The sequence below is a fragment of the Streptomyces sp. NPDC005141 genome, from assembly GCF_053599975.1.
In genome coordinates, this window is record NZ_JBSFYW010000022.1 from 1 (window position 1) to 115343 (window position 115343).

95 protein-coding genes, 3 tRNA genes and 5 pseudogenes are annotated in these 115343 nt (G+C 71.2%); 33 read left to right on the forward strand and 70 right to left on the reverse strand.

The features are described from left to right. Positions 1-102 precede the first annotated feature (102 nt). Complete coding sequence (locus ACWD68_RS19070) at positions 103-813, reverse strand: hypothetical protein (protein WP_451807588.1); 711 nt, start codon at positions 811-813, stop codon at positions 103-105. A 297-nt stretch (positions 814-1110) separates the two neighbouring features. Further along, complete coding sequence (locus ACWD68_RS19075; RefSeq protein WP_451807589.1) at positions 1111-1875, reverse strand: AraC family transcriptional regulator; 765 nt, start codon at positions 1873-1875, stop codon at positions 1111-1113. 55 nt (positions 1876-1930) lie between these two features. Here ACWD68_RS19075 and ACWD68_RS19080 point away from each other — a divergent pair, with 55 nt between their 5' ends. Continuing rightward, the gene (locus ACWD68_RS19080) at positions 1931-2518 is read left to right on the forward strand and encodes a class I SAM-dependent methyltransferase (protein WP_451807590.1); all 588 of its coding nucleotides are present in this window, start codon (positions 1931-1933) and stop codon (positions 2516-2518) included. Positions 2519-2524: 6 nt separating this feature from the next. Here the strand turns inward: ACWD68_RS19080 and ACWD68_RS19085 are convergent, their stop codons facing one another. Further along, positions 2525-3004 carry a protein-tyrosine phosphatase family protein gene (locus tag ACWD68_RS19085; RefSeq protein ID WP_451807591.1) on the reverse strand — a complete coding sequence of 160 codons (480 nt, stop codon included), beginning with the start codon at positions 3002-3004 and terminating at the stop codon, positions 2525-2527. A gap of 206 nt (positions 3005-3210) precedes the next feature. Next, positions 3211-3951, reverse strand: a complete 741-nt coding sequence (locus ACWD68_RS19090; RefSeq protein ID WP_451807680.1) for a FadR/GntR family transcriptional regulator — start codon at positions 3949-3951, stop codon at positions 3211-3213. A 260-nt stretch (positions 3952-4211) separates the two neighbouring features. Between ACWD68_RS19090 and ACWD68_RS19095 the strand changes: the two genes are divergently transcribed. Genes ACWD68_RS19095 through ACWD68_RS19115 form a run of 5 tightly spaced genes read left to right on the forward strand, consistent with a single transcriptional unit; the run spans position 4212 to position 10862 of the window. Beyond that, a complete protein-coding gene (locus ACWD68_RS19095) occupies positions 4212-5840 on the forward strand; it encodes an ABC transporter substrate-binding protein (RefSeq protein WP_451807592.1) in 1629 nt (542 codons plus the stop codon). 19 nt (positions 5841-5859) lie between these two features. Next, positions 5860-6819 (forward strand): ABC transporter permease, encoded by a 960-nt coding sequence (locus tag ACWD68_RS19100; RefSeq protein WP_451807593.1) that lies wholly within the window; start codon positions 5860-5862, stop codon positions 6817-6819. Beyond that, entirely contained in the window at positions 6819-8795 is a 1977-nt protein-coding gene (locus ACWD68_RS19105) for a dipeptide/oligopeptide/nickel ABC transporter permease/ATP-binding protein (RefSeq protein ID WP_451807594.1), read from the forward strand. Before ACWD68_RS19100 ends, ACWD68_RS19105 begins: the two co-directional genes overlap by 1 nt. 31 nt (positions 8796-8826) lie before the next feature. After that, complete coding sequence (locus tag ACWD68_RS19110) at positions 8827-9930, forward strand: oligopeptide/dipeptide ABC transporter ATP-binding protein (RefSeq protein ID WP_451807595.1); 1104 nt, start codon at positions 8827-8829, stop codon at positions 9928-9930. Next, positions 9927-10862, forward strand: coding sequence for a dihydrodipicolinate synthase family protein (locus ACWD68_RS19115; protein ID WP_451807596.1), 936 nt, complete (start codon positions 9927-9929; stop codon positions 10860-10862). The genes ACWD68_RS19110 and ACWD68_RS19115 overlap by 4 nt, the downstream gene beginning before the upstream one ends. 55 nt (positions 10863-10917) lie before the next feature. Here the strand turns inward: ACWD68_RS19115 and ACWD68_RS19120 are convergent, their stop codons facing one another. From ACWD68_RS19120 to leuA, 6 genes are all read right to left on the reverse strand, one after another. After that, positions 10918-12129 (reverse strand): sialidase family protein, encoded by a 1212-nt coding sequence (locus tag ACWD68_RS19120; RefSeq protein ID WP_451807597.1) that lies wholly within the window; start codon positions 12127-12129, stop codon positions 10918-10920. 179 nt (positions 12130-12308) lie between these two features. After that, entirely contained in the window at positions 12309-12986 is a 678-nt protein-coding gene (locus ACWD68_RS19125) for a response regulator (protein ID WP_451807598.1), read from the reverse strand. Next, a complete protein-coding gene (locus ACWD68_RS19130) occupies positions 12983-14302 on the reverse strand; it encodes a sensor histidine kinase (protein ID WP_451807599.1) in 1320 nt (439 codons plus the stop codon). The genes ACWD68_RS19125 and ACWD68_RS19130 overlap by 4 nt, the downstream gene beginning before the upstream one ends. Before the next feature lie 105 nt (positions 14303-14407). Next, positions 14408-16501: an MMPL family transporter gene (locus ACWD68_RS19135; RefSeq protein WP_451807600.1), complete on the reverse strand. Its 2094-nt coding sequence runs from the start codon at positions 16499-16501 to the stop codon at positions 14408-14410. A gap of 163 nt (positions 16502-16664) precedes the next feature. After that, entirely contained in the window at positions 16665-17360 is a 696-nt protein-coding gene (locus tag ACWD68_RS19140; protein WP_451807601.1) for a TerB family tellurite resistance protein, read from the reverse strand. 186 nt (positions 17361-17546) lie between these two features. Continuing rightward, entirely contained in the window at positions 17547-19298 is a 1752-nt protein-coding gene (gene leuA, locus ACWD68_RS19145; RefSeq protein ID WP_451807602.1) for a 2-isopropylmalate synthase, read from the reverse strand. A 320-nt stretch (positions 19299-19618) separates the two neighbouring features. On the opposite strand from leuA, the gene ACWD68_RS19150 reads away from it, so the two are divergent. From ACWD68_RS19150 to ACWD68_RS19170, 5 genes are all read left to right on the forward strand, one after another. After that, positions 19619-20689 carry a M4 family metallopeptidase gene (locus ACWD68_RS19150; protein WP_451807603.1) on the forward strand — a complete coding sequence of 357 codons (1071 nt, stop codon included), beginning with the start codon at positions 19619-19621 and terminating at the stop codon, positions 20687-20689. A gap of 104 nt (positions 20690-20793) precedes the next feature. After that, a complete protein-coding gene (locus tag ACWD68_RS19155; RefSeq protein WP_451807604.1) occupies positions 20794-21060 on the forward strand; it encodes a protealysin inhibitor emfourin in 267 nt (88 codons plus the stop codon). A 136-nt stretch (positions 21061-21196) separates the two neighbouring features. Next, a complete protein-coding gene (locus ACWD68_RS19160) occupies positions 21197-22513 on the forward strand; it encodes a GH1 family beta-glucosidase (RefSeq protein ID WP_451807605.1) in 1317 nt (438 codons plus the stop codon). Next, a complete protein-coding gene (locus ACWD68_RS19165) occupies positions 22510-23772 on the forward strand; it encodes an MFS transporter (protein ID WP_451807606.1) in 1263 nt (420 codons plus the stop codon). The genes ACWD68_RS19160 and ACWD68_RS19165 overlap by 4 nt, the downstream gene beginning before the upstream one ends. 83 nt (positions 23773-23855) lie before the next feature. After that, entirely contained in the window at positions 23856-24674 is an 819-nt protein-coding gene (locus ACWD68_RS19170; RefSeq protein ID WP_451807607.1) for a GNAT family N-acetyltransferase, read from the forward strand. 232 nt (positions 24675-24906) lie between these two features. Here ACWD68_RS19170 and ACWD68_RS19175 read toward each other — a convergent pair whose 3' ends face one another. Beyond that, entirely contained in the window at positions 24907-25104 is a 198-nt protein-coding gene (locus tag ACWD68_RS19175; protein WP_451807682.1) for a hypothetical protein, read from the reverse strand. On the opposite strand from ACWD68_RS19175, the pseudogene ACWD68_RS19180 reads away from it, so the two are divergent. The 4 genes and pseudogenes from ACWD68_RS19180 to ACWD68_RS19195 all read left to right on the forward strand — a co-directional run. Next, positions 25031-25359, forward strand: a pseudogene (locus ACWD68_RS19180) (MmyB family transcriptional regulator); the annotation flags it as partial. The gene ACWD68_RS19175 and the pseudogene ACWD68_RS19180 sit on opposite strands and share 74 nt — an antisense overlap. A 291-nt stretch (positions 25360-25650) precedes the next feature. Then, a complete protein-coding gene (locus tag ACWD68_RS19185; protein WP_451807608.1) occupies positions 25651-26127 on the forward strand; it encodes a hypothetical protein in 477 nt (158 codons plus the stop codon). A gap of 231 nt (positions 26128-26358) precedes the next feature. After that, positions 26359-27687, forward strand: coding sequence for a beta-xylosidase (locus ACWD68_RS19190; protein ID WP_451807609.1), 1329 nt, complete (start codon positions 26359-26361; stop codon positions 27685-27687). A 100-nt stretch (positions 27688-27787) separates the two neighbouring features. After that, positions 27788-28801, forward strand: a pseudogene (locus ACWD68_RS19195) (WxL protein peptidoglycan domain-containing protein); the annotation flags it as partial. On the opposite strand, the gene ACWD68_RS19200 reads toward ACWD68_RS19195, so the two are convergent. Both ACWD68_RS19200 and ACWD68_RS19205 read right to left on the reverse strand, forming a co-directional pair. Next, the gene (locus ACWD68_RS19200) at positions 28698-29036 is read right to left on the reverse strand and encodes a P-II family nitrogen regulator (RefSeq protein ID WP_385694445.1); all 339 of its coding nucleotides are present in this window, start codon (positions 29034-29036) and stop codon (positions 28698-28700) included. The pseudogene ACWD68_RS19195 and the gene ACWD68_RS19200 overlap by 104 nt on opposite strands. Then, on the reverse strand, positions 29033-30337 hold the full coding sequence (locus ACWD68_RS19205) for an ammonium transporter (RefSeq protein ID WP_451807610.1): 1305 nt from the start codon (positions 30335-30337) through the stop codon (positions 29033-29035). The genes ACWD68_RS19200 and ACWD68_RS19205 overlap by 4 nt, the downstream gene beginning before the upstream one ends. Positions 30338-30652: 315 nt before the next feature. Between ACWD68_RS19205 and era the strand changes: the two genes are divergently transcribed. Further along, a complete protein-coding gene (era, locus tag ACWD68_RS19210; RefSeq protein ID WP_451807611.1) occupies positions 30653-31645 on the forward strand; it encodes a GTPase Era in 993 nt (330 codons plus the stop codon). An 89-nt stretch (positions 31646-31734) separates the two neighbouring features. On the opposite strand, the gene ACWD68_RS19215 is transcribed toward era, so the two are convergent. Next, complete coding sequence (locus tag ACWD68_RS19215) at positions 31735-32088, reverse strand: cytidine deaminase (protein WP_351538537.1); 354 nt, start codon at positions 32086-32088, stop codon at positions 31735-31737. A gap of 60 nt (positions 32089-32148) precedes the next feature. After that, positions 32149-32970 carry a helix-turn-helix transcriptional regulator gene (locus ACWD68_RS19220; RefSeq protein WP_451807681.1) on the reverse strand — a complete coding sequence of 274 codons (822 nt, stop codon included), beginning with the start codon at positions 32968-32970 and terminating at the stop codon, positions 32149-32151. 143 nt (positions 32971-33113) lie between these two features. Here ACWD68_RS19220 and ACWD68_RS19225 point away from each other — a divergent pair, with 143 nt between their 5' ends. Then, the gene (locus ACWD68_RS19225) at positions 33114-34721 is read left to right on the forward strand and encodes an MFS transporter (RefSeq protein ID WP_451807612.1); all 1608 of its coding nucleotides are present in this window, start codon (positions 33114-33116) and stop codon (positions 34719-34721) included. Between the two features lie 3 nt (positions 34722-34724). On the opposite strand, the gene ACWD68_RS19230 is transcribed toward ACWD68_RS19225, so the two are convergent. The 5 genes from ACWD68_RS19230 to ACWD68_RS19250 form a co-directional block, all read right to left on the reverse strand. Then, on the reverse strand, positions 34725-35084 hold the full coding sequence (locus tag ACWD68_RS19230; protein ID WP_451807613.1) for an MmcQ/YjbR family DNA-binding protein: 360 nt from the start codon (positions 35082-35084) through the stop codon (positions 34725-34727). Beyond that, on the reverse strand, positions 35081-36385 hold the full coding sequence (locus tag ACWD68_RS19235; protein ID WP_451807614.1) for a hemolysin family protein: 1305 nt from the start codon (positions 36383-36385) through the stop codon (positions 35081-35083). The genes ACWD68_RS19230 and ACWD68_RS19235 overlap by 4 nt, the downstream gene beginning before the upstream one ends. Next, positions 36382-36879 (reverse strand): rRNA maturation RNase YbeY, encoded by a 498-nt coding sequence (gene ybeY, locus ACWD68_RS19240; protein ID WP_451807615.1) that lies wholly within the window; start codon positions 36877-36879, stop codon positions 36382-36384. The genes ACWD68_RS19235 and ybeY overlap by 4 nt, the downstream gene beginning before the upstream one ends. A 12-nt stretch (positions 36880-36891) precedes the next feature. Beyond that, complete coding sequence (locus tag ACWD68_RS19245; RefSeq protein ID WP_451807616.1) at positions 36892-37950, reverse strand: PhoH family protein; 1059 nt, start codon at positions 37948-37950, stop codon at positions 36892-36894. Positions 37951-38159: 209 nt separating this feature from the next. After that, the gene (locus ACWD68_RS19250) at positions 38160-39284 is read right to left on the reverse strand and encodes a carbohydrate kinase family protein (protein WP_451807617.1); all 1125 of its coding nucleotides are present in this window, start codon (positions 39282-39284) and stop codon (positions 38160-38162) included. Between the two features lie 402 nt (positions 39285-39686). On the opposite strand from ACWD68_RS19250, the gene ACWD68_RS19255 reads away from it, so the two are divergent. Then, positions 39687-41105 (forward strand): MFS transporter, encoded by a 1419-nt coding sequence (locus tag ACWD68_RS19255; protein WP_451807618.1) that lies wholly within the window; start codon positions 39687-39689, stop codon positions 41103-41105. Between the two features lie 109 nt (positions 41106-41214). On the opposite strand, the gene ACWD68_RS19260 is transcribed toward ACWD68_RS19255, so the two are convergent. From ACWD68_RS19260 to hrcA, 10 genes are all read right to left on the reverse strand, one after another. After that, a complete protein-coding gene (locus tag ACWD68_RS19260) occupies positions 41215-42207 on the reverse strand; it encodes an adenosine deaminase (RefSeq protein ID WP_451807619.1) in 993 nt (330 codons plus the stop codon). 276 nt (positions 42208-42483) lie between these two features. Next, on the reverse strand, positions 42484-43389 hold the full coding sequence (locus ACWD68_RS19265; protein WP_451807620.1) for a ribonuclease Z: 906 nt from the start codon (positions 43387-43389) through the stop codon (positions 42484-42486). A gap of 6 nt (positions 43390-43395) precedes the next feature. Next, positions 43396-43773 carry a histidine triad nucleotide-binding protein gene (locus ACWD68_RS19270; protein ID WP_451807621.1) on the reverse strand — a complete coding sequence of 126 codons (378 nt, stop codon included), beginning with the start codon at positions 43771-43773 and terminating at the stop codon, positions 43396-43398. A 91-nt stretch (positions 43774-43864) separates the two neighbouring features. Continuing rightward, positions 43865-47077, reverse strand: coding sequence for a S41 family peptidase (locus ACWD68_RS19275; RefSeq protein WP_451807622.1), 3213 nt, complete (start codon positions 47075-47077; stop codon positions 43865-43867). 73 nt (positions 47078-47150) lie between these two features. Beyond that, complete coding sequence (locus ACWD68_RS19280) at positions 47151-47669, reverse strand: hypothetical protein (RefSeq protein WP_451807623.1); 519 nt, start codon at positions 47667-47669, stop codon at positions 47151-47153. A gap of 165 nt (positions 47670-47834) precedes the next feature. After that, the gene (locus tag ACWD68_RS19285; RefSeq protein WP_451807624.1) at positions 47835-48227 is read right to left on the reverse strand and encodes a VOC family protein; all 393 of its coding nucleotides are present in this window, start codon (positions 48225-48227) and stop codon (positions 47835-47837) included. A gap of 30 nt (positions 48228-48257) precedes the next feature. Next, positions 48258-49007 (reverse strand): 16S rRNA (uracil(1498)-N(3))-methyltransferase, encoded by a 750-nt coding sequence (locus ACWD68_RS19290; protein WP_356462129.1) that lies wholly within the window; start codon positions 49005-49007, stop codon positions 48258-48260. Next, positions 49004-50143, reverse strand: coding sequence for a nitronate monooxygenase (locus ACWD68_RS19295; RefSeq protein WP_451807625.1), 1140 nt, complete (start codon positions 50141-50143; stop codon positions 49004-49006). Before ACWD68_RS19295 ends, ACWD68_RS19290 begins: the two co-directional genes overlap by 4 nt. A gap of 112 nt (positions 50144-50255) precedes the next feature. Further along, the gene (gene dnaJ, locus ACWD68_RS19300) at positions 50256-51389 is read right to left on the reverse strand and encodes a molecular chaperone DnaJ (protein ID WP_451807626.1); all 1134 of its coding nucleotides are present in this window, start codon (positions 51387-51389) and stop codon (positions 50256-50258) included. Next, the gene (hrcA, locus tag ACWD68_RS19305; RefSeq protein ID WP_261702658.1) at positions 51390-52406 is read right to left on the reverse strand and encodes a heat-inducible transcriptional repressor HrcA; all 1017 of its coding nucleotides are present in this window, start codon (positions 52404-52406) and stop codon (positions 51390-51392) included. 178 nt (positions 52407-52584) lie between these two features. Here hrcA and ACWD68_RS19310 point away from each other — a divergent pair, with 178 nt between their 5' ends. Both ACWD68_RS19310 and ACWD68_RS19315 read left to right on the forward strand, forming a co-directional pair. Beyond that, a complete protein-coding gene (locus tag ACWD68_RS19310) occupies positions 52585-53448 on the forward strand; it encodes an MBL fold metallo-hydrolase (protein WP_451807627.1) in 864 nt (287 codons plus the stop codon). 45 nt (positions 53449-53493) lie between these two features. Further along, complete coding sequence (locus ACWD68_RS19315; RefSeq protein ID WP_451807628.1) at positions 53494-54300, forward strand: DUF3097 domain-containing protein; 807 nt, start codon at positions 53494-53496, stop codon at positions 54298-54300. A 162-nt stretch (positions 54301-54462) separates the two neighbouring features. Here the strand turns inward: ACWD68_RS19315 and hemW are convergent, their stop codons facing one another. After that, positions 54463-55728: a radical SAM family heme chaperone HemW gene (gene hemW, locus ACWD68_RS19320; RefSeq protein ID WP_451807629.1), complete on the reverse strand. Its 1266-nt coding sequence runs from the start codon at positions 55726-55728 to the stop codon at positions 54463-54465. A gap of 303 nt (positions 55729-56031) precedes the next feature. Further along, on the reverse strand, positions 56032-58146 hold the full coding sequence (locus tag ACWD68_RS19325) for a SpoIIE family protein phosphatase (protein ID WP_451807630.1): 2115 nt from the start codon (positions 58144-58146) through the stop codon (positions 56032-56034). Between the two features lie 133 nt (positions 58147-58279). Here ACWD68_RS19325 and ACWD68_RS19330 point away from each other — a divergent pair. Next, positions 58280-58681, forward strand: a pseudogene (locus tag ACWD68_RS19330) (hypothetical protein); the annotation flags it as partial. A 50-nt stretch (positions 58682-58731) separates the two neighbouring features. Further along, complete coding sequence (locus ACWD68_RS19335; RefSeq protein WP_451807631.1) at positions 58732-59316, forward strand: response regulator; 585 nt, start codon at positions 58732-58734, stop codon at positions 59314-59316. Between the two features lie 100 nt (positions 59317-59416). Here the strand turns inward: ACWD68_RS19335 and ACWD68_RS19340 are convergent, their stop codons facing one another. Both ACWD68_RS19340 and lepA read right to left on the reverse strand, forming a co-directional pair. Continuing rightward, complete coding sequence (locus ACWD68_RS19340) at positions 59417-61288, reverse strand: AMP-dependent synthetase/ligase (protein WP_451807632.1); 1872 nt, start codon at positions 61286-61288, stop codon at positions 59417-59419. 216 nt (positions 61289-61504) lie between these two features. Continuing rightward, positions 61505-63373: a translation elongation factor 4 gene (gene lepA / locus ACWD68_RS19345; protein WP_451807633.1), complete on the reverse strand. Its 1869-nt coding sequence runs from the start codon at positions 63371-63373 to the stop codon at positions 61505-61507. Positions 63374-63675: 302 nt separating this feature from the next. On the opposite strand from lepA, the gene rpsT reads away from it, so the two are divergent. Beyond that, positions 63676-63942: a 30S ribosomal protein S20 gene (gene rpsT, locus ACWD68_RS19350; RefSeq protein ID WP_261702665.1), complete on the forward strand. Its 267-nt coding sequence runs from the start codon at positions 63676-63678 to the stop codon at positions 63940-63942. A 458-nt stretch (positions 63943-64400) separates the two neighbouring features. On the opposite strand, the gene holA is transcribed toward rpsT, so the two are convergent. The 8 genes from holA to leuS form a co-directional block, all read right to left on the reverse strand. Next, positions 64401-65387, reverse strand: a complete 987-nt coding sequence (holA, locus tag ACWD68_RS19355) for a DNA polymerase III subunit delta (RefSeq protein WP_451807634.1) — start codon at positions 65385-65387, stop codon at positions 64401-64403. 206 nt (positions 65388-65593) lie between these two features. Beyond that, positions 65594-65839: a hypothetical protein gene (locus ACWD68_RS19360; protein ID WP_451807635.1), complete on the reverse strand. Its 246-nt coding sequence runs from the start codon at positions 65837-65839 to the stop codon at positions 65594-65596. Between the two features lie 99 nt (positions 65840-65938). Beyond that, positions 65939-66769: an arylamine N-acetyltransferase family protein gene (locus tag ACWD68_RS19365; RefSeq protein WP_451807636.1), complete on the reverse strand. Its 831-nt coding sequence runs from the start codon at positions 66767-66769 to the stop codon at positions 65939-65941. 4 nt (positions 66770-66773) lie between these two features. Further along, positions 66774-69281 carry a ComEC/Rec2 family competence protein gene (locus ACWD68_RS19370; RefSeq protein WP_451807637.1) on the reverse strand — a complete coding sequence of 836 codons (2508 nt, stop codon included), beginning with the start codon at positions 69279-69281 and terminating at the stop codon, positions 66774-66776. Between the two features lie 188 nt (positions 69282-69469). Then, positions 69470-70621 carry a helix-hairpin-helix domain-containing protein gene (locus ACWD68_RS19375; RefSeq protein ID WP_451807638.1) on the reverse strand — a complete coding sequence of 384 codons (1152 nt, stop codon included), beginning with the start codon at positions 70619-70621 and terminating at the stop codon, positions 69470-69472. A gap of 125 nt (positions 70622-70746) precedes the next feature. Beyond that, positions 70747-71592, reverse strand: coding sequence for a DegV family protein (locus ACWD68_RS19380; protein ID WP_451807639.1), 846 nt, complete (start codon positions 71590-71592; stop codon positions 70747-70749). 72 nt (positions 71593-71664) lie between these two features. Beyond that, a complete protein-coding gene (locus tag ACWD68_RS19385; RefSeq protein ID WP_451807640.1) occupies positions 71665-72396 on the reverse strand; it encodes a hypothetical protein in 732 nt (243 codons plus the stop codon). 202 nt (positions 72397-72598) lie between these two features. Next, positions 72599-75487 (reverse strand): leucine--tRNA ligase, encoded by a 2889-nt coding sequence (gene leuS / locus ACWD68_RS19390; RefSeq protein WP_451807641.1) that lies wholly within the window; start codon positions 75485-75487, stop codon positions 72599-72601. A gap of 423 nt (positions 75488-75910) precedes the next feature. On the opposite strand from leuS, the gene ACWD68_RS19395 reads away from it, so the two are divergent. Next, on the forward strand, positions 75911-77191 hold the full coding sequence (locus tag ACWD68_RS19395) for a cytochrome b/b6 domain-containing protein (protein ID WP_451807642.1): 1281 nt from the start codon (positions 75911-75913) through the stop codon (positions 77189-77191). Next, a complete protein-coding gene (locus tag ACWD68_RS19400) occupies positions 77192-78811 on the forward strand; it encodes an NADH-ubiquinone oxidoreductase-F iron-sulfur binding region domain-containing protein (RefSeq protein WP_451807643.1) in 1620 nt (539 codons plus the stop codon). A 114-nt stretch (positions 78812-78925) separates the two neighbouring features. Here ACWD68_RS19400 and ACWD68_RS19405 read toward each other — a convergent pair. From ACWD68_RS19405 to ACWD68_RS19420, 4 genes and pseudogenes are all read right to left on the reverse strand, one after another. Next, positions 78926-78998 (reverse strand) — tRNA-Ala (locus ACWD68_RS19405). A gap of 446 nt (positions 78999-79444) precedes the next feature. Further along, on the reverse strand, positions 79445-79678 hold the full coding sequence (locus ACWD68_RS19410) for a hypothetical protein (protein ID WP_010986886.1): 234 nt from the start codon (positions 79676-79678) through the stop codon (positions 79445-79447). A 3-nt stretch (positions 79679-79681) separates the two neighbouring features. Beyond that, a complete protein-coding gene (locus tag ACWD68_RS19415) occupies positions 79682-79855 on the reverse strand; it encodes a hypothetical protein (protein ID WP_451807644.1) in 174 nt (57 codons plus the stop codon). Positions 79856-79924: 69 nt separating this feature from the next. Then, positions 79925-80122: pseudogene (locus tag ACWD68_RS19420) on the reverse strand (MFS transporter); the annotation flags it as partial. A gap of 217 nt (positions 80123-80339) precedes the next feature. On the opposite strand from ACWD68_RS19420, the gene ACWD68_RS19425 reads away from it, so the two are divergent. After that, a complete protein-coding gene (locus tag ACWD68_RS19425; protein ID WP_451807683.1) occupies positions 80340-80585 on the forward strand; it encodes a hypothetical protein in 246 nt (81 codons plus the stop codon). On the opposite strand, the gene ACWD68_RS19430 is transcribed toward ACWD68_RS19425, so the two are convergent. From ACWD68_RS19430 to ACWD68_RS19460, 7 genes are all read right to left on the reverse strand, one after another. After that, positions 80567-80639, reverse strand: a tRNA-Ala gene (locus ACWD68_RS19430). The genes ACWD68_RS19425 and ACWD68_RS19430 overlap by 19 nt on opposite strands. Positions 80640-80755: 116 nt before the next feature. After that, on the reverse strand, positions 80756-81442 hold the full coding sequence (locus ACWD68_RS19435) for a histidine phosphatase family protein (protein WP_451807645.1): 687 nt from the start codon (positions 81440-81442) through the stop codon (positions 80756-80758). After that, positions 81439-81882, reverse strand: coding sequence for a ribosome silencing factor (rsfS, locus tag ACWD68_RS19440; protein WP_451807646.1), 444 nt, complete (start codon positions 81880-81882; stop codon positions 81439-81441). The genes ACWD68_RS19435 and rsfS overlap by 4 nt, the downstream gene beginning before the upstream one ends. Positions 81883-81994: 112 nt before the next feature. Further along, entirely contained in the window at positions 81995-83764 is a 1770-nt protein-coding gene (locus tag ACWD68_RS19445) for an LCP family protein (RefSeq protein ID WP_451807647.1), read from the reverse strand. Positions 83765-83783: 19 nt separating this feature from the next. Further along, entirely contained in the window at positions 83784-84512 is a 729-nt protein-coding gene (gene nadD, locus ACWD68_RS19450) for a nicotinate-nucleotide adenylyltransferase (RefSeq protein ID WP_451807648.1), read from the reverse strand. Positions 84513-84581: 69 nt separating this feature from the next. Further along, the gene (locus tag ACWD68_RS19455) at positions 84582-84743 is read right to left on the reverse strand and encodes a hypothetical protein (RefSeq protein ID WP_266758661.1); all 162 of its coding nucleotides are present in this window, start codon (positions 84741-84743) and stop codon (positions 84582-84584) included. Positions 84744-84892: 149 nt separating this feature from the next. Further along, the gene (locus ACWD68_RS19460) at positions 84893-85084 is read right to left on the reverse strand and encodes a hypothetical protein (RefSeq protein ID WP_451807684.1); all 192 of its coding nucleotides are present in this window, start codon (positions 85082-85084) and stop codon (positions 84893-84895) included. Positions 85085-85154: 70 nt separating this feature from the next. Between ACWD68_RS19460 and ACWD68_RS19465 the strand changes: the two genes are divergently transcribed. Continuing rightward, positions 85155-86279, forward strand: a complete 1125-nt coding sequence (locus ACWD68_RS19465) for a M48 family metallopeptidase (RefSeq protein ID WP_451807649.1) — start codon at positions 85155-85157, stop codon at positions 86277-86279. 96 nt (positions 86280-86375) lie between these two features. Here the strand turns inward: ACWD68_RS19465 and ACWD68_RS19470 are convergent, their stop codons facing one another. The 5 genes from ACWD68_RS19470 to proB form a co-directional block, all read right to left on the reverse strand. Continuing rightward, complete coding sequence (locus ACWD68_RS19470; protein WP_451807650.1) at positions 86376-87443, reverse strand: SCO2583 family membrane protein; 1068 nt, start codon at positions 87441-87443, stop codon at positions 86376-86378. A gap of 124 nt (positions 87444-87567) precedes the next feature. Then, positions 87568-88185, reverse strand: coding sequence for an SCO2584 family spore wall biosynthesis protein (locus ACWD68_RS19475; RefSeq protein ID WP_451807651.1), 618 nt, complete (start codon positions 88183-88185; stop codon positions 87568-87570). Between the two features lie 533 nt (positions 88186-88718). Beyond that, a complete protein-coding gene (locus ACWD68_RS19480) occupies positions 88719-90005 on the reverse strand; it encodes a glutamate-5-semialdehyde dehydrogenase (protein ID WP_451807652.1) in 1287 nt (428 codons plus the stop codon). A 61-nt stretch (positions 90006-90066) separates the two neighbouring features. Next, entirely contained in the window at positions 90067-90534 is a 468-nt protein-coding gene (locus ACWD68_RS19485; protein ID WP_451807653.1) for a hypothetical protein, read from the reverse strand. 269 nt (positions 90535-90803) lie between these two features. After that, positions 90804-91943, reverse strand: coding sequence for a glutamate 5-kinase (proB, locus tag ACWD68_RS19490; RefSeq protein ID WP_451807654.1), 1140 nt, complete (start codon positions 91941-91943; stop codon positions 90804-90806). Between the two features lie 338 nt (positions 91944-92281). Here proB and ACWD68_RS19495 point away from each other — a divergent pair, with 338 nt between their 5' ends. Then, complete coding sequence (locus tag ACWD68_RS19495) at positions 92282-94396, forward strand: hypothetical protein (protein WP_451807655.1); 2115 nt, start codon at positions 92282-92284, stop codon at positions 94394-94396. Positions 94397-94641: 245 nt separating this feature from the next. Here ACWD68_RS19495 and obgE read toward each other — a convergent pair whose 3' ends face one another. The 7 genes from obgE to ACWD68_RS19530 form a co-directional block, all read right to left on the reverse strand. Continuing rightward, positions 94642-96078 carry a GTPase ObgE gene (gene obgE / locus ACWD68_RS19500; protein ID WP_451807656.1) on the reverse strand — a complete coding sequence of 479 codons (1437 nt, stop codon included), beginning with the start codon at positions 96076-96078 and terminating at the stop codon, positions 94642-94644. A 189-nt stretch (positions 96079-96267) separates the two neighbouring features. Continuing rightward, the gene (gene rpmA, locus ACWD68_RS19505; protein ID WP_030362615.1) at positions 96268-96522 is read right to left on the reverse strand and encodes a 50S ribosomal protein L27; all 255 of its coding nucleotides are present in this window, start codon (positions 96520-96522) and stop codon (positions 96268-96270) included. A 16-nt stretch (positions 96523-96538) separates the two neighbouring features. Further along, the gene (rplU, locus tag ACWD68_RS19510) at positions 96539-96859 is read right to left on the reverse strand and encodes a 50S ribosomal protein L21 (protein WP_164320786.1); all 321 of its coding nucleotides are present in this window, start codon (positions 96857-96859) and stop codon (positions 96539-96541) included. A gap of 266 nt (positions 96860-97125) precedes the next feature. Further along, a complete protein-coding gene (locus tag ACWD68_RS19515) occupies positions 97126-101127 on the reverse strand; it encodes an Rne/Rng family ribonuclease (protein WP_451807657.1) in 4002 nt (1333 codons plus the stop codon). 261 nt (positions 101128-101388) lie between these two features. Continuing rightward, complete coding sequence (locus ACWD68_RS19520) at positions 101389-102177, reverse strand: TIGR03936 family radical SAM-associated protein (RefSeq protein WP_451807658.1); 789 nt, start codon at positions 102175-102177, stop codon at positions 101389-101391. Positions 102178-102225: 48 nt separating this feature from the next. Next, positions 102226-103410 (reverse strand): hypothetical protein, encoded by a 1185-nt coding sequence (locus tag ACWD68_RS19525; protein ID WP_451807659.1) that lies wholly within the window; start codon positions 103408-103410, stop codon positions 102226-102228. 188 nt (positions 103411-103598) lie between these two features. After that, on the reverse strand, positions 103599-104741 hold the full coding sequence (locus tag ACWD68_RS19530) for a tetratricopeptide repeat-containing glycosyltransferase (protein ID WP_451807660.1): 1143 nt from the start codon (positions 104739-104741) through the stop codon (positions 103599-103601). 260 nt (positions 104742-105001) lie between these two features. On the opposite strand from ACWD68_RS19530, the gene ACWD68_RS19535 reads away from it, so the two are divergent. Continuing rightward, positions 105002-105850, forward strand: coding sequence for a hypothetical protein (locus ACWD68_RS19535; RefSeq protein WP_451807661.1), 849 nt, complete (start codon positions 105002-105004; stop codon positions 105848-105850). Positions 105851-105980: 130 nt separating this feature from the next. Here ACWD68_RS19535 and ACWD68_RS19540 read toward each other — a convergent pair whose 3' ends face one another. From ACWD68_RS19540 to ACWD68_RS19550, 3 genes are all read right to left on the reverse strand, one after another. Beyond that, the gene (locus tag ACWD68_RS19540; RefSeq protein WP_451807662.1) at positions 105981-106433 is read right to left on the reverse strand and encodes a barstar family protein; all 453 of its coding nucleotides are present in this window, start codon (positions 106431-106433) and stop codon (positions 105981-105983) included. A 270-nt stretch (positions 106434-106703) separates the two neighbouring features. Next, a tRNA-OTHER gene (locus tag ACWD68_RS19545) sits at positions 106704-106795 on the reverse strand. A 132-nt stretch (positions 106796-106927) separates the two neighbouring features. Then, positions 106928-108268 (reverse strand): hypothetical protein, encoded by a 1341-nt coding sequence (locus tag ACWD68_RS19550; protein ID WP_451807663.1) that lies wholly within the window; start codon positions 108266-108268, stop codon positions 106928-106930. A gap of 283 nt (positions 108269-108551) precedes the next feature. Here ACWD68_RS19550 and ACWD68_RS19555 point away from each other — a divergent pair, with 283 nt between their 5' ends. Further along, a complete protein-coding gene (locus ACWD68_RS19555; protein ID WP_451807664.1) occupies positions 108552-108878 on the forward strand; it encodes a carboxymuconolactone decarboxylase family protein in 327 nt (108 codons plus the stop codon). Between the two features lie 120 nt (positions 108879-108998). Next, entirely contained in the window at positions 108999-110429 is a 1431-nt protein-coding gene (locus ACWD68_RS19560; RefSeq protein ID WP_451807665.1) for a DUF2252 domain-containing protein, read from the forward strand. A 36-nt stretch (positions 110430-110465) separates the two neighbouring features. Here the strand turns inward: ACWD68_RS19560 and ACWD68_RS19565 are convergent, their stop codons facing one another. Further along, entirely contained in the window at positions 110466-110990 is a 525-nt protein-coding gene (locus tag ACWD68_RS19565) for a potassium channel family protein (protein ID WP_451807666.1), read from the reverse strand. Positions 110991-111831: 841 nt separating this feature from the next. Here ACWD68_RS19565 and ACWD68_RS19570 point away from each other — a divergent pair. Both ACWD68_RS19570 and ACWD68_RS19575 read left to right on the forward strand, forming a co-directional pair. Beyond that, on the forward strand, positions 111832-112302 hold the full coding sequence (locus tag ACWD68_RS19570; protein ID WP_451807667.1) for a VOC family protein: 471 nt from the start codon (positions 111832-111834) through the stop codon (positions 112300-112302). A 340-nt stretch (positions 112303-112642) separates the two neighbouring features. Continuing rightward, positions 112643-114082 (forward strand): annotated as a pseudogene (locus ACWD68_RS19575) (recombinase family protein). 94 nt (positions 114083-114176) lie between these two features. Here ACWD68_RS19575 and ACWD68_RS19580 read toward each other — a convergent pair. After that, positions 114177-115172 carry a hypothetical protein gene (locus ACWD68_RS19580; protein WP_451807668.1) on the reverse strand — a complete coding sequence of 332 codons (996 nt, stop codon included), beginning with the start codon at positions 115170-115172 and terminating at the stop codon, positions 114177-114179. Between the last annotated feature and the right edge of the window lie 171 nt (positions 115173-115343).

Here is a 115343-nt window from a genome sequence, read left to right on the forward strand (position 1 = left end):
TCCTCGACGACACCGTCGTTGTTCCAGTGCCGCCCTTCCAGGGCCTCGGAGTCCACCACGGCCCCGCCGCCCGGGCGCCCGGGCGGCGGCCCTTCGTCGCGGTCAGGCGACCCGTTCCAGGCCGGCCTCCACGGACTGCCGGGTGCCGTCCCGCTTGGTCGACTCGTAGGCGAAGTCCATGGTGTCCCCGGGGTTCAGCGTGAGGATGATGCGGCCGTTCGTGACGCAGTTGCCGGACTGGATGTTCTCCCCGAGCGTCACCTGGCCGCCGCCACTGACCGTCGTCAGGGTGACGACGCCGTAGCAGTCGGAGGACTCCATCGCGTAGTGGATGCTGCCGACCTGCTCCCGCCGGGTCCCCCCGCTCAGCTCCACGGTGACGCGGTAGTGGTCGGTCCTGGTGCCGTCGGCCTCCTCGGCATAGCCCTGCCAGCGCCCGAGGAATTCCTCCGGCACGCCGACGGCCGCCGGAGCCGTGGACGCCTGGCCGGATCCGCCGGACACCGCGGGCGCGGCGGGCACCGAGGGTGCGGCCGACCCGCTCGGTGGCCCCGACGTGCGGGGAGCCCCGGATTCGCCGGGCACGCCGGGTGAGTCGGAGACGGGAGACGCGCCGCCGAGTGACGGACCGGAGCCGCGCTGTTCCACATCCCCGCTCAGCTGCACGAACAGTCCGATGAGAGCCGCGACGATCGTGGCGGCGGCGCCGATCACGGCTACGACGAGCGCGGTCCGATGAGAGTCGCCCGGGACCGGTTGGGCCGGGCGCTGGGGCCTCGCGTAGGGATCCGTCGGGGACTGCGGTCTGGTCATGGCGCTGCCTCGGGTCCGTGGTTCTGAGGAAGATCAGGCCATATTGCCGCCCAGGCACCGCACTTGTGCGACTTTCACGCAAAACTACGGAATAGATCATGGTGAAACGATTCGCCCCGCTTGCGTCGCCGGTGACACCGGTGCCGCCGGTTTCACTGGCGGCACGGGCATCACCGGCGCCATCTCGTCCCGCGAGTGCGGCAGGCCCTTCCGCGCGGGCCGGCGCGGGAGGCGGAGGGAGAAGGGGGCACCTTCGCCGCCTGGGCAGGGCGGCCCAGCGGGCTTCCGGCGGGTGGCTCACGGGCCCGACGGGAAGTACTGGCGGGGTGTCACGCCCACCACGCGGTGGAAGGCGGCCACGAAGGAGCTGGCGGAGGCGTATCCGGTGCGGCGGGCGGCGGTCTCCACGGTGAGGCGGTCGGCGAGGAGGGGCATCGCGGCCTGCATACGCAGCCGTTCACGCCACTGGCCGAAGGTCAGACCCGTCTCGGCGACGAAGAGGCGGGCCAAGGTCCTTGCTCCGGCGCCGACTTCGGCACCCCACGCGGACAGCGGGCGGACGTCGGCCGGATCGGCGCTCAGTGCGTCGGCGACGGCGCGGGCCCGCGGGTCCCGGGGCTCGCGCACGGCGACGCTCGTGACGGGGACGGGCGTCAGCACGTCCAGGAGCACGGCCTCGGCCCGGGACCGGTGCTCGTCGGTGAGCCCGAATCCCGCCAAGTGGTCGACGAGGGCGCGCTGCAGGGGGCCGACCGCCACGACCGTCGGCTCCGTCCAGGGGATCTGCGGGCAGCGCGCGGGGTCGACATAGGCGCTGTGCATGACCGCGTCGCCCGCCGCCTCCGTGAGGTGCGGCAGCCCGGCCGGGATCCACAGGGCGAGTGACGGCGGCAGCAGCCAGGATCCCCGTTCGCTGCGCACCCGCAGCAACCCCCGCACGGAGCCCGCCAGTTGGTGGACCGTATGCGTATGTGTGGAGAAGGTGGTGCCCCGCGGCATGGCGAAGTGCCCGACGAAGACGGCCGTCCCCGCCGCGGCCGGGCTCTGTCCGTCTCGCGACATGGGTCGGCAGCGTAGCCCGTGGTGGACGGGCGGCACCCGCCCTAGCGTCGGCGTCATGCCGATGAACCGAGCCCACCGCAGACTGTGCAGCTCCGAGGCCTGGGCGCGCACCACGAAGGACCGCATCCTGCCCTGGGCCCTGCGGGACGTGGAACTGGGCGACGACGTACTGGAGATCGGACCCGGCTACGGCGCCAATCTGCGCGTCCTGGTCGACTCCGTCGCGCGCCTGACCGCCGCCGAGATCGACGGGGACACCGCACGGCTCCTCACGGAACGGTGGGGCGATCGTGCCCGCGTCCTGCACGCGGACGGCGCGGAACTCCCGCTGGAGGACGCCTCGTACGACTCCGTCGTCTGCTTCACGATGCTCCACCACGTGCCCACCGCCGCCCACCAGGACCGCATCTTCGCCGAGGCGTCGCGCGTGCTGCGTCCCGGCGGCACCTTCGCGGGCAGTGACAGCGTCACGAGCCTGGGATTCAGGCTGCTGCATGTGCGCGACACGATGAACACCCTCGATCCGCGGGAACTCCCGGCACGGCTGAGCGCGGCCGGCTTCACGGACGTGTCCGTGGACGTGCACCCGCGGGGCGGCACCCTCCGCTTCCGGGGGACCCGCCCCCAGGAGCGTCGCCCGTAAGACCGTCTAGGTGCCGAACCGGCGGACGTACGCGCGCTGCCACGGTGTCTCCACCGCGTGCCGGTCGTAGTGCTGGCGCACGTACGCCACCGCCTCCCCGGGCGGTACGCCGTCGAGGACGGCGATGCAGGCCAGGGCCGTGCCGGTGCGGCCCCGGCCGCCGCGGCAGGCGATCTCGACGCGTTCGCCGGCCGCCCGCCGCCAGGCCTCGGCGAGGACCGCGCGGGACTCGGCGCGGTCGGTCGGCAGCCGGAAGTCCGGCCAGCGCAGCCAGCGCGCTTCCCAGGGGACCGGAGGCGGCTGTCCGCCGAGCAGGAGAACGGCGTACGCGGGCGCGGGACCGCCGTCCGCGGGGAGCGGCCGGCGCAGGGCCCGGCCCCGTATCAGCCTGCCGGAGGGCAGGCGCAGGACCCCCGCGCCGCCCGGGTCCCAGGTGCCGCCACGGGCGCCGGAGCCGGGCGAGGAGTCGAGTTCGAATTCGGCCACGGGGCCAGAGTAGGACGGGCCGGGGACGGGAGCCCGGGGCAGGACACCAGAAAGGCGCACCGGTACCGCGCGAGTCTCGGCGAAGTCCGCCCGGGGCAGGACCGACACGGAGTGAGGCGGGCCGGGTGGCGGCGGCCACCCAGGACGACGCCCCGGAGCCGCGCCGGCCTCGGCCCTGCCCGCCCGGGGACGGGCAGGGCCCGGGTTCAGCTCACCCCGCGCGATCCCTTGGCGGCGCGTGCCTCGATCCCGCGGAAGTGGTCGGACATCGCGCGCTGGGCCCCCTCGACGTCCCGTGCCCGCAGGGCGGTGAGGATGTCGCGGTGGCGGCGGGCCGTCACCTCCGGGGTGATGTCGTCGGTCCAGCCGCGCACCACGGCGACCCGCCGGAAGACGGTCCAGAAGGCGCCGAGCAGCTGGGGCACCAGCGGGTTGCCGAGCGACGCGTACAGCAACTCGTGGAACTCGCTGTCGAGTTCGGGGAAGGAGCGCCCGTCGCTGCCCGCCGACTCCATCTCCGTGACGACGGATTCGAGCCGGTCCAGCTCCTCCTCGGTCAGCAGCTCCGCCACGCGGCTTATCAACCCCTCCTCCAGCACCTCGCGGACCTGGAGGATCTCGGCCAGCGCCCCGGTCGGATCGTCCGGACGGGCGAGCGTGCGGAAGGTCAGTCCGTCGACGAACGGCGTCATGGACGCCTCGCCGACATAGGTGCCGTAGCCGTGCCTGATCTCGACTATGTCGAGTGCCTGGAGGGCCTTGAGCGCCTCACGGACCGAGTTGCGGCTCACGCCGAGATCGGTCATCAGCTCGGTCTCGGTGGGCAGCGGCGCACCGGCCGGAAGCCCCTGGTCGAGGATCAGCTGCATGACCTCGCGCTGGATCTGGCTGCTCACCCGGCGTTCGGGCCGCCGCCGGTTCCCGGTCTCCTCAGGCATGCGCCGCATCGTACGCTCGTTGGACATCGGACGTCCCACCTCCGGGCTGATCAAACGTCAATTACCGCCAACTGCCCCTGTTTCATACCGCCATTGGTCGCACCCGTGGAAGATACGCCATTCGTGTGCGATCCCTTGACCCCCTCCGCGCCCCCTCCTATGGTCACGCTGCCCCCTATGACGTAGGACGTCGTATCTCCTGCTCCCGGGCCACCGAACCGACCGCTCCACCGGACCGCTCAACTGGACCACTCCTTGCTGGAGGAACCGTGCGCGACGTGACCCGCACTCCGGCGCTGCACCGCCGGTCGTTACTGAAGTACACCGGCGCCCTGGGCGCGGCCGCCGCCCTCTCCTCGTCCCTGGCCGCCTGTTCGTCCGGGCCGGAGTCCACGAACGACACCGGCGGCTCGGGCAGCGGCAGGAACGCCACACTGACGGCCGTGATCGGCTACGGGAACGACGGCAGCTGGGATCCGACGCAGACCGCGTCCGCCTTCTGCATGGCCGCCAACAACCACATCTACGAGGGCCTGCTCGACACCGACCCGATCTCCCGCGAGCCCTACGCCGCGCTCGCCACCCAGGTGCCCGCCGATCTCACCGGCACGTCCTGGAAGTTCACCCTGCGGGCCGCTGCCACGTTCCACGACGGGAAGCCCGTCACCGCCGACGACGTGGTCTTCGTCTTCGACCGGATACTCGATCCGAACACCCAGACCCTCGCCAAGGGCTTCTTCGCGAGCTGGCTGAGGCAGGTCCGGAAGATCGACGCGCAGAACGTCGAGCTGGTCCTCAAGTTCCCCTTCCCCGAAGGGATCTCCCGGCTCACCCTGGCGAAGATCATGCCCAAGCACGTCTTCTCCCTGCCGGGTGCCTGGGACGACGCGATCAAGGGCAGGGCGATCGGCTCGGGGCCGTACCGGCAGACCGCGCACCACCCGAAGTCCAACACGACGTTCGAGGCGTTCGCCGCCTACAACGGGCCGCGCAGGCCCGCGTTCAAGAAGATGAACTGGCTGACCATAGTGGACGCCGCGCCCCGCGTCGCGAAGATCTCGGGAGCGAGCGCCGGTGCCCAGATCGCCGACAACATCCCGTACGCCAACATCGAGCAGCTCCGCAGGGGCGGCATGACCGTCCAGGGCGGCGCCGGCATGAACAACCTGTTCCTCATGTTCAACACCCGGCACAAGCCCTTCGACGACGTCCGCGTCCGTCAGGCGCTGCACCACGCCATCGACACCGGGAAGATGGTCGAGGTCGCTCTCAAGGGGCACGGCAGGCCGTCGACGTCGTTCCTGAACGAGGCCAACCCCTCCTACCGGCCCGCGAGGACCGTCTACTCCTACGACCCGGAGAAGGCGAGGAAGCTCCTGAAGGAGGCCGGGGTCAAGGGGCTGGAGATCGAGATCCTGTCGGTGAACGTCAGCTGGATCGTGGACTGCCTGCCGACCATCAAGGCGTCCTGGGACGCGATCGGCGTGCCGACCACCCTGTCCCCGCAGGAGACCACGGCCGTGTTCACCAAGATGGACCAGAAGCAGGACTACCAGGTCGTCGCCGCCGCCTCGAACCCCAACCAGTTCGGCCTCGACGCCGACCTGATCATGCACTACAACTACGGCCCCCAGAACCTCTGGATGGGCTACGCCCGCTGGGCCGGCGACCCGGTCGCCAAGCAGCTCTTCAAGGACATGGACCGGGCGACGCGGGAACCGGACGCCGACAAGAAGAAGACGATGATCCAGGACTACATCGACGTCGTCGCCGAGCAGGCCGTGCTCTACCCGGTCGTGCACAACGAGCTGATGACCGCGTGGAATCCGCGGCGGCTCGCGGGGATGAGGCCCCAGCCCTACCCGGGCATCAACCTGCTCCAGGCCAAGTGGGTCTAGGTACCGGAGGAGTTGGCACGTGGTCGCCATCGTCAGGATCCTGCTGCGCCGTGTCGCGCTGCTCGTTCCGCTGATGCTCGGGATCGTCCTGTTCGTGTTCCTGGTGATGCGGTTCTCGGACGTCGATCCGGCGTCCGCGTTCTTCCAGGGCGCCAACCCGACCCCGCGGCAACTGCACGACTTCCGGGAGCGGAACGGCCTGCTCGATCCGCTGCCCGTGCGCTACTTCCACTTCGTGGCGGACCTGCTGCACGGCGACATGGGCACCAGCGCGCTGACCAGGGCGCCGGTCGTCGAGCAGGTCACCACCGCGCTGCCGCTCACACTCCAGCTCACCTTCCTGGGGCTCGGTGTCGCGGTGGTGCTGTCGCTGCTCGGCGGGATCACGGCCGCGATCCACCGCGGCCGGCTGCCCGACCAGATCATCCGGGTCGTGTCCCTGACCGGGGTCGCCGCACCGGGCTTCTGGCTGGCCCTGCTGATGATCCAGTATCTCGCCGTCGGCCAGGGCTGGTTCCCGACCGGCGGCTACGTCAACCCGGCCGACTCACTCTCCGGCTGGCTGAAGACCATGGCACTGCCCGCGCTCGCGCTCTCCCTGCCGGTGGCGGCCCAGCTCACCCGGATCGTCAGGACGTCCGTGGTCGAGGAGCTCGACAAGGACTATGTGCGCACCGCGATCGGCAGCGGGCTGCCGCCCCGGGTGGTCGTCGGCCGCAACGTCCTGCGCAACGCCCTGATGAACCCGCTCACCGTGCTGGGCCTGCGCGTGGGCTATCTCCTGGGCGGCGCGGTCGTCATCGAGACGATCTTCTCGCTGCCCGGCATGGGCAAGCTGATGATCGACGCCGTGAAGAACGGTGACCCGGCGGTCGTGCAGGGCGTCGTCCTGACCACGGCCATCGGCTTCGTGGTGGTGAACCTCGTCATCGACATCCTGTATCTGCTGGTCAACCCACGGCTGAGGGACGCGACCTGATGTTCACGCGGAAGGAACTGGCGGCGGTCCTCGCCCGGCCCGGTGTCCGGCTGCGCGGCCGGCGCGGGCTGCCGCCGCTGTCGCGGATCGCGGTCTGCTTCCTGGCCGTGGTCGTGCTGACGGCGCTGTTCGCCCCCCTGCTCGCGCCGCACGACCCGCTCGACCAGCAGCCGCCGGTGGACGGCACCGGGCATCCGTCGGCCGGCCACTGGATGGGGCAGGACAGTCTCGGCCGGGACATCCTCGGCCGGCTGATGTACGGGGCGCGCTGGTCGCTGGCGATCGGCCTCGGCGCCACCGCGCTCGCCCTGGTGGCGGGAGCCCTGCTCGGCGCGCTCGCCGCGACCTCGCGCAAGGCGGTCGACGAGACGCTGATGCGCTGCCTGGACGTCGTGATGGCGTTCCCCGGCATCGCGCTCGCCGCCGTGCTCGTCGCCGTGTTCGGCGGCGGCATCACCGTACTGATCTGCGCGATCGCGTTCCTCTTCACCCCGCCGGTCGCCCGGGTCGTCCGGGCGAACGTCCTCGACCAGTACGGGGAGGACTACGTCACGGCCGAGCGGGTGATCGGCGCCCGTACCCCGCACATCGTCCTCAAGCATGTGGCCGTCAACTGCGCGGCGCCGATCATGGTGTTCTGCACCGTGCAGGTCGCCGAGGCCATCGTCTTCGAGGCCTCGCTGTCCTTCATCGGCGCGGGCGTACGGCCCCCGGACCCGTCCTGGGGCAGTGTCATCGCCGACGGCAAGAACATGGTGCTGACCGGCGGCTGGTGGGCCACCGTCTTCCCCGGCCTGCTGATGCTGGCCACCGTCCTGTCGCTGAACATCCTCTCCGAGGGTGTCTCCGACGCCTGGGCGGCGCCCGCGGCCCGGGAGGTGTCCGTGCCCGCCGCCGAGGACCGGCTGGAGGCCCCCGAGCCGGGCAGCGGAACGGTCCTCGAACTGCCCGGTCTGGCGGAGGCCGCCGCCCGGCTCCGCTCACGGGCCCGCCCGCTCCCCTCGGGACGGCAGCCCGTCCTGGCCGTCGAGCACCTGGCCATCGGATTCGACAACCGCCACAGCGGTGTGGACATCGTCGACGGCATCAGTTTCGAGGTGTATCCCGGCGAAGTCCTGGGCCTGGTGGGCGAGTCGGGCTGCGGGAAGTCGCTGACGGCCCTGACGGTGATGGGCCTGGAGCCGAAGGGCGCCCGGGTGCGCGGCCATGTCCGTTTCGAACAACGGCAGTTGGTGGGCGAGCCGATGCGCGTACGGCGCCGGCTGCTGGGCCACGAGATGGCGATGGTGTACCAGGACGCGCTGTCGTCCCTGAACCCGGCGATGACGATCAGGGCGCAGCTCAAGCAGGTGATACGGCGGGGCGGCAGGCGCACCGCGGCCGAGCTCCTCGGCCTGGTCGGTCTCGATCCCGAACGCACCCTGCGCAGCTACCCCCACGAGCTCTCCGGGGGCCAGCGCCAGCGCGTCCTGATCGCGATGGCCCTGTCCCGCGAGCCCAGGCTGATCGTCGCGGACGAACCGACGACGGCCCTGGACGTGACGGTCCAGGCGCAGGTCATGGAGCTGCTGCTGCGGCTGCGGGCGGAACTGGACTTCGCCCTGATCCTCGTCTCGCACGACCTGGCGCTGATCTCTGCGGTCACCGACCGGGTGGTCGTGATGTACGGCGGCCAGATCGTGGAGACGGGAGTGACGGCGGACCTGGTGGAGTCCCCGGCCCACCACTACACGCGCGGGCTGCTCGGCAGCGTGCTGTCCCTGGAGTCGGCGGCGGAGCGCATGACGCAGATCAGGGGAGTCGTCCCCTCCCCTGCCGACTTCCCGGCCGGCTGCCGCTTCGCCGACCGGTGCCCGATGGCGAGCGAGGTGTGCCGGACGACGGCGCCGGACCTGGTGGGCCCGTACACGCACACGGCGGCCTGTCATCACCCGGCCGTCGACCTGGTGACCGCGGAGAGCGAGGCCGTGACATGAGGATTCCGCCGATGGCGCCCGGGGCGGTCGGATGACCGCGCCGGTGCGGGAGCCCGAGGTCCACCGGACGGACGCGCTCGTCCGGCTCACCGACGCGCATGTCGTCCACAAGGCCCGCAGCGGCGGTGTGTTCACCCGGGACCGGGTGTACGCCCTGACCGGCGCCGATCTCACCATCGTGCCCGGCGAGACGATCGGCGTCGTCGGCGAGTCGGGCTGCGGCAAGTCGACGCTCGCGAAGGTGCTCGTGGGGGTGCAGCGGCCGACCTCCGGCACGGTGGCCTTCCGCGGCCGTGACCTGTGGTCCCTGAAGCCGGACGAGCGGCGCACGGCCGTCGGCGGCAGCACGGGCATGATCTTCCAGGACCCGTCGACGGCTCTGAACCGCCGGCTGCCCGTACGCCGGATCCTGCGCGACCCGCTGGATGTGCACCGGCGCGGCACCGCGGCCGAACGGTCCGACCGGGTCGAGGAGTTGATGTCCCTGGTCGGGCTGCCCCGGGCCCTCGCGGACGCCCTTCCCGGCCAGCTCTCCGGCGGTCAGCGCCAGCGCGTGGCGATCGCCCGTGCCCTGGCCCTGGATCCCGACCTGGTGGTGGCCGACGAACCGACGAGCGCGCTGGACGTGTCGGTCCGCGCCCAGATCCTCAACCTCCTCCTCGATCTGAAGGAACGCCTGGGCCTCGCCCTGGTGTTCGTGTCCCACGACATCCAGACGGTGCGGCGGATGAGCGACCGGGTGATCACGATGTACCTGGGCCGGATCGTGGAGGAGTCGCCGGCCGACGAGGTCACCGACCGTTCCCGTCACCCGTACACCCGGGCCCTGTTCTCCGCGACTCCGGGCCTGCTGGATCCGATCGACCCGATTCCGCTGACCGGACCCGTCCCCTCGGCGACGCGTCCGCCGAGCGGCTGCCCCTTCCGCACCCGGTGCTGGAAGGCGGACGAGGAGTGCGCCACCCTGATGCCCGACTTCACGGCCGCGTCGACGCCGGGCCACCGCTTCCGGTGTCACCATCCGGTGGAGGAGGGCCGGTCGACGCGCGCCCTGGTCGCGCAGGCCGAGTCCGCCGCCGAGGCCACCGCCATGGCCGATCTTCCGTTCCAGCAGCACATCCGGGAGCCTTCATGACCTTCCCCGCCCCGCTGACCGGTGTCGTACCGCCCGTCTGCACGCCCCTGACACCGGACCGCGAGGTGGACGTCCCGTCGCTCACCCGGCTGATCGACCACCTGGTGGACGGCGGGGTGCACGGCCTGTTCGTCCTCGGCTCCACGTCCGAGGTGGCCTTTCTGACCGACGCGCAGCGCGGGCTGGTGGTGGAGACGGCGGTACGGCACGTCGCCGGCCGGCTCCCCGTCCTGGCCGGCGCGATCGACATGACGACACCGCGCGTCCTGGACCACGCGCGGGCCGCCCGCGCCGCGGGCGCGGACGCGATCGTCGTCACGGCCCCCTTCTACACACGCACCCATCCCGCGGAGATCGCCCGCCACTTCCGCGTCGTCGCCGCCGGCGCGTCGCTCCCCGTCTTCGCGTACGACCTGCCTGCCTCCGTCCACACCAAACTGAGCCCCGAACTGGTCCTCGAACTCGCCGCCGACGGCGTCCTGGCCGGGCTCAAGGACTCCAGCGGCGACCTCGGCGCCTTCCGCACGGTCGTCGGCGGCGCTCGCAACCACCCCGGCATCACCGGCTTCACCGCGCTCACCGGTTCCGAGGTGGTCGTCGACTCGGCGCTGGCCCTCGGCGCGGACGGCGCGGTCCCCGGCCTGGCCAATGTGGACCCGGCGGGCTACGTACGCCTGTACGACCTGTGCGTGGCGGGAGACCGGGAGCGGGCCCGGGCGGAGCAGGAACGGCTGTGCGAGCTGTTCGGCATGGTGGGCGTCGGTGACCCCGCCCGGATGGGCGGCGGTTCCTCGGCCCTCGGCGCCTTCAAGGCCGCGCTGTTCCTGCGGGGCGTCATCGACTGCCCCGCGACAGCGGAACCCCAGGTGCCGCTGTCGCAGGACGAGGTCGAGCGGGTCGGGAAGTACCTGGCGGGGGCGGGACTGCTCTAGCCGGGCGGAGCGCCGGCCGCCCCGGCGGGACACATGGTGCCCCGGCGGAGAGCCGCTACCCCCGCGGCCCGTTCACCGGCAGGCGCCGGAACGCGATCGTCTCGTACGGTCCCGCGACGCCCGTCTCGTAGAGGACGCCGACCCGGGAGACTCCGAGCTGGACGAGGTCCGAGTAGGCCGCCCGCTGTGACGACAGGGTGGTCGCCTTCACGAAGGTCGCGCCGCCCGTCGTACTGCGCCAGACGGCCATCGACTGGCGGGCGGTGGGGACGGAGGGGCCGGAGAACAGGAGCGAGGCGGAGGGGCCGGTCAGCTGGAGGACGCTGCCCTGGACGACGGGGACGTCGTTCAGGGTGGGCTGGACGGCGAAGGGGCGGTCCAGGGTCTCGGCGCCGTCGCTGGAGTAGGAGTCGAGGCGGTTGCCGGGACTCGTGCCGTTCTGGTCGCGCGAGCTGAAGTACAGCCTTCCGTCGGGGAGTTCGGCCACCGTGCTCTCGTTGGCGTTGATGGTCCCCTCGTACGAGTCGTCGATGAAGCCGAGCCGCCAGCGGAGCCCGCCGTCGTCGCTGTAGAGCGCGTGCGCTCCGTAGTACTTGGGCTCCTGACCGGTGTCGGCGGACCCGGCGGGCGGGGCGGCGGAGTGGTTGGCGGGCACGACCAGGCGCCCGGCGTGCGGTCCATGGCGCAGGGCGATCGCGTGGCCGGGGCCGGTGGCGTACCAGCGCCAGCTCGGCAGCTTCGCCTCGGCCGTGATGTCCCGCGGGTCGGAGAAGTGCCGCCCGTCGTCGCGGCTGGTCTGGACGAAGACGCGCCGGCTCTGGTCCTCGGTGACCTCGCCCCGCATGATCTGCGCCTCGGTCACGGCACCGCTGTTGTAGGACGTGAGCAGGACGATCCGGCCGGTCCTGGGGTCCACCACCGGCGCCGGGTTGCCGCGGGTGTCGCCGCCGCCGGACGCGACGACCTGGAGCGGGCCCCAGGTGCAGCCGCCGTCGGACGAACGTCTGAGGACGACATCGATGTTCCCGGTGTCGCCGGCGCCGCTGTGCCGCCCCTCGGCGAAGGCCAGCAGCGTGCCGGCCCGGGTCGTGACGGTCGCCGGGATGCGGTACGTGTCATAGCCCTCCTGGCCCGCGGTGTACGGGACGGAGGAGGTGCAGCCCCGGCCGGCCAGGGGCGCGGCGGAGGCGGTGCCGCCGGTGGCGGCGAGGGCGGTGAGGAGTCCGGCGGCTGCTGCGAACGCGACCATGCGGCTCGTGCTGGTCATGGCACTCCCTGGACTGCGTCGGACATAGGACGTGGGATGTCCTGGAGAACCTAATGTGCCCCGGGTTCCGCAGCAATACCCGTGCTTCCACGGCGTGTTGACGGGATGTCAGGGCACTCTGATGTCCCGTCGGGCCGGCGGGAGTGCCCGTGCCGGGGCGTGTTCCGTGCGCCGCCGGGTCAGACGTGGTCCGCGTCTCCCGGGGTCACCAGGCCCGACTCGTACGCCACGATGACCAGCTGGGTCCGGTCGCGGGCGCCCAGCTTGCCCATGATGCGGCTGACGTGGGTCTTCGCGGTGAGCGGACTGAGCCCGAGCGCCGTCGCGATCTCGGTGTTGTTGAGTCCGCGGGCGACCAGGGTGAGTACCTCGCGCTCGCGCTCGGAGAGCCCCTCGGGGCCGCCCACCACGAGCGCGGGAACCGACGGGGCACGCAGGAAGCGGGCGACCAGGCGCGCCGTCGGGCCCGGTGAGAGAAGCGCGTCCCCGGCGGCCACCGTGCGGATCGCGTCGAGGAGTTCGGCGGGCCGGGTGTCCTTCACCAGGAAGCCGGACGCGCCCGCGCGCAGGGCCTCCACGATGTGCTCGTCGGTGTCGTACGTGGTCAGGACGAGCACCCTGACCCCGGCCAGGCTCTCATCGGCCGCGATGAGCCGGGTCGCCTCGATGCCGTCCAGGTCGGGCATGCGGATGTCCATCACGATCAGGTCAGCCCGCTCGCTGCGCGCCAGTTCGACGGCCTCACGCCCGGTGGCCGCCTGCCCGACCACCTCCATGTCCCGTGCCGACTCCACGAGCATGGCGAACGCGGCCCGCACGAGGTTCTGGTCATCGGCCAGGAGCACACGGATGGTCATCGGACCTCGTCCCTTCCGCTTTCGGAGGCGGCCACGAAACCGGGTCCGGGCGCGGGCGCGGACGCGGGCGCGGGCGCGGGCGCGGAGTCGGGCAGGGCCGTCTGCTGTTCGGGCACCGAGGTCCGCAGGGGCAGTACCGCCAGCACCTCGAATCCGCCCCCTTCCCGTGTCCCGGCCTCCACCGTGCCGCCCACACTACGAGCCCGTTCCCGCATGCCCATCAGGCCGAAGCCGGGCGGGCCGCCCGCGTGGCCGATGCCGTCGTCGGTGACGGTCACGCGCAGGGCCCAGCCGTCCGTGCGCAGGTCCACCCGGACCGTCACGCCCGGGCCCGCGTGCCGGACCGCGTTGGTCAGCGCCTCCTGGACGATGCGATAGGCGGCGGCGCCCACGGCCGAGGGAACGTTGTCCGCCCGTACCCCGGTCGGCGCCTCTGCCTTCGCACCCGCCGAACGCGCCGCCGCCACCAGATCGGGCAGCCCGTCGAGGCCGGGCAGCGGGCCCCGCCCGTCGCCTCCGCCGTGCTCGGAGGCGCGCAGCACCTCCAGCGTGGTCCGCAGTTCACCGCGCGCGGTCCGGCAGGTCTCGGAGATGTCGTCGAGCGCCCTGACGACGGCCGTCCGGTCGAGGCGGTCGGGGTCGGCGGCCAGGACGTGCGCGGCGACGGAGGTCTGCACACCGATCAGGGTGATGCTGTGGGCGAGCAGGTCGTGCAGGTCCCTGGCGATGCGCAGCCGCTCCTCGGCGACCCGGCGGCGGGCCTCCTCCTCACGGGTGCGTTCGGCGCGCTCGGCACGTTCGACGACCTCGGCGAAGTACTGCCCGTGCACCTGGACGTACACGCCGAGGACGATGAATGCGACGATCCAACCGGTGACGCGCAGCGCCTGAGCGCCCTCGGCGGCACCCTGCCCGAACTTGACCGCGAGCATGATGCCGATGACACCGCTGCCGATGACGAGGGAGCGCAGCGGGCGCCCCGTGACGGCGACGGTGAACAGTGCGGTCATCGAGACGAGCAGCGGCGCGTTGTGGTTGAAATCGAGCGCGTGGTACGGACCGACGCAGGCGACGAGTGCGAGGAAGGCGGCGAGCGGGGCGCGCCGCCGCCAGACCAGCGGGATGTGCGCGGCGATCAGCAGGGTCCAGCCGAGCGCGTCCGGACGCCGGCCGTCTGCGTGCACGGTGAGGGCCACGGTCACGTCGGCGAGCAGCAGCGCGACGGCGAGCAGCGCATCCTGCGCCAGCACGCGCGCCGGGTCGACGCTCCCTCGGTGTCCGAAGCCGGTGAGGTGCAGCATGCGTTTGACGTCCACGGCTTCATCCTCCGTGAGGGGGCACCCCTCCGGGAGAGGAGGGGCGCCCGATGTCCGATGTGCGAGGGCCGGCCGGCTCGGCGTCCGGGGTGTGGGCCGGCCGGCTCAGCCGACGGCGACGGGCTCCTGCCGGCCGGCCTCCTCGGTGTCCGGCTTCCGCGAGAGGCCGCCCGGCCACCACACCTTCCGCCCCAGCGCCACGCTCGCGCTGGTCACCAGGTACGTACGGACGAGGAAGGTGTCGAGCAGCACCCCGACCGAGATGACGAAGCCGAGCTCGACGAGCTGGAGGAGCCCCATGTTCGTGAGCACCGCGAAGGTGGCCGCGAGGACAAGGCCGGCCGAGGCGATCACGCCTCCCGTGGTCCGCAGCGCGGTGAGCGCGGCGGCGGCCGGTTCGGCGCCGGAGAGGGATTCCTCCCGCATCCGGTGCATGAGGAAGATCCCGTAGTCGACGCCGAGGGCGACCAGGAACACGAAGGACAGCAGCCCGAGGCCGGGATCGGTCCCCTCGAACCCGAACAGCGGTCCGAAGACGAGGCCGCCGATGCCGAGCGCCGCTCCCCATACCGCGATCACGGCGGCGACGAGCAGCAGCGGGGCGACAAGGCTGCGCAGCAGTGCGACGAGGATCAGCAGGACGGAGGCGAGGACGATGGGCACGACGACGAGCCGGTCGCGGGCGTTGGTGTCCTGCAGGTCGATCTGCTGGGCGCTCGGGCCACCGACGTACGATCCGCCGAGGTCCTCCCGCAACGCCTTGATCGTGGCGGTCTCGGCCGCCGACTGCGGCGCGCCGCGCGCGATGACGGAGATCTCCGTCCATCCTCCCCCGCTCCGTCCGCGTTCGGCGCTCGCGACCCCGGGGTGGCCGCGCACCGCTGTCAGCGCCGCGTCCGCCCGTCCGGTGGGGGTGATCACGGTGATCGGCTGAGTGCCCTTCCCCGGGTAGGCGCGGGCGAGTGTCTCCATCGCGACGACCGAGTCGGGCCGGTGGACGAAGGAGTCCTGCTGCTTGAGCGGGCCCGGCAGGTTCAGGGTGCCGAGGGCGAGTGCCCCTAGCAGGACGGCTCCGCTCGCGAGGACGACGAGCGGCCGGCGTCCGGCGGAGGACCCCATCGCGGCGAACAGGCTCCGCCGCGCCCTGGGCTCGGCGCCGTAGGCGGGGACCAGCGGCCAGAACACCCGGCGCCCGAGCAGGACGAGCACGGCCGGCAGCAGGGTCAGCATGGCGAGCAGGGCGCAGAGCACCCCGACCATGCCCGTCGGGCCCATGCCCCGGCTGCTGTTGAGGTCGGCGGCGAGCAGGCAGAGCAGTCCGGCGGCGACCGTTCCGGAGGAGGCGAGCACAGCGGGCCCGCAGCCGCGCAGAGCCTCCTTCATGGCGTCGTAGGGCCGTTCCACGCGTCGTAGTTCCTCCCGGTAGCGGGAGATGATCAGCAGCGCGTAGTCGGTTCCGGCGCCGAAGACGAGGATCGTCATCACGCCCGAGCTCTGGCCGGAGACGCTGGTGCCGAACGCCTGGTGGAGTCCGTAGGCCACGCCCATCGCCAGATAGTCGGCGACGCCCGCGACGGCGAGCGGCACGAGCCACAGCAGCGGGCTGCGGTAGATGAGGATCAGCAGGACGGCGACCACGCCCACGGTGGTGTAGAGCAGCGGTCCGCCGAGGGAGTTGTACACCTCGCCGGCGTCGGTGGCCAGGGCGCCGGGCCCGCCGACGTCGACGCTCATCCCGTCCGTTCCCCGGGCGACGTCGCGTACGTCGTTCACGAACGCGTCGCGCTTCTTCTCGTCGGTGCCGGGCGCGGTGCTGGCGACCGCGTACATCAGCGTGCCGCCGTCCCGGGACGGTACGGCCTCGGGGGTGCCGGTGAGCGGGTTCGCCCGGGTCACCTCGGCGATCTGGCGGGCCGCCGCGGCCCGGTCGGCGGCGCGGAGCCCTCCGTCGCGGTGGTAGACGAGCACCAGCTCGGTGGCCTCGCCGCCGGGCAGCCGGTCCTCGATCCTGGCCACCTGGGTGGAGTCGGCGCTCGCCGGCAGATAGTCCACGGCACGGTCGTGCTGCACGTCCGCGAGCTTCGCCGCGAACGGCCCGACGGCGGCCAGCACGGCCACCCACAGCCCGAGCAGCACCCAGGGCACGGCGGTCCGCCGCCCTGGGCCCCTCCTCGTCTTTCCGGCCTTCTCGGGCCCCATGGCGGGGTCCTCCCCTCCTCGCGGAATGTCTGGACAGACACCAGACTCCCGGCGCGAGGGGCGGTATTCGTCGCGCGGAAGGGCGAGTTCGCGGGTACTACGAGGGGTGGCCCGGGGGCCGGACTACTCCCTGGGGAGTATCGGCGGGCCGGGTGGAGCGGTCCTACGAAGGCGTCCGTGCCGTCGCCAGGAGTCGGGTCACGTCGTCCGAGCAGATCGTCAGGGCCGCGCCCACGGTGGCCAGGACGTCCCGTTCGGCGGGGGTGTACGGCCCGTCGGCGAGGGCGATGCGGGCACCCGTGAGGAGGATCGCCTCGCGGCCCGTCGGAGCGAGGTGCGGGGCCAGTGGGTCCAGGGCCTCGTGGAGCTCTATGGCCAGGCTCGCTCCACAGGGCTCGCCGAAGAAGCGGCCCGTGTCGGCGGCGAGGGCCTCGACGAGGGCGCCGAGCTGGTCCTCCGTGCAGTCGTCGAAGCCGGCCGAGCGGACGGCCGCGGCGGCGGTCTCCAGGGACGAGCGGGCGCAGCCCCCGCCCGCCGCGAGGACCGCGAGGGCGACCGTGTGGACGGCGTCGCGGAGCATCGCGGAGAAGCGGGTGGTGGTGGGATGGTCGAGGACGTCGGCGCCGTAGTGGCGTCGGCAGGCGGCGCATTCGACGACGGGCCCGGTCTCGCCGCGTGGAATCACGGGAACACCGAGAAGAGTGAAGCGGCGGCGGCCGGCGAGCCGTTGGTAGTTGCGGTCGCCTCCGCAGCCGGGGCAGAAGAACTCACCGTCGCCGACGGTGCTCCATGCCGTACGAGTGCCCAGGATGCGGGGAACCTGAACTGCACGACCGTTTCGTCCCCATCCTGGCAGCACGTCGCACACCTCCGTAACGCCACGGCAACATCGCCGCGCTTGCGTGATGTTAGCCACATTGTTGAGGCTGAGTCAGTACCCCGGACGAGACCTGCTCGTGACCTGCACATGGATTGGCCGGTATACGACCGGGGCCCCGCCCGCCTCGGAAGGCGGACGGGGCCGGAAAGAACCAGGTGAACGAGGTCAGCGGGCCGCGCGGTTGACGGCGGAGACGACGGCCTTCAGCGAGGCGCGTGTCGTATTCGCGTCGATGCCGATTCCCCACAGAACCTTGTCGCCGATCGCGCATTCGATGTACGAGGCGGCCTGCGCGGAGGCACCCTCGCTCATCGTGTGCTCCTGGTAGTCCAGCAGGCGTACGTCGATGCCGATGGACTGCAGGGCGTCGAAGAAGGCGGAGATCGGACCGTTGCCGGTACCGCTCAGGACGGTGTCCGCGCCGTCGACCGTGGCCTCGACGGTCAGGGTGTCGACGCCGTCCTTGTCCGTGGCGGACTGGCCGGTCCTGACCTGGATACGACCCCACGGGTTCCCGGGGTTGGGCAGGTACTCGTCCTGGAAGGTCGCCCAGATGTCCTTCGGCGTGACCTCGCCGCCCTCGGCGTCCGTCTTGGCCTGGATGAGCTTCGAGAACTCGATCTGCATCCGGCGCGGCAGGTCCAGCTTGTGGTCGTTCTTCAGGACGTACGCGATACCGCCCTTGCCCGACTGCGAGTTGACGCGGATGACGGCCTCGTAGGAGCGGCCGACGTCCTTCGGGTCGATGGGCAGGTACGGGACGGCCCACTCGATGTCGTCGACTGTGACGCCCTTGGCGGCCGCGTCGGCCTCCATCGCGTCGAAGCCCTTCTTGATGGCGTCCTGGTGGGAGCCGGAGAAGGACGTGTAGACCAGGTCGCCCACGTACGGGTGGCGCGCGTGGACCTCCATCTGGTTGCAGTACTCCCACGTACGACGGATCTCGTCGATGTGGGAGAAGTCGATCTGCGGGTCGACGCCCTGCGAGAACAGGTTCATGCCCAGGGTGACCAGGTCGACGTTGCCGGTGCGCTCGCCCTGGCCGAACAGGCAGCCCTCGACACGGTCGGCGCCGGCCATCAGCGCCAGTTCGGCGGCGGCGACGGCCGTGCCGCGGTCGTTGTGGGGGTGGATCGACAGACAGACGTACTCGCGGCGGGACAGGTTGCGGCCCATCCACTCGAAGCGGTCGGCGTGCGTGGAGGGGGTCGAACGCTCCACCGTGGCGGGCAGGTTGAGGATGATCTCGCGGCCCGGGCCGGGCTGCCAGACGTCCATGACCGCCTCACAGACCTCCAGCGCGAAGTCCAGCTCGGTGTCGGTGAAGATCTCGGGGCTGTACTGGTAGCCGAACTCGGTCTCGGGGCCCAGCAGCTTCTCCGCGTACTCGGCGACCAGGCGCGTGCCGTCGACGGCGATCTGCTTGATGTCGTCCCGGGAGCCGCGGAAGACGACGCGGCGGAAGACCGGGGCGGTGGCGTTGTACAGGTGCACGTTGGCGCGCCTGGCGCCCTTCAGTGACTCGACGGTCCGCTCGATCAGGTCCTCGCGGGCCTGGGTCAGTACGGAGATCGTGACGTCGTCCGGGATCGCGGTCTCGTCCTCGATGATCGAGCGGACGAAGTCGAAGTCCGTCTGGCCCGACGCCGGGAAGCCGACCTCGATCTCCTTGTAGCCCATCTTCACCAGCAGGTCGAACATCTCGCGCTTTCGCGCGGGCGACATGGGGTCGATCAGGGCCTGGTTGCCGTCGCGCAGGTCCGTGGACAGCCAGCGGGGGGCGACGGTGATCCGGTTGTTCGGCCAGTCGCGGTCCGCGATGTCGACCTGCTCGTACTGGCCGTACTTGTGGACCGGCATGGACGTGGGCCGCTGACGGTTCGGGCGGGTCTGCTGGCTGCTCTGGCTGTTCGCCATGATGCGTGGGCTCCTCAGGATGTCCGAAAGGACGGCCGACGGCGCAACGCCAGACTCCGCGGGGAGGGGGTCGGCCTCGACTACAGGCCCTCGCCGCGGCAGCTAAGGAGAAGCAGCCCGAAACGCATGATGCTCCGCAGCCTAGCGGAGCCGCGCTCCGCCAGGAGGGCTGTATCAGTATGCGGGATCGCACCCCCCGAAAAGGACAAAAAGTGCGCCATACCACTTCCTGGCGGAACCGCAGCCTCCTTATCTCCGCATTTCACCAATCATGGTTGCACGTAGTGACATCGACGTCACTCAGTGCAAGGGTGCCGGGCATGAAGACCAACGGGGGCTTCGAGCCCGTTCACTGCACCATCGTGCCGCCCCATGTCCTCGACAAGCTCGCCCAGCACGAGGACCCGGCGCTCTCCGGTCCCGCGCGCCAGACCCTGGAGCGCGACGCGTACGAGCGCACCCACCGGCGGCTGACCACCGTCATCGGCGCGCCCGCCGTGGCCGCGCCCGCGGAGCCCGACGAGCAGAAGCCGCACCGGACGATCTACGACGCCCGCCACCGCCAGGACCTGCCCGGCAGGAAGGTCCGCGGCGAGGGCGACAAGCCGGGCAAGGACGCGACGGTCAACCGCGCGTACGCCGGCCTCGGCGCGACCTTCGAGCTCTATCTGAAGGCCTACGGACGCACGTCGATCAACGGCGAGGGCCTGCCGCTCGACGCCACCGTGCACTTCGACGCGAACTACAACAACGCCTTCTGGAACGGCGAGCAGATGGTGTTCGGCGACGGTGACGGCGAGATCTTCCTCGACTTCACCATCCCGGTCGACGTCATCGGCCACGAGTTGACCCACGGCGTCACGCAGTACACGGCGAACCTCACCTACTTCGGCCAGCCGGGCGCCCTGAACGAGTCCATGTCGGACGTCTTCGGCTCGCTGATCAAGCAGTACACGCTCGGCCAGACCGCCACCGAGGCCGACTGGCTGATCGGCGCCGGGCTGCTCGCCCCGCGGGTCACCGGCACCGCCCTGCGCTCCATGAAGGAGCCGGGCACGGCGTACGACGACGACGTCCTCGGCAAGGACCCGCAGCCCGGGACGATGGACGGCTATGTCCGCACCGGCCGGGACAACGGCGGTGTCCACATCAACTCCGGCATCCCCAACCACGCCTTCTACCTCGTCGCCCAGGCCCTCGGCGGCCACGCGTGGGAGCGGGCCGGACAGATCTGGTACGACGTCCTCACCGGCGGGGAGCTGCCCCAGCAGGCCCTCTTCTCGGACTTCGCGCGGCTCACGCTCGCCGCGGCGCGGTCCCGGTTCAACGAGGGCGAGGAACTGCTGGCCGTGACGAAGGCCTGGGAACAGGTCGGGGTCCCGGCCACCTGACCCCGGCCACCTGACCCCGAGTGCATGACCCGGAGCACGGCAGGTCCCCGCCACATGGTCCCGGGCACATGGCCCCGGTGCCCGACTCGTACTAGACAGGACCCATGCGTATTCAGGTGAGGCGCACGGGCGGGTTCGCGGGCATCGAGCGTCATGCCGAGGTGGACACTTCGGGACGGTCCGACGCCCCCGAGTGGCATGCCCTGGCCGAGCGGGCGTTCGCCGCCGGCCGGGGCACGCCCCCGGCCGGCGTCCCGGACGGCTTCAGCTATCAGATCACCGTGGACGGCAGGACGGTCCACGCCGCCGACCCGAAACTGACGGAGGACCAGCGCGAGCTGATCTCACGGGTGCTGAAGGAAGGCGCCTAGAGCCCGGTCCGGCGGTCGGGCCCCGGGAACGCGGAGGGCGGGATCGCGGGCTCCGGGAACGCGGAGGACGGGAACACGGAAGCCGGGGAGCCGTGGGTTCACACCGAACCGTTGACTTCCGTTACCGCCGGTACAGATGATCGCGCGCATGGCGAAGAACCCCCTCCCGCAGTTCCCGCCCGGCTTCCTCTGGGGCGTGTCCACCTCGGCCCACCAGATCGAGGGGGCCGCGGACGAACGCGCCCCCTCGGTCTGGGACGCCTTCACCGCCGGGCCCGGGCACGTCAAGGACGGCTCCACGGCGGCGGTGGCCTGCGACCACTTCCACCGCTACCCGGAGGATGTGGCACTCCTCGCCGGCCTCGGCGTGGACGCGTACCGCTTCTCCGTCTCCTGGCCCCGGGTGAACTCCCCCGGCGGCCTCGACTTCTACGACCGCCTGGTCGACGCCCTGTGCGCCGCCGGCATACGGCCGCTGCCGACCCTCTTCCACTGGGACCTGCCGGTGGAACTGGACTGGCTGGACCGGGACACCGCCGAGCGGTTCGCCGAGTACGCCGGCGTCGTCGCCGCACGCCTCGGTGACCGCGTGAAGAAGTGGATCACCCTCAACGAGCCCGCCGAGCACACCCTGTTGGGCCACGCGCTCGGCGCGCACGCTCCCGGCAAGCGGCTCCTGTTCGACGCGCTGCCGGTGGCCCACCATCAGCTCCTCGCCCATGGTCTCGCCGTACGGGCCCTGCGCGCGGCCGGTGCCGGCGACATCGGGATCGCCAACTCGCACGGCCCGACGTGGGCCGCCTCGCGCGGCACCGAGGACGTGGAGGCGGCCGACTTCTACGACCTCCTGCTCAACCGTCTCTTCGCCGACCCCGTCCTGCTCGGCCGGTACCCCGAAGGCATCGGCGAGTTGATGCCCGGCGACGTCGAGTCGGACCTGAAGATCATCGCCGAGCCGGTCGACTGGTACGGGATCAACTACTACCAGCCGACCAGGGTGGGCGCCCCCGAGGGCGCGGAGATCGAGTTCAGCGGACTCACCCTGCCCGCCGAACTGCCCTTCACCGTGCGGGAACTGGAGGGATACCCGGTCACGGACTTCGGCTGGCCGGTGGTGCCCGAGGCGCTCACCGAACTGCTGGTCGGCTTCCAGGAGCGCTACGGCGACCGGCTCCCGCCCGTCGTCATCACCGAGAACGGCTGCTCGTACGACGGTATCGACGACCAGGAGCGGATCACCTTCCTGGACGGTCATGTCCGGGCGCTGCACCGGGCGTTGGAGCGGGGCGTCGACGTACGCGGCTACTTCGTCTGGTCCCTGATGGACAACTTCGAGTGGGCCGAGGGGTACGCGCGCCGCTTCGGCCTCGTCCACGTCGACTACGACACCCTGGAGCGGACCCCGAAGGCCTCGTACGGCTGGCTGCGGGACGCCCTGCGGGCGCAGAGATGACCGCCGCCGACCCGGTCATACCCGCGGCGGCCCTCGCCGAGCCCGTCGAGCGGGTCGGCCGGGGCTGGACCTCGGCGCTCTCGCTCGCCAACGGCGCGATCTGGGTGGGCTGGTACGGCCCGCTGCAGATCCTCCTCGCCTCCCAGGCCGAGGACTTCGCGCCCGGCACCGGCCTGTCCAAGGAGGCCACGCTGGCCTGGGTCACGGGTGCGGGCGCGGTCGTCTCGCTGGTCGCCAACCCGCTCTTCGGGGCACTGTCCGACCGGACGACCTCGCGCCGGGGCCGCCGTACGCCGTGGATCGTGGCCGGAGCGGCCGGCGGCGCGCTCTCCCTGCTGCTCCTCGCGGGGGCGGGCGGCGTGTGGACGATGGCGGCGGGCTGGTGCCTGGTCCAGCTGACCCTGAACGCCGCGTTCGCCGCGGTGACGGCGGCCGTCCCCGACCGGGTGCCGCGGCTCCAACGCGGTTCCGTGGGCGGCTGGCTGGGCGCGGCGCAGATCCTCGGCGTGGTCGGCGGCACGGGACTCGCGACGGTGGCCGGGGGCACCGGGGGCGGGTACGCGGCGTGCGCGGTGTTCACCCTGGTGGGCGTCCTGCCGTACGTGCTCCGCTACGAGGACCTGCGATTGCCGGAGTCGGCCCGCCCGCCCTGGTCCTGGCGGGCCTTCCTCGCCTCGTTCCGGCTGAGCCCGCGCGAGCACCCCGATCTGGCGTGGGCCTGGCTGACCCGTTTCCTCATCAATCTCAGCAACGCCCTCGTGCTGCTGTACCTGCTCTACTACCTGCGGGACCGGCTGCACCACGACGACCCCGAGCAGGGTGTTCTGATCCTCACGGCGGTGAACGGTGTCACGCTGCTCGCCACCGTCGTGGTGGGCGGGGTGTGGTCGGACCGGCTGGGCCGCCGCAAGCCGTTCGTGATCTGGTCGGGCGTCCTGATGGCGGTGGCCACGGCGGCGCTGGCCGGGTGGCAGACCTGGCCCGGCGCGATCGTCGCCGCGGCCGTCCTCGGCGTCGGCTTCGGCGTCTTCACCTCCGTCGACTTCGCCCTGATGACCGATGTCCTGCCCAAGGCCCTCGACCGCGGCAAGGATCTCGGCGTCATCAACATCGCCAACGCCCTCCCCCAGGTCGCCGCGCCCGTGCTGGCGGCACCGATCGTGACGTATCTGGGCGGATACCGGGTGCTGTACCTGGTCTCGGCGGTGATCGGCCTCGCGGGGGCGGTGCTGGTGGGGCGGATCAAGGGGGTGGACTGAGGCGGTGGAGGACTGGGGCGGTGGAGGGCTGGGGCGGTCCGAAATCGGGTGACTCCGCCGGGGTGGTCGTCTTGGATGGCGGTATGACCACCGTGAACTCATCGCTCGGCCGACTGGAGCAGTACTACGACGCGGTGCCGCGTGCCGCCGCGCGGGCCGAGGACTTCGGTCCGCTCACCCTCTTCGTCCGGGAGTCCCCGGGCTGGCCCTACTACGCACGCCCTACACCCGACTGGACGGGCCCGGCCGCGACCGCCGAGGACGTCGACCGCGTACGGGCCCGGCAGCGCGAGCTCGGGGTGCCGGAAGCGTTCGAGTGGGTGGCCGAGGTGACACCGGGCCTGCGGGAGGCCGTCGGGGCGACGGGGCTGCGGGTGCACGCGCACCCGCTGATGGTCCGGGACGGCGACGACCCGGACGCCGTCCTCCCCGACCCGCACCCCCTCGTCCGCGTACTCGGTCCCGAGGACCCTTTCCTGGCGGGTGCGCTGGCGGTCCCGCACCTGGCGTTCGCCGCTCCCGGCACGGCCCTCGGCCCGGCCGGGCCCGCCGAACTGGCCGCCGAGATCACCGCCCGGGCCGGTGAGCTGCCCGCTGCGGCGGAGCGCGTCCGCGAGGGCCGCACGGTGGTGGCCGCGGCCGTCGAGGACGGCGTGGTCCTCTGCTCCGGAATGCATCTGCCCGTCGGCCGGGTGAGCGAGGTCGCGGGCGTCGGCACCCTGCCCGCCGCGCGCCGCCGCGGGCTGGCCCTCGCGGTGACCGCCGCTCTGGTGGCCGACGCCCGGACTCGCGGCGTCGACACGGTGTTCCTGTCCGCCGGTGACGACGACGTGGCCCGCATCTACGGCCGGCTGGGATTCCGCCGCGTGGCAACGGCCCTGATCGCGGAGCCGGCGGACTGAGTGGCCCCGGGCGGGCCGGGCCAGCCTCGCCGTCCGGGTGGGCCGGGCGGACCTGGCACGCCGGGCGATCCGGACGGTCGTACGCGCCGGAGGGACCGGACGACCCCGCCGGGCCGGACTGTCGCACGGGCCTGACGACCCCGGCGCCGGACGGTCTCACCCGGCCGGACGGGCAGGACCGGCGATCCCGCGAGGACGAACGGGGCGAAGGGCCCGGGACGGGCCCAACCCGTCACAGAGCCCCCGCGTCCCTGGCCGTCCACAGTGACGGGTACACCGGGCGGAAGCCCAGGTCGTGGCGGATGCGGTCGGTGGAGACGATGTCGCTCCAGGGGTCGGGGTCGGTGCGGTCGTACAACCTGCGCGCGGTCACGGCGGCCCGCCCCGACGATCCGGCGCCCGCCGCTCTGGTGGCCGAACTCCGCTCCACGAGCAAGGAGTTCGCGGACCTGTGGGAGTCCCACGAGGTCGGGGGCGGCGGTCCGCGACGAAGCGGTTCCTGCACCCCACGGTCGGTCTGCTGGAGCTCGACTGCGAGTTCCTGCTCAGTTCCGGCGACCACCAGCTCCTCATCGTGCACACGGCGCGCCCCGGCACCGAGTCGCACGAGCGCCTCCAGCTGCTGCGCGTGGTGGGCCTGCAGAACCTGGCGCCGGCCACCGGGCCGGCCGCCGGGCCGAGGTGACGCCCGGGCCCGCGTTCAACTTCGGCCACTTTCCACGACCGTTGAAGGAAAGGGTCCGCTTCCCTTGCAATCGTGAGCCACCCGCGCCTCAATGGAACCGCACATTCCGACGGACCGTCAGACACGCCGCCGCACAGCGTCCCGCACCCCACGCGCGGACGGTCCGCGTACACGTCTCCCCGCACCCTCACCGCGCACACAGGTGAGGAGCCCGTGTGCCCGGACCCAGGGCGGACGGACCCGTCCCGACCATCCCCCCATGGCAATTCCCCCACAAGGGAAGGGAATCCGATGAGAGGCAAGCGACTCGGAACCGTCGCGGCGTTGGCCGCCGGCACCCTCGCCGCGACCGGCCTGGCCTTCGCGCCGGCCGCCGCGGCCGTCACTCCCCAGACGGCCACCATCGACGCGACCTGCAGCATCGGCGGCAGCGGCGCGGCCACCCTCACGGCCACGCAGGACGGCACGGCCGCGACCATCACCCTCAGCTCCACCGACATCACGGCCCCGATCCCCGTGGCCGAGAACTCGGTCACCTCCACCCTGACCCTGGTGAACCCGAGCGGCGGGACCACCGCCTTCAGCGGCACGAGGAACCCCGCGATCGCCGCGGGCGGCGGGGTCTCGGTGGGCCCCCTGGACGGCACCGTCGCCTCCGGCGACAGCCTGGAGACCTACGGCGGCTCCCTGAGCATGGTGATCTTCGGCATCACCATCACCTGCACGGCCGACGCGCCGCAGTCCCCGGGCCCGTTCGTCTTCGACTGACCCGGCCGCGACATGGCATGACGTGAGGGCCGGTGCCGCCCGCGCGCAGCGGCACCGGGCCCCCGCAACTCACCTGATTTCAGGCTTGGTTGATGACCATGACAGAAACTGATGGGCCATCAGTCACTGCTTCGGGACTCCATTGACTTCTCACACAGCCCGCACATCAATGGCCCCCTGTCGGCGCGGATGAGCCGCTGCGCCCGCATCCCTCAGGAGGGGGCAACAACCATGTCAACCACGGGTCCGACAACCCGAAGACGCCGCTGGGCGGCACTGCTCGGGGCGACCGCTCTCGCGGTCACCGCGGGAGGTGCGCTGGCCGCCCCGGCCGGAGCCGCTTCCACGAACGTGGACTTCGCCACGCACTGCATCCCGCCGGCGATCGCGGGCATCCCGCCGATCGACGGCACCACCACCGCGAAGATCACGGTGGACAACACGAGTCCCAAGGTCGGCGACACGGTCACCGTGACCTACACGGTGGTCAAGCCCGCCGCCAGCAACCCCGTCGACCTGGCGCTGCCGGCGGACATCATGACGCCCACCGGCAAGGTCGCGCTCGGCGGGGCGCAGACCGGAAGCGTCACCGTCGCCGGTCCCAAGAAGAACGACCCGGTGCCCGGCAAGGGCGCCTTCCCGTCGTTCAGCATGACCGGCACGTTCACCGTCACCGCGCCCGGCGCGATCACCCTGTCGCCCAGCGACTACAACATCCACACCAGCTACATCATGGAGCTGGACACCCCGTGCACGGTCATCACCCCGCCCGCCCCGGTCTCGGAGACGGTCACCGCGACGGGCGGCGGACAGACCAACACCCGGGCCATCCAGCTCGGTTCGGCCTCCGGGAACCCCGGTGACAGCGTGACCGTCACCGGCAGCGACTTCACCCCGGGCGCCACCGTCACCCTCGCCGGACGGTCCGGGGCCACCCAGACCGCCGACACGGCGACCGTGACCGCGGACGCCCAGGGCTCCTTCAGCGGCTCGCTCGTCGTCAACGACAAGACGACGACCGGCGTGGTCGCGTACGAAGGGGGAAGCTGGGACCCGGACACCGGAGCGGGTCCCGCCGCGTATGTCGTCATCGACGACACGCCCGTCCCGGACGGCAGTCAGAAGCTCACCACCACGGTGCGGGCGGGAACCCTGTCGATGACCCAGGCCGGGGACGCCGTCGCACTGTCGGCGGTCGACTTCGGCAAGGGCGGGGCCTCCACGGGCGCCCTGCGGACGGTGACGGTCAAGGACTTCCGCGGCGGACCCGCGGGCTGGTCCCTGACCGGCAAGGTCACCGACTTCACCGGCCCCGGCGCGAAGATCGATGCCGGTGCCCTGAGCTGGGCCCCGGCCTGCGCCACGAAGGCCGGCAGCCCGAGCACCTGCCAGGCCGGCTCGTCCGGCACGGTGGGCACCTCGGGTGCGACCCTGGCATCCACCCCCAACGGGACGCTCACCGGTGGTGAGTTCACCGTCGACGCCGGACTGTCGCTGAACGTACCGGAGTTCACGCCTCCCGGCTCCTACTCCGGCGTGCTCACGCTGACGCTCAGCTGACCGGTCCGCCACTCGACCGGTCCATCCGCACCCCGGTGGCCGGGCGCGCACCCGCCCGTCCACCTCGTCCCGCCCATGCCGTCCGCGGGGGTCCGCACCCATGCGCAAGCCGTATGCCCTCCTCCTGAGCCTGCTCCCTGCCTTGCTCGCCCTCCTGGCGACGCCCTCGTACGCGGCCGACAACGGCAGCTGGTCGGTCTACCCCGTCTCCTCGCGCATCGCCGCGCGGCCGTACTTCTACCTCTCCGCCGACCCCGGCCAGACCCTCCGGGACAAGGTCACCGTCGCCAACAAGACCGGCCGGGCCCTGACGTTCCGGCTGTACGCGGCCGACGCCTACAACACCGCCCGCGACGGCGGGTTCGCCGTGCGCACGCTGAAGGAGAAGCAGCGCGGGGTGGGAGCGTGGGCCCGGCCGGCCCGCTCCCGGGTCACCGTGCCGGCGCACGGCAAGGTCACCGTGCCGTTCACGCTCCGGGTCCCGGCGAAGGCCGAACCCGGCGACCATCCGGGCGCTCTGGTGGCGCTCGACGAACGGATCGAGACGGGCGGGGGCTCCCTCGCGGTCGGTGTGCGGAGGGCGGTCGCCGCCCGTGTCTATCTCCGGGTCGGCGGGCCGACGGTTCCCGCCCTGGCCGTGGAGAAGGTCCGTCTCACCCACCACCAGCCGCTGGTCCCCGGCACGGGCACCGCCACGGCCACCGTCTCCTACACCCTCCACAACACGGGCAACGTGACGCTGAACCCGAAGGTGCGTCTGAAGGCCGAGGGGCTCTTCGGGCGGACCCTGCTGTCCCGCGGGCTCACGGACATCCCCTCGGAACTGCTCCCGGGCCAGCGGGTCCGGCTCACCGAACCCTGGCACGGGTCGCCTCAACTCGACTGGGGCGATGTGACGTTGACGGCCAGCGCCCCCGGAACCCGGGAGTCGGCGCAGGTGTCGTTCCTCGCGCTGCCGTGGCTGGTGGCCGTGGTGGTGGGAGCCGCGTTCGCCGCGGCGGTGGTGACGATCAGAGTGCGTCGGGCCCGCGTTCGCCAGTCCGTACCCGCACCACCGTCTCCACGGGTACGGACCACACCTTTCCGTCCCCGATCTTCCCGGTCTGCGCGGCCTTCACCACCGCGTCGATGACCGCGTCGGCGTCCGCGTCCTCGACGACGACCTCGATCCGGACCTTGGGGACCAGGTCGACCCGGTACTCCGCGCCGCGGTACACCTCGGTGTGCCCGCGCTGACGCCCGTAGCCGCTGGCCTCGGTGACGGTCAGCCCGTGCACGCCGATCTCCTGCAGGGCGGCCTTGACCTCGTCGAGTCGGTGGGGCTTGACGATCGCGGTGATGAGCTTCATGCCGAGGGCTTGACCTTCTGCGCGGTGGGGAGGGACGCGGAAACCGGGGCGCCATGGCCCAGGACCCCGTGATCGTAGGCGCTCTCGGCGTGCACCGTAAGGTCCAGGCCGGTCTGCTCGTGCTCCTCGTCCGCGCGCAGGCCCATGAGCCGGTCGATCAGCTTGCCGAGTCCGTACGTGACGGCGAAGGCGTACGCCCCGACGGCCACCACACCGACCAGCTGCCTGCCGAGCTGGCCGAGCCCGCCGCCGTACAGCAGCCCGTCGGCCCCGCCCGTCATCTCGTGGACGGCGAAGACCCCGATGAGCAGCGTGCCGATGACTCCGCCGACCAGGTGGACGCCGACGACGTCCAGCGAGTCGTCGTAGTTCAGCCTGAACTTCCAGCTCACCGCGTACGAGCAGACGGCACCGGCGGCGAGTCCGACGGCGAGCGCGCCCAGCAGGGACACCACCCCGCAGGACGGGGTGATGGCCACCAGACCGGCGACCGCGCCCGAGGCGGCGCCCAGTGTGGTCGGGTGGCCGTCTCGCCGCTGCTCGACGAGGAGCCAGCCGAGCAGGCCCGTGCAGCCGGCGGCGAGGGTGTTGAGGAAGGCCGCGGCGGCCAGACCGTTGGCGCCGAGGGCGGACCCGGCGTTGAAGCCGAACCAGCCGAACCAGAGGAGACCGGCGCCGAGCATCACCATGGGCAGGTTGTGCGGCCGCATGGCGTCCTTCTTGAAGCCGAGCCGCGGCCCGAGGACCAGGCACAGCGCGAGCCCCGAGGCACCCGAGGTGATCTCGACCGGCATACCGCCCGCGAAGTCGAGGGCGCCGAGACCGTCACGGATCCAGCCGCCCGGGCCCCACACCCAGTGCGCTACGGGAACGTATACGAGCAGCGCCCAGGCGGGCACGAAGACGAGCCACGCCCCGAACTTCGCCCGGTCGGCGATCGCCCCGCTGATCAGCGCGGCGGTGATGATCGCGAAGGTGAGCTGGAAGGTGGCGAAGAGCAGGGTGGGGACGGTGCCCTGCACGCTGTCCGGCCCGACCCCGGCCATCCCCGCGTGCCGCAGCCCGCCGATGAGCCCGCCGAACGCGTCCTCGCCGAAGGCGAGGGAGTATCCGGCGGCCAGCCACACCACCGTGACCAAGGCGATCGACACGAAGCTCATCATCAGCATGTTGAGGACGCTCTTCGCCCGGACCATGCCGCCGTAGAACAGGGCGAGGCCGGGGGTCATCAGGAGGACGAGCGCGGTGGCGGCGAGCAGCCAGGCTGTGTCGCCGGTGTCGATCCGGGCGGCCAGAGTCACGGTCTCTCCAACGGGGTGGGGGCGTCGTCAGAGCGTCACGGGCGCGCATTTCCGGTTGCGTTCACCCGCGTTTCCGATGTGTTTCATTGCGCCGTGATTTCCGAATCCTCACCATCGGGACACCCGGTGCGCGGCGTAGGAAGGTCCCGTGCGCGCGTTCCTGAACGCCCGGTGCACTCGTCCCTGAACACCCGGTGCGCGGGTCCCTGAACGCCCTGTGCTCGGGTCCCCGTACATCCGGTGCGCGGGTATCGGAATGCCCGCTTCCCGGGTATCGAACAACTTGGTACGGCGGGCGCCCGACGATCAGGGAGAATGGGCGCCATGAGCGTTCGCAACCAGTCATCCGAGCCGTCCAAGGACGGGGGCGCCCCGCACGCCCTCGAGGCAGTGGGGAACCACCGCGCCGGCTTCGCCTGTTTCGTGGGCCGCCCCAACGCGGGCAAGTCCACCCTCACGAACGCTCTGGTCGGCCAGAAGGTGGCGATCACCGCGAACCAGCCGCAGACCACGCGGCACACCGTGCGCGGCATCGTGCACCGGCCCGACGCGCAGCTGATCCTCGTCGACACCCCTGGCCTGCACAAACCGCGCACGCTGCTGGGTGAGCGGCTCAACGACATCGTGCGCACCACCTGGGCCGAGGTCGACGTGATCGGCTTCTGCCTGCCCGCGAACGAGAAGCTCGGCCCGGGTGACCGTTTCATCGCGAAGGAACTGGCGTCCATCAAGAAGACGCCGAAGATCGCGATCGTCACGAAGACCGACCTCGTCGACAGCAAGACGCTCGCCGAGCAGCTCATCGCGATCGACCAGCTCGGCCGCGAGCTGGGGTTCGAGTGGGCCGAGATCGTGCCGGTGTCCGCGGTCGCGGACACGCAGGTGGGTCTGCTGGCGGACCTGATCGTCCCGCTGCTGCCGGAGGGGCCCGCCCTCTATCCCGAGGGCGACCTGACGGACGAGCCCGAGCAGGTCATGATCGCGGAGCTGATCCGCGAGGCCGCCCTGGAGGGCGTCCGTGACGAGCTTCCGCACTCCATCGCCGTCGTGGTCGAGGAGATGCTGCCGCGGGAGGACCGCCCCGCCGACAAGCCGCTCCTCGACATCCACGCCTTCGTCTACATCGAGCGCCCCAGCCAGAAGGGCATCATCATCGGCCCCAAGGGCAAGCGGCTCAAGGACGTCGGCATCAAGTCCCGCAAGCAGATCGAGGCCCTGCTGGGCACGCCGGTCTTCCTCGACCTCCATGTGAAGGTCGCCAAGGACTGGCAGCGGGACCCCCGGCAGCTGCGCAAGCTCGGCTTCTGAGAGACCCCCGCCTCCGCCGGCCCACGCCGCACCGCCCGCGCCGGGTGCTCGGCCGCGGGCCGGGGCCGGCGGACCGGGGGAAGCCCTTCTCAGCCTGCCGTCACCGTCTGCCGTACGACGCCGTCGAGCCCGGCCAGCAGCACCGGAGTCCCGGGCCCGCCGAGATCCCGTACGGCCGCGCGGTCCGCGTCCGCGACGGCCTCCGCCTCGGACACCACGGCCGCCGCCTCCAGGGACTTCGCACCGGACGCCACGGCCATCGCCACGGCGGTCTGCAGGGCGCTCAGCCGCAAGGACGTCAGCTCCACGGTCCCGGCGACGTAGGTACGCCCCGTCTCGTCCCGTACGGCGGCCCCCTCGGGCACACCGTTGCGGGCCCGCGTGGAGCGGGCCAGGGTGACGATCTTGCGGTCCTCGGGGTCGAGCGCGCTGCTGTCGGTCATGACCAGAGCATACGAAGTGCCGGCGCGCGCTCCCGCCGAAGGGTCACCGGGCACGTCGGGTCAGCCGGCCACCGGATACATCGAGCCGCGCCGGCCCTCCGGCGAGGCCAGCCACTCCAGCTTCGACGCCGTGTTCGCCTCCGGCAGCGGTGTGTGCAGCACGATCGTGAGGTCGGGCCGGACCGGTACCTTCATCGCCGTGGACTCGACGGCGAGCAGCCCCACCAGCGGATGGTCGAGCTCCTTGCGGATCTGCCCGGCGTCCTCGATGTCCCGCCGCTCCCACAGTTCCGCGAACTCGGCGCTGGCCTCGGTGAGTCGGGCCAGCAGTTCACGGAACCCCTCGTCGTCCGGCGCGGCGGCGCACGACGCGCGGAACTGGGCCACGACGGTGCGCGCGTTGCGCTCCCAGGTCCGCGAACGGCCCCGGTAGAGCGGGTCGGTGAAGAAGTCGACGATGCAGTTCTGGGTGTTCTCGGGACGCATGCCGAGGACGACCTGAGCGGCGTCGTTGTACATGACGCAGTTGTAGTACGGGTCCATGATGTGTGCCGGATACGGCATCCACGTGTCGATCAGCCGCCGCAGCCCGTCGCACATGTCCCGGTCCCCGGGGGCGACTTCGGGGGCGGGCGGGTTCAGTCCGGCCAGCGTGTACAGATGGCGCCGCTCGGTGTTGCTGAGCCGCAGCACGCGGGCGACCGAGTCGAGGACCTGCGACGACACGGAGATGTCCCGCCCCTGCTCCAGCCACTGGTACCAGGACGCCCCGACGCCCGCGAGGACGGCGACCTCCTCACGGCGCAGCCCCGGTGTGCGGCGGCGGGCACCGCCGTCCGGGAGCCCGGCCTCGGCCGGTGACACCCGCGCCCTGCGGCTCATCAGGAAGTCCCGCAGTTCCGGGCGCCGATGGGTCTTGAGCACGTCCTCGCTCACCTACGCGTCCCCCTCCGGTGGCTGGTGGTGCGACCACCAGCATAAGTTCCGGCTCCCCACGGATATTCCGGCCGCCGCAGGCTGTTGCCATGGCGACCGAGACAACGACCGCGTCCACCGACCGCACCCCCGGCGACACCCCGCCGCCGGGCACCGATCCAGGCATCGGCTCAGACAACGACCCGGACAACGACCCGGCCATCGACGTTGGCATCACTGCTGACATCGACTCAGGCCCCCCGAACGGCCTCCGGATCCACCGTTCCTCCGCTCCTCCTGCTCGCCCGGCTCCCCCGGCCCTGGGGAAGGACCACCCACCCCTCGGCAGCCGGCTGTCGCGACGCGACCGGCTCGTCCTCTTCGTGTTGTGCGCGGCCCAGTTCATGGTCGCGCTGGACTTCTCCGTCCTGAACGTGGCGCTGCCCGTGCTCGGCGCCGACCTCGGCATGAGCCGCTCGGCGCTCCAGTGGGCGGTCACCGCCTTCGCGCTGCCGTCCGGCGGCTTCCTGCTCCTCTTCGGCCGCATCGGCGATCTGTACGGCCGCCGCAGGCTCTTCCTCGGCGGACTGGCGTTGTTCGGGACGGCCTCGCTGCTGGCGACCTTCGCCTGGGACCCGACGTCGTTCCTGGCCGGACGCGCCCTGCAGGGCCTGGGCGCGGCGGCGATCGTCCCGACCGGCATGTCGCTGCTGACCACTACCTTCCCGGAGGGCCCCGCGCGTGACCGCGCGCTCGGCATCTCGGGCACGCTCCTGTCGCTCGGCTTCACGGTCGGCATGGTGGCGGGCGGCGTCCTGACGGACGCGCTCGGCTGGCGTTCGACGATGGGTCTGCTGTCGGTGTTCGCGCTGATCGTGCTGCCGCTGGCTCCGGGCCTGCTGCCCGAGTCCCGGACCCCGGACCGTCCGCGCCTGGACATCCCGGGCGCGGTCACCGTCACCGGCGCCCTGCTGGCCCTGATCTACGCCCTGTCGACGGCGGCGGACCGCGGCTTCGGCGGCGCGGACGTGATCACGACGCTCGTCGTGGGCGTTCTGCTGCTCGGCGCCTTCGTCCGCGCCGAGTCCCGCGCCGCCGCCCCGCTGGTCAGCCTCCCGATGCTGCGCCGTCGCACGGTGGCGTGGGGCAACCTGGGCGGCCTGGTCACCTTCTCGATGATGTCGACGGTCGTGTTCGTGCTGACCCTGTACTTCCAGGAGACCCTCGGGCTCTCCGCCTTCGAGACCGGCCTGGTCTTCGGCGTGCAGGGGGTGCTGTCGGCCGTCGCCGGGGTGTACGCCCCGAAGGTCATCGGCCGCGTCGGCGCCCGCCGTACGCTGGTCGGCTCGCTGGCCGGCCAGGGCCTGTTCGTGGCGACGATGCTGACGCTGGGCACGCACCTCTGGTCCGTCTGGATCGCCACCGCCGCGGTGTCGCTGGCCAGCATGTGCCACTTGGGCGCGATCATCTCGTACGGCCTGACCGTCACCTCGGGCGTCCCCGACGAGGAACAGGGCCTGGCCACCGGCCTGGTGACCTCCACCCAGCAGGTGGGCATCACGGTCGGCATCCCGCTGCTCGGTGTCCTCGCGACCACGTCGGACGACCTGCTGGCCGGCCTCCACACGGTCCTCGCCCTGGACGCGGCGATCGTGCTGGCGGCGGCGGGGCTGGTCGCGGCGGGACTCGGGCGACGCGGCGCGACGCGGACCCGCTGAGGGTCAGGGACGGTCGAGGCGCAGGCGCTCGGCCCGCGGCAGACCGGCGACGACGAGATCGTACGAGTCCTCGACGAGCTCCCGGACCAGGCGGTCCGGGAGCTCGCCGTCCGCGGTCACCGTGTTCCAGTGCCGTTTGTTCATGTGGTAGCCCGGGACGATCAGCCCCGGGTACTGCTCGCGCAGCCGGATCGCGTCCTGCGGGTCGCACTTGAGATTGACCGTGAGCGGGCTCGCGTCCAGGTTCGTCAGCGCGAAGAGCTTGCCCAGCACCTTGAAGACCGAGGTCTCGGGGGTGAAGGGAAAGTCCTCGACGGCCGCGTTGAAGGACAGGCAGAAGGCGCGCAGCTGCCGCGGGGTCACTCCGGCTTCTCCTCCACCGGCGGCCCGGCCGGGCCGACCGGCTCGACGAGGACCGTGACGATCTTGTTCCGGCGGCCCGCCGCGGCCTCCGCCGTCAGCCGCAGCTCACGCCCGTCGGGCAGTTCGACCACCGAGGAGGCACCGGCGATGGGCACCCGCCCCAGCGCCTTGGCGAGCAGTCCGCCGACGGTCTCCACGTCCTCGTCGTCGTAGGCCTCGAAGCCGTACAGCTCGCCGAGGTCTCCGATGTCGAGGCGGGCGGTCACCCGGAAGCGGTCGTCGCCGAGCTCCTGGACGGGCGGCAGTTCGCGGTCGTACTCGTCGGTGATCTCGCCGACGATCTCCTCGAGGATGTCCTCGATGGTGACGATGCCTGCCGTGCCGCCGTACTCGTCGATGACGACGGCGACGTGATTGCGCTCCTGCTGCATCTCGCGCAGCAGATCGCCCGCGTTCTTGGTGTCGGGCACGAACGTGGCCGGGCGCATGGCCGTGGCCACCAGCTCGGACTCGGCCTCGCGGCTGATGTGCGTCTTGCGGGCCAGGTCCTTCAGATACACGATCCCGACGATGTCGTCCTCGTTCTCCCCGGTGACCGGGATGCGCGAGAAGCCGGAGCGCAGGGCCAGGGTGAGGGCCTGCCGGATCGTCTTGTAGCGCTCGATGACGACGAGGTCCGTGCGGGGCACCATGACCTCGCGCACGAGGGTGTCGCCGAGCTCGAAGACGGAGTGCACCATGCGGCGCTCCTCGTCCTCGATGAGGGACTCCTTCTCGGCGAGGTCGACCAGCGCCCGCAGCTCCGCCTCGGAGGCGAACGGGCCGCGCCTGAACCCCTTGCCGGGCGTGAGCGCGTTGCCGATGAGGATCAGCAGCGGGGGGATCGGGCCCATGATCCGGGCCAGCGGCAGCAGGACGTACGCCGCCGCCGTCGCGGTGTTCAGCGGGTGCTGGCGGCCGATGGTGCGCGGCGAGACGCCGACCGCGACGTACGACACGAGGACCATGACGCCGATGGCGACGGCGAGGGCCTGCCAGGTCTTGTCGAACTCCTTCAGACAGGCGTAGACGACGAGCGCGGCGGCCGCCATCTCGCAGGCGACGCGGACGAGCAGCGCCACGTTCAGGTAGCGCGTCGGGTCCGCGGCGACCTGCGCGAGCTTGGCGCTGCCCCGCCGCCCGCTGCGCACGGCCTCCTCGGCTCGGAAGCTGGAGACGCGCGCGAGGCCCGCCTCCGCGCAGGCGGCGAGCCAGGCGACGACGACCAGGGCGATGGCACCGATGACCAGCTGAGGGCTCATGACAAGGTCGGGGCCGGAGACGGACCCGTCATGCCCTTCTCCGCGCGCCAGCCGTCCACGATGGCGGCCTGCAGACCGAACATCTCGGCCTTCTCGTCGGCTTCCTCGTGGTCGTAGCCGAGCAGGTGCAGCACGCCGTGGACGGTGAGCAGTTGGAGCTCCTCGTCCATGGAGTGCTCCGTCGGGGCCTCCTTGCCCTGGCGCTCGGCGACCTCGGGGCAGAGCACGATGTCGCCGAGCAACCCCTGCGGCGGCTCGTCGTCGTCCTTCGACGGGGGACGCAGCTCGTCCATCGGGAAGGACATGACATCCGTCGGCCCCGGCAGGTCCATCCACTGGATGTGCAACTGCTCCATGGCGTCGGTGTCCACGACGATCACCGAGAGCTCGGAGAGCGGGTGGATGCGCATCCGCGCGAGCGCGTAGCGGGCGATGTCGAGGATCGCCTGCTCGTCGACCTCGGTTCCGGATTCGTTGTTGACGTCGATCGACATGGCGGTGCTGGTCTACTTCCCCTTGTGGCCCCGGCTCTTGTGGGAGCCGTTCTCGGTGCCGTTCTCGCTGTCGTACTTCTCGTACGCGTCGACGATACGGCCGACCAGCTTGTGCCGGACGACATCGTGGGACGTGAGCCGCGAGAAGTGGACGTCGTCGAGGCCCTCCAGGATGTCCTGGACCTGCCGCAGACCCGACTTCGTGCCGCTCGGAAGGTCGACCTGTGTCACGTCTCCCGTGATCACGATCTTCGATTCGAAGCCGAGCCGGGTGAGGAACATCTTCATCTGCTCGGGGCTCGTGTTCTGGGCCTCGTCCAGGATGATGAAGGCGTCGTTGAGGGTCCGACCACGCATGTACGCCAGCGGCGCGACCTCGATCGTGCCCGCCGCCATCAGGCGCGGGATCGAGTCCGGGTCGAGCATGTCGTGCAGCGCGTCGTAGAGCGGGCGCAGGTAGGGGTCGATCTTCTCGTAGAGCGTGCCGGGCAGGAAGCCGAGACGCTCGCCGGCCTCGACCGCCGGGCGGGTCAGGATGATCCGGTTGACCTGCTTGGACTGGAGCGCCTGGACGGCCTTCGCCATGGCGAGGTACGTCTTGCCGGTACCGGCGGGGCCGATGCCGAACACGATGGTGTGCTTGTCGATGGCGTCGACGTAGCGCTTCTGGTTGAGCGTCTTGGGGCGGATGGTACGGCCTCGCGAGGACAGGATGTTCTGCGTGAGCACTTCGGCCGGAGTCTCCTGGCCATCGCCCTCCCCGTTCTCGCTCGCCCTGAGCATGGCGATCGAGCGTTCCACTGCGTCCTCCGTCATGGGCTGCCCCGTGCGGAGCACCAGCATCATCTCGTCGAACAGGCGCTGGACGAGAGCGACTTCACCGGCGTCGCCGACCGCACTGATCTCGTTTCCCCGGACGTGGATGTCGGCCGCCGGGAAGGCCTTCTCGATCACGCGCAGCAGGGCGTCTCCGGAACCCAGAACAGTCACCATGGGGTGCTTGGCCGGGACGGTGAAGTGCGCGCGTGCCTGCCCCTGAACGGGGCCGTGAGCTGTGGGTGTCTGAGTCATGGGCCGGCTCTGTAGGCCTGCGTATCCTCCTCGGTCGGCACGCTTGCCACATGGGCAGCCTTGCGGTTCCCAGCGTACGTCGCGGCACTGACAGAGCCGTAGGGCTTTTCCTGAGGTCACGACGTCGTGACCTCAGGCGCCCCGACCGCACGCTCAGGTGACCCGCGGGAGATCAGGGGCTCCCGGCCGGTCCCGGTGATCCGCCGGCCTCACGCCGAGCGGCCGAAGCCGATCGTCGGCACCGCCCGCCGCAGCGGCCAGGGGCGGGTGACCTCGGGGAGCAGGCCCTCCAGGAAGGCGTACCGGCGCAGGGCCGTCGGATCCTGGTCGTCGACCGACTGGACCCGGCGCCACCAGGCGGAGATCTCCGACCAGCCGGGCGCCGACAGTGATCCGCCGAACTCCTGGACGGAGAGCGCGGCGGTCAGCCCGGCGAAGGCGAGCCGGTCGGAGAGCGGCCAGTCGGCCAGGGTCCCCATGACGAATCCGGCGACGAAGACGTCTCCCGCGCCCGTGGGATCCAGCGCCTCGACGGCGATCGCCGGGACCTCGGCGCTCTCCCCGGAGCGGCCGTCCACGGCGTAGGCACCCTCGGCACCGAGGGTGACGACCGCCAGCGGTACGTGCTCGGCCAGCGCGTGCGCCGCCGCGCGCGGGCAGTCGGCGCCGGTGTACCGCATGGCCTCCTCGGCGTTCGGCAGGAACGCCTCGCAGTGCGCCAGATCGGCGAGGCCCGCCAGGTCCCAGCGGCCGGTGTCGTCCCAGCCGACGTCCGCGAAGATCCGGGTGCCCCGGCTCGCGGCCTGCGCGATCCAGGGTGCGCGGACTCCCGGGGTCAGCGAGGCGACGGCGGCCCGCGCGCGTGGCGGGCAGTCCGGGGCCGGCTCCTCGGGCGGCGGCTCGTGCCCGTGGCTGACCATGGTCCGCTCTCCCTCGTACGCCATCGACACGGTGACCGGCGAGTGCCAGCCGGGCACGGTCCGCGACGGCGTCAGGTCGATGCCCTCGCCCTGCTCCAGGGCGTCCCAGCAGTACTCCCCGTAGTGGTCGTCCCCGAAGGCGGCGGCGAGGGAGGTCTTCAGTCCCAGCCGGGCGAGGGCGGTCGCCATGTTCGCGACTCCGCCGGGGCTCGAACCCATGCCGCGCGCCCAGGACTCGGTGCCGCGCACGGGGGCGGAGTCGAGCCCGGTGAAGATGATGTCCAGGAAGACGGTGCCCGTGAGGTAGACGTCCCAGGGCGGATCGCTCGCCGTGCGCAGCCCGGCGAGCGGGTCGACATGGGCCTGGCGGGCATGGGCCTGGCGGAACGGTCCCTCGCCGTTGGACGCGATCACGGTGCGCTCCCTGGGTGGTGCGGATCTGGCCAGTGTGCACCACACCCGCCGGGCGGGGCCGTGAGTCACGCCGGGGCTGCCGTCGTCCGTGGTGCGGGTGGGTGTCGTCCCCTCAGGGCCCGCGCCCCGCCGCTCCTCCGGGTACGCGCGCCGGTCCCTCACCTGCCGAAACGCCCTCGCCCCCCGTGGCCCGGCACCGGCATCCGGCCCCGCTCGGCGCCTGAAGGATCGGCGCCTCTACCCCGGGCTCCTCACCCCAAACGAAGAGTGCCCCAGATCACATCTTTCGGCCTTCTTCGCGGAGCCACCCACTTGATACAAATTGCCCGCGCGTTCCTGTCCGTCGACAGCCGCCCCCTCCCCCCTCTTCTTGAGCCGCTCTCGCATGCCCTGGGAACGCCCGTGTCCGCCCGCACCACCACGCCCTGGCCCCTCGTCGCCCTTTTCACGGCCGGGTACCTCGCCGCGTATCTGCTGCCCACCACCGTCGGCCGCCTGGACGCGGGACTCCCGCTCTCGGCCACCCAGGCCGGCGCCGTCGGCAGTGTCCTGCTGCTGAGTTCGGCCTCGGCCGGCTTCCTGCTCGCCTCCCGCGTCGACCGTTTCGGCCCGCGCCGGCTGGCCCGCGCCGGCCTGCTCCTCGCCGCCGTCGGCTACGGCACCGCCGCGCTCACGGCGGCCGTCCCCCTCGTGATCGCCGGCGCTATCGTCGGCGGCTTCGGGTCCGGTACGGCCACCACGGTCGCCGCGACCGGGATCGCCGGCCGGAGCGATCCGCACCGGGTCACCACCCTGGGCCTGCTCGGCGTCTCCGCCCTCGCGGGCGCGCTCTATCTGACGATCCCGCGTCTTGGCCCGGCGCACGGCGTCCCGCTCGCCGCGATCGCCTGCGCGTCCCTGCTCTCGCTGCCTCTGACGGGACGCCTTCCCGCGCACCCGCCGACGGCCCGCACCCGGCGCTCCGCCGGTCCGCTCCCGCACCGCCGCTCCGGGCTGCTCCTCGCCGCCGCGATGCTCTTCTGGTCCCTCGCGCAGAACGCCCTGTGGGGTGTGAGCGGCCGGATAGGCCTGACGCAGGCGGGCCTCACCGAGGTCACCGTCGGCGCGGTCTTCGCGGTGGCACTCGGCGCCGGACTGCTCGGGGTCGTCGGCGCGGGCGCCCTCGGCCCGCGGCTCGGCACCGCGCTGCCGATCGGCCTGGGCACGGCGCTGATCGCCGGCTGTATCGCGCTCAGCTCGGCGGCCGCCGATCTGACGTCCTTCGCGGCGGGCGAGATCGCCTGGAACACGCTGTACCCGGTCGTGCTCACCTACGTGATCGGTCTCGCCGCGTCCATGGACCCGCGCGGCCGGTGGGCGGTCCTCGTCGGCTCCGCCTCCTCGCTCGGCACGGCGTGCGGCCCGCTCACCGGCAGCCTGCTGTCCGCGCGGGCGGGCTACCCGGCGATGGGCACGGTCCTGGCGGCCGGCCTGCTGCTGGTCTGCGTCCCGATGACACTCGTGGCGCTGCGTCCGCGGCGCGTCACTCAGATCGTCGAGATCCCCGTCATGGAGCTGCCGGTCGCGAACGCCCCCGTGGCACCGATCCCGGCCGCGGACAGCCCGTTCACGAAGATCGCCGTCGCGGACAGCCCGTTCACGGAGGTCCCCGTCGTGGAGATCTCCGTGGCACCGGCCCCCGCCGTGGACAGCCCCTTCGCGAGGACCCCCCTCACGGGGATCCCGCTGGAGGCCGTGCCCGGCCCGCGGGACGCGTACGCCACGGCGGGTCCCCGGCACGCGGCGGCCACCGTGTCCGCGCCGGAGACCGTGTCCGTCTGACGTCCGTCCGCGCGGACGGACGGCGCACCACACGGATCGGCGCACGGATCGGCGCACGGACGGACGGCGCACGGACGGACGGCGCACGGGTCGGCGGGCGCCGGCCCGGCTACGGGAACTCGTACGCCTCGACCTCGGCGATGTAGCGCGCCCGCCGCTCCTCGTCGTGCTCCAGGAAGGACGCCTCGAACGAGTTGCGCGCCAGCTCCCGCAACCGCTCCTCGCCGAGACCGAGGGCCTCGCGCACCGCGTGGAAGTTGTCGCCGACGTAACCGCCGAAGTAGGCGGGGTCGTCGGAGTTGACCGTGCACAGGAGCCCGGCGTCCAGCATGGCGGGCAGCGGGTGCTCCGCCAGGACGTCCACGGCGCGCAGCCGTACGTTCGACAGCGGGCAGAGCGTCAGCGGCACCCGCTCCCGGACCAGTCGCTCGACGAGCCCGGGGTCCTCCATGCAGCGCAGCCCGTGGTCGATGCGCTCGACACCGAGGAGGTCGAGGGCCTCGGTGATGTACGCGGGCGGTCCCTCCTCACCGGCGTGCGCGACGCGCCGCAGACCGAGTTCGGCGGCGGCCTCGTACACCGCGCGGAACTTGACCGGCGGGTGGCCGACCTCGGCGGAGTCCAGGCCGATGCCGACGATCCGGTCGAGGTAGGGTTTCGCGGCCTCCAGGGTGTCCATCGCGGACTCGGCGGACTCGTCGCGCAGGAAGCACATGATCAGCTGGGTGGAGACACCGTGCGTCTCCTCGCTGCGCCCGAGCGCCCTCCACAGCCCCTCGACGACCGTCCCCATCGGCACGCCCCGGGCGATGTGCGCCTGCGGGTCGAAGAAGATCTCCGCGTGCCGCACACCCTGCGCGGCGGCCCTGGCGAGGTAGGCGTCGGCCAGGTCGGCGAAGTCCGCCTCCGTCCGCAGGACGGCCATGAGCTCGTAGTACAGGTTCAGAAACGTCTGAAGGTCGTCGAAGAGATACTCCTTGCGCAGCTCTTCGGTGTCCGCGTACGGCAGGGTGACGCCGTTGCGCGCGGCGAGCGCGAAGGCCAGCTCGGGTTCGAGGGTGCCTTCGATGTGGAGGTGCAGTTCAGCCTTGGGGAGGGACATCGAAGCATCGTACGGTCGCTTCCCGGGCACACCGAAACCGGCACCTTCCCGACACCAGGACACTCCGGCGCCGACGGCTCCCGCCGACACCAGGACACTCCGGCGCCGACGGCTCCTGCGCCTCCGCGGGCACTCGGGCACCACTCCGACGCTCGGGCACTCGGGCGCCACTCGGACTCTCGGGCAAGCAACCCGGCTTCGCTCCACCCGTGCTCCCGGCCCGACCCGGACCCGGAGCGCCACCGGAGCGGACCCGGGCCCGGAGCGGCCGAGCCGTCACCGTCGCTTCGGGACCGGCACCCTCACCAGATCGTGCGCCACCGTCAGCTCCCCGTCGAACCCCGCCGCACGGGCCTCGCGCTCGAACTCCCCGGGCTCTGAGTAGCGCTGGCTGAAGTGGGTGAGCACGAGGTGCCGTACACCCGCCTCCTTGGCCACCCGGCCCGCCTGACCTGCCGTCAGATGACCGTGGTCCGAGGCGAGTCGGTGATCGCCGTCGAGAAAGGTCGACTCGATGACGAGCAGGTCGCAGTCCTCGGCGAGCGCGTCCACGCCCTCGCACAGCCGGGTGTCCATGACGAACGCGAACCGCTGTCCGCGCCGTACCTCGCTGACGTCGTGGAGGGTGACGCCCCGCAGCGAGCCCTCCCGTTGCAGCACCCCGACGTCGGGCCCCTTGATGCCGTGCTCGGCGAGCCGCTCGGGCAGTATCCGCCGCCCGTCCGCTTCGACCAGCCGGTACCCGAAGGACTCGACCGGGTGGGACAGTCTGCGGGCCTCCAGGGTGTACGCGGGGGTCGTCGCGAGGACGCCGTCGTCCGCGACCGGCGCCTCGGTCAGCCGGGCGGTCTCGCGGTAGGCGGTGGCGTAGCGCAGCCGCTCGAAGAAGTGCTGTCCGGAGAGCGGGTAGTGCGCGGTCACCTCGTGCGGTACGCGGTCGAGGTTGATGCGCTGGATCACCCCGCCGAGTCCGAGCGAGTGGTCGCCGTGGAAGTGCGTGACGCAGATGCGGTGCACGTCGTGCGCGGCGACTCCGGCACGCAGCATCTGGCGCTGCGTGCCCTCACCGGGGTCGAAGAGGAGCCCCTCGCCGTCCCAGCGCAGCAGGTAGCCGTTGTGGTTGCGGTGCCGGGTCGGAACCTGGCTGGCGGTGCCGAGGACCACCAGTTCACGTGCGGACAAGGCCGGTTATCCCGGCGGCCACTGCATGCCACGGCCGCCCAGGAGGTGGGCGTGCGCGTGGAATACGGTCTGTCCGGCCCCGCTGCCCGTGTTGAACACGACGCGGTAGCTCTCCAGCTTCTCCTCGCCGGCGACCTCGCCGGACTCGCGCAGGACGTCCGCCGCGACGGCGGGTTCGGCGGCGGCCAGGGAGGCCGCGTCCGGGTAGTGCACCCTGGGGATGACCAGGATGTGGGTCGGCGCCTGCGGGTTGATGTCGCGGAACGCCACGATCGTGTCGGTCTCGCGCACCAGCGTCGCGGGAATGTGCCCCGCCACGATCTTGCAGAACAGGCAGTCGTCCTGCGGCTCCCCGCCCTCTGCTCGCCTCGGCTCCTGCGCCATGCGTGTGCCTCCTCACGCCAGCCGATCATTACCTCCGCATGCTAGCGGCCCGGCGGGGCGGGTGGCTCGCGGTGCCGCCCGCCCCGCCGGGTCACAGCGGCGGCAGCGCGGGCGCGGTCTTCGCCGGGTTCTCCTCCAGCGCGGCCAGCGCGATCCTGACCGCCTCGTCGAGCTGGGTGTCACGGCCGGCCGCGTGGTCCTGCGGGGCCTGGACGACCTCGACGTCGGGATCGACGCCGTGGTTCTCGACGTTCCACTCGTAACCCTCGAGCCAGAAGGCGTACTTGGGCTGCGTGACGAGGGTGCCGTCGACGAGGCGGTAGCGGCTGTCGATGCCGATGACGCCGCCCCAGGTGCGGGTGCCGACCACGGGTCCGATGCCCAGCGCCTTGATCGCCGCGTTGACGATGTCCCCGTCGGAGCCGGAGAACTCGTTGGCGACGGCGACGACGGGGCCGCGCGGCGCGTCCTCCGGGTAGCTGTAGGGGCGCAGGCCGCGGGGCAGGTCCCAGCCGACGATCCGCCGGGCGAGTTTCTCCACGACGAGCTGGGAGGTGTGGCCGCCGCGGTTCTCCCGGACGTCCACGACGAGGCCCTCGCGGGCCACTTCGATGCGCAGATCGCGGTGGAGCTGCGCCCAGCCGGAGCCGACCATGTCCGGCACGTGGAGATAGCCGAGGCGTCCGCCGGACCGCTCGTGGACATAGCGGCGCCGGTCGGCCACCCACGCGTGGTAGCGCAGCGGCTCCTCGTCGGCGAGCGGTACGACGACCGCGTGACGCGGATCGCCGCCGCCCGAGGGCGAGATGGTCAGCTCCACCGGCTTGCCCGCCGTGCCGACGAGCAGCGGCGCGGGCCCGGCCACCGGGTCCACCGGGTGTCCGCCGACCGCGACGATCGCGTCCCCGGCGCGCACCGCGACGCCGGGCGCGGCGAGCGGGGCCCGCGCGTCCGGGTCGGAGGTCTCCGAGGGGAGGATCCGGTCGATGCGCCAACTGCCGTCGTCGTGACGGGAGATGTCCGCGCCGAGGAGCCCCTGCGCCCGGTCGCCGCCGCCCCATCCGCCGCGCGGGGTGACGTAGGCGTGCGAGGTGCCGAGTTCGCCCTGCACCTCCCACAGCAGGTCGACGAGGTCGTCGTGGGTGGCGACCCGTTCCAGGACCGGCCGGTACCGGTCGAGGACCGCGTCCCAGTCGACGCCGCCCAGGTCGGGACGCCAGAAGTTGTCCCGCATGAGGCGGCCGGTCTCGTCGTACATCTGACGCCATTCGGCGGCCGGGTCGACGGTCTGGCGCACCCGCGACAGGTCGACGGTGATGTTCGTGTCGCTCTCGTCGTCGTTCGAGGCGCGCCGGTCGCTGGGGACGACCTTGAGCTTGCCGTCGGTCCACAGCGGGACCCGCTTGCCGTCTCCGGTGACGGTGAAGTGGTCGGCGTCGGCGGCGAGGTGCTCGATGCGCTGCTGGGCGAGGTCGTACCGCTCCAGTTCGGTCTTCGGGTCCGGGTCGTCCGGGGTCGCGCGGGAGGAGCCGAGCACGCCCCGCAGCGGGTGGCGCAGCCACAGCAGCCCGTCCTTGGCGGCGCGCAGCGTCGAGTAGCGGGCGGCCTCGACGGGGAACGGCACGATCCGGTCGGCGAGTCCGTCCAGGTCGATACGGGTGCTGGGGGTGCCCTCGCTGTCGGGCGTCTCGTCCTTGTCGGGCGCCTCGAAGGGCCTGCCGTGGCGCTGCGGCCCGAAGGGGGACGGTGTCGTCGCGGCCAGGGTGATCAGATACGGCCGGGAGCCGCCGACGAACGCCAGGTCGAAGACGTGCTCGTCGTAGACGGGATCGAAGGCGCGCGCCGAGAGGAAGGCGAGGTGCTTGCCGTCGAGGGTGAACGCCGGTGCGTAGTCCCGGAAGCGCAGCGGGGTCGCCTCGGTCACCGAGAGGTCGGTGGTGTTGGCGAGCTTGAGGTGGCGCAGCGGGCGCGGTCCGGGGTGCGACCAGGCGAGCCACGTCGAGTCGGGCGAGAAGACGAGACCGGTGACCTCGCCGTCCTCGCTGCGGTCCACCTCGCGGACCTCGCCGCTCTCGCGCTCGACGAGCAGCACGCGGCCGTCGTGGGAGGCGACGGCGGCGCGGCTTCCGTCGGGTGCCATGGCGAGACCGAGGACCCTGCCGAGCGCGCCCGCGGCGAGCCGCCGCGGGGTGGCTCCGGGGGCGACGCCGGTCGCGGGGGCGAATTCGAGGGCGTCGTCGCCCTCCGCGTCCGTCACCCAGACCACGTGCTCCTCGCCCTCGGCACGGAAGGTGCGGGGCAGCCGGGCGCGGACGCCCTGCTCGGTGGCGAGCGCGCGGGCCGGTCCGGAGCGGTGGGTGACCCAGTGGACGGCGCCGCGCACGGAGATCGCGCTGCCGCGTCCGGTGTGGTCGGGCGCGGCGGCGGAGAACCAGCGCGAGGCGCTCACGGGGTGGGGCTGCTGGTCGACGCGCTGGCCGCCGAGCCGGATGTCCAGCCGGCGGGGCTCGGCGCCGTCGAGGTCGTCGAGGAGCCACAGTTCACCGGCGGAGGCGTACACCACGCGGGTGCCGTCGGTGGCCGCGTGGCGGGCGTAGAAGGAGTCGAGCGGCGTGTGGCGCCGCAGGTCGGATCCGTCGGCGAGAGAGGAGTACAGGGCCCCGACGTCCTCGTGGTCCGACAGGAAGGCGATCCGCTCGCCCACCCAGAAGGGGTATTCGAGGTTCCCGTCGAGTTCCTCGTGCAGCCGGACGAACTCGCCCTCGCCGTCCCGGTCGATCCACAGCTTGCCCGCCGTGCCGCCGCGGTACCGCTTCCACCAGGCCGCCTCGCGCCCCATCGGGGCGGACAGCAGGACGACGCCGGGCGCGCCGTGGGCGACGTCGCCGACGGGGCCGTACGGCAGGGTCGTCGCGGGGCCGCCGTCGAGCGGGACGGACCGTGCCCAGGTGCGGCGCAGGCTGGCCTGGCCCTGGGTGCTGAGGGCGAGCACCTGTCCGTCGGGGGTCCAGCCTCGTACCTGGGTCTTCGAACTGCCCCAGTACGTCAGCCGTTTGGCGGGCCCGCCCGCCAGGGAGGCGATGTGGGCCTCGGGAGCGCCGTCACGTGTGGACGTCCAGGCGACGGTCGTGCCGTCCGGGGAGATGCGCGGATGGTTCACCGGCACGTTGTCGGCGCTGATCCGCCAGGCGCGGCCGCCGCCGTCGAGCGGGGCGGCCCAGATGTCGTCCTCGGCCGTGAAGACGACCAACTCGCCGTGCAGGTGCGGAAACCGGAGATACGCGGAGGGTGCGGACTCTGTCACCCGGTCACCCTACGCAGCGGACGCGCGCCCCGACAGGGGTTTGGATCACTTGATCCGTGTACGGCATGGCAGGTCACTTGCCCTGCGCGGGCCAGCAGGTGGGGTCGCCCTTGCACCACATGGTCTTCGTGACGGTGACCGTGACGGTGGGGTCGGGCTGTCCGTTCGGCGGGTTGTAGGTGACCGGCGGGGTGGGGCCGCCGGTGGCGTTGCAGTCGCCCAGGCCGCTCACGCGGAACAACTGCTTCCCGCCCACGGTGGCACGCAGGTCGCCGCGTACGCAGGCGCCGTCGACGGCGCGGGTGACCTTGCCCTTGACGACGATGTGCCGTCCGTCGCCGGTCTGGCCCTGGCAGTCGACGGACGCCACGGTGTTCTCGGTCGGCGAGGGCGACTTCCCGGGCGTGTAGACCTTGTTGGCGCTGCCGTAGTGCGCGGTGCAGCTGAGCCATTGCACGTCCACCTTGCGCCGTTCGATCTCCTTGGTCGCCGTCTGGTCGGTCGTGTAGGCCACGGTGGCGGAGCTGAGTCCGTTCCCGGGCTCGCACGCGGCCACTCCGAACACGCCGGCCGCGCCCAGCCCGACGGCCATCAGTACTCGCCCGCGCCCCGTCCGACGCCTGATACGCCTCAAAGCCCCCATGGACGGCAGCGTGCCACCGCGCGGCGCACCGCGGTAGACCGCATGTGGCCATCGGGCGCACAACCACCCGAAGGAGTTCCTCGTCCCGTGGCCGGGCGGGTCCCGGGACGCCCGTCAGCCGAGCAGCAGCTGCCACTCCTGGAGTTCCACCAGGTTCCCCTCGGGGTCCTTGAGATGGGCGACGCGCATACGGTCCGTCATGGGCGCCGGGCCGTGCAGCAGGGTCGCGCCGCGCGAGACGACCTGCTCGCAGTAGGTGTCGAGGTCGTCCACCCGCAGCACCACCAGTGAACGGTGCCCGGTCACCACGTCACCGATCTCGCCCAGGATCTCGGCCATCATCGCGCGGTCCTGGAGGGCGATGCCCGCCGACCCGATGACGGGACTGAACTTCTCGTACGGGCCCTTCGCGGCGCCCGACTGGGGCTTGAGGCCGAGGACTTCGGAGTAGAAGCGGTAGCAGGCGGCGAAGTCGGAGACGAGCAGCCGTACCTGGGCGAGTTCCATGGAATCCCTGCTGGATGTGCGGGTGACGGGTCAGGACCAGCGGCCGGTGCGGGCCAGCAGCAGTGCCGTGGCCACGGTCCCGGCCGTCGACGTACGCAGCACCGTACGCCCCAGGTGGAACATCTTCGCGCCCGCCTCGGTGAAGAGCGCGACCTCTTCGGGGGAGATCCCGCCCTCGGGGCCGACCACCAGGACGATCTCCCCGGAGCCGGGCAGGCCGGCCGTCGCGAACGGCTCGGTGCCGAGTTCGGTGTCCTCGTGGAGTACGGCGGCGAGATCGGCTTTGGCGAGAAGTGCGGCAACCTGCTTGGTCGTCATCGCGTCCGCGACCTCCGGGAAGCGCACCCGGCGGGACTGCTTGCCGGCCTCCCGGGCGGTGGCGCGCCACTTGGTGAGCGCCTTCAGACCTCGGTCGCCCTTCCACTGCGTGATGCAGCGGGAGGCGGCCCAGGGGACGATCGCGTCGACGCCGGTCTCGGTCATGGTCTCGACGGCCAGCTCGCCCCGGTCGCCCTTGGGCAGTGCCTGGACGACCGTGATGCGCGGCTCCTCGGCCGGTTCCTCGGCCACCGAGTCCATCTTCACGATCAGCCGGTCCTTGCCCTCGGTGTCGAGGACGACGCAGTCCGCCCAGCGCCCGGCCCCGTCGGTGAGTACGACGTCCTCGCCGGGCCGCAGCCGTTTCACGGAGACGGCGTGCCGTCCCTCGGCGCCGTCGAGGACGTAGCGTCCGCCGCCGCCCGCGTCGAAGTGCTCGACCAGGAACACCGGTGCCGTCATCGGGCCGCACCCTCTTCCGGGATCTCGTCGGTTGCCGACAACGCTGTCTTGGCGGCGGCGATCTCGGTGTTCAGTACCTCCACCAGCTGCCCGGCGGGCAGGTCACGTGCCATGCGGTGGCCCTGTCCCGCCCACAGCGCCATGCCCTGCGCGTCGCCCGCCTTGGCGGCCGCCTTGCGCAGCGGCGAGGTCAGGTGGTGGATCTCGGGGTAGGCGGCGGGGGCGTACGGGCCGTGCTCGCGCATGAAGCGGTTGGCCAGCCCGCGCGCCGGCCGCCCGGAGAACGCGCGCGTGAGTTCCGTGCGGACGAAGAGGGGGTTGGTCAGCGCCTCCTTGTGCACGGCGTTCGCGCCGGACTCGGGGGTGGCGAGGAACGCGGTGCCGAGCTGGGCCGCGTTCGCGCCCGCGGCGAGGACGGCGGCGATCTGGCTGCCGCGCATGATGCCGCCGGCCGCGACGATCGGGATCTGCACGGTCTCGCTGACCTGTGCGACCAGGGAGAGCAGCCCGACGCCCGTGCCGTCCGTCTCCGGGTTGTCGCGGTGGGTGCCCTGGTGTCCGCCGGCCTCGATGCCCTGCACGATGACGGCGGCGGCGCCCGCCCGCTGCACGGCGAGGGCCTCCTCGGCCGTGGTCGCGGTCACCAGGGTGAGCGTGCCGGCGCGGCGCAGGGAGTCCAGCACGTCCTGGCTCGGCACGCCGAAGTGGAAGGAGACCACCGCCACCGGGTTGTCGAGGAGGACGGCGAGCTTGGCGTCGTAGCCGTCGTCGCGTCCGCTGTCCGGGTCGCCGAGCTCGGTCTCGTACCAGGCGGCCTCACCCGCGAGCTGGTTGGCGTAGACCTCGACCGCGGCGGCAGAAGGCAGCGCGGCACCGGCCGCTCCGGCGGAGCCGGTGCCCGCACCGGGGTACTCGGGCTGCGGCATGAACAGATTGACGCCGAAGGGACGTCCGGTCAGCCCGCGCAGCTGCTTGATCTCCTGGTACATGCCGTCGGCGGTCTTGTACCCGGCGGCGAGGAATCCGAGCCCGCCCGCCTCGGACACGGCGGCCGCGAGCTGGGGGACGGAAACGCCGCCCGCCATGGGGGCCTGCACGATCGGGTGAGGGAAGAGATCGGTCAGTGCGGAGGACATGACGGCATGTTGTCACGTCCTCAGTACAAGTCCGAATCCGGCCTTCCGCCCGGCATAGGCCACCGGGATGGGCGGGCACGGGGTGGCATTCCCACCCCGCGCCGCGCCTGGGTCAGCGACCGTTGAAGGCGTCCTTCAGCCGGGAGAAGAGCCCCTGCTGACCGGGCTGGAACTGACCGGTGGGCCGCTCCTCGCCTCGCAGTTTGGCGAGCTCGCGCAGCACCCGCTCCTGCTCCGGGTCGAGCTTGGTCGGCGTGGTGACCTCGACGTGCACGATGAGGTCGCCGCGGCCGCCGCCGCGCAGGTGGGTGACGCCCCGGCCGTGCAGCGGGATCGACTGGCCGGACTGTGTGCCCGGACGGATGTCGACCTCTTCCATGCCGTCGAGGGTCTCCAGCGGCACCTTGGTGCCGAGGGACGCCGCGGTCATCGGGAGGGTGACCGTGCAGTGCAGGTCGTCGCCCCGCCGCTGGAAGGTCGAGTGCGGCAGCTCGTGAATCTCGACGTACAGGTCACCGGCGGGGCCGCCGCCGGGGCCGACCTCGCCCTCGCCCGCGAGCTGGATCCGTGTGCCGTTGTCCACACCGGCCGGGATCTTGACCGTGAGGGTGCGACGGGACCGGACCCGGCCGTCGCCCGCGCACTCGTGGCACGGGGTCGGGACCACGGTGCCGAAGCCCTGGCACTGCGGACACGGCCGCGAGGTCATGACCTGGCCGAGGAAGGACCGCGTCACCTGGGACACCTCGCCGCGACCGCGGCACATGTCACAGGTCTGCGCGGAGGTCCCGGGCGCCGCGCCCTCGCCGTTGCAGGTGGCGCAGACGACGGCCGTGTCGACCTGGATGTCCTTCGTGGTGCCGAAGGCCGCCTCGTCGAGCTCGATCTCCAGCCGGATCATGGCGTCCTGGCCCCGGCGGGTGCGCGAGCGCGGTCCGCGCTGCGACGCCGTGCCGAAGAAGGCGTCCATGATGTCCGAGAAGTTCCCGAAGCCGCCCGCGCCGAAGCCGCCGGCACCGCCGCCCTGCTGGGACAGCGGGTCACCGCCGAGGTCGTAGACCTGCTTCTTCTGCGGGTCCGACAACACCTCGTACGCGGCGTTGATCTCCTTGAACCGCTCCTGCGTCTTCGGATCGGGATTGACGTCCGGGTGCAGCTCGCGAGCGAGCCTCCGGAACGCCTTCTTGATCTCGTCCTGGGACGCGTCGCGGCGCACGCCGAGTACGGCGTAGTAGTCCGTGGCCACTTAGGACTCCGCCAGGATCTGTCCGACGTACCGTGCCACCGCTCGTACCGCTCCCATCGTTCCCGGGTAATCCATGCGGGTCGGGCCGACCACGCCGAGTTTGGCTACTGCCTCGCCGCCCGAACCGTAGCCGACCGAGACCACGGACGTGGAGTTGAGTCCCTCATAGGCGTTCTCGTGCCCGATTCGCACGGTCATGCTCGAATCCCCGGCCTCTCCAAGCAACTTGAGGAGCACAACCTGCTCCTCCAGCGCCTCGAGCACCGGCCGGATGGTGAGAGGGAAGTCATGTCCGAAACGGGTGAGATTGGCGGTACCGCCGATCATCAGCCGCTCCTCGGTCTCCTCGACGAGTGTCTCCAGCAATGTGGAGAGCACTGTCGAGACCGTACCCCGGTCCTCCGCCTCGAAGGCGTCCGGGAGGTCCTGCACGAGCTGCGGGACGTCCGCGAAGGGGCGCCCCGCGACCCTGCTGTTGAGCCGGGCCCGCAGATCCGCGAGCGACGTCTCACCGAACGGCACCGGACAGTTGATCATGCGCTGCTCGACCCGGCCGGTGTCCGTGATCAGCACGAGCATCACCCGCGCGGGGGCGAGCGACAGCAGCTCCACATGGCGCACGGTCGAGCGGGTCAGCGAGGGGTACTGCACGACGGCGACCTGCCGTGTGAGCTGCGCGAGCAGCCGCACGGTCCGCCCTACGACGTCGTCGAGGTCGACGGCGCCGTCCAGGAAGTTCTGGATGGCCCGCCGCTCGGGCGCGGTCATCGGCTTGACTCCGGCGAGCTTGTCGACGAAGAGCCGGTAACCCTTGTCCGTGGGGATGCGCCCAGCGCTGGTGTGCGGCTGGGCGATGTAGCCCTCGTCCTCCAGGGCGGCCATGTCGTTGCGGACGGTGGCCGGCGACACGCCGAGCCTGTGCCGCTCGGTGAGCGCCTTGGAACCGACCGGTTCCTCGGTGCCGACATAGTCCTGGACGATGGCGCGCAGCACCTCGAGCCTGCGTTCACTGAGCATCGCGCACACCTCCAGAAGTCGACTCGATGGTCTTCGTGGCCTTCGTGGCTTTCGCCTGGCACTCAGCGCACGCGAGTGCCAACGTTCCCCGGCCCAGTGTACGGCGGTGAGGCACGACCCCGGCAAGGGCGGGCCTGCGATGTCGTGCACGGCACCCGGTCACCGCTAGCGTCGCCGCATGAGGCTGACTTGGGAAGAGCTGGGGTGGGAAAGGGTGGCGCCCCGGGTCGGGCGGCGGCGACTTCCGGACTGGGACTGCACGGTCGGGCTCGTCGTCGGCGAGGGCGCGGCCCTGATGATCGACGCCGGGTCGAGCCTCGCGGAGGGCGCGTGGCTGCGCGCCGAGGCCCAACGGCTCCTCGGGCCGGAGCGCCGAGTGACGCACCTCGCACTGACCCACCCGCATTTCGATCACGTCTTCGGCGCGGCGGCGTTCACGGACGTGGAGGTCTTCGGCGCGGTCGGGCTGGACGCGGTCTTCGCGTACGAGCGCGAGGAGCTGTGCGCGGACGCCGTGCGCAACGGTCTCGACCCGGGCGCGGCGGCCGAGGCGGCGGACCTGCTGGTCCGTCCCCGGCACTCCGTGAGCGGCGAGTGGACCCTCGACCTCGGCGGCGGGCTCCAGGTGCTGCTGGCGAACGTCGGCCCGGGACACACGGGCCACGACCTGGCGGTCCTGATCCCCGGCGCACCCGAGCCGCCCTCACCGGCGGAGCCATCGGCACCGCCCGCACCGCCCGCCCGGCCTACGTCGCGAGCATCGCGCGCATCGCTCGGGTCGCGCGCATCGCTCGGGTCGCTCGGGTCGCTCGGGTCGCTCGGGTCACCCGAGATCGTCTTCTGCGGGGATCTGGTGGAGGAGTCCGGCGAACCCCAGGCCGGCCCGGACGCCGTACCGTCGCACTGGCCTGCCGCCCTCGACCGGCTGGTGGACCTGGGCGGGGAGGACGCGGTGTACGTGCCGGGGCACGGGGCGGCGGTGAACGCGGCGTTCGTCCGGGCCCAGCGGGAGGAGCTGGCGACGCGCTTCGGCGTGTCGTAGGGATCGGCACACCGCCCGCCCGCCGTTTCTCCTATCGTCATCCGAATGCGCCAGTACTCTCCGGATCTGACCCCGCCGTGGAAGAAGCCCAAGCCCGTGCCCGAGGTCCCGGCGGACCCGGGTCTGGTGGTCGAGGAGCCCGGCACCGGCTTCTGCGGCGCGGTGATCCGCTGCGAGGCGGGCACGGTGACCCTGGAGGACCGCTTCGGCAAGCACCGGGTGTTCCCGCTGGAGCCGCGCGGCTTCCTCCTGGAGGGCAGGGTCGTGACGCTGGTGCGCCCGCCGGCCGGGGCGCCCGTACGTCCCAGCCGTACGGCGTCCGGCTCGGTGGCGGTGCCCGGTGCCCGCGCCCGGGTGGCGCGGGCCGGACGCATCTACGTCGAGGGCCGCCACGACGCCGAACTGGTCGAGCGGGTCTGGGGCGACGACCTGCGCGTCGAGGGCGTCGTCGTGGAGTACCTGGAAGGCGTCGACGACCTTCCCGCGATCGTCGACGCGTTCGGCCCGGGCCCGGACGCCCGGCTCGGCGTCCTCGTCGACCACCTGGTCCCCGGTTCGAAGGAGTCCCGGATCGCCGAGGCGGTCACGAGCGACCACGCCCTGGTGCTGGGCCACCCGTACATCGACATCTGGGAGGCCGTGAAGCCCTCCTCGGTGGGCATCCCGGGCTGGCCCCGGGTACCGCGCGGCCAGGACTGGAAGACGGGTGTGTGCCGGGCCCTGGGCTGGCCGGAGAACACGGGCGCGGCCTGGCAGCACATCCTGTCCAGGGTGCGCACCTACAAGGACCTGGAGCCGGAACTCCTGGGCCGCGTCGAGGAACTGATCGACTTCGTCACCGCTCCGGAGTGACGCGGGGCCCCGGGAGCCTTCGGGGCCGTCGGCCGGCCCGCCCGCGACGCGCATGCGCTCCTGGCGGCCCGTCTCGTCCGGTCGGCCCGGGTACGACGTCGGCTGCTCCCCGCGGCCGAACGGACGAAAATCCACGGCTGCGGGTCACCACGCAACAGGTGTTCAGTCCACCAGATCCCTGACGACGGCGTCCGCGAGCAGTCGTCCGCGCAGGGTGAGAACGGCGCGACCGGCGTCGTACGGACCGGCTTCGAGGAGCCCCTCGGAGAGCGCGCGGCGGGAGGCCGCGAGCCCGTCGGGGCGGAGCAGGGAGAGCGGGCAGCCCTCGCGCAGCCGCAGTTCGAGAAGGATGCGCTCGACCCGGCGGTCCTCGTCGGAGAGGAGTTCGCGCCCGGCGCCCGGCGAGCGGCCCGAGGCCAGTGCGGACGCGTACGCCCCCGGATGCTTCACGTTCCACCAGCGAACACCGCCGACGTGACTGTGCGCTCCGGGGCCCGCGCCCCACCAGTCGGCGCCGCGCCAGTACAGCTCGTTGTGCAGACAGCGGCCGGCCTCGGAGGTGGCCCAGTTCGACACCTCGTACCAGTCGAAGCCCGCCGCCGACATCACCTCGTCCGCGATGAGATAGCGGTCCGCGTGCACGTCGTCGTCGGTCATCGGGACCTCACCGCGGCGGATGCGGCGCGCGAGCTGCGTGCCCTCCTCGACGATGAGCGCGTACGCGGAGATGTGGTCGGGACCGGCACCGAGGGCCGCTTCGAGCGATGCCCGCCAGTCGTCGTCCGACTCCCCCGGCGTGCCGTAGATCAGATCCAGGTTCACATGTGCGAAGCCCGCGGCGCGGGCCTCGGCGACACAGGCCTCCGGGCGACCGGGGGTGTGCGTGCGGTCGAGCACCTTCAGGACGTGCTGCCGGGCGCTCTGCATACCGAAGGAGACACGGTTGAAGCCGCCGGCGCGAAGCGTCGCGAGGTACTCCGGGTCGACCGACTCCGGGTTCGCCTCCGTCGTGATCTCCGCGTCGTCCGCGAGTCCGAACTCGTCCCGGACAGCCCCCAGCATCCGTACGAGATCGTCGGCGGCCAGCAGCGTGGGTGTACCGCCTCCGACGAAGACCGTGCGGACGGGACGCGGGTCGTCGCCGAGCACCTTGCGGGCGAGGCGGACCTCGTCGATCAGGGTGTCCGCGTAGTTGTCGCGGGAGGCGAGCACGCCGCCGGTGCCCCGCAGCTCGGTCGCCGTGTAGGTGTTGAAGTCGCAGTAGCCGCAGCGGGTGGCGCAGTACGGCACGTGGAGGTAGAACCCGAGGGGCCGCTCGGCCTCCCCCAGTGCCTCAAAGGCCTGGGAGGGACCCCCAGCAGCCAGGGCGTACGCGGGCAGCGCCCCGTCGTCGGGGACGGGCTCACCGTCGGGAAGTGCGGAAGGCATGCGTTCCATTGTCCAGTACGGGCGGGGGTACGCGTTTCAGTCCCACCTCGGGCCCGCCTCCGCCCTGCCTCGGACCCACCTCCGCCGTACTTCGGGCCCGCCTCCGCCCGGCCTCCCGCCTGCCTCCGCCCTACCTCGGGTCCGCCTCGGACCCACCTCCACCCTGCCTCCCGCCCGCCTCGGGCCCGCCCGGGCGTCCGCTCCGAACCGCCGGAGGTGCGCGTCGCGTCCCCCGGGGCCACCGGTTCCCCGGCCCCCGCCGGGGAACCGCCCCGGCCCGCACTCAGGCGGGCGGCTGTCGCGCTACTGCGCCTGTAGGACCAGCAGGGCCATGTCGTCCTCCGGCGGGCGGGTGCCGAAGTCGTGGACCAGCCCGCGGATCCGTTCGGCGATCAGTTCGGCGTTCAGGCCGGCGCAGCCCACGAGGGCCCGCGCGAGACCGTCGTCGTCGTCGAACTGGCGGGACCCGTCGCGCCGCTCCGTCACACCGTCGGTGACGCACAGCAGGGTGTCGCCGGGGTACAGATCGAAGGACTCGGAGGTGTACTCGGGGTCCTCGAAGACACCGAGCAGGGTCTGCGGCCGGGCCACCTCCCGTACGTCGCCGGCGGGGTCCAGCAGCAGCGGCAGCGGATGCCCGGCCGAGGCCAGGGTGCAGCGCACTCCGCCGTCGAAGGGGACCAGTTCGCCGTACAGCATGGACAGGAAGCGCGTCTGCGGGCCGAGGTCGCTGCCGAGTCCGGGTCCGCCCGCGGCCACGAGCGCGCGGGCCGCCGCGTCCGCGGCTTCCGTCGCATCGTCCAGCAGGAGCTGGTTGAGACGGTCGAGGACGTCCGCGACGTCGTAGCCCTCGCGGGCCAGCAGCCGCAGCCAGGGCCGGGCCAGACCGATCACGACCGCGGCCTCGGGTCCCTTGCCCTGGACGTCACCGACGGCGAAGCACCAGCGCCCGTCTCCGGCCGGGAACACGTCGTAGAAGTCGCCGCTGGGCCCGCCCTTGTCGAGCGGCTCGTAGACGAGGGCGCTGTGCACCCCGGGAATCTCGGCGACCGCGCCCGGCAGCAGTCCGCGCTGCAGGACCTGGCTGATGGTGGCCTGGCGCGCGTACTGGCGGGCCGCGCCGATGGCGAGCGCGATACGGCGGCTGAGGTCCTCGACCAGCCCGTTGACCTCGTCGGGGAAGGCGGGCAGTCCGGCCCGCCCGATGACGAGCGTGCCCAGCGGCCGGCCGCCCGCGATCAGCCGGTACGCCAGCGCCGCACCGCTCGTGCCGCGGGTGCCCAGCGCCTCGCCGGGCCAGGGCACCGGGACGGCCCGGGACCGCACCGCGTCGGGCAGCCGTGGCGGGTCCTTCTCCAGGGAGCGGCGCAGCCCCTCGACGAGGTTCTCGCTGCCGTGCCAGACGCGGGCGAGCCTCGGTCCGAGGGCGAAGCCGAGACCGCCCGCCCGGTCGGTGGCCTCGTCCTCCAGCCACACGGCGCACCAGTCGGCGAGGCGCGGCACCAGGAGCTGCCCGGCGAGCGCGGCGACCAGGTCCTCGTCGAGCTGCCCGGCGAGCAGGTCGGAGGCCTCGGCGAGAAAGGAGAGGGCTCCCCGGCCGAGCCAGTCGTGGCCCTGCGCGTTACTCCGCGACGCCCCGGGGGCGGATATCGCGGGGTGGAACCCGCCGGCCCTCGGCCCGAACCCCGGGGGCCGCCCCTCGGCGCACCCGCCGGTCCTGGCCGGGTCCGCTCCGTCCACGGCGCCCGTGAGACCGTCGGCGTCCGAGAACCCACCCCTTCCGGGGAGGCCGTCGGGGTCCGCGAATTCATCGGCCCGAGGCAGGTCGTCGTCCGCGAATCCGCCGGAACCGTCCAGGGCACCGGCATCCGCGAATCCACCCGTCCCGTGCAGGACGTCCGCGTCCGCGAAGGCGTCCGCCCCGGGCAGGGCCCCGGCGCTCCCGTCGGCCAGCAGCCGCGCCCACACCGTCTTGACGCCCGGGCGGTAGGTGATCCCCCAGGCCTCGGAGAGCGCGGAGACGAGACGCAGACCGCGCCCGTACTCCGGTGTTCCGTAGGGGCGTTCGGCGCTGTCGTCCCGTATGGCGCGGGAGGGGTGGTGGTCGGAGACCTCCACGACCAGCGGGCCGGACGGGCCGTCGGCCGGGTTCTCCAGACGGCACAGCAGCTCGACGTCGGTGCCCGCGTGCACGACGGCATTGGTGACGAGCTCGCTGACCACCACGGCGGCGTCGTCGGTGAGCCGGTCGTCGATGATCTCGGTGCCGGGCAGGGCCAGTTCGGCCCAGCTCACGAGCGTGTCGAACAGGAACCGGCGAGCGGCTCCGGGGGCGAGCGGAGTACCCGGCAACGACGTACGGGCAACGGCATCCTGGCCGGCGCGGTGGTGCGCGACCGCGTCCGGGGCGCATGCCATGGAATCCCGTTGCGTCGGAATGGCCCCCACTGTGCGGCTCCCTGGGCAGTTCGGACGAATACACATCAGACGATGCGGACAGGGTGACAGACTGGCGGCGCCCATAAGCGCCGAGTCACCGAAGTGGGCCGTCATGAGTGAGAACAGTGGTATGCATGTGCTCGAAGACGGACAGATTCGAGCATCGGAAACCTGCGTCCCCTGCCCGCCGCGACGACCGCGGCACGGGACGGCGACTTCAGCAGAATGCCCGAGGCGGGGCACGGGCTGGTCGCCGGACCGAGCGCCCTGTTCGACCAGATCATGGACCGGGGTTCCCACGTCGACTCCGGTGGCCGGCGGCGATCCGACCCAGCGCGTCGATCTGCACGACGGCAGCCGTCAACTGCGCGGGGACTCAAGCCGGCTGGGACGCGCCGTCGCCAAGATGGCCGACCAGCCGCCCCTGTTCACCGGCGAGGCCACCCGGGTGGCCGGTGAGGTCGGCACCGAGGAGCGGCTCGGCGTCCGGGCGCAGCTCCGGGGTGTGTCGGGCGTCCGGAAGGCGAGGCACCGACATCGCAGACCGAGTGAGGCACCGTCATCATGAGCGCTGAGGCAACGACCGACGAGCGCGCGAGCATCCTCCTTGTCGACGACATGGAGGACAACCTGATCGCGCTGGAGGCCGTCCTGGGGTCCCTCAACGAGCCGCTGGTGCGCGCGCGTTCGGGCGAGGAGGCTATGAAGGCGCTGCTGCGGCAGCCGTTCGCGGTCGTCCTGCTCGACATCCGGATGCCGGGCATGGACGGGTTCGAGACGGCCGCGAACATCAAGCGGCTCGACCAGACCAAGGACGTGCCCATCATCTTCCTGACGGGCACGGACGCCGACGCGGGCTACGCCTTCCGCGGGTACGCGACCGGGGCCGCCGACTATCTGACGAAACCGTTCGACCCGTGGGTCCTGCGCGCCAAGGTCACCGTCTTCCTTGACCTGCACCGCAAGAACCGGCAACTGGAGCGCCTGCTCGCCCGCGAACAGCGGCAGTTCGACGAACTCGCCGACCGCCTGGGGAGGCTCGAGACGGACATCGCGGCAGGCACCCTCCAGGACGTGCCCGAACTGCGCGACCAGATACGGCAGATGGGGGAACTGCTGAGAGAGATGCGGCGGGGGCGGGGCACGTAGGAACGGGTCGGGGGCGGGGTCGTGCGGGGCTGCACCGCTCTGTCGCGGTACAGCCCCGCACGACCCCGCCCCCACAGAACCCAGGGCCGCGGACCGAGGACTATGCCTCGCGCGTCCCCGCGTACATCTCGTCGATCAGGTGCTTGTACTCCCGCTCGACGACCGGGCGCTTCAGCTTGAGGCTCGGGGTGATCTCGCCGTGCTCGACGTCCAGGTCGCGGGGCAGGAGACGGAACTTCTTGATGGTCTGCCAGCGCTGGAGGCCCGCGTTGAGTTCCTTCACATAACCCTCGACGAGGGCGATCGTGGCCGGAGCCGCGACGACGTCGGCGTACGACTTGCCGCCCAGGCCGTTGTCCTTGGCCCAGTCGAGGATGGAGGGCTCGTCGAGGGCGATGAGCGCGGTGCAGAAGTTCCGGTCGGCGCCGTGCACGAGGATGTTGGAGACGTACGGGCAGACGGCCTTGAACTGGCCCTCGACCTCGGCGGGCGAGATGTACTTGCCGCCCGAGGTCTTGATGAGGTCCTTCTTGCGGTCGGTGATCCGCAGATAGCCGTCCGGGGACAGCTCACCGATGTCGCCGGTGTGGAACCAGCCGTCCGCCTCGAGCACCTCGGCGGTCTTCTCGGGCAGCCCGTGGTAGCCCTCCATGATGCCGGGGCCGCGCAGCAGGATCTCGCCGTCGTCCGCGATGCGCACCTCGGTGCCGGGCAGCGGCTTGCCGACCGTGCCGGTGCGGTAGGCCTCGCCCGGGTTCACGAAGGAGGCGGCGGAGGACTCGGTGAGCCCGTAGCCCTCGAGGATGTGGATGCCGGCGCCGGCGAAGAAGTAGCCGATCTCCGGTGCGAGCGCGGCGGAGCCGGAGACACAGGCGCGCAGGTTGCCGCCGAAGGCCTCGCGGATCTTGGCGAAGACGAGCGCGTCGGCGACCTTGTGCTTGGCGCCGAGCGCGAAGGGCACGGAGGCCGAGCCGGTACGGCGGAAGTTGTCCTGGCTGGCCTTCGCGTACTCGCGGGAGACCTCGGAGGCCCACTGGAAGATCTTGTACTTGGCGCCGCCGCCGGCCCGCGCCTTGGTCGCGATCCCGTTGTAGACCTTCTCGAAGATGCGCGGCACGGCCGCCATGTACGTCGGCCGCACCACCGGCAGGTTCTCGATGATCTTGTCCACGCGGCCGTCGACGGCGGTGACGTGCCCGACCTCGATCTGGCCGGAGGTGAGGACCTTGCCGAAGACGTGCGCGAGCGGCAGCCACAGGTACTGGACGTCGTCCGCGCCGACCAGGCCGGTCGCGGCGATCGCCTTCGCCATGTACGACCAGTTGTCGTGCGGCAGGCGGACGCCCTTGGGGCGGCCCGTGGTGCCGGAGGTGTAGATGAGCGTCGCGAGCTGGTCGGCGGTGATCGCGCCGACGCGCTCCTTGATCAGCTCGGGGTGCTTCTCCAGGTACGCGGTACCGCGCGCCTCCAGCTCGGCCAGCGTGAGGACCCAGTCGTCGGTCTCCACGCCCTCCGGGTCGATGACGACGACCCGCGTGAGCTCGGGAAGCTCCGCGCGCTTCTCCCGGGCCTTGGCGAGCTGGGCCGCGTCCTCCGCGATGAGGACCTTGCTGGCGGAGTCGGAGAGGATGAACGCCGACTCCTCCGCGTTGGTCTGCGGGTACACGGTCGTGGTGGCCGCGCCCGCGCAGAGGATGCCGAGGTCGGCCAGGATCCATTCGACCCGCGTCGAGGAGGCGAGCGCGACGCGCTGCTCCGGCTGTACACCGAGTTCGATCAGACCGGCGGCGACGGCGAAGACCCTCTCGGCGGCCTGCGCCCAGGTCAGCGACTTCCAGTCGTCCGGCGCTTCGCCCGAGGCCGGTACCGGGTAACGGTATGCCTCGGCGTCCGGTGTGGCCGCCACGCGCTCCAGGAAGAGGGCCGCGACGGACGGCGGACGGTTCTCGATCAGGGTATGTGTGTCGCTCACGACGTCCTCCGGGGCCCGCGGCAGTGCGGCGGCTGGCTCAATTGCGGCTGTTGTTTAACTCGCGAGTAACTACCGAGCAGAGATCAGACTAGAGCGCGTCCGGCCGGTGCGTAAGAGGCGGCGGGTCGTCTATTCCTCCAGGACATACCCCGGAGACAAGCACAGAGCCCGCCGCGCCGAAGCGCGACGGGCCCTGAATTACGGCATTCGGCGTGACTACTTCTTGCCCTTGGCCGAGCCACCGCTGTCGTCGCTGGACAGCACGGCGATGAATGCCTCCTGCGGAACCTCCACAGAGCCCACCATCTTCATCCGCTTCTTGCCCTCCTTCTGCTTCTCCAGCAGCTTCCGCTTACGGGAGATGTCACCGCCGTAGCACTTGGCGAGGACGTCCTTGCGGATGGCACGGATGGTCTCGCGGGCGATGACCCGGGAGCCGATGGCCGCCTGGATGGGCACCTCGAAGGCCTGCCGCGGGATCAGCTCGCGCAGCTTGGCGACCAGCCGGACCCCGTACGCGTACGCCGCGTCCTTGTGCGTGACCGCCGAGAAGGCGTCGACCTTGTCGCCGTGCAGCAGGATGTCGACCTTGACCAGACTGGAGGCCTGCTCGCCGGTGGGCTCGTAGTCCAGCGAGGCATAGCCGCGGGTCTTGGACTTCAGCTGGTCGAAGAAGTCGAAGACGATCTCCGCGAGCGGCAGCGTGTATCGGATCTCGACCCGGTCCTCGGACAGGTAGTCCATGCCGAGCAGGGTGCCGCGCCGGGTCTGGCACAGCTCCATGATCGCGCCGATGAACTCCGAGGGAGCGAGGATGGTCGCCCGCACGACGGGCTCGTACACATCGTCGATCTTACCCTCGGGGAACTCGCTCGGGTTGGTGACGACGTGCTCGCTGCGGTCCTCCATCACGACGCGGTAGACCACGTTGGGCGCGGTCGCGATCAGGTCGAGCCCGAACTCGCGCTCCAGGCGCTCACGGATCACGTCGAGGTGCAGCAGCCCGAGGAAACCGACACGGAAACCGAAGCCCAGCGCAGCCGACGTCTCCGGCTCGTACACCAGCGCGGCATCGTTGAGCTGGAGCTTGTCCAGGGCGTCGCGGAGCTCGGGGTAGTCGGACCCGTCCAGCGGATAGAGGCCCGAGAAGACCATGGGCCTGGGCTCCTTGTACCCGCCGAGCGCTTCGGTCGCACCCTTGTGCAGGGTGGTGATCGTGTCACCGACCTTGGACTGGCGGACGTCCTTCACACCGGTGATGAGGTAACCCACCTCACCGACACCGAGCCCGTCGGCCGCGTTCATGTCGGGGGCCGTGACACCGATCTCCAGCAGCTCATGGGTGGCGCCGGTGGACATCATCCGGATCCGCTCACGCTTGTTGAGCTGGCCGTCGATGACACGCACGTACGTCACGACACCGCGGTAGGAGTCGTAGACCGAGTCGAAGATCATCGCGCGGGCGGGGGCGTCCTGGACGCCGACCGGGGCGGGGATCTCCGCGACCACCCGGTCGAGCAGTGCCTCGACACCCAGGCCGGTCTTGGCGGAGACCTTCAGCACGTCCGTGGGGTCGCACCCGATGAGGTTGGCGAGCTCCTCGGAGAACTTCTCCGGCTGGGCGGCCGGCAGGTCGATCTTGTTCAGCACGGGGATGATCTTGAGGTCGTTCTCCATCGCCAGGTAGAGGTTGGCGAGAGTCTGCGCCTCGATGCCCTGGGCCGCGTCGACCAGCAGGACCGTGCCCTCGCAGGCAGCGAGGGACCGGGACACCTCGTACGTGAAGTCGACGTGCCCGGGGGTGTCGATCATGTTGAGGATGTGGGTCTTGCCGGGATCCTCGGTCGGCGCCCAGGGCAGCCGGACCGCCTGGGACTTGATCGTGATGCCGCGCTCGCGCTCGATGTCCATACGGTCGAGGTACTGAGCACGCATCTGCCGCGCGTCGACCACCCCGGTCAGCTGGAGCATGCGGTCGGCGAGCGTGGACTTGCCGTGGTCGATGTGCGCGATGATGCAGAAATTGCGGATCAGAGCCGGGGCGGTACGGCTCGGCTCGGGCACATTGTTAGGGGTCGCGGGCACGCAGGGTCCTGTCTCTTGAGGCGCCTGTCGCCTCGGGTCGGATCGATACGTAGGTTCCATGGTCCCACGCGCGGGGACCTGCGACCGGTTCGGGCCGCGTGAGCGGGGGCGGTGAGCGGGGCATCCGCAACCGGCTCGGGGCCCGCGGACAAGGGGCGGACGGCCGGTTTGGGCCGCTCGGACCGTGGCTGGTAGCCTGGGTAGCTGTGTCTCGTGCCCTCTCAGCAGGAGACGCACCCAAGAAAATCAAACGGCGAGTGAGACGTGCTGTCTCGCGCGCCTGAACCTGTAAAGGCTCATTCGTGGCGAACATCAAGTCCCAGATCAAGCGGATCAAGACCAACGAGAAGGCCCGGCTGCGCAACAAGGCCGTCAAGTCCTCTCTGAAGACCGCGATCCGCAAGGCCCGCGAGGCGTCTGCCGCGGGTGACGTCGAGAAGGCCACCGAGTACACGCGCGCCGCGTCGCGCGCTCTCGACAAGGCCGTCTCGAAGGGCGTCATCCACAAGAACCAGGCCGCCAACAAGAAGTCGGCGCTTGCTTCGAAGGTCGCCGCCCTCAAGGGCTGAGTCGGCTGAGTCCTCGCGGACTCAACCCCTGACTTGACCGTCGGCTGGACCCGAGCGGGCCCTCTCTCCCCGCTCCCACCCGACACCCCGGATTCACGCACGATCTGCGTTCGCCACGCGGGCGTGAATCCACCAGCTCGAACCGAAGGCCCCGCCGCCTCCCTTCCCCGGGAGAACGAGCGGGGCCTTCGGTATGCGGTGCCCCTGTCGCCCGGCGACGGCACAGGTCAGAAATTCGAACCGGAACAGACCACCGGAACAGACCGACTGACGCCGACCCGGACGGTCCGACTGACGCGGACCCGGATGGACCAGCTGGCCGATCAGGACGGACCGGCTGACGCCGACCAGAACGGACCGACTGACTGCCGACCCGGGCGGCTCGGCTGACGCGGACCCGGACGGAACCGCTGACGCCGACCGGAACGGACCGGCCGACGCCGATCAGGACGGACCGGCTATCGCCGGCCGGAGCGAGCCGCCCGCGCGATGGCGACGACCGCCTTCTCCAGGGCGTACTCGGGATCGTCCCCGCCGCCCTTGACCCCGGCATCCGCCTCCGCGACGGCCGTGAGGGCCGCGGCGACCCCGTCGGGTGTCCATCCCCGCATCTGCTGCCGCACCCGATCGATCTTCCACGGCGGCATCCCCAGCTCACGGGCCAGGTCGGCGGGCCTGCCACCCCGCGCGGAGGACAGCTTTCCGATCGCCCGCACCCCTTGCGCGAGCGCACTGGTGATCAGGACGGGAGCCACGCCGGTCGACAGCGACCATCGCAACGCCTCCAAGGCCTCCGCGGCCCGCCCCTCCACGGCCCGATCGGCCACGGTGAAGCTGGATGCCTCGGCCCGCCCGGTGTAGTACCGCCCGACGACGGCCTCGTCGATCGTCCCCTCGACATCCGCGGTCAACTGCGACACGGCGGACGCCAGCTCGCGCAGATCACTTCCGATGGAGTCCACCAGCGCCTGGCAGGCCTCCGGCGTGGCCGACCGGCCCAGCGCCCGGAACTCGCTCCGCACGAACGCCAGCCGATCCGCCGGCTTCGTCATCTTGGGACACGCCACCTCCCGCGCCCCCACCTTGCGCGCGGCGTCGAGCAGCCCCTTGCCCTTGGCCCCGCCCGCGTGCAGGAGCACGAGGGTGATCTCCTCGGCGGGCGACCCCAGATACGTCTTGACGTCCTTGATCGTGTCGGCCGACAGATCCTGCGCGTTGCGTACGACCACGACCTTGCGCTCGGAGAAGAGCGAGGGACTCGTCAGCTCGGCGAGCGTGCCGGGCTGCAACTGGTCCGGAGTGAGGTCCCGTACGTCCGTGTCGGCGTCGGCGGCCCTGGCGGCGGCCACCACCTCCCGCACGGCACGGTCGAGCAGGAGATCCTCCTGGCCCACTGCCAGCGTGACAGGGGCGAGAGGGTCGTCTTGAGCGGTCTTCTTGGCCATCACCGAAAGCATCCCACGCGCCACCGACAACGCATGCCGCAAGCCACTCCCGCGGGAGCGGCCGACCTCCCCGACCCCGCCCCGTGTCGCTGTCCACCGCGGGGCTCGGGTCCCTGTCCAGCCCGGGGTTCGGGACACCGATCCGGCTCGGGCTCGGGCTCGGGATAGCGGTCCAGCTCGGGATACCGATCCAGCCCGGGCTCGGGTCACGGCTCCTCGTGCCAGCCGTCCCACTCCGCCGCGAACTCGTCCAGCTCCTTCGGGTCCAGCCGCGACTCGGGGTCCGTCAGCACCACCAGCCACTGCGCGTCCTCGGCATCGTCCTCGCCCGCCAGCGCGTCCCGGACGAGCTGCGGCTCCTCGAAGAGTCCGAACCGGTCACCGACGGCCTCCGCCGCCTCTTCCGCGGCATCGCGGTCGGGCAGCACCAGCACATGTCTCACATCGCTCACGTGACCATTTTCCGATACGCCCGACGCGGCCGACGCCGGGGTGGGGATCGGGGTCGGCCCTCGCGCGGCAGCCCGGCCCCAGCCCCCTGTCACCTCGAGCTACTGAGCGCCCCTGACCTCCGGCACCCGGTCCAGTTCGATCCCGAAGCGCTCTCGATAGGTGGCCAGCACCTCCTCGTCGGCGGCCAGTTCCGACACCTCCTTGGTCCCGTCGGCCTTCGTCAGCGTGAACTTGCGTCCGCTGAGCGTGATCCGCTCCCCGTCCTCCGTGACCCGCGAGCAGACCAGTGACCGGGTGAAGTGCGACAGCGGCGAAGTGCCGTGCCACCAGGCTCCTACGACGAAGTCCCCGAGCGCGCGCGGCCGTACCTCCAGGCGGTACTGGCGCTTGTCGCCCATGAGGACGTCGAGGTCCTCGCGTTCCCGCGACCCGTCGGCACCCCGCACCCCGGCCGCGTCCGGCCCCGACTCCACGACCCGGAACATCCCGCCGGGGTCCCGCTGTTCCCCTCGCTCCCCGAAGGCCAACGGGTAGTGGCTGTGCGCCCCGAACCCGACGTCGGTCAGCCAGTCACCGCCGTCCACCGTCCGCACCCGCAGGGCGAGATGGTCGTAGGGAATCCCCAGCTTCCCCTCGTCCCCGTACACCCGGGCCGCGAGATACGTCACATCGAAGCCCAACGCCCCCAGCAACGCCCCGAACGCACCGTTCAGTTCGTAGCAGAAGCCTCCTCTGCGAGCGTCCACCACCTTGTCCAGCAGCCTCTTCTCCTCCAGCACGATCTTCTCGCCGAGGTGGATCGACAGATTCTCGAACGGCACGGTCTGCAGATGGCGCAGTTGGAGCTCGCGGAGCACATCGGACGTGGGCCATGCCGGGTGCTGGGCCCCGATTCGGCGAAGGTAGGCGTCGGCCTGTGCGGAATTCATGCCTTCAGTGTCCCGCCACGCTCAGCCCTTCGCCCTCACCGGTGACCGCGAGCGCCCCGTCCTGGTCGGTGCGCAGGACCACGGCGCCCCCGGCCCGCAGAGCCGCGACCGTGCTCGGGGCAGGGTGTCCGTACGGGTTGTCGCCGCCGACCGAGATGAGCGCGAGCCGCGGAGCCACCCTGCGTATGAGTTCCGGATCCTGATAGGCCGACCCGTGATGGGCGACCTTGAGCACGTCCACGCCACCCAGCTCCGTGGCCGCCGGCGATCTCGACAAGGCCTGCTGCGCGGGCGGTTCCAGGTCACCGAGCAACAGCAGCCTCAGCCCCGCGGACCGTACGAGCAGGGTGACACTGGCGTCGTTCGGACCGTCCGGGGCCGGAGCCGGATCCGGCGGCGGCCACAGCACCCGCCAGTCGAGGCTTCCCGTACGCCGCCGCTCCCCCGCCACGGCCCGAGTCACGGGAATGTGCCGTGCGGCCGCCTCCCTTCGTACGAACTCGGCCTGGTCCAGCGGCTCTTCGAACCCGGTCACCTCGATCGCGCCCACCGAACGCCCGTGGAGCACACCCGGCAGCCCCGCGACATGGTCGGCGTGGAAGTGCGTCAGAACCACGAGCGGGATTCTGGTGACGCCGAGCGTGCTCAGGCAGCGGTCGACCAGCACCGGGTCGGGCCCCGCGTCCACCACCACCGCGCTGCCGTCACCCGCCGCGAGCACCGTGGCGTCGCCCTGCCCCACATCACACATCACGAACCTCCAGCCGGGTGGCGGCCACCCCGTGATCACCCTGGTGAGCGGCGGCGGCTGCACCACGACCAGCAGGAACAGCACCGCACAGGCACCGCTCAGCAGCGGATGTCTCAGCAGCCGTCGACCGACGACCACGACGACCACCGTGACGAGGGCCAGGAGCAGGGCGCCCGTCCAACTGCCCGGCCAGTCCACTCCCCCGCCGGGCAGGGCCGCCCCCGTGCGCGCGATGTCCGCGATCCAACGGGCGGGCCAACTCGCGCACCACGCCAGGACTTCGGCCACGGGCATCGCCACGGAGGCCGTGGCCAGTGTTCCGAAACCCAGCACCGTGGCCGGCGCCACCGCGAACTCCGCGAGCAGATTGCACGGCACCGCCACCAGGCTCACCCGGGCCGAGAGAAGGGCCACCACCGGCGCGCACAGGGCCTGCGCCGCGGCGGCCGCGGCGAGCGCCTCGGCAAGACGCGGAGGCACGCGACGCCGCTGAAACGCCGTGCTCCAGCGCGGGGCGAGCGTGAGCAGGGCTCCGGTCGCGAGGACGGACAGCAGGAATCCGTAACTGCGGGCCAGCCAGGGGTCATACAGCACGAGGAGGAGAACCGCGGTGGCCAGCGCCGGGATCAGCGATCTGCGGCGCCCGGTCGCGATGGCGAGCAGCGCGATCGATCCGCAGGCCGCTGCCCTCAGCACGCTCGGGTCCGGTCGGCACACGATCACGAAGGCGAGAGTGAGCGCCCCGCCGAGCAGTGCGGTCGCCCGGAGGGGCACACCGAGCCGGGGTGCGAGGCCCCTGCGCTCGGCTCGCTGGGCGAGACCCGGTGGCCCGATGAACAGCGCCAGCAGAATCGTGAAGTTGCCGCCGCTGACAGCGAGGAGGTGGGTGAGATCGGTGGCCTTGAAGGCGTCGTCCAGCTCCGGCGTGACGCGTGAGGTGTCGCCCACCACCAGCCCCGGCAGCAACGCCCGAGCGTCCGTGTCCAGACCGTCCGTCGCCTTCCGTAGCCCCTCGCGCAGTCGGCCGGCGAACCGCTGCGGCCCGGACGGTTCCCCCACCACCTCCGGCGGGGCGCTCCCCCGCACTCGCAACACCGCCGCGATGTCGTCCCCGTCCGACAGCGCGGGCACGACCCGCGCCGCCACCCGCAGCCGGGTGGACGGCAGCAGCGACAACCAGGGCGAGCGCCCGCCTGCCTCCCGGGGCGAACCCCGTCGCGAGCGCGCGTCGACGATCACCAGCACCGGCGTCCGCGTCGCCAGCACCGTGCCGTCCGCCCGGGTGATCCGCGTGACTTCCGCGTCGAACAGCAGCGCCGTCGCAGCGACGCGGTCCCCGATGACCCGGCGCCGGGTGAGCCGTGGATCGGAGGTGACCTCCACCTCCGCGGTCACGTGGGCGAACCGCGTCGCGAGTGCGGGAACAGGTCCACGTCGCAGGTCCGCTCCGTGCAACCCCGCGGAGGCCGCGGCCGCTCCGGCACAGAGCAGCACGGCGGCGACGGACACCCACGGCCACGAACCCGACCGCGCGACCGCTCGTCCCTGCCCCGGGCGCGCGCCTGCGCGCCCTGCCGCCAGCAGGACACCACCGCCGACCAGGGACACCACGACCACACCCGTGGCCCAGCCCGGCGACACCCCGACCGTCACGGCCGCCGTAACCCAGGCCGCGACGGCGGGCACCACGAGCCGGAGGTCGGTCGGCCCCTCCGCCCTGGGGTGCGAGGCCCCCAGCCGCCTTCCTGAGGTGGCGTGCACGGACCTCCGCCCGGCGGCACCGGGGAGGCCTGGCGGGTATATCGGGACGCTTTCCCGCTCGCCCGGCTCGTCCGACACCCCCAACTCGCTCGGCATGCCTGACACACCCGGCTCGCTCGGCATGCCTGACGCATCCGGCATACCCGGTTCATCCGGCCCGGGCCGCTCGGCCCTCCTCCCCGAACCGGTCATGGCTGCACCAGGGTCCGGAGATCGGCGAAACGACGGTCTCCGATTCCCTTGACCTCACGGAGTTCGTCGACCGAGCGGTAACCGCCGTGCGTCGTGCGGTAGTCGATGATGTGCCGGGCCAGGACGGGACCGACGCCGGGCAGGCTGTCGAGCTGGTCGACGGTGGCCGTGTTGAGGGTGATCGGCACGGAGGGTGCCGCACCTGCCGCGGATCCTCCGGCGCCGACCGGCCCCGGACCGCCCGCTCCCGCCCCCGCCGGGGACGCGGGCGCGCCGACCACGATCTGTTCGCCGTCCACGAGGAGACGCGCGCGGTTGAGACCGTCGGTGTCCGTGCCGGGCCGTACCCCGCCGGCGGCGCGCAAGGCGTCCTCGACGCGGGAACCGGCCGACAACCGCTGGAGTCCGGGAGCGCGTACCTTTCCGCCGACATCCACGACGATCGCGCTCCCGGCGGCGCCGGCGGGGCTCGAAGCTCCGGTCGAGGACCCGGATGCCGCACCTGGCTGCTCCCGCGCCCCGCCCTTCCCGCCGTACGGTGCCGCCGCGCGCACCACTTCAGGGGCTCGGACCGGCTGTGTCCTGCCGGCCCAGAAGTGCTGCACGGCGAAGACGGCGGCCACGATCAGCAGCACGGTCAGTGCGCCCACGCTCCTGCGCTCAAGACCGCACCGCGACTGCAACCACAGCGGGAGCCGCTCCCGCACGGCGAGCCCGGCCCGATCCCGCCACGCGCCCGCCTCCAGGGCCGGCGCACTCGCGGTCGCCGACCCGTCGGTCCGCGAGCGGTCGGCCCACAGGGGTCCGCCCCCATCCGGACCGGAGTCACGGCCGTCGGCCCCACCCGGACGGTTCCCAGGTCGCCGGACATCGGTCAGAACGCCCGTACAGACACCCGTGTTCGCCCTCGGGCCGGCCCCGACATCGCGGTCCGCCCCAGGCGGCGCGTTCCCCGACTCCCGCCGCCCCTGCGCGCGTTCGGTGAAGAGCGCCTCGGCGCGCAGGCGGAGGGCCGCGGCCGATACCTCGTGGCGAAGGACCCGGCCTCGCGGGTGGCGACGGCGATGGCGGCTGCGGCTGTCGGAGGCGGGGCCTCGACCCGGGCCGCTGGTCGGTGTGGCAGTGCGTGTGCTTGATCGAAGTGCCATGCGACGAGGATCCGACATCTCGCCACATCGCGATGATCTTGCTCAATTCCGGTGGAAAGCTGCCCAGTTGTGGATATCTCCGCCACCCGGACGGGTGACGCACACAAGCCGCAGAGGGGCCGGCCTCAGCGTGGCGACACAACCGCCCCGAGCAACCCGGGCCCCGTGTGGGCTCCGATCACGGCGCCCACCTCGCTCACGTGCAATTCGGCCAGCCCCGGCACCCGCGCCCGCAGACGGTCCGCGAGGGCCGCCGCACGATCGGGAGCCGCCAGATGGTGAACGGCGATGTCGACCTGCGCGCTGCCCGCACGGTCGGCGACGATCTCCTCCAGGCGGGCGATCGCCTTGGACGCCGTGCGGACCTTTTCGAGAAGTTCGATGCGGCCGTCGTCCAGCTGGAGCAGCGGCTTCACCGCGAGCGCCGAACCCAGCAGAGCCTGCGCGGCCCCGATCCTGCCTCCACGGCGGAGGTAGTCGAGGGTGTCGACGTAGAAGTACGCGGACGTGCCCGCGGCCCGCTTCTCCGCGGCCGTGACCGCGTCGTCGATGGTTCCCCCCGCCTCCGCGGACTCGGCCGCGGCCAGCGCACAGAACCCGAGGGCCATCGCGACCATCCCGGTGTCCACCACACGCACCGGTACCGGGGCCTCACGCGCCGCGAGCACCGCCGCGTCGTAGGTGCCCGAGAACTCGGAGGACAGATGCAGCGAGACGATGCCGGTGGCGCCGGACTCGGCGACCCTGCGATAGGTCGCGGCGAACATCTCGGGGCTGGGGCGGGACGTCGTGACGGGACGCCGCTTCTGCAGTGCCTGGGCCAGGGAGCGGGCCGAGATCTCGGTGCCCTCTTCGAGCGCCTGGTCACCGAGGACCACGGTCAGGGGGACCGCTGTGATGCCGTGGCGCTCCATCGTCCGCGGCGGCAGGTAGGCCGTTGAATCGGTGACGATCGCGACATGGCGGGACATGAGCTGGAGGTTACCTGGCGGGACGGGCGGGCGGCAGCCCGGCCCCTTCGACCTGCGGTCGGGACGGCCTGATCATGTCGTGCTCTCGGGGCGGGGCTTCTTCTGCCAAGGGTAGACGGGCCGTTGACCCGGCGGCGTGATGGCGGAACGCGTCGGCTGCTCCGGCGTAGTGGAGTCCGGGGTCTGCGGCCAGGTCTGTCCGCCGGAGGTGCTCGCGTCCGCCGCGGGAGCGTCGGGCCAGGACGCGGCGGGCCCCGGCTCCTTGGTCCAGTGACGCAGCGCGCCGGCCTCCACGTCGATCTGGGCGCTCAGCGTGTCCAGGTCGTCGTCAGCGAAGCGGTGGGCCCGGTCACGCGCGGCCCAGCGAAGCGAGTCGGCCGACTGCGTGATCCGCTGGGTGCGCTCGCGCAGACCGGGCAGCCGTGTGGCGAGCGTTCCGCGGTCGGGCTCGGTCTCCAGGCGCTTCAGCTCGGCGTCCAGCTCGTGCCCGTGTGCGCTGAGCCGCTCGAAGAGGCTCAGCGACTCCTTGAGGGACTCGTCCTCCGCCACGCTCGCCTGCAGCGCGTCCTGGGTCGACCGCATCGAGGTGCGCAGCGACAGCCGGAGCTGGGCGAGCTCGCCCTGGGGCCCGGGCTGGGCGAAGGTCTTCGCGCGCAGGGTGGTGTCCTCGACCCTGCGGCGGGCCTGCGAGATCGTGCGGTCCACGCCGCGCTTGGCGGCGCCGATCACCTTCACCGTCGCATACGCGCCGAGCACCACGAACAGCAGGAAGAGCAGGGCGATCACTGTGATCACGGTACCCATCACACTCCTCCTCGGACCGGTCGCGGCAGCTGTCGCCGCGCTCTCAACGGTAAACGCTGCGGGCAGGTTCGGAGTTCCGGAAGAACCCCGAACCTGCCCGTAGGGGACTACCCCGAGCCGGCCACGCCCGGACCGGGCACGGGCATCGGCCGGAGGCCGGACGCCCGCTGCCCGGCACGCCGTGGCGGCCATACCGTGGCAGCTACGCCGTAACGATGTTCACCAGCTTCGGCGCGCGCACGATCACCTTGCGGATTCCCGCGCCGCCCAGCGCCGCGACGACCTTCTCGTCGGCCAGCGCCACCTTCTCCAGTTCCTCGTCGGAGATCGACGGGGAGACCTCCAGGCGCGCCTTGACCTTGCCCTTGATCTGCACGACGCAGGTCACGGCCTCGTCGACGGCGTACGCGGGGTCGGCGACGGGGAAGTCCTGGTGGACGACCGATTCGGTGTGGCCCAGCTTGCGCCACAGTTCCTCGGCGATGTGCGGGGCCAGCGGCGCGACCATCAGCACCAGGGCCTCGGCGACCGGGCGCGCGACCGGGCCGCCCGCCTTGGTCAGGTGGTTGTTCAGCTCGGTGACCTTGGCGATGGCGGTGTTGAACCGCATGCCCTCCAGGTCCTGGCGTACCCCGTCGATGGCCTTGTGCAGGGCACGCAGCGTGTCCTCGTCCGGCTCGGTGCCGACGACCGTGACCTCGCCGGTCGCCTCGTCGACGACGTTGCGCCACAGCCGCTGCAGCAGCCGGTACTGGCCCACCACCGCGCGCGTGTCCCACGGACGGGACACGTCCAGGGGACCCATCGCCATCTCGTACAGGCGCAGGGTGTCCGCGCCGTACTCGGCGCAGATCTCGTCCGGGGTGACGGCGTTCTTCAGGGACTTGCCCATCTTGCCCAGCAGCCGGGAGACCTTCTCGCCCTGGTGGTAGTACGCGCCGTCGCGCTCCTCCACCTCGGCCGCCGCCACGGCGATGCCGCGGCTGTCGCGGTACACGTAGGCCTGGATCATGCCCTGGTTGAACAGCTTGTGGAACGGCTCGGCCGAGGAGATGTGGCCCAGGTCGAACAGGACCTTCGACCAGAAGCGGGCGTACAGCAGGTGCAGCACGGCGTGCTCGGCACCGCCGACGTACAGGTCGACGCCACCGTGCGGCTGGCCCTCGCGCGGGCCCATCCAGTACTGCTCGATGGCCGGGTCGACCAGCTTCTCGTCGTTGTGCGGGTCCAGGTAGCGCAGCTCGTACCAGCAGGAACCGGCCCAGTTGGGCATGGTGTTGGTCTCGCGGCGGTACTTCTGCGGACCACGGCCGTCACCCAGGTCCAGGGTGACGGCGACCCAGTCCTCGTTGCGCGACAGCGGGGTCTCCGGGGACGTGTGCGCGTCGTCCGGGTCGAAGGTGCGCGGCGAGTAGTCCTCGACCTCCGGCAGCTCCAGGGGCAGCATCGACTCGGGCAGCGGGTGGGCGACGCCGTCCTCGTCGTAGACGATCGGGAAGGGCTCGCCCCAGTAGCGCTGGCGGCTGAACAGCCAGTCGCGCAGCCGGAAGTTGACGGTGCCCGCGCCGATGCCCCGGCGCTCCAGCCACTCCGTGATGCGCGCCTTGGCGTCGACCACACCCAGGCCGTCCAGGGAGACGTCGTCGCCGGCGGAGTTGACGATCTTCGCGTCGTACGAGGCGAAGGCGTCGTCCCAGGTGGAGGCGTCGGTGCCGCGGTCGTCCGAGGGCTCGACCACACAGCGCATGGGCAGTTCGAAGGCGCGCGCGAACGCGAAGTCGCGGCCGTCGTGCGCCGGAACGGCCATGATCGCGCCGGTGCCGTAGCCCATCAGTACGTAGTCGGCGATGAAGACCGGGACCTTCTCGCCGTTGACCGGGTTGGTCGCGAACGTCCCGGTGAAGACGCCGGTCTTGTCCTTGGCCTCGGCCTGCCGCTCGACGTCGGACTTCGAGGCGGCCTGCGCGCGGTAGGCGGCGACGGCCTCGGTGGGCGTCGCGTGACCCCCGGTCCACACCTCGTGGGTGCCCTCGGGCCAGGCGGCCGGGGTGAACTTCTCGACCAGCGGGTGTTCCGGCGCCAGCACCATGTAAGTGGCGCCGAACAGGGTGTCCTGGCGGGTGGTGAAGACCGTGATCGCTTCGCCGTCGATCGGGAAGTCGACGCGGGCGCCCTCGGAGCGGCCGATCCAGTTGCGCTGCTGCAGCTTGATGGCCTCGGGCCAGTCCAGGGCGTCCAGGTCGTCCAGCAGGCGGTCCGCGTAGGCGGTGATGCGCATGTTCCACTGGCGCAGCTTGGCCTTGAAGACGGGGAAGTTGCCGCGCTCGGAACGCCCGTCGGCGGTGACCTCCTCGTTGGCCAGGACGGTGCCCAGGCCGGGACACCAGTTGACCGGTGCGTCGGAGGCGTACGCCAGGCGGTAGCCGCTCAGGACGTCGGCGCGCTCGGTGGCGCTCAGCTCGTTCCACGCGCGCGTGGTGCCGCCGACGGCGGGAACGGCACGCTCACCGCTCTCGAACTGGGCGACCAGCGCGGAGACGGGGCGGGCCTTGGCGGCCTCGTCGTCGTACCAGGAGTTGAAGATCTGCAGGAAGATCCACTGGGTCCACTTGTAGTACTCCGGGTCGATCGTGGCGAACGACCGGCGCTTGTCGTGGCCCAGACCCAGCGCGCGCAGCTGGACCTTCATGTTCTCCATGTTGGCCTCGGTGGACACGCGCGGGTGCGTGCCGGTCTGCACGGCGTACTGCTCGGCGGGCAGGCCGAAGGCGTCGAAGCCCAGAGTGTGCAGGACGTTGTGGCCGGTCATCCGCTGGAACCGGGCGAATACATCGGTGGCGATGTAGCCCAGGGGGTGACCCACGTGCAGACCCGCGCCCGAGGGATACGGGAACATGTCCATGATGAACTTCTTGGGCCGGGCGGCCAGCTCGGGGTCCCCGGCCAGGTCGCCGCTAGGGTTCGGAGCCTCGTACGTGCCCTCGGCGTCCCAGAAGTCCTGCCAGCGTGCCTCGATGTCAGCGGCCAGGGCGGCCGTGTAGCGGTGCGGCGCGGCCACCTCGGCGGTGGCAGCGGTGTTCGTCTCGCTCATGATCCTCAAAGCTCCATCGATCGTCTCTGCCAGCGGCTGTGACACTCAAGAAATGAAAAAGCCCCTCGCACAGGAGGGGACGCCGCGCCGATGCCGACCACGATGCGTCAGTGGTCGGGACTGATCAGCGCGGCTCGCTAAGCAGGAGGCGTACGGCACGCATGGCGTCAGGGTACCCCAGCGCCTGTGCGAACGGCGACGAGCTTTCGGGCCGTTCGGCACCCCGTGCCACCCTCCGTGACCATCGAGAGAGTTGAACAAAGTTCAAATTTTACTTCGCGTAACGGACGCTTAGGGACAACACAAAGACCTGATTGCCCTTTGGTAACAACGCAATAACTCAAACCTCGAACCCGTCGGTATTTCTCGACCTAGAGTGCGGCTTCGGGACCGCTTCCCCGAACCGTTGGGAGTACCCCCTCCATGAACCCTCGTCGTAACAACAGCTCGCTTCCCCGGGCGGGCCGTTCGGCCTACGGGGCGGCCAGCGCTGCCGTCCTGCTCCTCATACCCGTGGTGGTGCTGGTAGGCGGCAACGAACTCCGCGACTTCCTGAACTTCGGCGCCGGCGTGCTGTCGCTGGTCGCCCTGTCGTGCTCCGTGATCTGGGGGCTGGTCGCGACCGACCGCGTCTTCCTGAACACCCGCCAGCGGCTGGTGGCGCAGGCGGTGCACCGGACGACCGCCGTGTCCTCGGTCGCCTTCCTGCTGCTGCACATCACGGTCAAGATCGCGCTCGACCACACGACCCTGCTCGCCGCCCTGGTCCCCTTCGGCCTCGGCATCACCGGCACGGCCGGGCTCATCGGCTTCGGCTCGCTGGCCGGACTGCTCATGATCTTCACGGCGATCACCGGCGCGCTGCGCAGCGCCTTCGCCTCGCCGGCACCGATCGCGGCCCGCTGGCGCGCGGTGCACATGCTGGCCTACCCGGCCTGGTGCGCCGCACTGATCCACGGCCTCTACGCGGGTCGCGCGGCGAAGCCGATCTTCACGATCCTCTACAGCCTGTGCCTGGTCGCGGTCATGGCGGCCCTCGCCCTGCGATCGGCGCCCGCCCCCTTCAAGCGCAAGGTCGCGGCGCGGGTCCTGGCGATCATCGGCGACAACAACAGCCCCGGCGCCCGCGGGTTCCGCGAGGACCTGGAAGCGTCCCGTGCCGCCGTGGGCGAGTCGCGCTCCGCCCAGTCCGCGGGCGACAACTTCGTGCCTTCCCAGCGCACGCCGTCCCCCTCCCCTCAGTACGGCGGCGCGCCCGACCCCGCGGCGACGGGCACCAGCACGAACGGCTTCGCCGCGGCCTACCGAGCCATGTCCGGCCCCGGCGACGGTTCCGCGCCCGCCTCGACGCAGCAGTTCCAGATGCCCATGAACATGCAGCCCACCGAGACGTTTCCCCGCGTCGACAACGGCAGCACGTCCGGCAGTTGGCCCGTCCCCACACCGCCCCCCGTCGGCGAGGCACCGCAATCGGCGTACGACCCGCTGAACGACACCGGATATACCGTCCCGGTCTACAACAATCCGCCCGCCAACGCCTACGGCACGAGTGATGTGTACGACACCGGTGAGACGAACGCGTCCTACCGCACGTACAACACCAACGACACGTACGACAGCGGTCCCACGACTGACGTACTGCCGGGCGCCTACGACGCTCCTGGCTCCGGTGAATCATGGAACGCCCCTTCCGGAGGCTTTTAAGTGAACGAGGCCCTGCCCGACGTCCCGGAAGTCCGCGTAGTCGGACTTCCGCAGCTCACGTCGGGTTTTGACCTGGTTGAACGCCTTGATCTCCCCATGCACCTCAAGGTGCACGGACCGCTCGAACCCATGGGCGGAGAACAGCTCGCGAACCTCGCCGAAGCCATCTCCCTGAAGGGCCGCGGCGGCGCGGGCTTCCCCTTCGCCAAAAAGCTGCGCTCGGTCGCCGAATCGGCCATCAAGAAGGGCATCCGCCCGGTGGTGGTCGTCAACGGAAGCGAGGACGAACCGGCCTGCCGCAAGGACACGGTGCTCATCAACCGTGCCCCGCACCTCATCCTCGACGGCGCCCTGCTGGCCGCGGAGGCCATGGGCGCGCGCACCCTCGTGATCGGTGTGACCCGCGAGTCCACGCAGCGCTCGATGGAGGCCGCGCTGGCCGAGCGCGGGCTGAGCAACCGGCGCGGATCGCCTCTCCGCGCGCGCGTGCAGCGCAATCCGGTACGGATGGTCACCGGAGCGGCCGCCTCGCTGATCCGTTCGATCGACGGCGGCCCGGCCATCCCACCGGGCCGCAAGGTCAGCGCGTCCCAGACCGGCGTCGGGGGCGCGCCCACCCTGCTGTCGAACGCCGAGACGTTCGCGCAGCTGGCCATCGCCGCCCGCATCGGCCCGGACCGCTACCGCAACACAGGCCTGTACGACGAGCCCGGCACCGTCATGCTCACCGTCTCGGGCGCCGTCGGGCGCCCCATGGTGATCGAGGTCCCCACAGGTGTACCGCTGCGGTACGTCCTCCAGCTGGCCGGCGCCCCGCCGATGCCGCAGGGCGTGCTGACCGGCGGCTATCACGGCAAGTGGCTGGACGCGGCGACGGTCAACGAGGCGATCGTCTCGCGCGACTCCCTGGCCGCGGTGGGCGGTGCGCTCGGCGCCGGCGCCATCCTCCCGATCACCCAGCAGACATGCCCCCTGGGCGAGTCGCTGCGGGTGGCACAGTGGCTGGCCGAGGAGAGCGCGGGACAGTGCGGTCCCTGCTACCTGGGTCTGCCCGCCGCGGCACGCGGCCTGGAGGACATCCTCAACGGCGGCGGCCCGGCGGCCCTCGAGGCCGTGAAGCAGGTCGCCAAGTCCGTGAAGCGGCGCGGCGCCTGCTCCCACCCGGACGGCTCGGCGATGTTCATCGAGTCGACCCTCAAGGCCTTCACCGACGACCTGGCCGCGCATGTCCTCGGGAACGGCTGCGGAAGGCCCGTGGAGGGCGTTCTGCCGCTCTTCGAGGGCGGCCAGCTGCCCACGGGCATCCTGGGCGGCCAGGGCGAACAGGAGACGGGTCCCAGCCGCCAGAAGATCTACGTCGACTGGACGCTGTGCCGCGGGCACGGCCTGTGCGCCGACATCCTCCCCGAGGTCTTCGAACTGGGCGCCGACGGCTTCCCCACCGTCGCGCAGGCCGCGGTGCCCCGGTACGCCGAGGCGAAGGCCCTGCGTGCGGTGCGCCGCTGCCCGGCGCTCGCCCTGCGCCTCGAGGAGGACACCAGGTCCTCCGCGCCGGCGCGGAACAACCTGCCGGTCCTCTCCCAGGGGCGCGGTCGCCGCGCTCTCGGCAGCGGCCGCTGACCACGAAGAAGCGGGCCACCGGAAACGGTGGCCCGCCTTCGACACGTTCCGCGAGGGCCGCCGGACAACGAAGAAGCGGACCACCCTGATCGGGTGGCCCGCTTTCAACGTCTGTGGAGCTAAGGAGAATTGAACTCCTGACCTCCTGCATGCCATGCAGGCGCTCTACCAACTGAGCTATAGCCCCTTGTGGCAACGCGGCGAGGCCGCGTATTCACCGTGTCGCCCGGTTTCCCCGGCGGCGACGCCAACATTACACGGTCCCCCTGGTGCACCACCAAATCGTTTCCCGTCTGTACCGATTTGGGCGTAGATGTTTCATTTAAGGCATCTTCCATCGGGCGACTTCCGGAGGCGGAGCCGGGGATTCAGGAGGCGCAGTCGGGTCTGCCGGGACGGGATCGGGAGGCCGACACTCCGGGTCGCCACGTGACCCCTGGCGGGCCTTACCGGCCTCGCGGCGGCCCGTTGGCCGCGAGCAGCGTGAACGCCGCTCCTGAGCGGCCGTGAAGCGCGCGGTGACGGCTTCGCCCGTCGCTCCGGTACCCGCCACGGCGCGGACCTCGCCGACGGGCAGGCAGGAACTGCACCGAAACGGCGCCCGGTTGCGTGGCACCCCGGCCGGACTCGGGGTCAAGCAGTGGCGAACGAGTAGAACCGCTTCAAGGTGCAGTGCTCGTCGAGGAGCCGTCCGTAGATCGGCTCGCCCTCCAGCTCGCGGTACGTCTCGATCGGGTCGCCTTTTATGATCAGCGCCCGCGCGCACTCCTCACACCAGTACTGGTAGTCGTGGTTGACCGGCTCCATGTCGCGGACGATCGGCGTACCACTGCCGCACCAATCGCATTTCCGCCTGTGCGCACCCATCAATCAGCTCCAGCTGTGGCCGCAGGCCGTGCACACGTAGGAGATTCCACCGTTGTCGCCGAGGACCTGGGCAACGTGGACCGATCCGCAGGAAGGGCAGTCGAGGAGGGTGGCTTGCTTCCGGTTCAGTGCCACTTCGAGGAGATCGTCGACCTCCTCGAGGATGCTGGCAGGCATCGCTTCTCCCTCCCGTCGGGCCGCGCCCCCTTCCGGCCGTTTGATTCTGCCACGGCCGGAGCAATACGGTCAGCGACGCCTTCGTACCAGTCCGGACACAGCACCCAGCACAGCTGTCGCGGCCAGCGCATACGTGCACGCCAGGAGCGCGTCCTCAGAGGTATACGCCCCGAGGGCCCCAAGTGACTCAAGCCGGTTCAAGAAGAGTGTGCCGAAGACCACGACTCCCGTGAACCGGCCGAGCCGGGCCACGGTCACGAGCAGTCCGCCGGGGATCAGGGCGCGTTGCCAGGAGGACGGGCCGACCGCCGCGCCAAGTCGGACATACCGGCACCCTGGACGAGCCGGAGGCGGTCGAGTCGCCGACCCCGGGCGGGTCCGCAGGCCGCAGGGTGGCCGCGCGCCGGCGATCAGCTGTACGGCGTACGCCACCAACTGCGCCCGCCGCGGCCTCTTCTTCACACCGGAGGCCCTCAACTCGGGCATGGGCAAGGCGCTGTGGACGCTGTTCACGGTGCCTGAGCCGGACTGTCCCCGCGGCTTCCCCGAGTACGAACTCCCGGTGATGGTGGCGGCCATGGCTTCGGCTTCGGCTTCGGCTTCGGCTTCGGCTTCGGCTTCGGCTTCGGCGGCAATGAAAAAATCCCGCTCCCTGACGGGAACGGGATCCTTCATCACTGATCTTCGACAACTCGACAGAGAGTCGATCTGTGGAGCTAAGGAGAATTGAACTCCTGACCTCCTGCATGCCATGCAGGCGCTCTACCAACTGAGCTATAGCCCCTTGTGTTCTTCCCGCCCTGCGGGCCGAACAAGAAGAACTTTAGCCTGCGACCAGCCGGAAAGTGAAATCCGGTCCCGCCGGTCCCGCGGGACCGGACGAGGGCCGTCCGGCACCGCTCAGTCGTCGTCGCCGAGCACCGGCTCCGGCAGTGTGCCGGCGTTGTGCTCCAGGAGCCGCCAGCCGCGGGCGCCTTCACCGAGGACGGACCAGCAGCAGTTGGAAAGGCCTCCGAGGCTCTCCCAGTGCTGGGACTCCAGGCCGAGCAGGCGGCCGATGGTGGTGCGGATCGTGCCGCCGTGGCTGACGACGACGAGGGTGCCGTCGTCGGGGAGCTTCTCCGCGTGCCGCAGCACCACGGGTGCGGCGCGGTCGGCGACCTCGGTCTCCAGCTCGCCCCCACCGCGGCGTACCGGCTCGCCGCGCTTCCACGCGGCGTACTCGTCGCCGTGGCGGGCGATGATCTCCTCGTGCGTCAGCCCCTGCCAGACGCCCGCGTAGGTCTCGCGCAGGCCCTCGTCGTGGGTGATGTCGAGGCCGGTGAGCTCGGCCAGCTCGGCGGCCGTGGCGGCGGCGCGCTTGAGGTCCGAGGCGACGATGGCGTCGGGCTTGAGCGAGGCGAGCAGCCGGGCGGCGCGACGGGCCTGCCCGATGCCCGTCTCGGTCAGCTCGACATCGGTGGAGCCCTGGAAGCGGCGGTCCACGTTCCAGGAGGTCTGGCCGTGCCGCCACAGGATGACGCGGCGGCCCCGGCCCGGCTTCCCGCCGTCCTTCACGCCCGCCTTGTTCCCGGCCCCGGCGCTCACCGCAGCTCCCCCAGTTCGGCGGAGTCCTCCTCGGCCTGGAGCTTGGCGTGCTCGGCGCCCTTGCCGCGGGTCGCCTTGGCCTCTTCGGGCAGGTCCAGCTCCGGGCAGTCCTTCCACAGTCGCTCGAGGGCGTAGAAGACGCGCTCCTCGCTGTGCTGGACGTGCACCACGATGTCGATGTAGTCGAGGAGCACCCAGCGCGCCTCGCGGTCGCCCTCGCGGCGTACCGGCTTGACGCCGAGCTCCTTGCCCAGCCGCTCCTCGATCTCGTCGACGATCGACTTGACCTGGCGGTCGTTGGGCGCGGACGCCAGCAGGAAGGCGTCGGTGATGGAGAGCACGTCGCTGACGTCGTAGGCGATGATGTCGTGCGCGAGCTTGTCGGCGGCCGCCTGTGCGGCGGTCTTGATGAGCTCGATGGAGCGGTCCGTGGCGGTCACTACGCGGCTTTCCGTCGGCGGTCAGTAATGACTCAAGGGTCTCACGGACCGCCGAGGACACCCCACGCGTTTCGACGATCACGCCCCGGGATGCCCCGGGGCGTGATGCCGGTCACCCCTTGGGAGTGCTGCTGACCTCGTAGTCCTGACCGAGGACGACGGACACGTCCGCGTTGGTGGTGACCGTGCCCTTCTTGACCGCGCTGGTGGGCAGACCCAGGGTCTTGGCGACCTCGACGGCGTCGTCCTTCTTGGCCGCGTCGCGGTAGGTGATCTGCGACACGCTCTGCGCGGCGCCGGCGGTGCCGGAGTCCAGATAGGTGTAGCCGCCGTTGACCAGGACGACACGGGCCTGGCTCGCGGCCGCCTTGTCGCCGGTGGCGTTCTTGATGCCCACGCGGACCGCGGCGCCGGCCTCGGGGCTCTTCGCCGTACCGCCCAGGACGTCCTTGATCACGCTGTCGGAGGCGCTCTCGCTCAGGGTGCCGTCCTGCTGCACGGGCAGCAGCGCGGTCTTGTAGTCGCCGCCCTTGGCGAGATCGGCGAGCTGGGCGAGGAAGGCGCCGAGGTCCTGGTCGGTCAGGGACGGGTCGAGGATCTGCGCCAGGGTCTGCACGGTGGTGGTCGCGGCCTGCTTGTCCGAGGACAGTTTGCGCATCACCCCCTGCATGACCTGCCCGAACCGCTCCAGCTGTGCGTTCTGTGCCTCGCCGGAGGCCCGATAGGTGGCGTAGGCGACGGCCATCTTGCCGCTGAGGGTCTGGTCCTCGCCCTTCTTGACGAGCGGGGCCCCGCCCTTCTTCTTGGAGCCGGGGTCCGGCACGTCGGCGTTGGTGGTGATGTCGATGTTGCCGACGAGCTCGACGAGGTTGTTCAGGTAGGGGGTGTCGAGCCGCCAGGTGCCCTGGATGCTGGTACCGAGCACGGTGTCGATCGCGTCCCGCGTCCCGGACGATCCGTCGTCGTCGACGGACTTGGCGAGCGTGGTCGTCGATCCGTCGTCGTCCGTCAGGGCAAGGGAGTTGGGCAGCAGGACGGTGGTGCCCTGCTTGGTGGTGGTGTTGTCGACGAGCAGGGCCGTGGAGGTGCCGCTGCCCTTGGTGTTGTGCAGGTGGACGACGATCACGTCGCGCTTCTGGGCGGTCACGGCCGTCGTGGTCCCCGGCTTGCTGTCCGAGGCCGTGCCGGGGAGCTTGCCCGCGTACCAGAGGTAGCCGGCGCCACCGACCGCGACCAGGGCGACGACCACGACCAGGGAGACGACCCGGCTGCGGGCGCGGCGCTTGGCCTCCTCGCGTCGCTCGGTGCGGTTCTCGGTGAACTTCAGCCAGTCGATGACGTCTTCGGACTCGGCTTCCTGCTCCTCGACGAAGGCGAACTGTTCGGTGCGGTAGTCCCGGTCGGCCCGTGGGGCACCGTCCTCCGCCGGCCCGGCCTGCTGCGGGATGTAGGCGGTCTGCTCGGCGGCCCGGGGCTGCTGCCCGGTACTCGCGGCGCCCGCCGTGCCGGGGTTCTGCTCATAGGGGTCGTACGACGTCGAGGTGCTCCCGCCGGCTCCGGGCGCACCGGTGCCGAACGCGTCGAAGCGGTCGTACGAGGGCGCGGACGGCTGCTGGCCGGTGTCATAGGACGACACCGTTTGGTGCTGACCGGTGTCATACGGCGACACAGGCTGCTGTCGGCCCGTGTCATAGGGCTGGACGGGTTCCTGGCGGCCCGTCGCATAGGGGTCGTAGCCGTAGCCCTGTTGCTGGGCGTCGTAGCCGTCGTACCCCTGCGCAGGCTGCTGCGGCACCTGTCGGTACACAGGCTGCCCGAATTCGTCGTAGCCGACGAGTTCGTACTGGTCGCCGCCCGCGTATCCGTCGTATCGGTCGTTCACCGGTGCCCCTCTCGGCTCACTAGCCGCGGTACAGCTCACGCTTGTCGATGTAGCGCACCACACCGTCCGGAACCAGGTACCAGACGGGGTCGCCCTTGGCGACCCTCGCACGGCAGTCTGTGGACGAGATGGCGAGCGCGGGAACCTCGACGAGCGAGACACCGCCCTCCGGGAGCCCCGGGTCGGTCAGGGTGTGACCGGGCCGGGTGACCCCGATGAAGTGCGCGAGGGAGAACAGTTCTTCGGTGTAGCGCCAGGTGAGGATCTGGCCGAGCGCGTCGGCGCCGGTGATGAAGAAGAGGTCCGCGTCCGGATTGAGCGCGCGCAGGTCGCGCAGCGTGTCCGTCGTGTAGGTCGGGCCGCCGCGGTCGATGTCGATCCGGCTGACCGAGAACTGCGGGTTCTCGGCGGTCGCGATGACCGTCATCAGGTAGCGGTCCTCGGCCGGGGTGACCTTGCGGTCGGTCTTCTGCCACGGCTGCCCGGTCGGCACGAACACCACCTCGTCGAGGTGGAACTGCGCGGCGACCTCACTGGCCGCGACCAGGTGCCCGTGGTGGATCGGGTCGAAGGTGCCGCCCATGACGCCGAGGCGGCGCTTGCCCGGATTCGAGGGGCCGTTGCCGGGGCCGACCGTCAGGCGCTTCGCCGTGCCGCCGGCCGTGTCGCTCGCACGGCCCGTGGCGGCGCCGACGGCGCCGCTCTCCGTGTCACTCGCCGGACCGGTAGGCATGTCCTGCTCTCCCATGCGTGCAGACCCTACCGGCCCGGCCGAGGAGCTCCGGCCGACAGGGGCCCGGAGCGGGCCCGGTGGGGCTCAGCGGTCCCGGTTGAAGCGCGTGGTGATCCACAGCAGCAGAAGCAGGATGAACAGGGCCCCACCGCCGGTCAGGTACGGGCTGAGGCTTTCGTGGTTGCCGCCGTTCTCGCCCTCGGCGGCGACGGTGACCAACTGTGCGGCGGTGCTCTGGAAGCTCATCTCGGCAGGACCTATCCGGTGTGGGCGGCATAAGGACGTCGGCCCATCGTATGCGGGCGCCTCGGCCGCGAACACGCCGACTCCGCCGTTCGGGAAGCCGGTTGCCGCGACCGCCTCGCCGCCCGATGGCCGCTTCTGCCGATGCCGCCTCAGTTGTCGCGCTTGTAGCCGCGCAGCAGGAACCAGGCGCCCAGGACCGCGCCGATGATCATGACAATCAGTACGACGCGGAGCAGATTGCCCGGGCCCTGCTTGTCTGCCGCGTTCGCGGCTTCCGTGAGCCAGGCGGCTGCGGAGATGTGCTCCATGGCGTACGACTCCTTCTCTGTACTGCCCGTCAACGGTATCTCCGCCTAGGCTGGACCCTGCCTTGGGGGCACATAGGGCACTCAAACGCACATGGGGGAACACATGTCCGACGACGACCACGAGCAGAACGGGCACGAGCAGGTGCCGAGCAGGCGGCGCAGGCGCTTCGAGGGGATCTCCTCGCGGACCTACGAACACCCGGCGGACCGCTCGGCCCTGGTGGCCCTGCGCAAGCTCAGCGGCTTCGACACGGTCTTCAAGGCGCTGAGCGGCCTGCTGCCCGAGCGCAGCCTGCGGCTGCTCTTCCTGTCCGACTCGGTGCGCGTCTCGGACGCCCAGTTCGCGCACCTCAACGACATGCTGCGGGACGCCTGTTACATCCTGGACCTGGAGAAGGTCCCGCCGATGTACGTGAACCAGGACCCGCAGCCGAACGCGATGTGCATCGGTCTGGACGATCCGATCATCGTGGTGACGACCGGGCTCGTCGAGCTGCTGGACGAGGAGGAGATGCGGGCGGTCGTCGGCCACGAGGTCGGCCACGCGCTGTCCGGTCACGCCGTCTACCGCACGATCCTGCTGTTCCTCACCAGCCTCGCGGTCCGGGTCGCCTGGATCCCGCTGGGGAACCTCGCGATCATGGCGATCGTGACCGCGCTGCGCGAGTGGTTCCGCAAGTCGGAACTGTCCGCGGACCGCGCCGGACTCCTGGTCGGCCAGGACCTGCGGTCCTCGATGCGCGGCCTGATGAAGATCGCGGGCGGCAACCACCTGCACGAGATGAACGTGGACGCGTTCCTCGCGCAGGCCGAGGAGTACGAGTCGGCGGGCGACCTGCGCGACTCCGTGCTCAAGATCCTCAATGTGCTGCCGCGCACGCACCCCTTCACCGCGGTCCGCGCGGCCGAGCTGAAGAAGTGGTCGGAGTCCCGCGACTACCAGCGGATCATGGACGGCCACTACCCGCGGCGCGACGCGGACAAGGACACCTCGGTGTCGGACTCCTTCCGGCAGTCGGCGGCCAGCTATGCCGACGACATGAAGAACTCCAAGGACCCCCTGATGAAGCTGGTCAGCGACATCGCGGGCGGTGCGGGCGACCTCGGGGGCCGGGTGCGGCGCGGCTTCGGTGGCTTCGGGTCCGGCGCGCCCAAGGACGCCGGTGCCGAGGAGGCGCCGCGTGAGGATGGTTCCGACGGCGAGGACACCGACGGCCGCCGCGGCTGATCACCCGCCGGGTGCCGCCGCCCTGACCTCGCGGCGTCACCCGGCAGTCCGTCCGTCTGTCCGGCAGTCCGCCTGTCCGGCAGTCCGGCAGTCCGGCTACACCTTCGGCTGCGCGCTCTTGGCCAGCGAACCGCAGAGGGCCGTCGCGCTGCCGGTGGCGTACGGGTCGGTGCCCGCCGGGCCGCCCGCCTTGGCCGTCTGGCCCGCGAGCAGCGGCCGGAACCGGCTCACCGAGTCCTCGGAGCAGGCGAGCGGGCCGGCCTGGACGTACGACACCGCCAGCTCGGCCTGGTGCATACGCAGGTCGTCGCGGTCGAAGCGGAAGTGCAGCTCGCGCCGGACCGTGAACAGTGACGCCTTGGTTTCGGCGTTCGCGCCGGCCGGCTTCAGCGCGTAGACGAAGGTGTGGTCGGCGATGACCTCCAGGGTGTTCGCGTCGAACTCGGCGGCCTGGAGGGTGCCCTGCACCCGGATCTTCTTGTCGGCGAGCTGCGCCCGGGTCGCGTCGAAGCGGACCAGCCAGCCGGTCGGCGCGTGCCGTCCGTCGGCGATGGGGTGCTCGAAGCTCTGGTCGAACTGGTCGAGCTGCTGCGGGTCGAGCAGGACCCGTACGGGCCGGGTGGCGCCTCCGGTCAGGACGCTCGGGTCGAGGGACGACTCGACGAGGTAGTCCTTGGCGGTGGTCAGAGCGGTCACGACCTGGCTGTCGGAGAAGTGCGCGGTGCGCCGCGAGGCGGGCATCGTGACGCCGTCGGCACCTATGCGGAACTGGGCGGCCGGGCTGTCGGCGTACAGCTCGTCGGTGCTCTTGGCTCCGGGCACGGCGGTCTGCGGTGCCAGCGGGATCACCGTCATCCGCAGCGGTTCGGCCGGCTGGGTGGCGGGGGTCTGGTAGGGGTGGCGTACGCCCATGTAGATCGCGGTGCCGAAGGCGACGGCGATCAGCAGGACGAGGATCAGCGCCTGCCGGGACAGCCCGCGCTGGAGGGGTGGGCGGCGGCGTACGGCCGGGCTGTGGTCGGCCATGCGTTCCTGGGCGGAGAACTCCTGAAGACGGGCAGCACGGACGAACGACTCGTCGAAGACGACGGATCGGTACTCGTCCTCTCCACCAGTGGGAGCGCCCTCGGGTGTCCCCTCAGGTGGGTCTCCAGGCCCGCCCATACATTCAGAGTAGGTCGCCGGGAGCCCCGGTAAACGCTGTGGTACGCGACAAGTTCTGACAGGTTCTCACCAGGATGGTCACGCTGTTCGAGGGATCGTCCACGCCTCGACGGGCGGACCGCCCTCAGGGCGTCCGGGGCACCGCGGACACGGCCGGCTGGGAGTAGTCGGCCGAGGCCGAGGGGCCGGTGCCGGTGACCTTCTCCCGGCCCTGTTCGAGGCCGGAGGAGGCGGGCGAGGGGACCTGCTCCTGACGGCCGCCCGAGGAGGTGCCCCGGTAGACCGCGGTGAAGGCGAGGGCGACCATGCCGACGCCCATGACGAGGGCGAGGATCCAGGCGACGGGGCGGTGCCAGCGGGTCTGCTTGCCGTAGGGCCGGCCGTACATTCCCGGGACGCCGTAGCGACCTTCCAGGACCTCGGTGTCGTCCGGATCGTCCAGGTCGGGGTCGTGGCCGAAATCGCCGTGGTCGTCGGGGCCGAAGCCGTCCTCGTAGCGCTCGTCGTCACCACGGGCCCCGCGGGTGCGTGCCCGGCGCGCCTCGGCCTCGGAGGCCTCCGCGCGAGCCTGGGCCGCGGCGAGCAGTCGCTCCACGGCGGTCGGTTCGTGAATCACCGCCGCCCGTACGAAGTCCTCGTCGAAGACCACGGAGGCGAACTCTTCGTCCGCACCCCCGCGGTCGCGGTCGTCGTCGGGCTCCCAGCCGTCAGGGAACGGCGTGCCCCCCACGTCCTCCGGCACGGATCCAGAGTAGACCTGGGGGGTCATTTTGGGCAGACGGTACGGAAATTCATCCACCTGACGAGACGCGCCTCGCGCGGATCGCGGGCCGTGAACCGCGGACCGCACGCCCCGGCGCCCGGCACGATGCCACCCGTGCGCCCCGCGCACGCCCCTCGTACGCCCGCCGCGCGTCCGGCGTCCGGCATCCGGCGGAAAGCGGCCCCTTCCGCGAAGCCGCCTCTTTCACCCGCCCTGCCCCGCGTGGCCCCAGGCGGCCCCGCGTCGGCCCGTCTGGGCCCCCGTCCGGCTCGACGGGGCCGGGGAACGTAACCGGCGCACCCTCCGCGCACGGCTCAAGGGCGCCCGTACGGCCCCACAGGCTCGTCTCCGGCCTTTCGGGGGCTCCTGGCCTCCGGGAGTCACAGCTCGCCCTACGCGCGGCTCCGCGCGTACGTGACAGGCCGCAGACCCGCCCCGCGGTCCCTCGGCCCGTCACCCTAGGACCGCAGCCCGCAGCCCAGTGGACGCAGCCCGTGGCCCCTACCGCTGTCTCAGCGCCGGATGTGGCCGTCGCCCGTGACGATGTACTTCGTGCTCGTCAGCTCCGGCAGCCCCATCGGGCCCCGGGCGTGCAGCTTCTGGGTGGAGATGCCGATCTCGGCGCCGAAGCCGAACTGGCCGCCGTCGGTGAAGCGGGTCGAGGCGTTCACCGCGACCGTCGTGGAGTCGACCAGTTGGGTGAAGCGGCGGGCGGCCTGCTGCGAGGTGGTCACGATGGCCTCGGTGTGGCCGGAACTCCACAGCCGGATGTGCGCCACGGCCTTGTCCAGCGAGTCCACGACGGCCGCCGCGATGTCGTAGGAGAGGTACTCGGTGTCCCAGTCCTCCGCCGTGGCCTCCACGACGGTGGCCTTGGAGTCCTTGGCGTAGGCGAGGACGCGCTCGTCGGCGTGCACGGTGACCCCGGCGTCCGCGAGGGCGTCCAGGGCGCGCGGCAGGAAGTCGGCGGCGATGTCCTGGTGGACCAGGAGGGTCTCGGCGGAGTTGCAGACGCTGGGCCGCTGGGCCTTGGAGTTGATCAGGATGTCGATCGCCATGTCGAGGTCGGCGTTCGCGTCGACGTACACATGGCAGTTGCCGGTGCCGGTCTCGATGACCGGGACGGTGGACTCCTGGACGACCGTGCGGATCAGGGACGCGCCGCCGCGCGGGATGAGGACGTCGACCAGACCACGGGCGCGCATCAGCTCGCGCACCGACTCCCGGCCCTCGCCCGGTACGAGCTGGACGGCGTCGGCGGGCAGTCCGGCACCGCCCACGGCGTCGCGCAGGACCCGGACGAGGGCCGTGTTCGACTCGTAGGCGGAGGACGAGCCGCGCAGCAGGACCGCGTTGCCGGACTTCAGGCACAGGGCGGCCGCGTCGACGGTCACATTCGGGCGGGCCTCGTAGATGATGCCGACGACACCGAGCGGGACGCGGACCTGGCGCAGGTCGATGCCGTTCGGGAGGGTCGAGCCCCGGACGACCTCGCCGACCGGGTCCGGCAGCGCCACGACGTCGCGGACGTCGGCGGCGATCGCGCGCACGCGCTCGGGGGTGAGCGTGAGCCGGTCGATGACGGTCTCGCTGGTCCCGGCCTCACGGGCCTTCGCGATGTCCTTGGCGTTGGCGGCGACGATCTCGCTCGTACGGACTTCCAGCGCGTCCGCGATCGCGAGCAGCGCGTCGTCCTTCTCGGCCCGCGGCAGGGGCGCCAGGTCGGCGGCGGCTGACTTCGCGCGGTAGGCGGCCTGGGCGACCGGGGACATGGAGTCGTACGGCGAGAGCGTGGTCATGAGGGAAGGGTAGTGCGCCCGGTGGACCCGTCCAGCGGTTGTCCCAAACGACGAGACGGGCTCAAAACGGGTGAACTCCCACGGGGGTCGCGGGCAGCGGTCCGTACCCCTCCGCGATCCGCTGGTGGTACGTCTCGCGGTCGATGACCTCCAGGCCGACGATCTCCCAGGGCGGGAGTTTGGCGGTCTGGCGGTGCTCGCCCCACAGGCGCAGCGCGACGGCCGCCGCGTCGTGCAGGTCGCGGGCCTCCTCCCAGTAGCGGATCTCCGCGTGGTCGTTGGCGTACCGGCTGGTCAGCAGAAAAGGGTGGTCGTGGGCGAGCTGTTCGAGAGCGCGCCTGACCTCGGTCAGCGGGGCCTCGCCGCCCGACACGCTCAGCGTGACGTGCCACAGCCGGGGCTGGTCGGCCGGCCGCTCGCCCTCGTAGGTGTCGCCGGCCGCGACACTCGTCAGAGCGCGTTCCTCGCCCACCGCGCGGGAGGCGGGACCACCGCGGGACGCCGCCGCCCCAGGGCGTACTCGTCTCACGACGGCCTCCTTTACCCAATGGTCGTACCGGATCCCGGACTCTCCCTGCCACAAAGTTGAGCAGGTGAGAAGCCGCCGTGTGGCGGTTTTACGGAACGTCCCCCGGTGGGGGCGGGGGAATCAGCCGTTTACGGGTGTAGTGGACAGCTGTTTCAGGGATGCCACTGGGGCTCCGGAGGCGGCGTCCGGCGGATGAGGTCCCCGTGGCGTCCGGAGAGCGGGACGCGCGTCTCACGGACGCGGCCGGGGAGCGCGCCGGAGCGCGAACTTCACGGGTTCAGCAGGACGAGGTCGTCGCGGTGCACGACCTCGCGCTCGTACGCGGGGCCCAGTTCACGCGCCAGCTCCCGGGTGGAGCGGCCGATCAGCTGGGGGATCTCCTTGGCGTCGAAGTTGACCAGTCCTCGTGCGACGGCACGGCCCGTGCTGTCGCGCAGCTCGACCGGGTCGCCCGCGGTGAACTCGCCCTCGACGGCCGCGATGCCCGCGGGCAGCAGTGACGTGCGCCGCTGGACGACCGCGCGCACGGCTCCGTCGTCCAGGGTCAGCGCGCCCTGCGGGGTGGAGGCGTGCTGGAGCCACAGCAGCCGGTCGGCGGACCGCTTGCCGGTGGCGTGGAAGTAGGTGCCCGTGTCCCGGGCCGCGAGGGCGTCGGCGGCGTGGATCGCGCTGGTCAGCACCACCGGGATGCCGGCCGCGGCGGCGATCCTGGCCGCCTCGACCTTGGTGACCATGCCACCGGTGCCGACGCCTGCCTTGCCCGTGCTGCCGATCTCGATACCGGCGAGGTCCGAGGGCGCCCGTACCTGCGCGATCCGCGAGGTGCCGGGCTTGCTGGGGTCGCCGTCGTAGACCCCGTCCACGTCGGAGAGCAGGACGAGCAGATCGGCGCGTACGAGATGGGCGACGAGGGCGGCGAGACGGTCGTTGTCGCCGAAGCGGATCTCGTCCGTGGCCACCGTGTCGTTCTCGTTGACGACCGGCAGGGCGCCCATCGCGAGGAGCTTGTCGAGGGTACGTGAGGCGTTGCGGTGGTGGGCGCGCCGGCTGGTGTCGTCGGAGGTGAGGAGCACCTGTCCCACGCGGATGCCGTAGCGGGCGAAGGAGGCGGTGTAGCGGGCCATCAGGAGGCCCTGGCCGACACTCGCGGCGGCCTGCTGGCGGGCGAGGTCCTTGGGGCGACGGCGCAGCCCGAGCGGCGCGAGCCCGGCGGCGATGGCACCGGACGAGACGAGGACGATCTCCCTCTCGCCTCCGCTGCGGGCCTTGGCGAGGACGTCCACGAGGGCGTCGACCCGGTCCGCGTCGAGGCCGCCCGAGGCGGTGGTGAGCGACGAGGAGCCCACCTTGACGACGATCCTGTGGGCCTCGGAAACGCCCGCTCGCTCCGCTTTCCCTGCCGCTGACACGCGATTCCCCAATGTTCCGACGAGCCCGGTGTGTGCAATCTACGCGAGCGGTGGCTTCGGGTGACTCCCCGTTTCGACGGGCGGACGACCCGGGTACGACCGCGGTTCCCGTAGGACTGCGACCGGGGTTCGTGTGTGGTCGAGCCCACTCCCGAAAGCGCCCGCTCAAGGCCCGCGGACAGAGTCTGCGGGCAATATGTGCGCTATGCAGTGATTGTCCCCACGGAAGATTGTTAGCCGGGTCTTCAGGTCATACGGTGAGTCTTCGGCCTCCGTTGGTGACAACCCGGCCGCACCTGATTCCCATCCGCTGCATCCCCCTCGCAGGAGCCCAGCCCGTGCCTTCCGCAGGCCTCGCCCCCCGCCGCATCGTGCAGCTCTCCGCGCTGTTCGCGATGCTCGCCTTCTTCACGGCCCAGATCGCCTCCGCGCTGCTGCCGAACGTCCAGGTGTTCGTCGCCGCCAGCGCGGCGGGACTCCTTCTGGACCTGTATCTGCAGTATCGCGACCCCGGTCTGATCTCGGTTCTCGGAAAGGTGCGCTTCGACGTCACGGTCCGCCAGCTGCTGCGCGACATGCTGGTCCTGGTGGGGCTGTTGCGGATCGACGGCATCAACCCGACGCACGAGCAGGCACCCCTGCTGGTCGGGATATGCCTCTTCTACGCACTGCACTTCTCCTGCCACGCCGTCTCGGTCCTGGTGCGCCGCACCCGCACACTGCCGATCGTCACCCGGAACATCGACGCGTCCACGCTGCGTCTGACCGCCGCGCCGCCGCGCATCCTGGCCCGTCGCCAGGGCCACCGGCTGCTGACCTTCTCCCTCCCCGCGACGGCCGGTCTGCTGGTCACCGCCGCCACCACGAACGCTCTCTGGGGCGCCGTGGGCGAGGGCATCGCCATCGCGCTGGCCCTCGGCGGCACCGTCTACCTCGGCACCTGGCTGCTTTCCAAGAAGCGCGCCAGGACCGAGGCGAAGGTCATGGAGTGGGTCGACGAGTGGCTGGCGGACTACCAGCCGACGGTGGCCATGTACTTCTCGGGCGGCAGCTCGTCCGCGTACCAGGCGAACATGTGGCTCTCCACGCTCTCGCAGATCGACGCCAAGCCGCTGATCGTGCTGCGTGAGCGCTTCATGGTGCAGAAGATCGACGCGACCGACGTCCCGATCATCTGCTTCCCGAAGGTCTCCACGATGTTCTCGCTGGAGAACTCGACGCTGAAGATGATGCTCCACCCGGCCAACGCCGCGAAGACCTCGCAGGTGCTGCGCATCCCCACGATCAAGCACGCCTTCATCAACCACGGCGAGAGCGACAAGCTCTCCTCCTGCAACCCGTACGCGAAGGCGTACGACGAGGTGTGGGTCGCCGGTCCCGCCGCCCGTGAGCGGTACGCGCTCGCCGAGGTCGGCGTCGAGGACAAGAACATCGTCGAGGTCGGCCGGCCGCAGCTGACGCCGATACGCCTCTACTCGGGCCCGCCGACGGGCACGCACACGACCGTCCTGTACGCCCCCACCTGGGAGGGCTGGGACGGCAACCCGGGCAACACGTCCGTGGTCCTGGCCGGCGAGAACATAGTGCGCCACCTGCTCGCCGACGAAGGTGTGCGCCTGCTGTACAAGCCGCACCCGATGACCGGCTCCGTCGACCCGCGCGCGGGCCGGGCCAACGAGCGCATCATGGCGATGATCCGCGAGGCCAACACCCGGCGCTCCGGCGCCCGTCCCGGCTCGGAGGCCGCGGCCGAACTGGCCCGCCGCACGGCCGAGCTGGACACGCTGACCTCGACCGCCTTCCGTGCCAGCGCGGACGAGATGGAGCGGATGCTGCTGCAGGGCGCGCCGCGGGGTGACCGCGAGGCGGAGATCGCCCGGGCGACGACGGCATGGGAGTCCGCGTTCTGGGCGTCCTTCCCGGAGTGGGAGCACCAGATCATCACGGACGCGCGTCCGGCGATCTTCGCCTGCTTCAACCGGGCCGACCTGCTGATCAGCGACGTCTCGTCGGTCGTGTCGGACTGGCTGTCCAGCGAGAAGCCCTATGCGGTCGCGAACACCTCGGGCCTGCCGGAGGCGGCCTTCCGCGCCGGGTTCCCCACGGTGTCCGCGGGCGCGATCCTCACGCCCGCCGCGGACGGCGTCCCGGCCCTCCTGGACGCGGTCCGCCACCCGGAGCGCGACAAGTTCACGGCGGCCCGCGCCGAGCTCAAGGAACATCTGCTGGGCCCCTCCGACCCGCCGTCCCTGGCCCGCTTCGACGCGGCGATCACGGTCCTGTGCACGAAGGCGGACGAGCGGCGGGTGCGGATGAACTCCCGCCTCGCCGCGGAGATCCCCTCGCAGCGCGGGGCGGCCGAGGAGACGGCCCACGAGTCCGATCAGGGACTGGGCCCGGAGCCGGACTCGGACTCGGAGGACAGCGGGGCCGAGGACTCGGTCAACGCGTAGCACCCTGGCCGCCTCGCCGGCGGCCGGACAGAACCCCAGGGGCCGGATCCACGCGATCCGGCCCCTGGGGTTCTTCCACGCGGCCGTCGACACCGTCCGCGGAGACCGGCCCGTCGCTTGCGGCCCCGCGCCGGACGGCCGCACAGGCAGGTGCGGGCCGACCTCCGGAGAGATCGGACGGCCGCAGAGCAGTGCGGGCCCGGCCTCCGGAGAGGTCGGGCCCGCACTATTGGGGTTCCTGCTGGCTAGAACGGCTCGAAGTCGTCGAACTCCTGCTGCGACTCGTCCCGCTCGGCCTGCTGGTCACGGCGGCGCTGGGCGGAGGGGCGCGGAGCCTCGAAGCGGTGGTCCTCGCCACGGCGGCCCAGCATCTCCGCACCGGCCATGACGGTGGGCTCCCAGTCGAAGACGACCGCGTTCTCCTCGGGGCCGATGGCGACGCCGTCGCCGGAGCGGGCGCCCGCCTTCATCAGCTTCTCCTCGACACCGAGGCGGGCGAGCCGGTCGGCGAGGTAGCCGACGGCCTCGTCGTTGCTGAAGTCGGTCTGGCGCACCCAGCGCTCGGGCTTCTCGCCGCGCACGCGGAAGAGGCCGTCCTCCTCCTGCGCCACGGTGAAGCCGGCGTCGTCGACCGCCTTCGGACGGATGACGATGCGGGTCGCCTCCTCCTTGGGCTTCGCGGCCCGCGACTGCGCGACCATCTCGGCGAGCGCGAAGGACAGTTCCTTCAGGCCCATGTGGGCGACCGCGGACACCTCGAAGACGCGGTAGCCGCGCCCCTCCAGGTCCGGGCGGACCATCTCAGCGAGGTCCTTGCCGTCCGGCACGTCGATCTTGTTGAGGACGACCATGCGCGGACGGTTGTCCAGACCGCCGTACTGCTTCAGCTCCTCCTCGATGATGTCGAGGTCGGAGACCGGGTCGCGCTCGGACTCGAGGGTGGCCGTGTCCAGGACGTGGACGAGCACGCTGCACCGCTCCACATGGCGCAGGAACTCCAGGCCGAGGCCCTTGCCCTGGCTCGCGCCGGGGATGAGGCCGGGCACGTCGGCGATGGTGTAGACGGTCTCGCCCGCGGTCACCACGCCCAGGTTCGGGACGAGGGTCGTGAACGGGTAGTCCGCGATCTTCGGCTTGGCGGCGGACAGGACCGAGATGAGCGAGGACTTGCCGGCGCTCGGGTAGCCGACGAGGGCCACGTCGGCGACGGTCTTCAGCTCCAGGACGATGTCCTGGAGGCCCCCGGGCACGCCGAGCAGCGCGAAGCCGGGCGCCTTGCGGCGGGCCGAGGACAGCGCCGCGTTGCCGAGGCCGCCGCGGCCGCCCTCGGCGGCGACGTACGAGGTGCCGTGTCCGACGAGGTCCGCGAGGACGTTGCCCGCGTTGTCGAGCACGACCGTGCCGTCCGGCACGGGCAGGATCAGGTCCTGGCCGTCCTTGCCGGAGCGGTTGCCGCCCTCGCCGGGCTTGCCGCTGGTGGCCTTGCGATGGGGTGAGTGGTGATAGTCGAGCAGCGTGGTGACGGACTGGTCGACGACCAGCATCACGTCACCGCCACGGCCACCGTTGCCGCCGTCCGGGCCGCCTAGCGGCTTGAACTTCTCCCGGTGTACGGAGGCACAGCCGTGACCTCCGCTACCCGCGGCGACATGCAGCTCGACGCGGTCCACGAAGGTGGTCATGTGGGGTGCCTCCAGCACTTCGGTTACTTCTGTACGTACGGAATGTCTCTTACGTAACACGCGAAAGGCGGACCCTCTTCCCGTGGGGGAAGTGAGGTCCGCCTCGCGAAGAACTCTGTTCTACGGAGCCTGGGCCCCGAGGCAGTCGATCAGGTCCACAGGGACCGGATCAGCCTCGATGGGACTGGATCAGGCGACCGGAACGATGTTCACGACCTTGCGGCCACGGTGCGTGCCGAACTCGACCGCACCGGCGTCCAGCGCGAACAGCGTGTCGTCCTTGCCACGGCCGACACCGGTGCCGGGGTGGAAGTGGGTGCCACGCTGGCGGACCAGGATCTCACCGGCGTTGACGGTCTGACCGCCGAAGCGCTTCACACCGAGCCGCTGAGCATTGGAGTCGCGACCGTTCCGAGTGGACGATGCGCCCTTCTTGTGTGCCATGTCTCAGTCCCTACCCTTACTTCGCAGCCGCGGGGATCTCAGTGACCTTGATCGCCGTGTACTGCTGGCGGTGGCCCTGACGACGGCGGTAGCCGGTCTTGTTCTTGTAGCGAAGGATGTCGATCTTCACACCCTTGTGGTGGTCCACGATCTCGGCCTGGACCTTGATGCCCGCGAGGACCCAGGGGTCACTCGTCACGGCTTCGCCGTCGACAACGAGCAGGGTCGAGAGCTCGACCGTGTCGCCAACCTTGGCGGTGGGAATCTTGTCAACCTCAACGATGTCGCCGACAGCAACCTTGTGCTGGCGACCACCGCTGCGCACGATGGCGTACACGCGGATCTCTCTTTCGCTCGGAACGGACCCCGCAGTCCAGCCGCCGACTTGCGCGAGCGGCCTCTCCCGGAGCACGGAGCACGAAGCTCGCAGCACCAGGAGGAAGAGGTTTACGGGGGTGCGGCGCGTCAGGGGACACGCCGACGGTCAAGGTTACGGGGCCACGGCCGAAAGGGTCAAACCAGGCCGGGCCCCGCGGGTGTGCCACCGGTCACGCGACGTCCCGGGCCCGGCGGTTGCGCGGGCCCGGGACGTCGCGTGGAGGCTCAGTCCTCGTCGGTGGACGCCGTGACGGTGGAGAGCGAATGCTCCGCCGCCACGGTCTTCTTCGCCGTGGCCTTGGCGGCCGTCTTCTTCGCGGTCGCCTTCTTGGCCGTGGTCTTCTTGGCGACCGTCTTCTTGGCCGCCACGGCCTTCTTGGTGGCGGCCTTCTTCGCCGTCACCTTCTTGGCCGTCTTGCGCGCGGCCGTCTTCTTGGCGGCCGGAGCCTCGGCGTCGGCCTCGGCGTCGGCCTCGGCGGCCTCCGGCTCGGCGGGCTCGGCGACCGGCTCCGCGGCGGCCGACGGGACGACCGTGACGGCCGCGTCCGCGGACGCGGTGGGCGCGGTGGCCTTGCGCACGGCGCGACGGCGCGGACGGGCCGGCGCGGCACTCTCGGCCACCGGCTCGGGCGTCGGCTCGGCCTCGGGGGCGGGCTGCGCGGCGGCCTCGGCGACGGGCGCCGGAGCCGGCTCCGTGACCGTCACCACGGCCTCCTCCGCCGCCTTGGGCGAACCGGCGGGCGCCGACACCTTCCGGGTCGCACGACGACGCGTACGGCCCCGGGGAGCGGTCTCGTCGTCGGCCACGACGGCCGGGGCGGCCTCGGCCGGAACCTCGACCACCGGAGCCTCGACCACCGGCTGCTCGGCGACAGGAGCCTCGACGACCGGGTCCTCGACCGCGGCCGGCTCGGCCTCGGCAGCCTCACGGGACCAGGCGGCGGCCCGCTCGGCCCGCTCCTCGCGCCTGCTCCGGGGAGCGCGCTCCTCGGTCTTCGGCGCACCCGCCGGAGCGGACGCGCGCCGGGTGGCGCGGCGCCGCGAACGGCCACGGGTGGCCGCCGCCTCCGCCTCGGCGGCGCTGCCGTACAGCTCCTCGTCCGGCTGGAAGTCGGTCTCGGTGAGCGCGACGGGCGCGGCGACCTCGGCAGCCACCTCGGCCTCGCTCTCGACCGTCTCCGGCTCCTCGGCCGTCTCGTGCGTGTCGTGGTCGTGGTCGTGCTCGTGGACCTGCTCGGCACCGCCACGGCCGCGCTTCTTGCGCTTGCCGCCGCCACCGATGGACGTCGGCTGCTCCATGTGCACGATGACGCCGCGGCCGTTGCAGTGGACGCAGGTCTCGGAGAAGGACTCAAGGAGGCCCTGGCCGACCCGCTTGCGGGTCATCTGCACGAGGCCCAGCGAGGTCACCTCGGCGACCTGGTGCTTCGTACGGTCACGTCCCAGGCATTCGAGCAGGCGCCGCAGCACCAGGTCCCGGTTGGACTCCAGGACCATGTCGATGAAGTCGATGACGACGATGCCGCCCAGGTCGCGCAGCCGCAGCTGGCGCACGATCTCCTCGGCCGCCTCCAGGTTGTTCCTGGTGACGGTCTCCTCGAGGTTGCCGCCCTGGCCGGTGAACTTTCCGGTGTTGACGTCGACCACGATCATGGCCTCGGTCTTGTCGATCACCAGCGAACCGCCGCTGGGCAGCCAGACCTTGCGGTCCAGCGCCTTCATCAGCTGCTCGTCGATCCGGTACGTCGCGAAGACGTCGACCTCGGAGGTCCACTTCGACAGCCGGTCGGTCAGGTCGGGCGCCACGTGGGAGACGTAGCCGTGGATGGTCTCCCACGCCTCGTCACCGCTGACGATGACCTTGGAGAAGTCCTCGTTGAAGATGTCGCGGACGACACGGACGGTCATGTCCGGCTCGCCGTAGAGCAGGGTCGGGGCGTTGCCGCTCTTCGCCTTCTTCTCGATGTCCTCCCACTGCGCCTGCAGACGCTCGACGTCGCGACGCAGCTCGTCCTCGCTCGCGCCCTCGGCGGCGGTGCGCACGATGACGCCCGCGTCCTCGGGGACGATCTTCTTGAGGATGGTCTTCAGACGTGCGCGCTCGGTGTCGGGCAGCTTGCGGCTGATGCCGGTCATCGAGCCCTCGGGGACGTACACGAGGTAGCGGCCCGGAAGGGAGACCTGGCTGGTCAGACGCGCGCCCTTGTGACCGATCGGGTCCTTGGTGACCTGCACGAGGACCGACTGGCCGGACTTGAGGGCGGACTCGATACGGCGCGGCCCGTGGGCCATGCCGAGCGCCTCGAAGTTGACTTCACCGGCGTAGAGGACCGCGTTGCGGCCCTTGCCGATGTCGATGAACGCGGCCTCCATCGACGGCAGCACGTTCTGGACCTTGCCCAGGTAGACGTTGCCGACGTACGAGGTCGCCTGCTCCTTGTTGACGTAGTGCTCGACGAGCACGTTGTCCTCGAGGACGCCGATCTGGGTGCGCTCGCCGCTCTGGCGGACGACCATCACACGCTCGACGGCCTCGCGGCGGGCCAGGAACTCGGCCTCCGTGATGATCGGAACACGGCGGCGGCCCTGCTCACGGCCCTCACGACGGCGCTGCTTCTTCGCCTCAAGACGGGTCGAGCCCTTGATGGACTGAACCTCGTCCGACGGGTGCTCTTCCTTCTTGCTGCGCGGCTCGCGGACCTTGACGACGGTGCGCTCGGGGTCGTTGTCGCCGGGCTCGGTGTCGCCACCGGAGTCACCGGCGCGACGGCGGCGACGGCGGCGGCGGCGGGAGCTGGTGGAACCGCCCGACTCCTCGCGCTCGTCGGCCTCCTCGGCGTCCTCCTCGGCCTGCTCGGCGGTGTCCTCGGCGTCCTGCGCGGCCTGCTCGGTGGCGTACTCGTCCTCGCCGGCCTCGCCGTCCGAATCGGCGGACTCGCCACGGCGACGACGACGGCCACCGCGACGGCGACGGCGACGGGAGCCCGCGGACTCCTCCTCACCCTCGTCATCCTCGACGGCGTCCTCGGCCTCTTCGGCGTCCTCGGCGGACTCCTCGGGCTCCTGCGGCTCCTCGGCGGCCACGGTCACCGGCTCGTCCTCGACACCCCGGCGACGGCGGCGGCGACGGCCACCGGTCGGCTCCTCGACCACCTCGACCGGCTCGGGGGCCTCGGGGGCCTCGGCGACCTCGGCGGCTTCCTCGGCGGCCTCGGCCGCGGCAGCGGCGGCGGCCCGCTCGGGCGTCTGGAACATCGGCTCGGTGAACACCGGCGCCTGGAACACGGCGACAGCCGGACGTCCGGGGCGCCGCGAGGACTCCTCGGTCTCCTTCGGCGCGGGCGCCGAGAAACCGACGGCGGCCTTGCGGGTGGCACGACGACGGCCGCGGCGCGGGGCGCCCTCCTCGGCCTCCGGCTGCACGGCCTCCGGCCGCGCGACCTCCTCGGGCTGGTTCTCGCTGGTCACGGGCGCCTCCACACGCTCGTCGGCGGTGTCCCCCTCGGGCGCACCGGCGGGCGCGGAGGCGCGCCGGGTGGCACGACGACGGGTGGTGCGGCGGGGGGCTGCCTCTTCGGCGACGGGCTCGGCGACGGGCTCGGCGACGGGCGCCTCGGCCTCGGCCTCCGCGGTGGCGGGGGCGGTCGCCGGCTCGGCGGCGGCCGTCACGGCCTCGCTCACCTCGGGTGTGCCGGGTGTGCCGGTGGGCGCGGTGACACGGCGGGTGGCGCGACGGCGGGTACGGCCGGCGGGTGCGGTCTCCTCGACGGCGGCCGGGGCTTCCTCGGCGGGCCGGCCCTCGGGCTCGGCGACCGCGGCGGCGGGCACCACTGTTTCGGCGATCTCCGCGGTCTCGGCAGCCGTGGGCGTACCGGTGGGGGCGGAGACCCGACGGGTGGCACGGCGACGCGTACGGCGCGGTGCGGCGTCGTCGGTGTCGGCGGCGACCTCGGCCGCGGCCGTCTCGACAGCCTCTTCGGCCTCGTCCGGCTCTTCGGCCTCGGCGTTCACCGGGGCCGGGGTCTGCGCGGAGGCGTCCTCCGCCATGACGTCGGCGGATGCGACGGCCGGTATGGCCGGCGCGGTGGTCTCGGCCGCGGCCTCGGAGGCTGCGGTCGGCGGACCGGCGGGGCGCGACGCCGCACGGCGGCGGCGCCGCGGCGGCAGGGTGTCGCTGGGAGTGTTGTTGGTCTCGGAACCCTCAGTGGGTTCGGTCGGCTCGAGCATGCGGGTGGATCTCCCGTCAGGCTCCCGGGCGCCGCGCCTGGTCCGGCAGTACCGGTGACGTCCGCGGCTCGCGCGATGCGCGGTGCCGCCGTCCGGGGCGCGGGCGCCGCACGGGAGCTCTCTGTGTCCTGTCTCGCCGGTTCCGTACGCCATGTGTGCGTACGGCCTGGCGAAAGTCTTCTGGTCGGTGCGCTGCCCGACCCAGGTGGCTCCCGGATACGAGGGCTGCGTTACGACATCCGTCCTTACGCGGGACCTTCCTTACGCCGACACCTTCGCGGCGGCAGTTGCGGCGGCCCCTGTGCGATCGGCTGGGGCGGCTGCGACTGCCTCGCGGTCGGGCGCGAGCGGGTCGGTCACCGTGCCGGTCTCTTCATCGAACAGCCCCTGCGCCAGCCTGGTCACCGCAGCGGCGACCGGCGGCGCCAGGTCGGCCACGGCGCGAAGACCGGACAGGACGTCGTCGGGTCGAACGGCAGGCGTCACGTGCCGAACAACCAGCCGCAGTATCGCACAGGGCTGGTCGGTCGGCCTATCAGCCTGTGGACTGTGCGTCTCAGGGATCGTCTCGAGGCTTGCCACGGCACCGCGGGCATCGAACGTCCGCATGCCGTTCTTGGTCTTGCGGCTGACCTCGACGGTCTCGGCCGCGGTGAAGACCTGCACCGCGCGCTCCGCCTCGGCCGGGTCCACGCCGTCGAGGCGCAGCTCCCACACGGAAGCGGTGAGCCGGTCGGCGAGACCCGAGACGCTGGCCTCGACCGCCTCGATGATGTCGAGCCCGAGGGGCATCGACTCGTCGAGGAGTTCGCGCAGCTTCTCGGGGTCGCGCTTCTCGGTGAGCGCGATCTCCAGGTACTCCGCCTCGCTGCCGGTGCCGGTGGGTGCGGCATTGGCGTACGACACCTTCGGATGCGGCGTGAACCCCGCCGAGTACGCCATCGGTACGGCGGCACGGCGCAGGGCACGCTCGAAAGCGCGCTGGAAGTCACGGTGGCTGGTGAACCGGAGGCGGCCGCGCTTGGTGTAGCGCAGTCGGATGCGCTGCACCGCGGGTGCGGGCGGCGGGCCTTCGGGCTGTCGCTTGCCCAGTGTCGTTCAGTCCTTCGTGAGTGCGGTCGTACTGCTACCTAGAGTACGTGTGTCGGCGGCCGGTGGTTCCCGCCGGACGACCGGCCGCGGTTCCCGGGGAGTCCCGAAGACCATCCGCCGGAAATCGGCTCGGGCCTGCCGGGCGCTGTCCCGGGCGGCGGCCAGGGCCTGCCGTGTCGCCCGCCCGACACTGCGCGCCGCCTCGGCCGCGGGCTTCAGCACCAGGTCGCGTACGGCGTGCCCGACCGGCGTCAGCACGGTCCGGTAGGCCCAGCGCACGGGTTCCACGAACGTCCACCGGAAGAGCCGTGCGAAGAACCGTCCGACGGCGAGCGAGATGTGCCCGGCGATCCGCCAGGCGTGCCCGAGGGCCTCGCCGACCTCCCTGGCCACGACGGCGAGGGCCCGCCCGACCGGCACGAGCACCCAGCGCCACACCGCGAGCGCGGGCAGCACCAGCAGGATGCGCGCCGTCCAGTAGAGCGCGGCTCCGATGCCCATGAAGATCATCCGTACGATCCACACGAACCCCTCGGCCACCAGGGCGATCGCCCTGCCGACGGGCGTGAGGACCCAGGTGTACAGCCACAGCGCCGGGACGACGAGCAGATACCGCGCCAGCCAGGCCACGACGGTGTACACCCCGACCCCGATGGCCGCGAGGACCAGCCCGATGCCCTTGAGCAGCCAGGCGACGGATCGTCCGACGGGCGTGAGCAGGCGTACGTACACCTGGTCCAGCACCGTCACGACACCGCGGGCGATCCAGGTGACCACGGCCGCGACGCCCGTGAACAGCAGGGCGAAGCCGGCGCCGATCCCCCGGGCCGCCCAGGCGATCGCGTGGCCGAGCGGGGTCAGGACCGTGCGGTAGAGCCACACCGCGGGCACGACGAGCAGCACCCGCCCGAGCCAGGCCAGCGCTCTGCCGACCGGCACGACGACGTACCGCCACAGCGCCACCCAGGGCCAGACGAACAGCGCCCGCGCCAACCACCCGAGCGCCCGCCCCACCGGCCGCAGCAGGGTGTCCCGGAGGAACTTCCCGCCGACGACGAGCGCGTCCCACACCATCCGTACCGGCACGACAAGCACGAGCACGACGATCCGCACCGGAATGCGGATCGCGACGGCAAGACATCCCTCGGCCTGCTCGCCGGGTCGCGCGGCAGGCGGCTTCTCCAGATCCATACCTGCGTAGACGCACCGGCCACCCCGATGGATGCGGCGCGTCGGCACCCATTGATACGTCCATGCAGTGACGTCGATACGTCCGTGAGGTGATGTCGGCCGCGGCATCGGCCCGGTGCGACGGGCGGGCGAGACGTGAACCGGCCTCCGGTACGCCCCACCCCGGGCCGTGCCCGCCGGGTGCCGGGCTACCTTTTCGCGGCCCTGTCCGCCCGGGAGGCCTTCGGCCGACGGGGTGCGGCGGCCGGCGGCGGGACGGTGGCGAGGCGCTGGACCGAGAACTCGCGGTTGATCCCCGTCTGGCGCCGGATGGCCTCGGGCAGGTCGGGCAGGGCCAGCAGCCGGTCGCAGGCCCGGATCGAGCCGGCGTGGTCGCCCACCCAGTACGCGGTGATCGAGTACTCGAAAAGCAGACCCCAGCGGTACACCCAGCTGCTGGTGAAGAGCAGGTCGTCGGGTTCGGGCCGGTCCAGGACGGCGCCGAGCAGGGCGTGCGCGGTGTGGTGGCGGCCCTGGACCCGCAGCCGGGAGGCCAGTTCGTAGCAGGCCTCGAGCCGCTCAGGACGCGCCTCCCAGGCACGGGAGAACGCGTCCATCGCCCCCGGCCAGTCCCCTGTCCTCTCGGCCTTGAGGAGACCGGCCTCCAGCAACGAGCAGTAGACCTCCTCCACCCAGCCGCCCATCGCGGCGCGCCGCTCGTACAGCGCGATCGCCTCCTCGGCGTGCCCGAGGTCGCGTTCGGTGTTGGCGAGGTAGAAGACCGTGCGGGTGTTGGCGGGGTCGCGCTCCAGCTCGCCCCTCAGCAGATGGGCGTCCCGTTCGAACTTGTCACCGCGGCAGCCGCCGTCGGCGTGGTCCTCGATCACGAGCGCGTCCAGCTTCTCCTGGACGTCGGGCTCGTCGGTGCACGGGTACTCGTGGGTGACGCCCTCGTAGCGCCAGGTGCGGTCGCCCCGCATCAGGTGCTTGAAGCGGTGCTGGGTGCCCGGGGTGTCGTAGCGCAGCATGTACGAGGTCGCCGTCAGCCGGGGCAGCGGCGCGTCCTGGCGCAGGACATGGTCGGCGTCGACGGTGAGGAGGAAGTCGGCCTTGCCGCGGGCGCGCTGGATGTTCCGGGTGCGGTTGTGGCCGAAGTCGACCCAGGGTTCCTCGTGGAGTTCGCCCGGGATGCCGGCCAGTGCCGCGCGGATCAGGTCCTGGGTCCCGTCCGTCGAGCCGGTGTCGGAGATCACCCAGGTGTCGACCAGATGGCGGACGGAGCCGAGGCACCGTTCGATGACCCGCGACTCGTTCTTGACGATCATGCAGAGGCAGATGGTCTGCGGTTTCACGGCGGTCAATGTGACACACACCGGGCGCCAGGGACCGTTCCGCGCGGGACACGGAGCCGAACAGCGCCCGATTGGGCGCAGCGGATCCACCTTCGAACCACCAGCGGCGCATTACCTCATCAGGTCGCCCCAATTGGGCTGATTTGATGATAAATAGGGCGAGTTTCGAGGAGGTTGGACGATCTGCCCGGCATCGGCGGGTCAAGCTCGCGAGCGGCGTCGAGGAATTCCCCACCGATCGATACAAGGAGCACCCGCGCATGAATCCTGAGTCCAGGACCACCCCTCTGCTGGGCCCGCCGGCCCGCGACCGGTTCAAGAAGGCCGGCCTGGTGGCCTCACTGGCGCTGGTGATGGCGTCGGGGGTGGTCGGCCCCGGGACGGCGACGGCCGGCAGCGTGGCCGATCGCGCGACGGCGGCCCCGGACGGCGGCGACAAGTGCAGGCCGGGCCCGCACCACGAGCACCGGGCCCTCCCGGACGAGCGGCCCGACGGAAGGAACTGGTGCAAGGGCCCGACCGGCCCGCGAGGCCCGAAGGGCGCCACCGGCGCGACGGGCGCGGCGGGTCCGGTGGGACGCACCGGTGCGACCGGGCCCACCGGGCCCCAGGGAGAGCCGGGCACCACGGGGGCGCCGGGCCTTCTGGGAGCCACCGGCCCCCAGGGTCAGACCGGCGCGACGGGTGCTACGGGCCCGTGCTCCGGCATCGACGCCGCGCAGGAATCGCCGGACTTCGAGATCCGTATCACCCTGGCCGGTGGAAGGACCTTCGCGGGCATCCGTGACCAGCGGACCGGCGAGACGCAGCACTTCCTGTGGACCAACCTCAGTACCCACCCGGACTATCCGTCGGGCGGTGCGGCAGGTCTGCCCTGCGGCGTCTCCGTCAACGCGCACGCCCGGACGGCCGCCTTGAACCGCATCAAGTTCGACATCGTGACCACCACGGGTCAGGTCTGGGAGACCAGTTGCGTCGCGCTGACCACCACCCACCCCGCGACCCTGACCTGCGCCGACCGCACGGCCCACCCCAAGCCCTGGCTCCTGGTCGCCCGGCAGCCGACGGCCGACGCCGCCAACTTCGACGCCCTCAACGACGGGGCGTGACCGTCGCCTCTCCGACGCCGGTTCCCCGTACGTCCCGCACCTGAACCGGCCGGGCGGCCGCAACGCGGAAGGGGTGCCCGACAGGTCGGCAACCGGCCCTCGGGCACCCCTTCGCGCTGTCCCTCACCGGTCAGGCGGTGGTCCAGTCCCCCACGTAGAACAGTTCCAGCTGGCCGTAGGGATCGTCGAGGCTCGACAACTCCTCGGCCAGGCTGTTCAGCACCGCCACGGACCGCACGAAACCGTGGACGTCCGCGCGGAGGAACGAGTGGGCCTCGGTGAACACGATGGCGATGAGCCACGGACTGCTCTCACCGCGCTGCTGGAGGAGGTCACGCAACGCGTCCCAGTTGTCCGCGTACTCCTCCGGCTTGACCAGCGCCCGGCCCAGTGCGGACTTGAGCTGCCGCTCCTCGCGCACCGTCCCCAGGTCGATCTCCAGCACGGAGAAGCCGGACTGCTTCAGTTCCTCCACCAGCAGGCCGCGCCGTTCCTCACCCACGAAATAGGGATCGAGCGGCAGCCAGGGCAGCCGTTCCTCGACGTCCACCCACGCGTCAAGCATGTCGTCCTCGGTGCTCATCAAGTCCCCCGCACGCAGTCTTGTCATGATCGCCGGATGAGTACACCACACCGTGGTGACAGGACTCCTGCCGGTTCGTCAGGAGGGAGCCGCGACCGGGACCGGACAGGCCCTGACGGTCCGGTCGTCCAGCGCGACGGCGACGTCCTCCCCGTACGACGAAAGCCGCCCACCGGGTACTCCGTGGTGGACGGCTCATGCCTGGGTGTTCAGAGATCAGAGTCGGCGGCGGCACATAAGCATCCTCGGCCGCTGGACGACACCGGCCGGGGCCGGCGGCGGGATTCGAACCCGCGTCGCTCTCTTGACAGGAGAAGTAGCCGCAGCCTGCGCACCTGAACGATGCCCACAGTAACGCCGGCCGGCGGCTGCGGCATCCGGCTTTCGCGTTCGTGCCTTCGCCGGGAGCCGGACTCGGAATCGGGCTCCGGCCCGCGCGGTGCCGCAGGGTCACCTCTCGAGAAGGCCGTGACCGAGAACCGCCCGCCGGCCCTTCATGCGCCGCCTCCCGGCCGCCGTTCCGCGGCCTTCTCGGCCTCGGTGGTGACGCGTCCGGAGGCGGCGAGGAGCGCCAGCAGAGCGAGCAGGGCCAGGAGGACGAGGACGAGCAGCAGGATCGTCAGGACCGTGGGGTGGTTCCAGAGCGCGAAGACCAGGGCCACGATCAGCAGCGCGGCCAGGGCGATCCAACGGCGGTGGGCCTGGGCCCAGGTTCCCGCCCGGCCGGTGCGGACCTGATGGGCGTACGCCCATTGAGCCGCGGAGTCCGCGGCGCGCTCGGATGTGCCCCGGACCGCGAGCGGCAGCCGCCCGGGCCCGATCAGATAGGCGCCCAGCGCGATGACCACGCCGAGCACGATCGCCGTGCGGAGGCTGACCTTCAGGAAGTGCAGCAGCGTGTCGAAAACGGCCGCCGCTGCGGCCTCCGACTGGACCTGCGGCGGGAGATGGTCCAGGTAGTAGTGGCGGGCGATGACCAGGCCGATGGCCACGATCAGGCAGGCGAAGGCCGCGCCGAGCGCCGTACGGGCCAGGGCTCGCCGTCGCCGGTGGGCGAGCAGCACCCCGGCGGCGCCGATCACCACGACCAGCACGGGAAACCAGTTCCCGATCACGTCCAGCAGATGGGCGCCGTCACGGATCTTCCCCAGCTGGTCGGACTGGAACAGCACCATCTGCTTGTCGACATCGGGAATCTTGGAGGCCGGGGACAGTCCGGCGTCCACGAGCGCCTGTTTGACCTCGTCGACGGCTTCGCCGACGTTCAGGGTGACCGTTCCGCCGTTCACCCCGATGGCTCCGTGGCCCTGCCCGGTCAGCGCGTGGACGACCCCGGCGTGGGCCTCCCGGTTGGCGGTCTTCCAGATCTGCTCGAAGCGGTCGCTCCGCACGAAGCGCGTGGCCACCTTCTCCACCGTGCTGTCGACGGCGGAGTCGAGCTGGGGGCCGAGCCCCTTCAGCGCCTGCGCGGCCTGTGGCGGCAGACCCTGGGACTGGAGCCAGGCGGCGATGTCCGAGGCCGCCTTGTTGCCGTCGACCCGCACGTCGGCGGCATGGGTGATGCGTCTGACCGCCGCGTCCTCGATCGCGGGGTCCGAGGCCAGCGGGGAGACCGTCGCCACGTAGCGGTCCGTGTCCAGCGCGATGTCGTGCACCCAGACGGTGAGCAGCGCGATCGGTACGAGGACGCAGGTGAGGACGATGAGGACCGCCGAGGCGGTGTTCCTGGCGATCCGCGCAGCCGTCGAGCCGCCCTTGTGCCCGCTCGGCGCCGCGTCACCCGCGCTCTTCTCCGGGCCTGCGTCGGACTCGGACGGCTCGTGGGGGCTGGTCATGGATGCTCCCGGGCTCCTGGGCGGCTACCTGCCTCCATTTCCGTCGCTCCACGACGGGACGGCACTCCCGGGCGGGCCGTACGGGCTAGCCGCGGTCGGCCCGCCCGGCTGGGGGAGACCCGCGCGGCTGGGGGAGACCCGCGCGGCTGAGGGCGACCCGTGCTGCCATGCGGGGTGCCCGGGACGGACCTAGGGTTTGAGGGGACGCCGGCGCTCGCGGACACCCGATGCTCCGCCACCCTCGCGCACTCGGCGTCGACAGCACACGGGAAGGCACCCGAACATGGCCACTGCGTCAGAAACCCCTGTCCTGGACACTCTCGCCGCGATGACGATCGACTCGATCGAACGGTGCGGACTGGCCCCGGACATGCTGCTGCTCACGCGCATCGCGGCCCTCGCCGCCTCGGACGCTCCGCCGATCTCCTATGCCGCCCATATCGATCCCGCCATCAGGACGGGCGTCACCGCCGACCAGCTGCAGGACGTCCTGGTCGCCATCGCCCCCATCGTGGGCACGGCCCGCGTCATGACGGCGGCAGGCAACATCGCCAAGGCACTCGGCATCGCGATCGCTGTCGCCGACGCCGAGATCGAGGCCCAGGGCTGAGAACCGCCGCCACCGAGAACAGACGATCGGCGCGACCCCGGAGGAAGGGGCACGGCAGCGCTCCGAGTGCCGTGCCCCCGGGCGATCCGAGGGCCGCAGGGCCAGGCAGGAGAGCCGTCGATGCCCCAGTACGCGACCACGGCGATGCGCACGTCACCTCACGCGACACCCGAGGATCGTGTGGCACTCGGCAAGGAGGCGCGACGCCGCTCTCCACGGTCGGGACAGGCGGTGTACAGACCCGGTCCGAAGAGGCGGGACCCGCTGGCGATCCTGGAGGAGCAGTCCACGGCCCGGGTGCAGGAGCTGGTGCCGATCCGGTACAGCCGGATGACCGAGTCCCCGTTCCGCTTCTACCGCGGCGCCGCGGCGATCATGGCATCCGACCTGGCAGGCAGTCCCGACTCGGGAATCACCGCTCAACTGTGCGGAGACGCCCATCTGCTCAACTTCCGGCTACTGGCCTCTCCGGAGCGGAAGTTGATGTTCGACATCAACGACTTCGACGAGACGCTGCCGGGCCCCTGGGAGTGGGACGTCAAGCGACTGTCGGCGAGCTTCGTCATCGCCGCCCGGGCCAACGGCTTCGACGACGCCGAGCGCGCCGGCATCGTGAGCGGCACCGTGCGCTCGTACCGCGAGGCGATGATCCGATTCGCCGGTATGAGCAACCTCGACGTCTGGTACGCGAAGGTCGACGCCGACCGCCTCAGGACCCTCACGACGGGGCAGCTCCGCAAGGGCGGGCAGAAGAAGCTGGACCACGCCCTGGCGAAGGCCCGCTCGCGCGACACCTTGCAGGTGTTCGAGAAGCTCACGCGCCAGGTCGACGGCCGGCCGATGATCGCGGCGGACCCCCCGTTGCTGGTCCCCATCGCCGACCTGCTGCCGGACGCCGAACGCACCACACTGGAGCGCCAGTTCCGAGGACTCATCGAGCGGTACGGGATCACGCTGCCGTCCGACCGGCGCACGCTCCTGGACGACTACCAACTGGCCGACGTCGCCCGCAAGGTGGTCGGAGTCGGAAGCGTCGGCACCCGGTGCTGGATCTTCCTGCTCCTCGGACGGGACGGCCGCGACCCGCTGTTCCTGCAGGCCAAGGAAGCCGACACCTCCGTCCTCGCCGATCACATCGGGGCGAGCCAGTACCGCAACCAGGGCGAACGCGTGGTCGCGGGGCAGCGGTTGATGCAGGCGGCGAGCGACATCTTCCTCGGCTGGGAACGGGTGGACGGTATCGACGGCAAGCGTCGCGACTTCTACGTCCGGCAACTGCGCGACTGGAAGGGCATCGCGATGCCGGAGACCATGTCGCCCAGTCAGCTGGAGACCTTCGGCAGCGTGTGCGGCCTCACCCTCGCCCGCGCGCACGCACGGTCCGGCGACCGGATCGCGATCGCCTCCTACCTGGGCAAGAAGGACTCCTTCGACCGGGCCCTCGTGACCTTCGCGGAGGCGTACGCCGACCAGAACGAGCGCGACCACCAGGCACTCGTCGACGCGGTGCGGGCGGGACGGCTACCCGCGGAGGACGTCCCGGCCGGCTGACGGGCCCTCGGACGCCCGGCGCGACACGCACGCCGGCTAGTCCGCCTCGGCCTGCGCCCGCCGGCCCTCTTCGACCGCGTGCACCAGGACTCGGGCGGCCACACCGAGCAGCAGAAGGTTGGCCGTCATCTGTCCCGTGACAAGGAGCCGGGCCGTCTCGCTGCGCGGGCTGATGTCGCCGAATCCGACCGTGCTGAACACGGTCATCGTGAAGTAGAGGGCGTCGGTCCTCGACATCGCCTCGCTGAAACTGCCCGGCGCGCTGCGTTCCAGCAGGTAGTCGGTCGTGGCGAAGAGCAGCAGGAACAGGGGAACCACCGTCGCCAGAGCCGCCATGGCACGCAGGCCGGGACGCTCGGAACTCACGATCTCGCGTACCGTCCACACCAGGAGCAGCGCCACCGCTACCAACCCTCCGACGAGAGCGATGACGGACGTCACCGTGAAGGCCGAGTCCAGCGGCAGCAGGTAGTAGGCGGCGACCAGGGCGGCCGCGACAAGTACGCAACGCACGATCGTGAGCACGACCGTCCGACGCCCACTGCGCGGTCTCCTGTCCATGATCCCCCTCTCGCCCCCGATGTCGTACGACCCCGCTGCCCTGCCTGCGTGCGGACAGCCACTCTCCCCGAGCGGCCCCGGTGGCGTACGGACGGCGCACCACGAACTCACCGGTCTGGCTCCACCGACGGGAACACCGTCACCTGCCGGAGCTGTTGCCGGAGGCCTGGGCTGAGAGGTTGCCTCAGCCGGTGGGGGTGCGGGTACGGGTGCACGTCACGGCGGGGCAACAGAATCAGCCGGGCGGGCTGAAACGCCCCGACCGGGGCACTCGGCTTCCTGCGGCACCAACGGGTGCCGCTTCCCCGAGGGAAAGAGAAGTCCGTGTACATAGGCCTGGGTACTGTCGTCCTCATCATCGTCATCGTCGCTGTCGTCATGCTGCTGCGCCGCGGCTGACCCACCCCCGCGCCGCCCGATCAGCCATGAACCACAGCCCGCCCCGAATCCCCCGCTCCGGGCCGGCATGGTCACGATCGCCAGAGGCCGATGGCGGGAGCGAGGACGCGAAGCGCCGACCGCGTCCAACGCAGCGGCGACCTCGTCCTCGCTCACTCCTGCCAAGGCCTCAGCCACCCGGTCGAGTGCCTCGCGTTGCCTCGCGCATCCCAGTGCGCGTGACCACTCGGCGTCGGCGCAGCGTTCTCGGCCGTCAGGGGCAACGGCTTCTCGCCCGTCGGGCCGATCTGGAGCTGGGTGTCCGTCTGCCGGGTCCCCGAGCTGTGGCTGTGGACTTGGTCAACGCCGCGACTGCGACCTGGCCGAGATCCACCGATGAGTTCCGCCGGCCGGGCCGGTCTACCAGGACGTACGCCATCGAGCCACCGACTGGAGACCCACCATGACCAATCCCGCACACCCCGGCCGCATGCTGTTCGTGAACATCCCCGTAGCGGACCTCGAGCGCAGCAAGGCGTTCTTCGCCGAGCTCGGGTTCAGCTTCAACCCGAAGTTCACCGACGAGACCGCCGCCTGCATGCTGGTCGGCGAGCAGGCCTTCGTCATGCTGCTCAGCCGCGAGAAGTTCGCGGAGTTCGCGAAACTGCCGATGGCCGATCCCACCACGCACACGCTGGCGCTGTACTGCTTCAGCGTGTCGTCCCGCGATGAGGTCGACACGGTCAGCGCCGCCGCGCTCGCGGCGGGCGGCTCCGAGGCGGATGGCGCCGAGGACTACGGCTTCATGTACTCACGCAGCTTCTTCGACCTCGACGGCCACGGCTGGCAGGTCATGTGGATGGACCCGGCGGCGGTGGAGCAGGGCCCCGAGGCGTTCGCGGCCTCCGTGCAGGACGCCGACGCCCCGGCCTGACCCAGCACCGCGTTCCGCACGTGCGCCGTCGTCGTGCGGCCGAGAGCCCCTCCCAGACCCGGCAGCGATGTCCGAGAGGACGCCGGCGGCGGTGACGGGCGAGGGGGGCGAAGCGACGACCACAGCCGGCGCCGCGGCCGCCCCTCCTCGTTCACCCCCGCCGGCGCCCCATCACCCGAGTGCCTCGCTCACGTCAGTGGGTGTGACCACTCGCGGCGGGCGTCGGACTCGCGTTCTTGACCGTCAGGGGCAGCAGCTTCTTGCCGGTCGGGCCGATCTGGATCTGGGTGTCCATCTGCGGGCAGACGCCAACAGGGCCGCATCCATTGCCGTGGTGGATATGGGGACAAGGACGAGGAAGCGAACGCCAACTGACGACCTTCAATGCTCAGTTGAGGCCGAATGGACGGAGCCGGACTTAGCGTTCTTAGAGCAACTGAAGGCGGCGGAAGCCCTGTTGCCGAATGATGCCCCGCGAGCGTTGCTGTCCGTACGGCTGTCCGTGCTCACCGACGACACAACGTCTCCGGTCCGCCAGGAACTCGATCTGCGGCTGCTCGCCAGGGAGCGCGGTGCCGCGTGGTCGGGGTCGCCAGCGATCTGAACGTGTCCACGAAGGTCCCGCCCTGGAAGCGCAAGGAGCGACGGCCGGAAGATCATGATCATCGGCGGCATCGCCGGGATCGAGGCCGCCGACACCAGCACGCGGGTCGCGGGTCTGTGGGACTGCACCAAGACCCAGAGCGAGTGGCTGGTGGGCAAGCCCGCCTACGGTTACGAGACCACCGAGGACGAGAACGGCAAGGTCGTACTTGCCGTCGACCAGGTGCGCGCAGGGCACTGCACTGGTGCCGCAGCGCCGCGATGAAATCCAACCCCGCTTCCGCCCGCGGCACGGTCAGGGTCCTCGTACGCTCCGGACTGTGCGGACCGGGGCTCACGGCTTCGACGCTGCTCCGTCGACTCAGGAACCCAGCCCTCATGGGGTACCGCGCAGAAGAGGACAAGAACGGTGGGGTGCGCCGCTCGAAGATCGTCCTCGGCGATGACGCCGATCCGCGTAGCCGAGCCGATCTTCACGACCGAAGAGTTCGAGAGCCTTCAAGAAGTACTGAACCGGCGAGGCCAGGACCAGCCCGCCCGCCAGCTCGGCGGCGCAACGCAGTTCCTCGGTGACCTCATCTGCGACGACTACGACACCAACATGACGGTGGAGAAGACCACCACGAAGGGCCGACCGTACGCCTACCTGCGATGCAGCAAGTGCAAGGCCAGCGGTCGCGGTGCACCGAACCCTGACGAGATCTACAGCAAGCTCGTCGACGACGTCCTGAAGGTCCTCGGAGACGAGCCCGTAATGACGCGCGAGTACCGGCAAGGCGCCGAAGCCCGGAAGGAACAGGAGCGCCTGGAGCAGTCCGTCCGCTACTACATGTCCGGCCTTGAACCAGAGGGCCGGTTCACGAAAACTCGCTTCACCAAGGAGCAGGCCGAGAAGACGTTGGACGGTCTCATCCGGCAACTGAACGAATTGGACCCCGACTCTACCCAAGACCGATGGGTCGCCGTGCACAACGGAAAGTCGTTCCGGACCCGGTGGCAGGAGGGCGGGATGGAGGCCATGTCGGCAGACCTGTTCCGAGTCGGAGTGAAGTGCAAAATCAAGCGAGCAAGGGTGCAGGGAGTCCCGGCACCTCACATTCACATGAAGCTGATGATCCCGAAGGACGTACGAGACCGCCTGATCCTCAAAGAGGATGACTTCACGGAGGAATTCTAGAGCCGTAGACGTGCGTCAGTAGCGGCCGACCACCCAAGAATCCATGGCTCACGACTCGAAGATGACAACCTTGCCTGCCACGAATCGACGCTATTCATGAATCGCCGTTAGCTCGCGCAATCGAAGAACTATCCCCACTGGCCTCATCCTGCGACTGGTCGCCGCGAAGGCTCCACGACAACAATATGAGTTGGCCTGGCACATTCTCCTGCAGCCGAACCTCGAAGGACTGCGTTTTATCGTTCTCCCTTAACTTCAAGGGACCGTAGGGCTCACGACTAGGGGCGGTAACGTAAACCCGCAGATCGGGAAGGGCAGCACCTGAAACTGTGACCGTCAGATCCTCTGCGTACGACCGAGTATGCAGCGGCACATATCCGGAGGAGCTTCGATACATCACAGCCTTCCGTGTGTCGCTCCAGGACGCCGAGGGCGGGATCGTACACCCTTTCGCCAATTCTCCGACGTCAAGGAGGAGGGTGCCGTCGTCTCGCGTTTCTACGTACGAATCGAGTTCGTCGCCACACTTACTCAGCTGCCCGAAATCTCCAGTAGGGCACGTCATTGTGAATTCTAGATACTTGGTTTCATATCCGGGTATAGATCCAAGCACCCACCGTGGACCTGCTATTTTATATCTCTTCTTCGGATCCAGATTCACCAACGCAGCATAGATGCCGAGTTCGATAGCCAATACTTTCTTTGACTCATGAGCCGGCACATTCTCCGACTCATGCCATTCAAACTTCGCCTTCCAGTGACATTGCTTTACGTAGCTTCGCGGCTTCACTATTTCGCGGACAGCTTTCCGTAGCCCTTCAGGAGCCGCTGGATTGAGGTAGCCGAATATCGCCCCCCAGGCAGAATCATCCTGCATGCGGCGCTTCATCAGCGGGTCAACCAGGACCGCTAGAATTCCGCTCACCAGGAAGGCCTCACCCAGTCCAGATACAAGCTCTTCCGATACACCCCAGAACGACACATGATGCGCCGCAGATACTTCCCCCGCTATCCCTAAAATGAATAGCAGAAGAACGCCAATCACGTAGACCTTAGAGGTTGAAAACCACGCCCGCCCTGCCGCAACCATGCCACTCCTAACCAACTCGGATTAGAGCCTGCACGTTAGACCGAGACACAACCACAGTGCGTCAACCAATCACCAAGGGTTGATCTGTGATCGAATCCGAGCAGACGGCATGCACCACACGCTCCTCTTCAAATAAGGGCCGAGACAGCATGCCGTCAAGATGTTGGACCG

Bases quoted from the DNA above. Each gene is read 5' to 3' on its own strand.
- ACWD68_RS19070 (WP_451807588.1), bottom strand. From the start codon at position 813: ATGACCAGACCGCAGTCCCCGACGGATCCCTACGCGAGGCCCCAGCGC.
- ACWD68_RS19075 (WP_451807589.1), bottom strand. From the start codon at position 1,875: ATGTCGCGAGACGGACAGAGCCCGGCCGCGGCGGGGACGGCCGTCTTC.
- ACWD68_RS19080 (WP_451807590.1), top strand. From the start codon at position 1,931: ATGCCGATGAACCGAGCCCACCGCAGACTGTGCAGCTCCGAGGCCTGG.
- ACWD68_RS19090 (WP_451807680.1), bottom strand. From the start codon at position 3,951: ATGCGGCGCATGCCTGAGGAGACCGGGAACCGGCGGCGGCCCGAACGC.
- ACWD68_RS19105 (WP_451807594.1), top strand. From the start codon at position 6,819: ATGTTCACGCGGAAGGAACTGGCGGCGGTCCTCGCCCGGCCCGGTGTC.
- ACWD68_RS19110 (WP_451807595.1), top strand. From the start codon at position 8,827: ATGACCGCGCCGGTGCGGGAGCCCGAGGTCCACCGGACGGACGCGCTC.
- ACWD68_RS19115 (WP_451807596.1), top strand. From the start codon at position 9,927: ATGACCTTCCCCGCCCCGCTGACCGGTGTCGTACCGCCCGTCTGCACG.
- ACWD68_RS19120 (WP_451807597.1), bottom strand. From the start codon at position 12,129: ATGACCAGCACGAGCCGCATGGTCGCGTTCGCAGCAGCCGCCGGACTC.
- ACWD68_RS19125 (WP_451807598.1), bottom strand. From the start codon at position 12,986: ATGACCATCCGTGTGCTCCTGGCCGATGACCAGAACCTCGTGCGGGCC.
- ACWD68_RS19135 (WP_451807600.1), bottom strand. From the start codon at position 16,501: ATGGGGCCCGAGAAGGCCGGAAAGACGAGGAGGGGCCCAGGGCGGCGG.
- leuA (WP_451807602.1), bottom strand. From the start codon at position 19,298: ATGGCGAACAGCCAGAGCAGCCAGCAGACCCGCCCGAACCGTCAGCGG.
- ACWD68_RS19150 (WP_451807603.1), top strand. From the start codon at position 19,619: ATGAAGACCAACGGGGGCTTCGAGCCCGTTCACTGCACCATCGTGCCG.
- ACWD68_RS19155 (WP_451807604.1), top strand. From the start codon at position 20,794: ATGCGTATTCAGGTGAGGCGCACGGGCGGGTTCGCGGGCATCGAGCGT.
- ACWD68_RS19160 (WP_451807605.1), top strand. From the start codon at position 21,197: ATGATCGCGCGCATGGCGAAGAACCCCCTCCCGCAGTTCCCGCCCGGC.
- ACWD68_RS19165 (WP_451807606.1), top strand. From the start codon at position 22,510: ATGACCGCCGCCGACCCGGTCATACCCGCGGCGGCCCTCGCCGAGCCC.
- ACWD68_RS19170 (WP_451807607.1), top strand. From the start codon at position 23,856: ATGACCACCGTGAACTCATCGCTCGGCCGACTGGAGCAGTACTACGAC.
- ACWD68_RS19185 (WP_451807608.1), top strand. From the start codon at position 25,651: ATGAGAGGCAAGCGACTCGGAACCGTCGCGGCGTTGGCCGCCGGCACC.
- ACWD68_RS19190 (WP_451807609.1), top strand. From the start codon at position 26,359: ATGTCAACCACGGGTCCGACAACCCGAAGACGCCGCTGGGCGGCACTG.
- ACWD68_RS19200 (WP_385694445.1), bottom strand. From the start codon at position 29,036: ATGAAGCTCATCACCGCGATCGTCAAGCCCCACCGACTCGACGAGGTC.
- era (WP_451807611.1), top strand. From the start codon at position 30,653: ATGGGCGCCATGAGCGTTCGCAACCAGTCATCCGAGCCGTCCAAGGAC.
- ACWD68_RS19215 (WP_351538537.1), bottom strand. From the start codon at position 32,088: ATGACCGACAGCAGCGCGCTCGACCCCGAGGACCGCAAGATCGTCACC.
- ACWD68_RS19220 (WP_451807681.1), bottom strand. From the start codon at position 32,970: ATGAGCCGCAGGGCGCGGGTGTCACCGGCCGAGGCCGGGCTCCCGGAC.
- ACWD68_RS19225 (WP_451807612.1), top strand. From the start codon at position 33,114: ATGGCGACCGAGACAACGACCGCGTCCACCGACCGCACCCCCGGCGAC.
- ACWD68_RS19235 (WP_451807614.1), bottom strand. From the start codon at position 36,385: ATGAGCCCTCAGCTGGTCATCGGTGCCATCGCCCTGGTCGTCGTCGCC.
- ybeY (WP_451807615.1), bottom strand. From the start codon at position 36,879: ATGTCGATCGACGTCAACAACGAATCCGGAACCGAGGTCGACGAGCAG.
- ACWD68_RS19245 (WP_451807616.1), bottom strand. From the start codon at position 37,950: ATGACTCAGACACCCACAGCTCACGGCCCCGTTCAGGGGCAGGCACGC.
- ACWD68_RS19260 (WP_451807619.1), bottom strand. From the start codon at position 42,207: ATGTCCCTCCCCAAGGCTGAACTGCACCTCCACATCGAAGGCACCCTC.
- ACWD68_RS19270 (WP_451807621.1), bottom strand. From the start codon at position 43,773: ATGGCGCAGGAGCCGAGGCGAGCAGAGGGCGGGGAGCCGCAGGACGAC.
- ACWD68_RS19280 (WP_451807623.1), bottom strand. From the start codon at position 47,669: ATGGCCGTCGGGCTGGGCGCGGCCGGCGTGTTCGGAGTGGCCGCGTGC.
- ACWD68_RS19285 (WP_451807624.1), bottom strand. From the start codon at position 48,227: ATGGAACTCGCCCAGGTACGGCTGCTCGTCTCCGACTTCGCCGCCTGC.
- ACWD68_RS19290 (WP_356462129.1), bottom strand. From the start codon at position 49,007: ATGACGGCACCGGTGTTCCTGGTCGAGCACTTCGACGCGGGCGGCGGC.
- ACWD68_RS19295 (WP_451807625.1), bottom strand. From the start codon at position 50,143: ATGTCCTCCGCACTGACCGATCTCTTCCCTCACCCGATCGTGCAGGCC.
- hrcA (WP_261702658.1), bottom strand. From the start codon at position 52,406: ATGCTCAGTGAACGCAGGCTCGAGGTGCTGCGCGCCATCGTCCAGGAC.
- ACWD68_RS19310 (WP_451807627.1), top strand. From the start codon at position 52,585: ATGAGGCTGACTTGGGAAGAGCTGGGGTGGGAAAGGGTGGCGCCCCGG.
- ACWD68_RS19315 (WP_451807628.1), top strand. From the start codon at position 53,494: ATGCGCCAGTACTCTCCGGATCTGACCCCGCCGTGGAAGAAGCCCAAG.
- hemW (WP_451807629.1), bottom strand. From the start codon at position 55,728: ATGCCTTCCGCACTTCCCGACGGTGAGCCCGTCCCCGACGACGGGGCG.
- ACWD68_RS19325 (WP_451807630.1), bottom strand. From the start codon at position 58,146: ATGGCATGCGCCCCGGACGCGGTCGCGCACCACCGCGCCGGCCAGGAT.
- ACWD68_RS19335 (WP_451807631.1), top strand. From the start codon at position 58,732: ATGAGCGCTGAGGCAACGACCGACGAGCGCGCGAGCATCCTCCTTGTC.
- holA (WP_451807634.1), bottom strand. From the start codon at position 65,387: ATGGCCAAGAAGACCGCTCAAGACGACCCTCTCGCCCCTGTCACGCTG.
- ACWD68_RS19365 (WP_451807636.1), bottom strand. From the start codon at position 66,769: ATGAATTCCGCACAGGCCGACGCCTACCTTCGCCGAATCGGGGCCCAG.
- ACWD68_RS19375 (WP_451807638.1), bottom strand. From the start codon at position 70,621: ATGGCACTTCGATCAAGCACACGCACTGCCACACCGACCAGCGGCCCG.
- ACWD68_RS19380 (WP_451807639.1), bottom strand. From the start codon at position 71,592: ATGTCCCGCCATGTCGCGATCGTCACCGATTCAACGGCCTACCTGCCG.
- ACWD68_RS19385 (WP_451807640.1), bottom strand. From the start codon at position 72,396: ATGGGTACCGTGATCACAGTGATCGCCCTGCTCTTCCTGCTGTTCGTG.
- leuS (WP_451807641.1), bottom strand. From the start codon at position 75,487: ATGAGCGAGACGAACACCGCTGCCACCGCCGAGGTGGCCGCGCCGCAC.
- ACWD68_RS19395 (WP_451807642.1), top strand. From the start codon at position 75,911: ATGAACCCTCGTCGTAACAACAGCTCGCTTCCCCGGGCGGGCCGTTCG.
- ACWD68_RS19410 (WP_010986886.1), bottom strand. From the start codon at position 79,678: ATGGGTGCGCACAGGCGGAAATGCGATTGGTGCGGCAGTGGTACGCCG.
- ACWD68_RS19415 (WP_451807644.1), bottom strand. From the start codon at position 79,855: ATGCCTGCCAGCATCCTCGAGGAGGTCGACGATCTCCTCGAAGTGGCA.
- ACWD68_RS19425 (WP_451807683.1), top strand. From the start codon at position 80,340: ATGGGCAAGGCGCTGTGGACGCTGTTCACGGTGCCTGAGCCGGACTGT.
- nadD (WP_451807648.1), bottom strand. From the start codon at position 84,512: ATGGGAGAGCAGGACATGCCTACCGGTCCGGCGAGTGACACGGAGAGC.
- ACWD68_RS19455 (WP_266758661.1), bottom strand. From the start codon at position 84,743: ATGAGCTTCCAGAGCACCGCCGCACAGTTGGTCACCGTCGCCGCCGAG.
- ACWD68_RS19465 (WP_451807649.1), top strand. From the start codon at position 85,155: ATGTCCGACGACGACCACGAGCAGAACGGGCACGAGCAGGTGCCGAGC.
- ACWD68_RS19470 (WP_451807650.1), bottom strand. From the start codon at position 87,443: ATGGGCGGGCCTGGAGACCCACCTGAGGGGACACCCGAGGGCGCTCCC.
- ACWD68_RS19480 (WP_451807652.1), bottom strand. From the start codon at position 90,005: ATGACCACGCTCTCGCCGTACGACTCCATGTCCCCGGTCGCCCAGGCC.
- obgE (WP_451807656.1), bottom strand. From the start codon at position 96,078: ATGACCACCTTCGTGGACCGCGTCGAGCTGCATGTCGCCGCGGGTAGC.
- rpmA (WP_030362615.1), bottom strand. From the start codon at position 96,522: ATGGCACACAAGAAGGGCGCATCGTCCACTCGGAACGGTCGCGACTCC.
- ACWD68_RS19515 (WP_451807657.1), bottom strand. From the start codon at position 101,127: ATGCTCGAGCCGACCGAACCCACTGAGGGTTCCGAGACCAACAACACT.
- ACWD68_RS19525 (WP_451807659.1), bottom strand. From the start codon at position 103,410: ATGGATCTGGAGAAGCCGCCTGCCGCGCGACCCGGCGAGCAGGCCGAG.
- ACWD68_RS19535 (WP_451807661.1), top strand. From the start codon at position 105,002: ATGAATCCTGAGTCCAGGACCACCCCTCTGCTGGGCCCGCCGGCCCGC.
- ACWD68_RS19540 (WP_451807662.1), bottom strand. From the start codon at position 106,433: ATGAGCACCGAGGACGACATGCTTGACGCGTGGGTGGACGTCGAGGAA.
- ACWD68_RS19550 (WP_451807663.1), bottom strand. From the start codon at position 108,268: ATGACCAGCCCCCACGAGCCGTCCGAGTCCGACGCAGGCCCGGAGAAG.
- ACWD68_RS19555 (WP_451807664.1), top strand. From the start codon at position 108,552: ATGGCCACTGCGTCAGAAACCCCTGTCCTGGACACTCTCGCCGCGATG.
- ACWD68_RS19560 (WP_451807665.1), top strand. From the start codon at position 108,999: ATGCCCCAGTACGCGACCACGGCGATGCGCACGTCACCTCACGCGACA.
- ACWD68_RS19565 (WP_451807666.1), bottom strand. From the start codon at position 110,990: ATGGACAGGAGACCGCGCAGTGGGCGTCGGACGGTCGTGCTCACGATC.
- ACWD68_RS19570 (WP_451807667.1), top strand. From the start codon at position 111,832: ATGACCAATCCCGCACACCCCGGCCGCATGCTGTTCGTGAACATCCCC.
- ACWD68_RS19580 (WP_451807668.1), bottom strand. From the start codon at position 115,172: ATGGTTGCGGCAGGGCGGGCGTGGTTTTCAACCTCTAAGGTCTACGTG.